Raw genomic sequence first — 115,343 nt, forward strand, 5'->3', positions numbered from 1 at the left:
GCATCGGCCGGATCCAGATTCAGCTCGGCACCGATCTCGGCCAGCGTCTTGCCGTGGAAGCGCCGGTACTTCTCACTGAAGCTGTTGGCCAGACGCACGTTCCGGAAACCACCGGATGCGTGCACCAGGTTAGACCAGCCCGGCATCGAACCGGCCGCGACCTCCTTCTTCATGCGCTCGCGCACCTTGGGATCGCGCACGCGCTCGATGCCCTTCTCGAGCCCATCGGCCCAGACCCAGCTCGGCGCGATGATTTCCAGCCCGGTGCCGCCTGCGGTGTACGGATACAGATCGGCGGCTACATCGACCCCGCGGTCGCGCGCGGCATTGATCGTCGCCAGCGCCTGCGGCATCAGCTTGCCCCACTCCGGTGCATAGGCTGCCTTGAGGTGGAAGATCTCCACCTTGACGCCGCCCTTCTCGCCGATCTCGATGGCCTCCTCGATGGCCTTGACCACGCCCTCGCTCTCGTCACGCATATGCGTAGCGTAGAAGCCGTCGCATTGCGCGGCCACTTTGGCCAGCGAGATCAGATCCGAGGTGCTCTGGAAGCTGCTGGGTGCATAGATGAGGGCGCTGGAGATGCCGAACGCGCCGGCCTCCATCGCAGTCTTCACCTGCTCGCCCATGGCGTCCAGCTGCTTCCGCGTCGGCCCACCGGCGGCATCGCCCATGACATGCACGCGGGCCTGGGTGGATGAGTAGTACGTGCCGAAGTTGACCGCGATGCCCTGCGTTTCGAGCTGCTTGAAGTAGCCCGGCATCCCCGCGGCAGGCACCGGCGGTCCGCCCTCGCCGCCGATCAGCGTGGTCACGCCCATCCGCAATTTGTTCTCGGCCGCGCCGTCCTTGAGCAGCGCCGCGCCGGACTGATCCATCATGTCGATGAAGCCCGGCGACACATAGCGCCCCGTCGCGTCGATCTCGCGGGTGCCCTGCCCGGGGACCTGGCCCACCTGGACCACGCGCCCCTCCCTGACGGCCACATCGGCACGAACCCATGGATTGCCGGCACCGTCGAGCACGCGTCCACCGCGGATCACCAGGTCATAGTCGGCGGCGGCCGCGTTGGCGGCAAACAGCATCGATACGCCCGCCCACAGCAGGGTGCGCTTCATCATTGCATCTCCTTGTTGGTGCGCGCCTGCGCACGAACGTCATCCACGACCTCGCGAACCGCATCCACCACGCGATCAGGCTGATCGATCTGGATGTAGTGACCGGAATCGCTCACGATCTGTTGCTGCCCGCGGCTGGACAGGGCGGCCTGCTCGGCATGCAAGGTGCGCCATTCCTGCTTGAACCGGGCGCCCTCCTCTGCCGTCAGCCCCATCTTTTTCAGCTCGTCGGGCTTGAACGGCTTCAACGCGGTCAGCACGATCACCGGGCGGTCGCCAAACGAGGTGACCGCCCGGGCATCGTCCATGGTGCTGTCGAAGCCGTCGAGCTCAGCGGTCGCGCCCGTGACCGAGGCACTGGAGAAGGCGGTGATCTCCGCGGCCTCATCCTTCGGGCGTGGGCCATGATCGGCGCGCGAGAACAGGAAGCGCACCAGGCCGGTCCGGGACAGTGCCGTGGCGGTATGCATCAACAGCGACACCTTCTTCGGGTGGACATCGATGCTCACCACGCTGCCGAGCCGGGCGATCTGATCCGGATGCGAGGGGTCGACCATCACCAGCCCGGCAACCTGCTCGCCGTAGCGCCCCACATAGGTGCGGGTATACGGCCCGCCGATGGAATGGCCGACCAGCACCAGCGGATCGGTGATGCCCGCACCTTTCAACAGGGCGTGCAGGTCATCGGCCACGGCTGACGCACGCTGCGGGGTGTCCTTGGCATCGCTGCGCATGATGCCGGCGCGGTCGTAGGCACAGGCGCGGGTGAAGCGGGCGATCCGGTCGTGCACCCGGGTCCAGTCCATCGTGCCGCCCGTGCCGAGGCCGGACTCGAAGATCACGGTCGGGGTGCCACTGCCGCGACACTCGATATGCATCTGGCGTCCGCCGACATCAACCATCTGGCCGCGCAGTGGATGATCGGTCGCCGCGCTCCGGCGCGCCAAAGCCTCGTAGACCACCCCGATGAGGGTGAGCAGGACCACGACCGCCAGCAGACCGAGCACGATCCACTTCACCCACCGACGAAACCGCCGCCAACCCTTCACTGCTGTCATGTCGTGCTCTCTTGAATGGCGTGCTGAAGCCTGCGTTGGGACGCAAGCGGTTGAGAATCCTGTGACCTGCCTGCCCTGCCAACGCAAACGATCGGGGATGGATTCAGGCCCATATAGGATATAAGCGTCCTATTTGGAGAATTGTCAATGTGCAGTGCGGGCACGGGGCCTGTCCGTGAGCCGCTCCAGAGTGCACGCCGCCGAGCGCCAGACTGCGACAAACCGTCGCAATTGAGCACAAAACGGGCGTTTTCGCCGGGAATCCCGACAACCATGGCTTACCATCGGGCCGGTGCATGCGTCCCTCCTCCACCGCTGGCTTCATGCCTGGGCCTTCCTGGCGATTGCGCTGGTGATCGTCGCGCCCATGGTCAGCCGGGCATTGGCGCCGGTGACCGCGCCCGTCATTGAAGCCTCGCCTGCACCCCATCCCCATGCGGCGCATCACGCCATGACGGATGCCGACGCGCACGCGGGCCATCACGCGCATCACGATAAGGATCAGGGCGAGGCCCGCCCCGCTGCCGAAGCGCCTGCCGATCCGCACGCCAACCATGACATGGGCGTGGACTGCGAGTACTGCCTGATCGCGGCCCGTCTCATCAGCCTGCTCGTGGCGCTGCTCCTGCTGCTGACGCAGTGGCCGGCCGTGTTTCGATCGCTGTCAGGTCTGGTCGAGCGTCGTCGCGCTCCCGCTCAAGGCACCCTCGGCGCCCGCGGCCCACCTGTTCTGGTCTGCTGATCCGGCAAGTATCCGGTGCAGCCTTGCTGCGCCCTGCCGGCTCGTGCCCAACGCTCTGCGCCATCCGGCCCGTCGGCCGGACCTTGTCCCTGCCCCGGTCACGCTGACCGCGGCATCGAATGCTGTGGACCATGACACCTTCTTTTTCGTATCGACCTTTGGCCAAGGCCATCACGGCCGTGCTTGCCGCTGCCCTTCTTCTTCCCGCCACCGTCGCTGCCCAGAACGGTACCGTGCTGACCCTGGGCACCGTGCAGGCGCGTTCGGCCGCCGAGCGCGAGCTGTCGGCCCGCTCGGTATTCACCTCGGTGGATCTCATCGGCGGCGATGTCCTTCAACCGCAGAAGGTCGACCATAGCTGGGAGCTGCTGATGAATGCCCCGGGCGTGCAGGTCACCCAGTTCAAGATGGGCACCGACGCCGGCCGCTTTTCCTTCCGGGGTTTCAACGGCGAGGGCCGCATCAACGCGGTCAAGCTGCTGATCGACGGTATTCCGAGCAATGACAATTCGGGCGGTATGCCCTACCTGGATGCGGTGTTTCCGCTGGACATCGTCGCGCTCGAGATCGTGCGCGGCACCAACGATGCCCGCTACGGGCTGCATGCGATTGCCGGTGACGTGAATGTGTTGACCCGCCAGGGTGGCAATGACGGCCAGCTGAGCATCACCGCCGGCAGCTTTGGCACGCAGGATGTGCAGTTGGCCAAAGGGTTCGAAAGCGGCGCCTGGTCACAGAACTATTTCGTCGGCTGGCGCACGTCCGACGGCGAGCGCGACCATGCCAATGGCACGCAGCGCAGCTTCGCCGGCAAGTGGTTCTACACCGACCCTGACGGCCGGTGGCGCGCAGGGCTGACCAGCCGCTACTACAAGAACGCCGCACTGGAAGCCGGCTACCTCAGCTATCCGGAGGTGCAGGCCAATCCGACGCAATCGCCGGCCTACGCACGCGATGACCGCAGTGAGCGCGAGACGGTCCAGACCGCAGTGCACATCGATGGCGCACTGGGCAGCGACTGGAGCTGGAACGCCAAGGCCTACCAGAACGACTATCGCAACCAGCGCTGGGTGACGTTCACCGCGGGAGGCGCTCAACAGGAACGTTTCAACGATGAGACCCATCGCGGCCTGCTCTTGAACACCACCTGGCGCCCGGACTCGCGGCTGGCCGAGTTCGTCCTCGATGCCGGCGTGGATGGGCAGTGGCAGGACAACACGGCCCGCCGCTACAGGACCGTCGCGCGCGAGCGCCAGGCGACCCTGCGCGATTGGGACTACACCCTCGATACCCGGGGTGCCTACGTGCAGGCGGTGATCAGGCCGATGGACGCGCTGAAGATCGTGCCCGCCTACCGGGTCGATCGCATGTATGGCGACTTCCACAATGGGGCGACCGGCCTGCGCGCACCGGTGTACGACTATGGCCTGATCAAACAACCCAAGCTGAGTGTGTCCTACGATCTCAGCCCGACCACGGTTGCGTACGCCAACTGGGGGCGAACGTTCCAGATCGGCAGCGGCAATGGCGCGTATCGAACGCAGCTGAACGATCTTGCTCCGTCCCTCAACGAAGGCTGGGAGGCCGGGATGAAATGGGCGCCTGTGCAGGGGCTGCAGACCCGCATCGCGTACTGGGAGCAGCGGGCCAGCGATGAGGTCGCCACCGTCCTGGGCGTCAATGGCGTGGTCGGGGCCAATGAGGTCGGCAACGTGGGCCAGACGCTGCGCCGCGGTTGGGACGCCCAGCTGACGTGGCAGGCCAGCGCACAGTGGCGCGCCTGGGCCGCGTACTCGCGGCAGAAGGCGGTGATCCAGGTGCCGGACCCCAGTGCGCCGCAGACCCGCGGGCGGCAGATCGAGAACGTGCCGAACTGGCTGGCCAGCGCGGGTGTGGACTACGCCCCGACGGCCGACTGGGCCTTCAGCGCCTGGGGCAATGGCCAGGGCGACTACTTCGTGGAAAGGACCAACACGCTGGGACGCTACGGCGGCTATGCACTGTTGAACCTGAGCGCCACGTATCGGCTGGACGCGCGCAACAGCCTGGCCCTGCAGTTGAAAAATGCGACAGATCGTTTCTACGTGTATGCCTGGTACGACAGCGGTTCCTCGGGTTACTCACCCGGTGACGGCCGGGCGCTGTACCTGAGCTGGACCCGGGAGCTCTGACATGCCAACCCCTGCTACCCCGCGTGCATCGGATCGCTGGCGTTTCTACCGCGCGGTGTGGCGGTGGCACTTCTATGCCGGCCTGTTCGTGCTGCCCTTCATCGCCTGGCTGGCGCTGACTGGCGCGGTATACGTCTACCAGAAGCCGATCGATCGCTGGATCCATCACGATCTGAAGGTAGTGCAGAACGCAGCGGTGCCACCCTCGCCTGCCAGCGCCCAGCTGGCGGGCGTCAACGCCGTCAGTCACGGGGAGATCTTCCGTTACACCACGCCGGAGTACGCCGACGGCAGCATCGAGATCGGCGTACAGGAGGCCGACGGTCGACGGGAGGTCTACTACGTCGACCCGGGCACCGCGCAGGTGCTCGGGCACCTGCCGGACAAGGGAACGTTCTCGGGCGTGGTGCGGCAGCTGCATAGCCTCGATCTGCTCGGTGATTACGCCAGTGCCCTGATCGAGATCGCCGCCGGCTGGGCCATCCTTCTGGTAGCGACCGGCGTTTACCTGTGGTGGCCGCGCGGACAGACCGGTGGGATCACTACGGTTCGCGGGCAGCCGCGACAGCGGCTGTTCTGGCGCGACCTGCATGCGGTGACCGGCGTCTGGGTGGGCGGTGTGCTCGTGTTCCTGGCCATGACCGGCATGCCGTGGTCGGTGGTCTGGGGCAACCAGGTCAATGCCTGGGCGAACGGTCACGACTATGGTTACCCGGCCGGGGTGCGTGTGGACGTGCCGATGTCCGCGCATCGGCTTGCCGACACCACCACGCCAGCGTGGTCGATGGAGCAGGCACAGCTGCCGGTCTCGGCGGTGCCGCATGTCCAGCACGCCGCTGCCGATGACGGGCATGCCGCACATGGTGGCGGCCCACTCGGGGACCTGTCGCCGCAGCCCGGCGCGCTCGGCATCGACGCGGCCATGCGCCGGTTCAACGCACTCGGCCTAGCGCCGGGTTACAGCATCGCGCTGCCGCGTGGGCCCATGGGTGTCTACACCGCCTCGGTCTATCCGGAGGATCTGTCGCGTCAGCGGGTGGTGCATCTGGATCAGTACAGCGGCCGGGTTCTGCTGGACATGGGCTACGCCGATTACGGTGCGCTCGGGCGAGGACTGGAATGGGGCATCAATGTCCATCTCGGCAACGAGTACGGCACGGTCAACCGTGTGGTGCTGATCGTCGCGTGCGCAGCGATCCTTCTGCTCTGCCTCAGCGGTGCTGTGATGTGGTGGAAGCGGCGCCCCATCGGTGGGATCGGCGTGCCGCCACTGCCGAGGCATGGGCGAAGCGTGGCCGGTGTCTTCGTGCTGCTGTGCATCGGTGGCGTGGTGTTCCCGCTGGTGGGCCTGTCGCTGTTGGTCGTGGGTGTTCTGGACTACCTCGCCACCCGTGGCTGGCGCGCGACATGAATCACGCGGTTGGCCGTGCCCAGCTCACTCCGTGAGCGCGAATGCGCGCCGCCACTCGCGCGGGCTGACCTGGAATGCCCGGTTGAAGCTCTGGCGGAACGATACCGCCGAGCGGAAGCCGGATTGCTCCGCCACTTGATCGATCGACAGCGAGGTGGATTCAAGCAGGTCCTTGGCCCTGCGCAGGCGCTCGGCATCCAGCCAGCCGCCGACCGTCATGCCGGTCGCCTTGAGGAAGCGACGGGTAAACGTCCGCCGGCTCATGGCCACCTTTTCGGCGAGTTCATCCAATGAATGGTCCCGCTGCAGGTCTTCGCGCATGTAGTCGAGCAACCGGCTCAACAGTGCATCCTGCGGCGATGCCGGCATCGGCTGGTCGATGTATTGGGACTGGCCGCCCTCGCGATGGGGAGGCAGCACCATGATGCGGGCGATTCTGTTGGCATGGCGCGCGCCACAGAGTTTGCGAACCAGATACATGCAGCAGTCCAATGCCGCACCGGTGCCGGCCGACGTCACGATTCGGTCTTCGTCGACGTACAGGGCATTCATGTCCAGGCTGACGTCTGGGAAACGCCCGTGGAAATCGGCCTCGGCCAGCCAGTGCGTTGCGGCCACGTGCCCGTCCAGCAATCCTGCATAGGCCAGCGCATAGGCGCCATAGCAGAGACCGACGACATGCGCACCCCGGCGATGTGCTGCGATCAGCCGGTCGGTCAGGCCCGCGCTCGGGGCGAGGTGCAGATCCGCCCACCCCGGGACGATCACTACATCTGCCTGGTCAAGCAGTTCCAGCCCCCCGTGGGGCGTTACACCCACCTGCCCGCCCGATAAGATGACGTCCGGGCGTTCTGCGGCGATGCGCAGGTGGAACAAGGTCTGACCCTCCGGCTGGATGTCGAAGATCATCAGCGGCACGGACAGATGGAACGCGCTGACGCCCTCGGGCGCCAGCACAACGACCTGCAGCGGCGTGGCCGCAGGGGGGTATGAACGGTCGCTGGCCATGGCCCGATTCCATCGATGTTGGTCTCTCAGGCCAGTATTCACAGGTTCGCGCGCGCGTCAATCTGGGCGTCATCCGCTCACCCTGAGAGAAACGCATGAAACTCCTGTCCCTCGCACTTGCCACGGTGTTGGCCCTGGGTATCCAGGCCAGCGCACACGCCGCAAGCCCGGCATCCACGACCACCTCGATCCAGCAGATCCGCAATGCCACGGCCAAGATCACCTATGGCGACACCGTGCTGCTGGTGGACCCGATGCTGGCCGCCAAGGGTGCCTATCCAGGCTTCCCGGACACGTATCGCAGCGAGCTGCGCAACCCGACCGTCGAACTCCCCTTCGATGTGGGCCAGGTGCTCAAGGACGTGGATGCCGTCCTGCTGACCCACACCCACCTCGACCACTGGGACCCCGCCGCGGAGACGCTGATCCCGAGGCAGACGCCGATGTTCGTCCAGCATGAAGCGGACGCGGCCCTGCTTCGCGGCAAGGGGTTCGCTGACGTCCGCATCCTGCCCGCGCACGTCACTTTCGACGGCGTGACGATTTCGCGCGTCGCCGCACAGCACGGTTCGGCGGCCATGTTCCAGGTGGAGCCGCTGGCGATGATGCTCGGCAGTGTGACCGGCTTCGTGTTCCAGAAGAGCGGTGAGCCCACCATCTACCTTGCTGGCGACACTGTGTGGACCGGTGACGTACGGGACGCGATCAAGCGGTATGCGCCGGATGTCATCGTGCTCAACACGGGCGATGCACGGGTCAAGGGCTTCGATACCGGCATCATCATGGGCGTGGAGGACACCTCGCGTGTCCATGCGTTGGCGCCGTCGGCGAAGATCGTCGCCGTCCACATGGATGCGGTGAATCACATGACCGTCTCCCGTGCGGACCTGCGCCGCTACGTCCGTGAGAACGCACTCCAGGACAGCGTGCTGATTCCTGAAGATGGCGAAACCCTGAACTTCTGAAGGAGCACACCATGAAAACTGCACTGATCGTGGTCGACATCCAGAACGACTACTTCGCGGGCGGCCGCTTCCCGCTGGAAAAGAGCGAACAGGCCTTGGCTGCAGCGTTGCACGCGATCGCGCAGGCCAGGCAGGCCGGTGAGCTGGTCGTGGGCATCCAGCACATCGCACCGAGCGATGGTCCGTTCATGGCCGCAGGAACCCAGGGCGCGGAACTGCATCCGGCCATTGCCGAGGCGCTGGAGGGCTGTCCAGTGATCGAGAAGCATCAGGCCGACAGCTTCCTCGGCACTGCGCTGGGCGAAACACTCGCCGCCCGGAACGTCTCGGCCATTCGACTGGTCGGGATGATGACCCAGCACTGCATCACGCATACGGCACTGTCGCCGGAGGCGGCGGGCGTTGACGTCACGATCATTGGTGCGGGCTGCGCTGCGCCGACCGCGATGATCAGTGGCATCGCGCTCTCCGGATTGGCCGGGCGCTGCAAGGTGGTGTGACCCGCAGGAGCTGCCCGCGTGAAGACTCGTGCTTCACGCGGCGCACACTACCCTCTTGCCGTCACACCCCATGGAGCTGCCCCTCGTGAGCCGGCATTGGCCGCCAACGCGCGCGTTAAAAGGACTTACCTGTTTTTCCCTGATTCTATTGAGTGGCGCGGCCATCGCCCAGCCCGCACCGGACGGCGCCGCGGTCCCCGCCTTGGATTGGCAGCAGTCCCAGCAGCGGCTGGAGCAGGTGTCCGATGCCCTGGCCGCGGCGGATGCGTCGGTGCGCAACAAGCAGGACCTGCAGGACGCCACGCGTCTGCTGCGTCTTCCAGAGATCACCGGTGAAGTGCGCCGGCTGCAGTTCCAGAAGACCCTCACCCTGCCCCTGGGCTCCTTGACGCCGGTCGCTGAGGCGTTCGGCATCGACTCGCCGTTGCAGTTCACCGAGCGCGATTGGCGCACCCGCCCGGTGGTCACGGCGGTGTTGCCGCTGTACACCGGTGGCTTGATCCCGGCGGCCCAACAGGCCGCAGCAGGCGCGACCGACCAGGCCAGCGCCGAGCGCGAGTCGCAGCGTCAGTCGCTGAGCGTGCAGCTGGTCCAGGCCTACTTCGGCCAGCGTCTCGCCGAGCAGGCCGTGGACGTGCGCCGCGAGGTGCGCGATGGGCTGCAGCAACACCTCGACGATGCCCTGAAACTGGAACGCGAAGGCTTTGCCACCCGCGCCCAGCGCCTGCAGGCCAACGTCGCCCGCGACAAGGCCGAGCGCGAGTACCAGAAATCCCTGAATGCTCTGCAGACGCTGAAAGCCGCATTGGCCACCCTGCTCCGCAGCGGTGGCGACGTCCGCCCGCTGTCACCCTTGTTTGTGCATCGCGCGCCGATCGGTGCCCTGCCCACCTTCGAACGCGATGCACAGGCCCGGCAGCCCCAGATTGCCCGGCTCCGCGCCCTGGTGGCCCAGGCCGAGCAAGGCGTGCGCGTGCAGCAGGCCAAGCTGAAACCCACCGTGTTCCTGTTCGGCCAGTACGATTTCCGCCGTCGCGACGAAATGTTGACCGACCCGGACTGGGCGTTCGGCATCGGCCTGAAGTACACCTTCCTGTCGCCCACCTCGCGCCCCGCCCAGATCAGCGCCGCCCGCGCGCAGCAGGATCAGGCCGAAGCCGGCCTGCGTGAAGCCGAGAACCAGGTGACGCTGGGCGTGCGCAAGGCCTGGTACGAACTGGATACCGCCCGCCAACAATTCCTGCTGCTGGACAGCAGCATCGAACAGAACCGCGAAAACCTGCGCCTGCAGGAGCTGGCCTTCCGCGAAGGCCAGGCCACCTCGCTGGATGTCATCGATGCACGCCTGGGGCTGGGCGGCGCGCAGGTCGAACGCGCGCAGGCCGCGTATCAATACGACGTGGCGCTGGCACAACTGCTGGAGATCAGTGGACAGATGGACCGATATGAAGAGTTCCGCCGCCGCGGCGACGAGGTGATCGCGCATGAATGACACACTGCAGGCACCGGCCGACGCGCCGCCGCCGAAAAAACGCAAGGTCGGCATCCTCATCGGGCTGGTGCTGGCGATCGTGGTGGTGGTCGGGCTGTGGCTGGCCTGGCGCACCCCGGCCGAACAGCTGCAGGGCATGGCCGACGCCGACACCATCAACGTGGCCGCGAAGATCACCGCGCGGCTGGCCGAGCTGAAGGTGCGCGAGGGCGACCGGGTCACCGCCGGCCAGGTGCTGTTCGTGCTGGACAGTCCCGAAGTGGCGGCCAAGGAGCAGCAGGCCCAAGGCGCGCTCGAGGCAGCGCGGGCGGTGGCCGACAAGGCCGACGAAGGGGCACGCAGCGAGGACATCCGTGCCGCGCAGGCCAATTGGAAACGCGCCGAGGCGGGCGCCACCCTGGCCGATGCCACGTATCAGCGCGTGCAGAACCTGTTCAACGAAGGCGTGATGACGCGGCAGAAACGTGACGAAGCCTTGGCCCAGGCGCGCAGTTCGCGCGAGCTCTCCAACGCCGCGCGGGCGCAGTACGACCAGGCGCTGGCCGGCGCGCGCGATCAGGACAAGCGCGCCGCGCAGGGCCAGGTCCGCCAGGCGCAGGGTGCCGTGGCCGAGGTGGATGCGGCCCGCGACGAGATCAACGGCCGCGCGCCCATGGCTGGCGAGATCAACAAACGCATGTCGGATATCGGCGAGCTGGTGCCGGCCGGCTACCCGGTCTTCACTCTGGTCGACATCGACCACATGTGGGTGTCGGTGAACCTGCGCGAATCGCAGATGCGGGGCCTGAAGGTCGGTACCCGCCTGCGCGGCAACGTGCCCGCACTGGATCGTGACGCCGAATTCGAGGTGTATTTCATCAATCCCGCCGGTGACTACGCCACGTGGCGTGCCACCCGACAATCCTCCGGCTATGACGTGCGCAGCTTCGAGATCCGGCTGCGCCCGGTCGCCCCGGTCGAAGGCTTCCGGCCCGGGATGAGCGTGTTGTTCGGGTGGCCGCAGGGATGAGCCGGCCGGTGTGGGCGAGCGCTGCGGCCTCGTTCCAGCGCGAGCTTCAGCACCTGCGCCGCGATCGTGCCGATCTGCTGCTGATCACGCTGCTGCCCGCCGTGATGCTGGGGCTGATGGCATGGTTGTTTGCCGCCTCGGTGATGCGCGATATCCCCATCGCCATGGTCGACCTGGACCGCAGTGCCGAAAGCCGGCAGCTGGCCCGCATGCTCGATGCCAGCCCCGGCGTGAGCGTGGCCAGCCAGCCGTCCAGCCTAGCCGAGGCGCAATCGCAGCTTCGCCGGTTGGACGTCTTTGCGGTCGTACTGGTGCCTCGCGATGCCACCCGGCAGGCACTGCGCGGCGAACAGGGCACGGTGTTCGCGTACTACAACGCCACCTACCTCACCACCGGCCAATCCGCGGTGCGCGATATCGTCGAGGCGGTCAGCGCCTGGAACGCGCGCCTGCTGGGCGAGCGCATCGGCAAGCAGGTGGGCCCGACCAAGCTGCGCGCGCCGCCGATCGCCGTGCAGTCGGACATTCTGCACAACCCCGCGCGCAGCTATGAGTTGTTCCTGTTGCCCTTGCTGTTCCCGGCGATCCTCTCCCTGGGGCTGGCACTGGCGGTTGCAGCCAGCCTGGGCCGTGAGGTCCGCGATGGGCACCTGCGCGACTGGCTGGGCGACACCCCGTGGTCGGCAATCACCGGCAAAGTCGTGCCGTACGTCCTGCTGTTCTCGATCTACGGTGCGCTCGGGGTGCTTTACCTTGCCCTGCTGCGTGGCGATGGCATCGCCGGCAGTGCCCTGCTGCTGATGCTGGGGCAACCGGTGTTCTACCTGGCCTGCGCGGCGGTGGCCCTGCTGTTTGTCGGGCTCACCCGGGACATGGGCACGTCACTCTCGGCGATCGGCCTGAGCATCGGCACCGCGCTGGCGTTTTCCGGCGCCACCTTCCCGGTGGTCGATGCGCCGCTGTTCACCCGTGTCTGGAATCTCCTGCTGCCGCTGACCGCCTACGTGAAGCTGCAGACCCAGCAGCAGTTCGTGGGCGCGCCGTGGGGTGTCTCACTCTGGCCACTGGGGACGCTGCTGCTGATGGTGCTGGTGGCCGGTGGCATCGGTGGCTGGCGGTTGATCGCTGCCGCGCGCAGCGCCGATCCGGTGCTGCCGGGTGCACCGCGCGAGACCCGCGCATGAACCGCTTCGTCGACAGCCTGCGCCTGACCCTGCGCACCGTACTCACCGATCGGTATGCGGTCGTGCTGATGGTCGGCGCGGTGGTGCTGTACTCGTTCTTCTACCCGGCGGCCTACCGCCATCAGGTGGCCAGCAATCTGCCCATCGTGGTGGTCGACCACGACCAGAGTGCGACCAGCCGTGAACTGCTGCGCCGGGTGGACGCGCTGCACACGGTACGCATTGTTGATCAGCCGGCCAGCATCGACCAGGCACGCCATGTGCTGGAAACCGGCAAGGCCGAAGGCATTCTGCTGATCCCGGCCAACCTTGAACGCGACATTCTGCGCGGCAGCCACGGCTACCTGGTGTTGATGGGCAACGGTGCCTACCTCGGCCGCGCCAGTTGGGTGCTCGGCGGCGTGGCCGAGGCACTGACCGCGTTCGCGCGCGAGGCGGCCGTGTCCCAGGCGGCGTTCATGGGGGCACCGCAGGCACCGCCGATCACGTTGGTGCAGCGCCCGCTGTTCAATACGCAGGAAGGTTACGGCAGCGCCATCGTGCCCGGCGTGGCGGAGCTGATCGTGCATCAGACGCTGCTGATGGGCATCGGCGTACTGCTCGGCGCGCGACGCTTGGCGTTGGGCCGGCGCCTGCGCTTTGACATGCCTACACTGGCCGGCATGGCGGTGGGCTTCGGTGCCATCGGCCTGCTCGGGCTGCTGTATTACGCCGGTTTCACCGCGTGGGTGCAGGACTACCCGCGCGGTGGCAATCCGCTCGGACAGTTGCTGGGCGGCACGTTGTTCATCGCCGCCACGGTGGCGTTCGGGCTGTTCATTGGCAGCTTTTTCGCGACCCGCGAACGTGCCTTCCAGGTGGTCGTCGCCTGCTCCATCCCGCTGTTCTTCCTGGCCAACCTGTCCTGGCCGGCGGTCACCTCCCCGCCCGTGCTGGTGGCCCTGGCCCACCTGCTGCCGACCACGCCCGGCATCAACCTGATGGTGCGGTTGAATCAGATGGATGCCAGCCTGGGTGAAGTCAGCCACGAGCTCTGGACCCTGCTCGCGCTGCTGGCGCTTTACGGTGGTCTGGCGATATGGCGGCTGGGCGCACGCAGGCCGAACTGACCTTGAGCCTCGCTGGTGGCCCAGCGCTGCTAGATGAGCACCTGCCGGGTGCTGCGAAGAAACTGATGGATCTCCTTCTCCACCGATTCATCCAGCATGTAGACCGGCCGCTGGCCGTTGGGGCAGCGCAGGCTGGGGGTCGTCCCGAACATGCGGCAGATCAAGGGGCGTTCTTCGTACACCTCACAGCCCTGCTTGCCGAGATAGGGACAGCTCAGGTCCGCCAGCGCGGCAGCGTGCTCGGCATCGCTCTTGACCGGCAGCCGCGCCACTTCCTCACTTGAGGCGGTGACCGGGCCACAACAGTCCGTACACCCCACGATGCAGCGGAAGGTCGGGATCTGCTCGCGCAGCCGCTGGATCGCGTCGCGGGTGGTGTATGGCATTGCGATGGCCCTGGAACGGCGTCGGCGGTGTGCCATTTTAACGCGTTGGCGCAGTGTTCACGCCGACAGGGTCGGTGGGCCGGCTTGCGGCCACCTGAACGCCGCGGGCGCGCCGCTTGAATCTGTGGCGGACAGACGCATTGAACCAGAGCGCCCGCGGTTGGGCGCTCTCAGGAGAAATGCATGCCGCACCATGAAAAGGTCGCCCTCGCCGGCGTCATCGAACACGTGTTCGCGCACCGCTTCACCCTGATCTGCAACGATCAGGCGTATCTGGCAGACCTCGGCCCCAAAGGGGCAGAGGCGTTTGCGCTCAAGGAAGGCGTTGCCGTCAGGCTGGAAGGGGAACAGCGTCCGTCGGAAATCAAAGTGGCCCGTATCGCCAGGAAGGGCGGCAGCTTTGTAGAGGTGGAGCACAAGAAGCCGCATCACGGCCCCAAGCATCGTCACCCGGAGGGGTCGGCGGATCCTCGTGTCGCCGTGGCCGCAGTGAAGAAGGATGGCTGGACGCCAACCGGCGAGCCCGCGCGCAAGCCCAAGCACTTCGAAGTGCTCGCACGCCGTAAGGGTGGCGAGTGGACCGAGCTCCATGTGGACTTCTCGGGTGTGATCTACAAAGAGAAGCACGCCGACCCGGAGAAGTGGGGGCTGTAAAACCCGGTCGGTCTGAAGCACATGGTACCCAGAGCCCTGGAGATTCCGGGGCTCTTCTGCGTGTGGCGCCACACGACCCTCACAGGCGGACGCGCATAACATGCGCGCCCCACCGGCATCGGGGCTGACCCAGCGAGCATCGAGCCAACGCACGTGAACCCACCTCCCCCTGCCCCCTTGCCCGTGCGCTCGGCTGATCGCTCGCTCGACGCGGTGAACTTTTTCCTGGCCGATGTCCGCGATGGATTGGGGCCGTATCTTGCGATCTACCTGTTGGCCGTGCACAAATGGGACCCAGCCAGCATCGGCCTGGTGATGACGGTGGGGGGACTCGCTGCCCTGCTGGCGCAGACGCCGGCAGGCGCGCTGATGGATCGGGTCAACGCCAAGCGGGCCACGGTCGTCATCGCTGCCCTTCTGGTCACCGGCAGTTGCGTCGTGCTGCCGTGGATCACCTCGTTCACGCTGGTGGCCGCGACCCAGGCTGTCAGCGCCGTCGCGGGTACCGTCTTTGCCCCGGCCATCGCGGCCATCTCGCTGGGCATCGTCGGGCCACGGGCGTTCGCGCGGCGCATGGGTCGCAATGAGACGTTCAATCACGCAGGGAACGCCGTTGCGGCGGTCCTGGCCGGGGGGCTGGCGTACATCGGAGGCCCGGTCGTGGTGTTCTACCTGATGGCCGCACTCACCCTGGCCAGCGTGGCCGCGGTGCTGATGGTGCCGGCCAAGGCCATCGACCATGAGCAGGCGCGCGGATCGCCGGCCGCACCGGAGCGACAGCCGGGGCCATCCTCCTTTGGCATGCTCCTGCGCGACCGTACCCTGCTCACGCTGGCAGCGTGCTGTGCGCTGTTCCACCTGGCCAACGCGGCGATGCTGCCCCTGGTCGGTCAGAAACTCTCCCAGACCAACCCTGCGTTGGCCACCACCTTGACGGCGGCGTGCATCGTCGCGGCACAACTGGTCATGGTGCCGGCCGCGATGCTGGTCGGAACACGGGCCGATGTGTGGGGACGCAAGCCACTGCTGTTGGCCGGCTTTCTGATCCTGCCGATCCGTGGCGTACTTTATCCACTGTCCGATGCGCCGGCATGGCTGCTGGGTGTGCAACTGCTGGATGGCATCGGTGCGGGTATCTTCGGGGCGCTGCTCCCCGTCATGGTCAGTGATCTGACCCAGGGAACCGGCCGATTCAACGTCACGCTCGGTGCAGTCTCGACGGTCTTCGGGCTGGGTGCTGCGCTCAGTCCGGGCTTGGCCGGGGTGATCGTGCAGTTCGCTGGGTATGATGTCGCGTTCCTGACCCTGGCGGCGATTGCAGCCCTGGCCTTCGTGCTGGCAATGGCCATGCCGGAGACCCGACCTCACACAGGCCGCGCTTCCACGGTGGCAGCACCGACGGACGCGACCTGACGCCAGCCACTGCGTTTTTCCTGAGCCATGCATGCACGTCCCCACAACCTCCCTGATCATCTGGATGGTGACCGCCGTTGCCACCAGCGGTGTCATCTTTCGTCCTTGGCGGATCCCCGAGTATGTCTGGGCACTGGGCGCTGCCGTGGTGCTGGTGGCGACAGGCCTGGTGCCCATCCCCACGGCCATCGCGGCGGTGGCCGAAGGCGGCGACGTCTACCTGTTCCTGATCGGCATGATGGTGCTGGCCGAGCTGGCGCGTCACGAGGGGCTGTTCGACTGGCTGGCCATGTATGCCGTCCAGCACGCCAAGGGATCCGGGCGGCGCCTGTTTGATCTGGTCTTCCTGGTCGGCACGCTGGTGACCATTTTCCTGTCCAACGACGCCACCGCCGTGGTGCTCACACCGGCGGTTTACGCGGCCTGCAAAGCGGCCCGCGCCAATCCATTGCCCTACCTGTTCGTCTGCGCGTTCATTGCCAACGCAGCCAGCTTCGTGCTGCCCATCTCCAATCCCGCCAACCTTGTGGTGTTCGGCAGCCACATGCCCTCGTTGCCAGAATGGCTGCGGCAGTTCAGCCTGCCGTCGCTGGCCGCGATCCTGATGACGTATCTGGTGCTGCGCCTGGCTCAACGCCGACAGATCGCCCACCCGCTGGCGGAGCGGATCGAGCACCGCGCCCTGTCCGAGGGCGGTCGCCTGTGCGCCATCGGTGTCGGGCTCACCGGCATCGTGCTGCTGGTGACCTCGGCGATGAACGGCCCGCTAGGCGTGACGACCTTCTGCGCAGGTGCGCTCACCTTGGCGGCGGTTCGCCTGCGCCAGCGTCGCAGCCCGCTGCCGATACTGCGTCACGTCGCCTGGGGGGTGCTGCCCCTGGTGGCTGGCCTGTTCGTGCTGGTCGAAGCTGTTGCCCAGACCGGGGTGATCCGCACGGCGGCGCACGCATTGGATGCGCTGGCACGGACCTCGCCTTCGGAAGGCAGCTGGGTGGCAGGGATCGCGGCAGCGGTGGCGAGCAATCTGGCCAACAACCTGCCCATCGGGCTGGTGGCCGGCTCGCTGGGGCAGATGGCGGACCTGCCGGTGCACACCCGCGCGGCGCTGCTCATCGGCGTCGATCTGGGGCCGAACCTCTCGGTGAACGGGTCGCTGGCCACAATGCTGTGGCTGGTCGCGCTGCGTCGGGAGGGCGAGAACGTCAGCGCGCTGCAGTTCTTCAAGCTGGGCATGCTCGTGATGCCACCGGCATTGATCGCGGCGTTGCTGCTGCTCTGATGATCGCGTGGCGTCGCGGCAATGCCGTGACGCCGACACGCTCAAGCGGCTTTAGAGGTCCACTGGCGGAGCGTGGCGGCTTTGAGCGACTGCTCGCCGCAGCCGGTCGGGCAACGCAGTACCCGTGACGCCGCGTTGCTGACAAAGCCAGCGCCTTCCTGCGCCTTGAAGATCACCTCACACGACAGGCAGCGCGCCACCATCGAATACAGGTGAACGATGCGGCCGCTGCAAGGGTCCTGCAGCGCGCTCACATCCAGCAGGTCGAAGTGGCAGCTGTCGGGCATCGCACGGCGGGGAAACGGTGGGGAAACGGTCGTCTGCGGGTTCACGCGTGCCAGCCTCGATGGTGAGGGCATCACTTTAGGCATCCACATGTGGAGCGTACGTGCACTGGACGACCGTGCCGCGTGATCACAGCGTGGCCTGCGCCTGCAGCGTGAACACCCAGCTGTCCGGGCGGCTCTCATACGCCCCGGGGCGGGCCACATACTGCACCGCAGGCCGCAGGATCAGCCACGGAGTGACCTGCACACCGTAATTGAGCTCCACGAACTGCTCGTTGCGCTGCACGTCCTTGCCGGTGATGCGCTGGTACTGGGCAAGGCGGTCGGAGATGTCCAGCCGGGTCCATGCCAGGCTCAGCACATCATCCTCGCGGGATGCCACCACACCGCGCCAACTCAGGCCGGCTTCCCACGAATACCGCATGAGGCCGGTCTTGGCATCCGCACGCGTGGCCACGCCGAATACCGACAGACCGCGCACGGTGTCGCCTTCGGGCTTCAGCACGCGCTGCGCCAGCTGGATGTACGAACCGCTGCGATGCGACGCGCGCGGTGCGGCCGGATTGCCGATGTCGTCCGCGTTGGACGTGTCCAGGTAATAGCCGACCTTGTAGGTGCCACCATAATGCTCGCCGGTGTTGCCGTGGCTGTAGCCCACTTCCACGGGCAGGAACAGGCCGGTCTTGCCACGGTCGGACACGCGGAAGCCACTGCCCTCCTGCTTGCGCATCGGCACGACATCGTAAATGCCGGTCTGTGCGTACCAGCCCGAGGGATCAGCCCACTTCACCCGCAGGCCCCACTGGCCGGTCGGATTGTCCAGCCAACCGGAGCTGTAGATCGGGCCCAGCGGATGGCCGCACTGGCCGTTGTTGTTGAAGTTGCAGGTGTACGGCAAACCGCCGAAGTCGTTGCCCATCGAGTAGAAGCCGCCCTTCAGGCTCAACCGCTTGTCCAGCAGCCAGCGCTCGTAGGAGAGCTCGTTGAAGCGCAGGTTCTGCCCTTGGCCATAGAACGCCTGGTTCTGCACGTAGGAACCGGTCGAGCGGTCATTGACCGCATTGCCGAAGCGGTCGGAGAACACCACCCGCATCGTGCCGTCGAAACCGAAGGCCTTGCCGGTATCGATCATGGCACCGAAATCAACGTGCTCGGCCGTGGACCAGCCGGTACCCTTGTAGCCATCGCTGTTGACGCCGGTGGCGATCACGATGCGTGCGCTCGGGGTCACGCCACGGTCCTGCAGCCAGATGCGGGCCGCCCAGCCCGCACTGAGCGGTGTCTGGGCAATGGTGTCCACGGCCTTGGGTTTGGGGACCTCTGGTTCAGCCGCCCATGCCGGCAAGACGGCCGCGGAGGCCATCAGCCCGAGGCTTACAACGAAGGAGGTGCGCTTCATGCCGAAGCCCTCCGCTGCTTGCGCCTGGTCCACGCGCGTCGCACCAGCAGGATCACCACCACGAAAGCCGCAAGCCCCAGGATGAGCAACGGCAGCCAAAGGCGCGCGATCTTGGCGAGCAGCGGTTTCTCGCCACCATCGCGGATCAGCGCGACCTGGGCAGCGGTGACCAGGTCGCCAGGGCCGAAGGTGGTCCGCACGTAGCTGGCGACCGCGGCGATGTCGGCATCGCTCAGCGCCTGTACGTAGGAACCTTCCGAAAAGTGCGGCATCACTACGTGCTTACCGTCCACCTCGCGGTCGATGCCGCCGATGATGGTCGCCACCAGGTTCTGTGGCCGGACCATGCCGACGGTGCTGTTGTGCACCAGCGACGGGTAGTAGCCGTCGTTGCTGCCCTCGCCCCGGGAGCCATGGCAGCTGGCGCAGAGGCCGGAATACAGCACGGCACCGGAGGCGATGGGCGCGTCCGTGCCGCGAATCGCGGGCTCGCCCGGTGCCGTGGCGGCATCGCCCCAGGCGAACGCAGCACGGGTGGCATCCTTGTCAGCCACGGCCGGCACCGTCCGCAGATAGGTCACGATCGCGCTGATGTCGTCGTCGCGCAGTTTGGAAAGGCTGTTCGTGACCGCCTCGGCCATACCGCCACCGGCCTGACCTTTGCCCTCAACCCGGCCGGTCTTCAGGTACTGGGCCAGTTCGTCATCGGTCCATCCGCCGATCCCGCTGATCGGATGCGACGTGATGTTGGGCGCGTACCAATCGCCCAGCGAACCACCGGCAAAGGCTTTGCCGCCCACTTCCTGCATCATCAGGCCGCGCGGACTGTGGCAGCTGGAGCAGTGCGCCAACCCTTCCACCAGGTAGGCACCCCGATTCCATTGGGCACTCTGCGCCGTATCAGGTTTGAACGGGGTCTTGTCCAGGAACAGCAGATTCCACACCGCCATGGACGAGCGCACGCTGAAGGGGAATGGCAGCTCGGTGGTACGTGCCTCCTCATCGACCGGTGCGACCGCCTGCATGAAGTAGACGTACAGCGCGTGGATATCCTCGTCGGTCAGCTTGGCGTAGGAGGTGTACGGCATCGCCGGATACAGATGGGCACCATCCTTGCGCACGCCCTCACGGACCGCCTTGGCGAAATCGGCCTCCGTGTAGTTGCCAATGCCGTGGGACTTGGACGGGGTAATATTGCTCGCCCAGATCTCGCCCAGCGGCGAGGCGATCGCGTAGCCGCCGGCGTAAGGCCTGCCCTGCTTCGGGCTGGTGTGACACGCCACGCAGTCCGCGGCCACGGACAGGTAACGCCCACGTTCGACGGTGTCATCGGCGCGCGCGGTGTGGCTGACGCCGGTCAACAGGCCCAATGCGATGAGCACGACGGTCTTCATGCGGCACGCTCGATGGCATCGGCAGCGCGCAGGGCCAACGCGGCCATGGTCAAGGTGCTGTTGACGACGCTGGCCGAGACCATCGCGCTGCCGCCCGGCAGCCACAGGTTCGGATGATCATGCGCGCGGCAATCGCCATCGACCACGGAATCGCGCGGATCCGCACCCATGATGGTCGAGCCCATGATGTGGTTGTTGGCATTGAGCGCCGTGGTGATCACGAATTCTTCGGCGTTGAACAGCGTGCCGATGTGCCGCAGCTGCTCGCAGGATTTGTCGTAGCCCTTGCGCGCGTAATCGCCCAGCGAGTAATGGATGTCCGGGCAGGCCAGGCCATGGCCATCGACACGGGTCTTGGACAGCGTCAGCCGGTTGCTCGGGTCGGGCAGCGGCTCCAGGCTGATCGACAGGTCCACCCCGTAGATCGCGCGGCGTCGGATCTCCGCGTCCAGCGCCTCACCGGCCAGCCCCATCTTCAGTGCCTGGTCGGTGGCGATCGCCACCCGACTGATGTTGTTGAGGATGATCTTGGTCGCCGAATACTCCGACCGGAACGCGCCATCCCGTGGCCCGACCATGCAGCTGGACTGCGCCGGGCCACGCCCGAGCCAGATCGGGCGGTCCGCGATGAAGGAGCAGTGGAAGCCGGAGTGGTCCAGCATGTTGCGCCCGACCTGGTCGGACGAATTGGCGATGCCGTTCGGGTTCTGTTCGTTGGCGGCCAGCAGCAGCAGACGCGGCGTCTCCAGCGCGTTGCAGGCGATCACGAAACTGCGCCCGGTGGCCTTGTGGCTGACCTTGTCGCTGTCATACCAGTGAATGGCGGTCACCCGGTTCTGCGCATCGGTGTCGATCTTGTAGGCCACCGCTTCAGCCAGCACCTTGGCGCCCAGCGCTTCGGCGGCCTGCACGGTGTGGACGCCGTTGTACATGGCCCCGATCGGGCAGATCGGCTGGCAGTTGTTGTTGCCACAGCACGCGGGGCGATCATTCCAGGGCTTGATCATGCGCCCCTGCGGAATCGGCACCAGGTTGTAGCCGTGTGGATTGACCACCTCGGCAAACACCTTGTCGCCGTTGCCCCACGGAATCATGTCGGCCAGGTACGGCTTGGAGCGCTGCGAGGGGCTCTGCTGCGCGGGATCATTCGGGCCGGAGACGCCCATGGCCTCTTCAGCGCGGCAGTAGTACGGCTCGATGTCCTCGTAGCTGATCGGCCAATCGCGGCCGACCCCGTAGGCGGACTGCATCTTGAAATCGACCGGCAGATGGCGCCAGCAGGAGGCAGCCCAATGCCAGGTGGTGCCACCGACCGCCTTGATGAAGCCCTGATGGAAGCTGCTGGCATCGGGGCCGGTCAGGCCGACGTAGTCGTTGGCGGGGAAGTACAGTGGCGCCGTCGCGAATTTCGATTGCGGGAAGGGCCCTTGGAAATCGCTGCCGATGCGCCGCTCGAAGCTGACGTTGCGCCAGTTTTCGACCACGTCGGCGCGATTCAGGCGCGGCCCGGCTTCGAGCACAAGCACGGATTTGCCAGCACGCACCAACTGGTGGGCGATCAACGCACCGACCACGCCAGAGCCGACGATCACGACGTCGGCATCGGCGTCGCCATCACGGAAAACCGGAGCTTTCATGAGAGGAATCCAGATCTGGAACAGAAGAGAGAGGGCCGCGCGGACTTAGGCGCGTGCTCGAATCGGGGCCGGCGGCTCAGCGGTCCACCAGGCGGGGCCGCCTTGGGCGTAGGTCGGTGGTGAAAGACCGTCATCCACGCAACGCTGCATCAGCGCATCGCGGTAGGACACGGTCACGGCGTGCACGCCCTTGCCAACGGTGCCCGTGTACCACGCGGTGATGATGGCCAACGCGGCGGGTTTCGCGTCGCCCGCCGCCGCGATCAGCGCCTGTGCGCCAGTCACCTGCCCTGCCAGAGTGACCAGGGTGGGGAACTGCGCATGCAGCTCGGGCTGAAGATGGGCGAACGCCTGCTCGATCCGGTCGGCCGTGGCCGGGTTCAGATCGGTCTTGCCGGTCAACGCGTGAGAGAGGTCGAGGAAGGCGGTGCCGGTCTTGGCCGCAGGCGCCGTTGCAGCCGGCGCTGCCACCGCAGGCGCTTTGTCACGGCAGGCCGCGAGCAGCGAAACCGAACCGACCGCAAGAAGGAAGCCTCGTCGTGTGAGGCCTTGCCCCCGACGATGCTCGTCCAATCCCTCGGGAATACTCATGATGTGAACTCTGCTCCGTAACACGCCGGCTCCCCGCCCGTAGACCACGGAACGGCTAAGCTTCGACGGCGACAAGGCTACTCCCCCTGTCTGTCATCACGGAGTGATAAGTGATGACTCACGCACCGCGCACGGCATCGGCGTTACAAACCGGGCTCGTCTCACTTCCGGAGAATCGCCATGCGAACCGTGTTGTTCAGTGCCCTTGCGGCGATGGCGTTGGCGGGCTGCAACAAGGCCGAGCCCACCGATCAGGGCAAGCACGCCGATACCATCGAGCAGCCTGCACCTGCACCGGCGGGCAACGCGTCCTCGCGCAACGTGCCCGGCGGTGGCAGTGGGACGGCGGCCTCCGAAACGCAGGATTCCGGGCATGGCACGGAAGCCCCGGCAGAGCCCACGCGCGATTCGCCACCGAAGCGGTAGGCCGTCATGACGCCACTCGATAAACCCCTGCGCCGGGAAGTCCTGATCGAGGATGAAGCCTATACGCTCACCATCGATCCTGAAGGACTGAAGCTGGTGCCCAAGGGCAAGCGGAACGGTGTGACCCTGAAATGGGCCCGCACACGCCTTCTCCATTCAGGTTGATCGCAACGGGAAAGCAAGCGGACGCAGGATCAGGGACAATGGCGGCCCACCATATGCCCCGGGCTGCTGGCGGATGCCCCCATCAGGGGCCGTCGCGCGGCGCCCCATGCCTGTCTTCCTGCTGCTTTCCGGATCCGAATTGAATACCACCGCCCTGCCCCTTGCCGACGACGACCTGCCCCTGACCGACCGCCTGCGCACCGCGCTGGACCTGCTGGAGGCCATCGAAGCCGACCGCAGCGTGCTCGATACGCTGCCCGAGGCTGATCGCGTCCGCCTGCACCAGGTGGTGGCCAAGGTGTATCACCCCGAGCCCAAGGCCCGCCGGGCCAAGCTGAAGCAGCAGGCCAAGGCGCGGCATCAGGAAAAGGTGGCCAAGTCCGAGGCGCTGCTGGCCCAGACCGGTATCCGCGCCCTGCGCCGCAAGCCGGTGTTCAGCACCCCGAACTACTTCCCGCCGCATGCGGCCGGCCTGCATGACGCCTCCAACGGCGAGAATGCCGCTCCCACGCCAGAGCCCGTGCATTCCCCGGAACTGCGCCACTGCTACGTGTGCAAGCAGAAGTTCACCCAGCTGCACCACTTCTATGACCAGATGTGCCCGGCCTGCGCCGAGCTGAACTTCGTCAAGCGCACCGAGACGGCGGACCTCACCGGGCGCGTCGCGCTGCTGACCGGCGGCCGGGTCAAGATCGGCTACCAGGCGGGCCTGAAGCTGCTGCGGGCCGGTGCCGAGCTGATCGTGACCACGCGCTTCCCGCGGGATTCGGCCGCGCGCTACGCCGAAGAGCCGGACTTCGGCGTGTGGGGCCACCGCCTGCAGGTGTACGGCTTGGACCTTCGCCACACCCCCAGCGTGGAGGCCTTCTGCAACGAGCTGCTGGCCACCCATTCGCGCCTGGATTTCATCATCAACAACGCCTGCCAGACCGTGCGCCGACCGCCGCAGTTCTATGCGCACATGATGGCCGGCGAAACTGCCGCGCTGCATGAGGTGCCCGAGACGCTGCGCAAGCTGATCGGCGATTACGAGGGCCTGCGCAGCGCCGAACTGCTCGGCACCACCGCCTCGGCCGCGCTGCCGGTGGTCCAGGGGCGTGATTTCAACGCCGCCAATGGCCTGACCCGTGCCGCCGAGCTGTCGCAGGTGCCGCTGCTGGAGGACGAGCTGGTCGCCCAGCAGCATCTGTTCCCGGATGGCCGGTTGGATCAGGACCTGCAGCAGGTGGATCTGCGCGGTCGCAACTCCTGGCGCATGCTGATGGCCGAAGTGCCGTCGGTGGAACTGCTGGAAACCCAGCTGGTCAACGCCATCGCGCCGTTCATCATCAATGCGCGCCTGAAGCCGCTGATGCTGCGCACGCCTGAGCGTGACAAGCACATCGTGAACGTCTCGGCGATGGAGGGGCAGTTCTACCGCAACTTCAAGACCACCCGCCACCCGCACACCAACATGGCCAAGGCCGCGCTGAACATGATGACGCGCACCTCGGCGGCCGATTACCAGAACGACGGTATCCACATGAACAGCGTGGACACCGGCTGGGTGACCGACGAGGATCCGGCGGATATCGCGGCCAAGAAGGTGAAGGAAGAACGCTTCCATCCGCCGCTGGATATCGTCGACGGCGCCGCGCGCATCGTTGATCCGATCATCCACGGGTTCAACACCGGCGAACACGTCTGGGGTCAGTTCCTGAAGGACTACGCGCCGACCGACTGGTAACTGCATCCGGAACCACGTTCGGTGCGTATAGAGTGGACAGACGGCCGCTCGCGCCCCGCCCCCAGTCGATACGAAATGAGCCCCCCACCCTCCCCCCTGGATGAACGACGCGCGGTGCTTTGCGCCATGCAGGTCGACGGCGTGGCGTCGTTGCCCGCGCTGGACCGGATCACCGCGCTTGCCGGCTACACGTTCAACGCGCCGGTGGCCTTCGTCTCGGTCCTGGGGGATGTGAAGCAGCGCTTCATTTCCCGGATCGGGCTACCCATGGCGCAGACCGACATGCGCTCGTCGATCTGCGCCCACGCCGTCACCTCCGGCGGCGTTCTGGTCGTCCCGGACCTCGAGCAGGATCCGCGTTTCCGCGACAACCCGCTGGTGACGCACAGTCCCCACCTGCGTTTCTATGCGGGCGCGCCGCTGGTGGCTAAAAATGGTGTGGCCATCGGTGCGCTGTGCGTCATGGACACCCGCCCGCGCACCTTTGACGAGCGGGATCAGGAGCAGTTGGCCACTCTGGCCGAGCTGGTGATCGCGCAACTGGAACTACGCAACCTTTCCGGCAACCTCGACCCGACCAGTGGCCTGCCAAGCCGGCACCAGTTCCATGCGGATCTGCCCGGCATCCTCGCGCGATGCGCCGAAGGAACGGCGTATGCCATTGCGGTGGACATCCTCGACATTCCGCGGGCCAACCAGGTGGGCCAGGTGCTGGGCCTGCGCCCGCTGGAAGCCCTGATCCGGCGTGCCGGCGTCCGGCTGCGCACCGCGCTGGAGGACGTCGCGACCGTGTACCACGTCGGGGTGACCCGGTTCGCCTTCGTGGTCGAGATGCCGACCGCAGGCCACGTCGAGAGCCTGGTGCTGGAGCTGAGAACGCGCATGTTGCGTCCGCTGATGGCCGCCGCGGTCCCGATGTCCCCCCGTTTCCATGCCGGCATCTGTGCGGTCGATCCGGATGAAGAAGACAGCCACGACCTGCTGCGGCGGCTGCTGGTGAGCATGCATGGCGCGTTCGACGCGCGGCAGCCATTCTGCTGGTATTCCGCACAGCGCGACGAAAAGATGCACCGCGCCTACCGCCTGGCCTCGGATGCCGAACGCGGCCTGCAGAACGGCGACTTCCATCTGGACTACCAGCCGCGCTTCACCCTTGACGGTCGGCGCCCGGTCTCGGCCGAAGCGTTGATCCGATGGAACCACCCCACCCTGGGGCCGATAAGCCCGGGCGAGTTCATTCCGGTCTTCGAGCGGACCGCACTGATCGATGAGGTGACCAACTGGGTGCTGGACACGGCGCTGGATCAGGTCCGGGCGTGGCGCGCCCAAGGGCAGGACATTCCGGTCTCGATCAACCTGTCCAGCAGTTATCTGTCCAATGCCTCGGCCTGGCATGACATCCGCAGCAAGCTTGAGCACAGGGCGCTGCCGTTCTCGATGATCGAACTGGAGATCACCGAAGGCGAATGGTTGCGTCCGGGGTCGCCGGCCATCGGCCACATTGCGGCGATGGCACAGGCCGGCATCACGGTGGCGATTGATGACTTCGGCAGTGGCTACAGCAATTTCAGCTACCTGTCCGACCTTCCCATCCACACCGTCAAGCTGGACAAGTCACTGATCGATGGCATCGCCAGCAGCTCGCGCGCCCGCGCCAAGGTCTCTGCCATCCATCATCTTGCGCACGAGCTGGGCTATCTGACCGTAGCCGAAGGGGTTGAGCAGGAGGCGCAGATGGACGTGCTGGCAGACATGGGGATCGACCAAGTCCAGGGCTACCTGCTTGCCCGGCCCATGGCGCCGGCCGCGGTGATGCAGGTGTTCGAACAGGCCGCGATCACACCGCGCCCCGTCAGAGTTTGAACACCTGCTGCAGCTTGCGCGCGAACCACCCGCTGAAGACCAGCGGCGCATCCAGCGCTGACACACAGATGCACGCCACACCGGGGGTGGTCACGGGCTGATGCTCGACGTCGCTGTCCAGATCGGCCACATCGCCGGGGGCGAAATGCCCCAGTGAATCGTCATAGGCGCCGCGGAGAATCTGGGTCAGCTCGCTGTTGCCATGGCTGTGCATGGGCAGGCATTTGCCGGGGGCGATCTTGAGCATGATCAACGACGGGTGCGCCGGTGCACGGATGCAGTGGACACCCGGCGCCATCCAGCGCCATTTCAGCGAGCGGTAGGACGTCCCGAAATGTGGTGCCAGCGCGGCCGGCAGTTGATCCGGATCGTGACCAGCGGCGCTGCGGGCCACCGTGTCGTCATGCACGCCACCCGCAGGCGCGGCAGTATCCAGGCGCTCCAGCATGGTCTGCCGCAGTGCGGCCTGGCGATCCTCTGCCGAAGGCGGGGACAATTGCTGCTCCAGCAGCAGCCCGCCCACCCGTTCGGCCGAGCGCAGGTGCTGCCGGCAGTGGGCGCAGGCTTCCAGATGCGCGGCGGCGACCACGGACATTTCCGCGGCCAAGGTCCCGGTGGCAAAGCCCAGGACGGTGGTCGGATCCAGATGGTGACGAGGGTTCACTGCCGCTCTCCCATCAAGGACTGCAGCTGAAGAAACGCACGTCGGATATGGGATTTCACGGTGCCCAGTGGCATATGCAGCTCGTTGGCGATCTCGGCGTGGGTTTTAGCTTCGAAGTAGGACATCCGGATCAATCGGGCCTGCGTTGCGGAGAGTTCGTCCAGCCGCTGCTTGAGCCTGACGTGCTCGGTATGCCGTTCGGCCAGAGAGCCACCGCCGTCCTCTTCCTCCGCCGCCTGCTCGACCACCTCATGGGCATGCACCCAGATATGTTCGCGACGTACCCGGTCGATATGCAGATTGCGCGCCACCCGGTAGAGCCACGTGCCCAGGCTGCTGCGCGCCGGATCATAGAGCTCGGCCCGGTTCCACAGTTTCAGCAGCACTTCCTGGGCCAGATCCTCGGCCACGCCATCGGGCGCCCCCAGCCCACTCAGGTAGCGGCACAGGCGCGGCATGAAATGATCGTAGATGCGCATGAAGCACTCTCGATCGCGCGACGTGGCGACGCCGGCCATGTCGGCCGCCCAGGTTTTCAGCTCCGGGCCGGGTTGAGCGGGAACGGCAATCATCCGGGCTGCCTCGAAGGGCGTCATCCTGGCGGTGGACGGGTCAGTGTCCATCGTAGGCGAGTTCCGGCAGATCGGGGACATGGGCTTCATGGACGTGTGTACGGACGGCCGCGCGGTTTGGATGCAACCCCTGCGCGCCGTGCGGGCGCCACGTGTGGGCGCTGCGGCTTCACGCGATCCCAAGGCCGGCTGGACAAGACTCGCTGCCAGTCATCATCGCGGACCTCCCGGATTCATGCGCCCATCGAACGCTGAACTGCCCTTCCCGATCATTCCCCTCCTGCTGCTCTGCATGGCAGGCTGCTCCAAGGCCCCGCAGGCGCCCGATGGGGCTGCCGCCGTCCCGCCCGTCGGCCCTTCCAGCGCAGTCACGGCATCATCCGCGGTCGCTGACGAAGACGCGCCCAGCGACGTGCCCGCCTTTCCCGTGGTCCCGAACATCGTCGTCCCGGACATCGTCGGGGTGACGCCGGCCCAGCGAGCGCTGGAAACCTCGATGCAGTCGATCCTGGACCCGGTCGCCGGCATAACGGTCTCCCCTGCCCGCTGTGGCAGCGGTGGCGCGCTCATCAATGACGGGGGCATCACCCGCGTGGACGAGTCGGGGCAGCTGATGCGCAACGGTGATGAGGGCATCTTCATCATCAATGCCGACGGCAGCGGCACCGCCAATTTCGAAGGTGGTCTGGTCCGCGTCAATGCCGATGGCAGCGGCACCATCAACGGCACGGCGGGCGGCAGCGGCGATGGCTCGGGCGCCATCATCCGTGTGCAGGCCGATGGCTCGGGCACCTACAACGGCCCTGCCGGCCTGATCAGCCTGGATGGCAAAGGCGCAGGGACCTGGAACGGCGACAGCGGCCTGATCACCAACAATGGCGACGGCAGCGGCACCTGGAATGGCCCGCAGGGCCTGCTGCGCATCAATGCGGACGGCTCGGGCACGTGGAATGGCGAGGCGGGCCTGATCACCAATCATGGCGACGGCACCGGCACCATCGGCCCGCCCGCACGGGCAGTAAAGATGCCGCCGATGCCGCGACTGCAGCCTGCCGGTCGGTTCCCGCCGCTGAAGAAATTCGCACCGCCGGGCGCGCCGTGCGGCTACCTGATCACGCTCAACGACCGCGTGCTGTTCGATTTCGACAAGGACGACATCCGGCCCGATGCCAGCCACCTGCTGGATACGCTCGCCACTGCCTTGACCGGGGTGGGTGCGAAACGAATGGACGTCCGCGGTCACACCGATGCCAAGGGCGATGACGCGTACAACCAGGCGCTGTCCGAACGCCGTGCGTCGTCGGTGGTGAACGCGCTCAGGCAGCGCGGCGCGGCCCAGGACGCCACGGCCACGGGGTTCGGTGAATCCGAGCCGGTCGCCCCCAACGAGTTGGACGGCAAGGACAACCCCGCCGGACGTCAGATGAATCGCCGGGTGGAGATATTCGTACGCACGTAAAGCACTTCGCCCCTTCATCAACCCGGCTGCACAGGAGATACGCATGAGAAAAACAGCATTCGCTGCACTTGCCATCATGGCCTCGGTGGCAGGGATCTCGCCGGCGGGCGCCCAGGACTTCAGTCTGGGCTACGACGTCGACCGCTTCCCGGCCAAGGCGCTCAGCCTGCAGGCCTGCCGCAGCGCCCTGTCGCGTGGTGCGACCGCCGTGGGCTACACCACCCGGGTGGATCAGGACCAGAAGATCCTGGTGGTGCATGTCTCCGCCCCGCCGGGTGACGGCCGCTCACTGGTCGCGTATTGCGTGACCGCAGGCGATCAGACCGTGTTTCTGATCCAGGCTTTCGATTACACCCGCCCGAACAGCCCAGAGGTGGACCGGATCAAGGCACGGGTCGCCGCCGAGGTCAGGAAGGCGGCTGGGCGGGGCTGAATGCTTGCCCGCCCGGGTCACTGACGATACTAGACGACCGGTCAGATGCAGCGTATCGTCAGGGCCATGAAGAAGCCCGCCCACGAAACCCGTCAGCACATTCTCGACGTCACCCGGGCGCTGATGACCCGCAAGGGGTATACGGCCGTAGGCCTGGCCGAGGTCGTCGCGGCTGCCGGAGTGCCGAAGGGCTCGTTCTACTATTACTTTAAATCCAAGGAAGAGTTCGGCCTGGCCCTGCTGGACGAATACTTCTCCGCATACCTGGCCACGGTCGATCGGTTGTTGGCCGCAGAGGGCGCCGGCGCGGAGCGCCTGGTGGCGTACTTCCAGTATTGGAAAGAGACGCAGGGCTCGGATTTCCCCGACGACAAGTGTCTGGTGGTCAAACTCGGCCCGGAGATGTGCGATCTGTCCGAGGACATGCGCACGGTACTCAGAAAGGGCACCGACGCGATCATCCAGCGCATCACCCGTTGCGCCGCACGCGGTCAGACCGATGGTTCCATCTCCCCGGCCGTCCCGGCCCCGGAGCTGGCCGAATCGCTGTATCAACTCTGGCTGGGCGCCTCGCTGCTGGCCAAGCTCAACGACTCCACGGCCCCGTTCGACACCGCACTGGCCGCGTCACGCACCCTGCTGTCGTGACCTGGTTTTACCCCTTTACTAGACGACCGGTCACATATAAAAGGCTCATTCTGATGAAGGACACCACGTCCCGTACCGACCTGTTCGCACCCACCCACATGGGTGCACTCCAGCTGGCCAACCGTATCGTGATGGCGCCGATCACCCGCAGCCGCTACGGCGAAGACGGTGTTCCCAATGCGCTCCACGCCACGTATTACGCCCAGCGCGCCAGTGCCGGGTTGATCGTCGCCGAGGCGACCAATATCTCGCCCCAAGGGCGCGGGTATGCCGCCACACCCGGCCTCTGGAGCGATGCGCAGGTAGCCGGCTGGAGACAGGTCACCGATGCAGTGCATGCCGCCGGCGGAAAGATCGTCAGCCAGCTCTGGCACGTCGGGCGGTTCTCGAGCGTGGCCTTGCAACCTGGCGGCCAGGCCCCGGTCGCGCCGTCGGCGATCAAGGCCGAAGGCGACACCTACACCGCCGATGGCTTCGTGCCGGTTTCGATGCCGCGCGCCTTGGAGACCGATGAGATCCCCGGGATCGTTGCCCAGTTCGAGCTGGCTGCCCGCAATGCACAGCGCGCCGGCTTCGATGGTGTGGAAGTTCATGCGGCCAACAGCTATCTGCTGGACCAGTTCCTGCGTGATTCCACCAACCATCGCACCGATGGCTACGGTGGCTCGATCGAGAACCGCGCCAGGCTGACGCTGGAGGTGACCGAGGCGGTCGTGAACCTCTGGGGCAGTGACCGCGTCGGTATCCGCCTGTCACCCGTCACCCCGGACGCGGGCAACACGCCGCCGGACAGCAACGTCATGGCGACCTACGGCTACCTCATCACGCAGTTGAACCGCTTCAACCTGGCCTATCTGCATTTTGTCGAGGGCGCGACCGCAACCACGCGCAGCGTTCCCGAGGGGGTCGACCTGGATGCCTTGAGTGCCACGTTCAACGGCGCCTTCATCGGCAACAACAACTACGACCTGGAGATGGCCATCTCGCGTCGTGCCGAGGGCCGCATCGATGCGGTCGCGTTCGGTCGGCTGTTCATCTCGAACCCGGACCTCGTCGAACGCCTTCGCCGCGGTGCGCAGCTGACCATCGCACCGCGTGAGTCCTATTACGGCGGCGGCGCCAAGGGCTACACCGACTGGCCCACTGCAACCGAATGATGCTTCGCCCCCTCCCCCACGCCTCATCCCAACCCCCAGAGGATTCACCATGAGCAACCCGACCTACGTGCAGGACTACAACGCCATCGTCGACGTACTGAATCAGTACAACGAGGGCGGCAAACAGGCCAAGAGCAGCATCATGAAACCTGCCTTCAGCGAGCAGGCCACGATCTTCGGCGTTGATGCAGACACTGCACTCGTCGGCGGCCCCATCCAGGGTCTGTTCGACACGATCGACACGGCATTTCGTCCCTCGCCGGAGGCACGCGCGGCGATCGCGCGCATCGACATCGTCGGTACGGCGGCAAGTGCCCGGGTCGATACCGACGACATCTCCGGCTTTCACTTCACGGATTTCTTCAATCTGCTGAAAGTGGAGGGTCGCTGGACGGTCGTCAGCAAGATCTACCACACACACACCAGCGCCTGAATCGGGCAGAGACACCGTGCAGGCCGTCGCGATGGCCTGCACGTCCACCACGCGACATGGTCTTAACCCACGCTCTTTATGCTGACCATCCCCGACCGGTCATGGGTCGCGATCATGGAAAGGAGTGCTGATGAAGACGCTGTGTGCCGCGCTGTTCGCAAGCTGCCTGCTCGCCGCCAGTCCGGTGGCGTTTGCCGACGTGGCCAACCTCACCAACAGCGCCGACGGCGCCAATCGCGATGCAGGTATCGCGGCGGTGAAGAAGAAACTGCAGGATGCGTGCACCGACCGCAAAGGCACGCCGGATATGGGCTCGTTCGAAGTGGTCTTCGAGAAGACCAGCGAGAACCCGGATGTGCCCAAGCCGTACTACGTTGACGGCAAGCTGAAGTGCGACCTGCCCGGCTGATCGGCCCCGGGCGGCCGCACATGCTGCCCTGGCCCGCGCTGGGTCACTACCGGCGCACTGGCTGCTGATATAGTGCGGTGAGCACGATGGGCACGGTGCCCGTCCACGAATCGCAGGGAGTGGGTCATGGGTCTTCGTCAGGCAGTGGCAGGGGCAGTCGGTGGTGTTCTGGCCGACCAGTGGAAGGATTTCTACACTGTGCCGACGGGCCTGCCCTCGACGGCAGCGCTGTTCGCGGCGGTGCCGCGTGGCACCAATGCCGGGCGCGGCTCCAACACCAGCGCCTCCTCCAACATCATCACCAACGGGTCGAAGATCGTCGTGCCCGAAGGGTATGGCCTGCTGCTGTTCCAGGACGGCGCGATCACCGGCTTTGTCGCCGAACCGGGTGGCTATGAATGGCGCTCGGATGATCTGAACTCGCAGTCGATCTTCGCCGGCGACGGTTTCGTCAGCCCGCTGATCAAGCAGAGCTGGGAACGCTTCAAGTTCGGTGGCCAGCCGGGGTCGCAGCAGGCGGCGTTCTTCGTCTCCCTGAAGGAACTGCCGGACAACCGCTTCGGCACGCAGTCCGAAATCTACTGGGACGATGGTTTCCTCGGCACGCAGGTCGGCGCGGTCACACGCGGCTCGTACACGCTGAAGATCGTCGATCCGATCCTGTTCGTGAAGAATTTTGTGCCGGCCAGCTACCTGCAGCCCGGCCAGGTGTTCGATTTCACCGATCTGGACAACGCCGCCGCCAGCCAGCTGTTCAATGAAGTGGTGGGCTCGCTCGCGCCAGCCTTCAGCCTGTATACGAACGATCCGGGCAAGGGCAACCGCATCACCAAGCTGCAGCAGGATTCGCTCGGCTTTGCACAGAGCCTGTCCGCTGCCGTCGAGCAGGGTTACCAGTGGAAGTCCGACCGTGGCCTGGCCATCGTCAAGACCGCCATTGTCTCGATCGAGTACGACGCCAACACCCGCGAGCTGCTCAAGACCGTGCAGCGCGCCGATGCGCTGGCCGGCTCGCGTGGCAATTCCAACCTGCAGGCCAGTGTTGCCCAAGGCATCCAGTCGGCGGGCGAGAACGGCGGCGCGGCCGGCCTGGTCGGCGTGGGCATGGCCTCGGGCATGCTCGGGGTCGGCGGCATGCAGCAGCCGGTCGCCCCGGCGGCGGACGATCCGGTCGCCAAGCTGAAGAAGGCCAAAGAGATGCTGGACCTCGGCCTGATCACCCAGGACGACTACGACAAGCTCAAGGCCAAGGCGCTGGGGCTGTAAGACACCGAGCGCACCGACACCATGTCCGACCCCAAGATGCCCCCGCCGATCCCGGCGGTCCCGCCGCCGTTGCCGCCCTCTCCGGCGGCGCCGGTCACCGGCCCGGGCTCGCCCCGGGATGTGCCACCACTGCCGGGCAGTTTCCCGGTCGATCCAGCGACTCTGCCCCAGCCCATCCGTGATGAGGTGCAGGCGCCGGACCCGGTGGCCCTGGACACCTCGGCGGCAGAACTCAAGGATGGCCTCAACCGCTGCCCGAAATGCGGCTCCAGCGATATCCGGCTCAAGCTCGGTAGCGATCTGCTGATCTGCCAGTTCTGCCGTCACGAATGGCACGGCGACCGCGTTGAGGAGGCCTTCGGGTTTGGCGAAGGGATCGATCAGCTGCGCGGCACGGTCATTGCGTCCGGTGCACGCGACATCGACGCCGATACCGCCAGCCTGATGAGCTTCAAGTGCACCGGTTGCGGCGCCGAAGTCACCATCAACACCGAAAGTACGATGACCGCACGCTGCCACTGGTGCCGCCATGTGTTCGGGGTCAACGAGCAGATCTCCAACGGCGCGGTGCCCGACGCGGTACTGCCGTTCCATATCAGCAAGGACGATGCGGTCGCGCGGATCCGCCAGTTCGTGGACAAGCGCCGCCTGTTCGCGCTCAAGGCGTTCAAGGACCAGTTCACACCGGAGAACGTCACCGGCGTCTATCTGCCCTACATGATCGTGGACAGCAATGTCAGCGCCAGCGTGTCCGGCAAGGGCGAGATCCAGACGCGGCAGTACACCCGCGGCACCGAGAAGAACAAGAAAACGTACTACGACGCCGATATCTACCAGGTGGATCGCCAGGTGGATTTCACCGTGGACGATCTCACCATGGAATCCTCGGCCGAGCGTGGCAACCTGGATACGCAGACCAACACCAACAACATCATCAACGCGATCCTGCCGTTCGACACCAAGAACGCCCTGAAGTGGAACGCCTCCTATCTGGCCGGTTTCACCTCGGAAAAGCGCAACGTGGACGTCGAGACGCTGCGCCCGCGCCTGGAGGATCAGCTGCTGTCGATCGCCCGCGCGCAGGTGGAAGGCTCGGTACGCCGCTACGACCGTGGTGTGCGCTGGGAGCGCGAGCGGGTGGATGTGCACGGCACCCGCTGGGTCTCCATGTACCTGCCGGTGTGGCTGTACTCGTATCACCAGCCGGGCCGCAACGGCGGCATGCTGCACTACATCGCGGTGAATGGCCGCACCGGTGAAACCATGGGCAGCGTGCCGGTGCAGCAGTGGAAGCTGCTGCTGGCCGCGCTCACCACCGGCACGATCATTGAAGCCCTCGTTCTCTTCTTCCTGGTAGCTGCCGCATGAGCGATGACAGTGGACTCTGGTTGCTCGCCGCCGGCCCCGCCGGTGCAACGGCGTTGTACTGGGCGTTGTACCGGTACTACCGCAATACCGATAGATCACATGCCTTCGAGCACGAAACGACCATCGATGCCAAACCGGTGACCGGCGCGGATCGCAAGGTCGATACCATCACGGGTACGCAGGAACGGCGCATCCGTGGCGACAACGTGCGCGCGTACCGGACACGCGTTCAGCGCGACAGGGACAGTCCGCCGCCATTGTGACGCGTCACGGAGGCGGCTCGACGAACCCGGGCGGTATCATGTGGGGTCAGTTTTCCGTAGGACGCCCCCATGCGCACGCTCTATCCGGCGATCACACCCTTCCGCACCCATCAGGTGGCGGTCGATGACCTGCACACCTTGTTCGTCGAGGAGTGCGGCACGCCTGACGGCATCCCGGTGGTGTTCCTGCATGGCGGGCCGGGTGCCGGCGTATCACCCACCCACCGGCGCTTCTTTGACCCGTCACGTTATCGCATCGTCCTGATCGACCAGCGCGGCAGCGGCCGCTCCACCCCGTTCGGCGAGCTGCGTGACAACACGACGCAGCACCTGGTCACCGACGTGGACACCATCCGCAAACTGCTCGGCATCGAGCGCTGGCTGGTGTTTGGCGGTTCCTGGGGCTCGACCCTGGCATTGGCGTACGCGCAGGCACATCCAGAACGTGCTACCGGCATCATCGTGCGCGGCGTCTATCTCGGTCGCGCCGAGGAGAACCGCTGGTTCGCCGAGGCCGACGGCGGTGCGCGCTGGGTGTTCCCGGAGCGCTGGGCGGCCTACGAGGCGCATATCCCTGAAGACGAACGCGGCGACATGATCGCCGCATACTGGCGTCGTCTGGACAGCCCGGACGAAGCGACCCGCATCGCCGCCGCGCAGGCCTGGCTGGGGTGGGAGGATCACGCGGCCACGCTGGAACACGACGTCGACGCGGTGTCCGGTGACGATCCGCTGCACACCCTGGCCAAGGCGCGCATCGAAGCGCACTACTTCCGCAACCATGCCTTCCTCGATCATGCGCAGCTGCTGCGCGATATCGACCGCATCCGGCATCTGCCGGGCGTGATCGTGCAGGGCCGCTACGACATCATCTGCCCGGCGCGCAGCGCGTGGGACCTGGCCTGTGCCTGGCCCGAGGCCTCGCTGCAGATGGTGGTATCCGGTCACAGCGCAACGGAGCCGGCCACCGCCGATGCTTTGGTGCGCGCGACGGATGCCTTCGCGGACGCGCAGTAAGGAGTCATCGTGGATTCGATCTACCTGGTGGTGGCGTTGGGCGCCATCGTGGCGGGCTTTGTGCAGGGCCTGTCGGGCTTCGCGTTCGGGCTGGTGGCGCTCTCCTTCTGGGCGTGGGTGCTGGATCCCAAGCTGGCGGCCACCCTCTCCGTGTTCGGTGCCCTGACCGGCCAGCTGCTGGCGGCCTTCACCGTGCGCCGCGGCTTCAATCTGAAGATCCTGCTGCCTTTCGTGCTGGGCGGGCTGGCCGGGATTCCGCTGGGCGTCTACCTGCTGCCCCTGCTCGACATGAACTGGCTCAAGGCGATCCTGGGCACCTTGCTGGTGCTGTGGTGCCCGGCGATGCTGCTGTCACGTCAGCTGCCGCGTGTCACGGCGGGTGGGCGCGCGGCCGATGGTGTGGTGGGATTTGCCGGCGGCATCATGGGCGGGCTGGGCGGCTTCACCGGCACCCTGCCGACGCTGTGGTGCACGCTGCGCGGTTACGAGCGTGACGTGCAGCGCTCCGTGGTCCAGAACTTCAACCTGTCCATGCTGCTGGTGACCATGGGCACCTATGTCGGCACCGGCATCGTCACCCGCGAGATGCTGCCGATGTTCGCCATCGTCGCGCCAGCCATGTTGATCCCGACCCTGCTCGGCACCCGCCTCTACATCGGCATCAGCGACCTGCGGTTCCGGCAGATCGTGCTCAGCCTGCTCACCGTGTCCGGGATAGCGCTGCTGGCCTCGTCATTGCCGGCGCTGCTGGGCTGGCGCTGAGGCCGCGCTGCGACAGCGGCAGACGGTTGCCGACGAAGTTGACCACGTTCTCCATCGCATCGGGATCGACATTGCTCAGCCCGATCACTACGTAGCCGTTGCTCGGCAGCGCGACGAGCGCGGCATTCGCACCGGGCGCCCCACCCTCGTGGCCATACTGGCGCTGCTCTCCCTCACCGCTCACCATGAAGCCGTAGCCGTACCAGCCCTTGGTATTCTGCGGTAAGGTGGCCGCGTCCAATGCCGCGGCCGGGATCAGCCGGCCACTGCGCAACGCCTCGGCGAACCGCAGCAGATCCTGGGCGGTGCTGTAACCGCCGCCCGCCGACGTACCGCGCAACGGCAGGCTCTTGGTCTCGCGCACCCACTGGCCGTCGCTCAGCGTGTAGGGCACCGCGCGGCCTGGCACCAGGGTCGCCTCGGGCGCCGCTCCCGTGGAAGTCATGCCCGCCGGCGCAAAGATGTGCTGTTCGACGTAGGCGTCGTACGACTGTCCCGACGCCGCCTCGATGATCGAGCCAAGCAGAATGTAGCCGTAGTTGGAATACTGGTCCTGGGTGCCGGGTTTGAAGGCCGGTGCCGCGGCGCCATAGAAGGGCCAATAGTCGGCCAGCGTCTTGAGCGATGCCTTCCGCGCCTCGAACGCCTCGTCGAAGATCTCTCCCAGGCCACTGGTGTGGTTGAGCAGCTGCCGGATCGTGACACCGGTGGCGACGGCCAGGTTGGGGTAATGCTTCAGATGCTGGGCAATCCTATCGTCCAGTGTCAGCTTGCCAGCCTCGGCCAACTGCAGGATCGCCACCGCAGTGAACATCTTGTTCAACGAGGCGAGCCGGAACGTCGTGGTGCTATCGACCGCAATACCCTGCTCCCGGTCAGCCCGCCCGCCATGCCACGCCATCAGCACCTTGCCGTCCTGCGCCAGCAGAAAGCTGCCGGAGAGCTTGTCCTGTGCCGCCAGCGTGTCCAGACGCGCACGGCTCTGCGCGATGAGCGCGGGCAACTCAAGCCGCGCGGGCTTGAACGCGTCGGGTATCGCCACGCCTTCCAGTTGCAACGTCTTGAGCCGCGGCCTGTTGGCAGGATCGATGGCCACGGTGATCAGCACCCCGCGGTCGCTCGATGTGCCGCGCACGATGCTCGCGACGGTATCGGGTGTGTCCACGGTGGTGGTCAGCACCTCGAACGGGCCGAAGGTCTCGCGGATGTCCAGGTATCGCTGCGCGGTGTGGTCGATCCCGGCGGTCGACAGCACGGTCTGCAGTGCGTTTGCATTGCCGGCGTTATAGGCGGTAAGCCAACGATTGAAGATCTGTTTGGCCGACACCGGAGCCGCCGGTGTAGCGGCCCAGGCGGTGGCGCTGAAGAACAGTAGCGCAAAGGTGAGCATTCTGATCAACAACATCCTGTTCTCCCGTCCACTGAGCTGCCGCCCGTCAGTGGGGTGGATTATGCATGCGGGCGCCTCATCCGCGCTGCATGTGCATCCATCGGGCAAGCAACGGTTCCAACCCCACCGCGACGAGCATCCACCCGCCCAGCACGGCAGCCAGCCCCATCCAGACGCTGCTCATGATCCCTGTCCTTGGCGTACTGCCGTTGCTTACCAGCTCGCTTTCAGCCCCAGCTGTGCGCTCGCACTGCGGTAGCCGCCATCACCACGCTGCAGGCCAAGATCGCCCCACGCCGACCAGCGCTTCCCAAGCTGCAGCATCGCGCCGCCACGCACTTCGTAGCGGTTCTTCGACACCGCGCCCACGATCAGAGCGTCGTCCATCCAGATGCGGTTGCCGCCGCCGTCGTGCAGCCAATGCGCAGCAATGAACGGCTGCACGCGGCGATCCTCGCTGCGCACATCACCACTCAGGCGTATCCCCACCCGCGAGGAAAGCCCACCGGCGGCAGCGGTGACCACCTGGGTGCCGTTAAGCTCGGTAAGACGGTCGGCGCGGTAGTCGGTATGGATGACCTGCAGTTGCGGCTGCACCATCAGGTGGGCCCCGCTGCGCGTGCGCAGGGCCCACGTGTAGCCCGTCTCAAGCGAGGCGGCCTGCGTCTGGGCATCCTGGCGCTCCTTCGCCAGACCCATCCCCTGCACGGTGTTGCGGTAGCGTCCGTGCTGGACCCAGCCATCGGCGTAGGCCCCCGTTCCTTCGTCCGGACGCTGCAGCCATGTTGCGTAGATCCCCAGCGCGGCGCCCTTTACCGTGCCCGTCGCGGTGTAGCCACTCAGCTGCGACTGCACATCGGTCGAGGACTGCCCGGCGGCCAGCAGTACACCGGCGCGGCCTCGGCTGGCGCCGCCCCAGTGCAACACATCCATGCCTCCCATCAGCACCGACGCACGCCCCGTCAGCGCCAGCTGACCGGCGACGTCCTGCCGCGTGTGGCTGCTGTTGACCCGCAGCCAACCGTCACCGCGTGCGCCGGCCATGGCGTCAGCGCCGTCGCGGTCCTGCAGCCGGTGCTGGAACAGGAACACAGCGGCCGCCTGGTTGGCCAGGTAGGCACCCGCTTCAGGTCGCACGATCTGCGGCGGTTGCGGGCGATTGCAGTTGGCATCGCCTTCCGCGGCTTCGCAGGGATCCGGCGGCACGATGCCACAGCCGGGGCCGCTGGGGTCCGCCTCACACGGTTCTGGCACCGGTCCAACGCAGCCGGGGCCGGCCGGGTCCAGGTCACACGGCTCCGGCGGCGGTGGCGGTGGCGGTGGCTCGGCGCAGCCTGGGCCACCGGGGTCAAGATCGCAGGGGTCCGGCGGAGTCGGCGACAGCGCAGAGCGCAGGTACCAACCCCCATCGCCGGGCGTGGTGGCACCGCCCTTGTGCAGGAAGTAGTCATAGCTGCCCGCCACGGCGCGTCCGTTCAATGTGTAGACCGCATCGGACTGGCCATCGACCTGGATCAACTGGATGCCGTTGGTCGTCTGCGCGCCCAGACCGTGCACATTGTTCACCTGGATGCCGGCGCTGCCACGGGTATCGCCACGCACGTGCAGGAAGTCGATCCGGGAGGTGTCATCACCCAGTGCTCCATTGAAGATCAGCAGCGCGTTGCTTGTCTCGACGTTGCCGGACACGGTGAGTCGGTTGAATGTCGTGCTGGCCCCTGCCGACAAGGCCAGGGTGCTGTCCTGCAGGCTCAGCTGGCCTACGCTGGCGTCACCGGTCAGGGTCCAGCGGCTGTCGTCGGACAGTGCCACCTGGTTGACTACCGAACTGGCGCCCACCCAGTGCGAGCGGCCGTTGAGGCGCACGCGGATGTCGGCCACGACGGGTACGCCAGCGGCGATGTCCTCCGGGGTGATCACGATATCGCCCTGTGCATGGACATCCTGATCCAGGCTGAGCTCGAACGGGCTGGCAAACGCAGCATCCACCGCCATCAGCGTGCCATTGCCGCCGATCAGTCGGGCGCCGTTGCGTACCGCTACCTCGCGTGCGGTACGCACCCACAACGCGGCATGCCGTTCACTGATCAGCGAGCCGCCATCGATGACCAGCCGGCCGTTGGCATTGACCACGCCTGCATAGGCATCCAGACCCTGTGTGCGCACGTGGGTATTGTGAAGTGTCAACTCTCCCGGGCCACCACTGAGCACGCCGTACCCCTTGATGCCGGTGGTCAAGATGCTGCTGTCGCGCAATTGCACGGCACCACCAAGGCGTGCAATCGCGCCGATGCTGCCTGCGCCGGTGGTGGTGACGTCCACACGATCGGCCTCAAAGATCGGCCGCCGCCCGCCAGTGTCCTGGGAGGCATAAAGACCGTGTGCCGAGGCGCCACCGGTGCGCATCGTCAGACCATCCAGCGTCGCAAGGCCTTCGCGGCTGTCGATGCCCACGCCCGCATCGCTGCGGGTGGTGATGCTGCCACCCTGCATGGTCAACGTGGATTCACTGGGCAACCAGATGCCCGTACCGATGAAGCCGTCCGTGGTGATATCCACGTCGCTCAGCCGTACATCGCTGCCATCGCCGTTGACGTTGATGCCGTAGGTGCCCGCGGTGATCGTCGTCCCGATGATGTCGACCTGGTTGTTGGCCCACAGGAATACGCCCGTGCTGCGCTCGTGGTCCGAGCGCAGTTTGCTGTTCTCGATGCGCAACGTGCCACCGCTGAGCACAACAGCGCGGGACTGGCTCCCGGAGACATGGATGTCGGAATCGATCAGCGTGACGGCACCGCCGCCGGCAACTCCCGCGGCGTCATCGCCTTGGGTGTGGATGCGGCTGTTGATCAGCGACAGGACGGAACCAACGTGGACCCGGGCCGCCGCGCTGCCATAGCCCACGGTGCTGACGTCCAGATTGTCGCCCTCGATGCGCCCACCATTCAGCGTATACAGAGCATCGGATCCGAAGGAGCCGGTCTGGATCTGCGCATCCCGCAGTGTCACCGTGCCGTTGTCCGCCATCACCGCGTGAGATTGGCTGCCGCTGGTCTGGATGCGCCCCCCCACCATGTCCACCTGCGCGTTGCCAGTGGCCAGCAGCCCGTGCGATCCGTCACCGGTGGTCTCCAGCGTCGCATTGCGCATGACCAGGGTGCCCGCATTGATCTGGGCCGCGGTGCTGCGCAGGCCGCGGGTGGTTACCGTCGTGCCCTGCCCGGCGGCGTCGGCCTGCAGCTCGATGCGGCCGCCCGTGGCGACAGAAAGCCCAACCGCACTGGCCCCCGAGGTGGTGATGTCACCCGCAGCGAAGACGAGCGCGCCTGCACTTTCGGCGCGGGCCGCGGCCGTATTGGCACCGATGGCGTTGAGCGATACGGGCCCGCCGGAGCCGATGCTGCCCCCGTTGAGGGCGTGGAAGACATGTCCGGCGACGCCGTCATCGGTCGACGCATAGCTGCCGGCGATGACGTCGAGCTGGTGACCATCGGCGACCACCGGCCCCAGACTCTGCGCCAGGACGGGCGCGCTGCACGTGCAGGCCACCGCGATGGCGAGCGAAAGGGGGCGCAGACGGTTCAGGGGGCGGGGGGCGCGAGAGGTCATGCAGGAATAGCCGGTCTCTATGTAGCCGGCGACTTTAGGAGCGCTGCCTTGCTGCGGATATGCAATTAGTTGCAAATCCACAGCCGCATCGATGTCCTGAACGCGACGACGGATGCCCAATTCGCGAGAGACGGGACCCGGACTCGGGCCTACGCTACGCGTCCTGCCTCCCCTCGCAGCTGCAGCGTAGCCAGCGCGCCTTGGCTCCCCCGTTCCTGATCGTGCCCTCATGCCCCCTGAAACCGCTGCCCCGCCCGTAATTCCCGCCGAACCCCTCAGCCCCGCCCCGAACCAGGGCTTCGCGGTGCGCATCGTCGGCGCGGCGGCCTTCGCCCACCTGCTCAACGACATGATCCAGGCGGTGCTGCCGGCGGTCTATCCGATGTTCAAGAGCCAGTTCTCGCTCACCTTCGGGCAGATCGGCATCATCGGCCTGGTGTACCAGGTCACTGCCTCGCTGCTGCAGCCCTGGGTGGGCATGTACACCGACAAGCGGCCGCTGCCGTATCTGCTGCCCTCGGGGATGATCGCCACGTTCGTCGGCATCGCGCTGATGGCGATGGCCACGCGTTACGAAATGCTGCTGATCGCCGCAGCCGTTGTCGGTATCGGTTCGGCCACCTTCCATCCGGAAGCCTCGCGCGTGGCACGGATGGCCTCAGGCGGTCGCTTCGGTACCGCGCAGTCCACCTTCCAGGTCGGCGGCAACACCGGCTCGGCGATCGGCCCGCTGCTGGCGGCCGCCATCGTGATTCCGCATGGGCAACACGCGATCGCGTGGTTCATGCTCGTTGCGGCGCTGGCGATCTGGGTGCTGTTCCGCCTCACCGGCTGGACCATCCAGCACGGCCAGGCCAAGATGAACCGGTTGGCCACGGGCCATGGCGTCGGGCTGAGCCGCGGCAAGGTGATCCAGGCCATCGCCGTGATCGCAGTGCTGATGTTTGCCAAGTTCGTCTACATCGCTTCGTTCACCAACTACTTCACGTTCTATCTGATCGAGCGCTTCGGCCTGACCGTGCAGCAAAGCCAGATGTACCTCTTCATCTTCCTGGCCTCGGTCGCGCTGGGCACCTTCATCGGCGGACCGGTCGGCGACCGGATCGGGCGCAAGGCGGTGATCTGGATCTCGTTCCTGGGCGTGGCGCCGTTCGCGCTCGCCCTGCCCTACGCCAACCTGATGGGGACGGCGGTGCTGGCGGTGGTGATCGGACTGGTGATGTCCTCGGCATTCGCGGCGCTGGTGGTCTACGCGCAGGAGGCGGTGCCCGGCCGTGTGGGCATGGTGTCGGGTTTGATGTTCGGCCTGATGTTCGGCATTGGCGGTATCGGCGCGGCCGGGCTGGGCAACCTGGCGGACGTGCATGGGATCGTGTGGGTCTACCACTTCACCTCGTACCTGCCGCTGCTCGGGCTGGCGACGGCGTTCCTGCCGAAGACGAACATGCACTGAGGCGTCTGGCTCAGTGGAAGAACTGACTCGGCAACTGTCCGAAGCGCTTCTTGAACATCGCGGTAAAGGCGCTCGGACTGGCATAGCCCAGTGCGAGCGCCACGTCGATCACCTTTTCACCGTGCGCCAACTGTTCCAATGCACGCAGCAGCCGCGCCTGTTGGCGCCATTGCCCGAAGGTCATGCCAAGCTCACGTGCGCACAGGCGCTGGATGGTTTTCACGTCCACGCTCAGACGCCGGGCCCAGTCCTGCAGCGTGGATGGGTCGTCAGGCCTGGATTGAAGCTGCTGGCCGATGACCTGCAGCCGCGGGTCGGTCGGCTGCGGCAGGTGCAGTGGCAGTACCGGCAGCAGTTGCAGCTCATCGAGGATCAACTGCATCAGCCGCCCGTTGCGCGAATCCGTTTCATAGGGGGCAGCTACATCCATTGCGGCATGGATCAAGGCAGCCAGCAACGGCGTCACCGACACGGTCGATGCGCTGGCCGGCGGCTGGGCAATCGCCTGCGGCAGGATATACAGGCTGCGCATGCCGACCGCGCCGATGCAGCTGACCTTGTGCCCCATGCCGGCCGGGATCCAGATCGCGCGCGTGCTGGGAACCACCCAGCGCCCTGCCCCGGCCTGCACTACCAGCACACCGGTTTCGGCATACACCAGTTGATGGCGGTCTGGATGATGATGCAGGGCGATGATCGTTCCGGCGGGATACTCGCGCGCCCGGCAGAACACGGGCGTCTCCGGACCGGCAGGCAGGCGCTTGCCTTCGCCGACACCCGGGGCGATGTCCCTTTTCCGATATGGCATGGCAATACCCTCGCAAACGACCTGCCGGAGGACTCTAGCGTGTCCGGCGTGATGTCGATACCGGGCCGGGGCGGCTATCGTGGCTTCGAAGGCGCCAGCACCTCGATCCACGTGGGCGCGTGGTCGCTCGGTTTCTCCAACGCGCGTACCCACCTGTCCACGCCTGCATCCTTCAGGCTGGGGGCCAGTACGGGATTGAGCAGCAGGTGGTCGATCCGCAGTCCTCGGTCACGGGCGAAGTGTTCGCGGAAATAGTCCCAGAAGGTGAAGATCTGCGCGTCGCCGTACACCGCGCGCAGGCTGTCGGTCCAGCCCTGCCCGAGCAGCGCCTGATACGCCTCGCGCACCTCTGGCTGCAGCAGCGCGTCCTTCCGCCAGGACTTGGGATCGTAGATGTCCGCATCGGTTGGCACGACGTTGAAATCGCCGATCAGTGCGACCGGATGCGGCAGCGCGACCAGGCTCTTGGCGTGCTTATGCAGGCGCTGCATCCACTTCAGCTTGTAGTCGAACTTCGGGCCGGGCTGCGGATTGCCATTGGGCAGGTAGAGGCCGCCCACGATGACCCCGTGCGCGGCGGCTTCCAGATAGCGGCTCTGGTCGTCTTTCGGATCGCCGGGCAAGCCACGTCGGCTCTCGATCGGGTCCTGGCCGCGGGCCAGCAGCGCGACGCCATTCCATGAGCGCTGTCCCTGCCAGATGCACCCGTAGCCTGCATCGCGGATGGCGGCCTCCGGGAAGGCCTCCTGGGTGGCCTTGAGCTCTTGGAGGGCGACGATATCCGGTTGTTCGCGCGCCAGCCATGCGAGCAGATGCGGCAGCCGGGTCAGCACGCCGTTGACGTTGAAGGTCGCGATTTTCAGGCGCTTTCTGGCAGGCATGGTGCGTGCTGCATGGCGGCGGGATCCAATGCCGAGGATTGCCCTGTGTCGATCAACCTGCCGCGAATGCCGGGCGAGCATGGTGTGATGATCGCAAGGCGTTGATCGCGCATTGACCCGCGGCGCGTCACAGTAAGGGCTCGTTTCGGACGGGAAAAGGTATCTCCCTTGCACGGGTTGGCATGAAGAAGTGGATCGTTCTGCCGCGACGCTTCTACCAGCGGCACCCGACCGACGTGGCGCCCGAGCTGCTGAACAAGCTGTTGGTGCGCGATGACGGTCGGGCCGGCCGCATCGTGGAGGTTGAGGCCTACGCAGGTGACCAGGATCCGGCGGCGCATTCGTATCGCGGCATGACCGCACGCACTGCCACGATGTTCGGTGAAGCGGGTCACCTCTACGTCTATTTCAGCTACGGCATGCACTGGGGGTCGAATGCTGTCTGCGGTGACGTCGGCCAGGGCTGGGGCGTGCTGCTGCGGGCGCTCGAGCCGGTGGCGGGGCTGGAGCTGATCCGCGACGCACGCCCCGCTATCAAGCATGATCGCGATCTCGCCAGCGGCCCGGGACGATTGTCGCAGGCGATGGGCATCACCAAAGCCTTGGATGGCGCCGATCTGGTGCGCAATGACCGCGGCATCCGGATCGTCTCCGATGGGACGCCGCCGCCTGCCGATCCGCTGGTGGGACCACGGGTCGGCATCAGCAAAGCAATTGATTTTCCGTGGCGGTGGTCCGTGCGAGATCACCCGCATGTATCGAAGCGTGCGAAGACGTCCAGCGCCGGCTAGCAACACGAACGCGCGCAGGAAACAGTGACGCACAGTGCGCAATCCCGGATGTCCACTCCGCGATGCGCACCACACTCGATATGCCCGATGCATCGGAAACCCACTGTCACGACAGCGCATTCCATGGGCGCAACGTCCGAACTGTGACGTCGCTGTTTTTCGCCGGTATGACGCATTTCCCTGCGTCAAAATGCCACGGCGCAATATGCGTCAACACCAATCAAGTGGACGCATGCATCGCCGATATCCTCGCGACTACCCCTGCACTACGCGCGGGCAGTGCCTCCTTCATCGCATGCGAGATACTGATGCAACACGTCTTATTGAAATTCCGCGTCAATCAACGACTGTCCGCCGCCTTTGCCGCACTCATCCTGATCACCCTGATCATCGCCGGATCCGGCCTCTGGGCCTTGGTTGCGACCAAGCAGAAGCTGGATGTGATCGTCGAAGAGAACATGGTGAAGATTCGACTGTCCACCGACATGCTGGATGCCAACGCCCAGGTGGTGGCTGCAGTGCAGGGCCTGTTGCTGGAAGACGATGTCGCCAGCTATGACGGCTACCTGCAGCGCGTGCACCGGTTCCGCGAGGCGTACGACAGGTCACGGGATGCGCTGTACGAGATGCCCGCCACGGCCGAAGGCAAGCAGGCACGGCAGCAGATCACGGTAACGCGCGACGCAGCGCGGGCGTTGATCCAAGGCGTGATTGACAGCAACGCCGGCGGTGACATGACCGCTGCCCGGGCGCACTTCGAGGACGCCGAGGTCGCCATTGACCAATGGCAATCGTCCATCCGCAACAACATTGCCTTGCAGCAGAGCGACAGTGACCGTGCTTATGCGGATGCGGAGCTGCAGACCCGCCGGGGCAAAGCACTGCTGATCACGGGTGCGACGGTGGCCCTGATGATCAGCGCACTGTTGGCGTTCCTGATCACGCGCAGTCTGACCGTGCCACTGCGCGATGCAATCGCCTGCGCCGACCGGATTGCCGGTGGCGACCTGACCGCGAAGATCACCCCCATCGGTAATGATGAAGCAGCGGATCTACTGCGCAGCATGGCCAACATGCAGCAGCGCCTGTCTGCCCTGATCAACGCGCAGCGCGAGCTCTCGGCGCGGCAGACCGGCGGCCAGAGCAGCTATCGAATCGACGCTGCCGGCTTCCCGGGCGCCTATGGTGAACTCGTCCGCGAAACCAACGAACTGGCGAACAACAATGCGGCGCTGATCGGGCAGATCGTCGCCACGGCGACCCGCTACTCCATCGGCGACCTCAGCATGCAGATGCGCCAGCTGCCGGGGGAACAGGCGGTCATCACGACCGCCATGGAGACGATGCGCAGCAACCTGCTGGCGATCAGCTCGGATATCCAGCGCCTGGCCAGCGCAGCGGCGCAGGGTGACTTCACCCAGCGCGGCGAACCCGAGCAGTTCCAGCACGCCTTCAAGGGCATCATTGTGGACCTGAACCGCCTGATCGATGCCACGGACGTGAGCATCGCCGAGATCGCCAAGGTGTTGCTGGCCGTCGCTGATGGCGACCTCACCGTGGAAGCCAGGGGCGAGTTCTCGGGTGTCTTCGCCGATATTCTGGCCTCCGCAGGTGCCACGGCACGCAATCTGCGCGGCATCATCGGCGGCATCCAGGCCAGTACTGCGGTGATCTCCACCTCGGCGGCGGAGATCGCGATGGGCAACAGCGATCTGTCGCAACGCACCGAACAGCAGGCGGCCAATCTGGAAGAGACCGCGGCCTCGATGGAAGAACTGACCTCCACTGTCCGGCAGACTGCAGAGCATGCGCGCCAGGCCGCACACCTGGCGGCGCTGGCCGAGCAGAATGCCTCGGTCGGCGGTACTGCTGCGGCCGATGTGATGCGTACCATGCGCGAGATCCAGATCGGCTCTGGCCGCGTCGCCGAGATCATATCGGTGATCGACGGCATCGCCTTTCAGACCAACATCCTGGCGTTGAACGCGGCGGTGGAAGCGGCCCGTGCTGGCGAACAGGGACGTGGGTTCGCGGTCGTGGCCAGTGAGGTCAGGACACTGGCGCAGCGAAGCGCCAACGCCGCCAAGGACGTGAAGGCCTTGATCGAAGGCTCATCAGAGCAGGTCAGGAAGGGCGTGGCGCTGGTCGACACTGCCAGCGCCTCCATGCGTGAGATCGTCAGCTCGATCCAGCAGGTACGCCATGCGGTTGGTGAAATCGCCGCTGCGTCGCAGGAACAGACGGCTGGCATCGAACAGGTCAACCAGGCCGTGGTGCACATGGATAAGGTCACCCAGCAGAACGCCGCGCTGGTGGAGGAGGCTTCGGCCGCATCCAGGTCACTCGAGGAGCAGGCGGTGGTACTCAATCGCGCGGTGGTGGTGTTCAAGGTGAGCTGATCCGCTGCCCTGCGCCCACACGCTGTTGATCTGCAGAGAGGCACACTGGCCCTGTCCGCCTCTTCATCAGCTAGGAGTCCTGGCCTGCGCCCCGATACCCCCTCATCACGACCGCCGCGCTCGGTGCCGTCCACAGCGCGTCGCATCCGAGGCTGGTTGATACGGCTGTTCCTGCTGGTCGTCACCCTCGTGGCGGTGGGCTTCCTCTGGAACAGCCCACTTGCGCAGTCGCCGCGCGCGCTCTGGCAGCTGTCCCAGATGCCCGCACCGACCGCCCTGCCCGTTCCCGTGGCCGGGGTGTCGGCTCGCCAGGTCGCCGATACCTTCGGCGCCCCCCGTGGCCGTGACCGCGCGCATGCCGGTGTCGACATCTTCGCCAAACGCGGCACCGAGGTGCGCAGCGCCACACCGGGCATCGTTACGGACATCCGCGAGAGTGGCCTGGGCGGGCGTCAGGTGTGGGTCATGGGCCCGGCGCGCGAGCGCTACTACTACGCCCATCTGGACGACTGGCGTGACGGATTGGAACGTGGCCAGGTGATCGAGCAAGGCACCGTGCTGGGCTATGTCGGCGACACCGGCAACGCCAAGGGCACGCCGCCGCATCTGCACTGGGGCATCTACGGCGCCGACGGCGCCTACGATCCGCTGCCGCTCCTGAAGGCATGGCGGGATGCGCCCTGAGCGGCGTGCAGGCCCCCTTCACAACAAAGCGCACCGGACTAACACCGACGCGCCTAGCGTCGGTGGCTCACTACCCACCGGCAGTACCTCCATGGCGATCAAGACCGCAGAAGACCTCTTCATCCACGAGCTCTCGGATATCTACAGCGCAGAAAAGCAGCTGACCAAAGCGCTGCCAAGGATGGCGCGTGCGGCCTCCAATCCGGACCTGTCCGCCGCATTCACCCTGCACCTGGAAGAGACCCAGGGCCAGATCGAGCGTATCGACCAGGTGGTGGAGCTGCTGGGGATCCGGCTCAAGCGCATCAAATGTGCGGCGATGGAAGGCCTGGTCGAAGAAGGCAAGGAAGCGATCGACAGCATCGAAGAAGGCCCGGTACGTGATGCCGCGCTGATTGGCGGCGCGCAGAAGGTGGAGCATTACGAAATCGCCTCCTACGGCACCATCGCCGCGCTTGCCAAACAACTGGGCTACAAGGCGGCGGTGCCGTTGCTGCTGGAAACGCTCAAAGAAGAGAAAGACACGGACGAAAAGCTCACCCTGCTGGCCTTGGCCGGTGGCGGCAATGCCAAGGCCGCCGCGGCCTGATTTTCGATCACACAGGAGCCTACATGTCGCTGCGCCCACCCGTTCTCTACCACGCCTCGCTCGAACACGCCGATCCGGAGGAAGCCGCCCATATCCGTGAGCTGACCGAGGTGTTCGCGGGCATGGCACTGACCGTGGCCGAGCAGGAAGGCCATGCGCACCGCGCCGTGCACGCCAAAGGCCAAGGCCTGCTGAAGGGTCGATTGCGTGTGCTGGATGGGTTGCCGGCCGAGCTTCGCCACGGTCTATTCGCACGGCCTGGAAGCTACGACGCACGCGTGCGATTGTCCTCGCCGCCGGCCGAGCAGCTCCCCGATTCCGTGTCCACCCCGCGCGCGATGGCGCTCAAAGTGATCGGCGTGGAGGGTCCGCGCGCGGAAGGTGCCGAAGAGCAGCACACGCAGGATTTCCTGATGGTCAACGGCCCCGCGTTCACTACGCCCGGTGTAGCCGGTTTCCTGCGCGCGGCCAAACTGCTGGCCGCCACCACCGAGCGGATGCCACGTACCAAGCGGATGATTTCGGCAACCCTGCGCGGTGCCGAGGCGGCGCTTGAAGCTGTCGGCGGGCAAAGTGCCACACTGAAGGGCATGGGGGGCGAGCCGCAGCATCATCCGCTGGGCGAGACCTTCTTCAGCCAGGTGCCCTTCCTCTATGGCCCCTATATGGCGAAGTTTTCGCTCGCACCGGCTTCACCTGCCCTGCTGGCCCTGACCGGCGACAGGATCGGTTCGGACGAAGATGCACAGCGCGAGGCGGTGGTGGCCTTCTTTACCGACCTCCCCAATCCAGTGGAGTGGGAACTACGGGTGCAGCTGTGCCGGGACGTGGACCGGATGCCGATCGAAGATGCGTCGGTCATCTGGCCCGAGGCGGACAGCCCGTTTCTCCCGGTCGCGCGCCTGAGCGTGGCGCAGCAGGTGGCGTGGCAGCCCGGCATATCTCCCGGCATCGAGGATGCACTGGCGTTCGCGCCGTGGCACGCGCTGGCCGAACATCGTCCGCTCGGCGGATTGAATCGCGCGCGCCGCGTGGTGATGGGCGCCTCGCGTCAGTTCCGCTCGCGGTTCAATGGGTGTCCGATCCACGAGCCGGTGGGCTGAGACCGCCTTCAGGCGCAGCCCCGAGGTGTCGCCTCACCGGATGTCGTGCAGCTCCATGGCGCGCATCACGATCGGCTTGGCCCAGTCCGGGGTCTGCAGCAGCTCGATCGCCGAGGCCGGATAGTGCAGCCCGTTGCGATCCAGCTGCAGCACCGGCAGCGGTTCGGCGCCATCGGCATCGGCCGGAGCACTGTTGTCATAGACGTGCAGCTCGGCCAGATGCGGCAACAGGGCCAGCAGGTTCTCGCGGGAGGAGTCGTAGCGTGCGCGGATCTTGTCGGCGGGAATGTCGTGCCCGCCGCGGCTGACCCGTGCGGCGACGCGTTCCATGTGCAGCGCCACGCTCTGCAGGCCGCAGAACCAGATCGCCACGTCGTGGTGGTCGCAGGCTTCGCGTAGCAGGCGTGGGATGGTGTTGCCACCCAGCGTGGTTTCGAACGCGAAGTCGGTGCCTTCGTCGATCGCCTGCCGCAGCCGGCGCGCGCCTTCGTTCCACGCTGCGGCATTGGCTTCACCCAGCGACCAGCCGCTCTCCACCAGGCGCCGGGTGAACGTATCCGGGTTGAACCAGGTCAGGCCTTCTTCTTCCAGCCACATGCCCAGCAGCGAACTCTTGCCGGCACCATTGACGCCGGCCAGCACCAGAATGCGTCCCATCGGTCAGAGCGGGCTGCCGAGGGCGACCTTGCGGCCGCGGCGGATCGGCTGCCCCAGTACCTTGCCCAACCCGCCATCGCGGCCAAGACTGGCCAGCGTGGTATCGAAGGCGGCGCGCAGGCGCTCCAGCTCGCCCAACCGCTCGTCGGTATCGCCGCCGGCGGCCTTGGCCAACAGTTCCTGGTAGGTCTTGATGTCCACGATCACCGCTTCGGGGTGATTGTGATTGGTGATCACCAGCGCCTGCTTCTCGCGCACGGTGCGCATCAGGCTGGGCCAGCCGCGGGTTTTCACCGACGAGGCGGTGGCCTTCTCAAGGCCGGGCAGATCCAGTGGCAGGGTCATGGCACGCTCCAGGACGGGATGTGCCCATCATACCCCTTCTGGCCAAATTGGACATAAATCCCATTTTGGCCAGAAAGGAGATGCGGGCTCCCGGTCAGTGGGACATCGAATACGGCTGCTCGGCGCCCTGCCCCGGCCAGGCCTTGTTCGGCTCGGCCTGCAGGGTGAAGCGCAGCTCTCCGCCGGCCAGGATCTCGTCGTGGCGCAGGAAGGTGCGCTGCAGCGGCTGGCCATTGAGGGTCACCGAACCGACATAGTCGTGGCCCTTGCCCAGCCCGTCGGTGACGATGGTGAAGGTCCTGCCGTTGGGCAGATGCAGCGCTGCCTTGGGCAGGAACGGACGGCCAATGATGTACTCGCCGCTGCCCGGCGCCACCGGGTAGAAGCCCAGCGCGGTGAACACGTACCAGGCCGACATCTGGCCAAGGTCGTCATTGCCAGCCAGGCCGTCGGGACGGTCGGCATACTGGGTGTCCATGATCTGCTTCAGCCGCGCCTGGGTGCGCCACGGCTGGCCGGCATGGGCATACAGGTAGGCCACGTGGTGGCTGGGCTCGTTGCCGTGCGCGTACCAGCCGATCAGGCCGGTGATGTCTTCCATGTGCTCGAAGATGGACGGGTCGACCTTGGCCTCGAACACCTGGTCCAGACGGGCCAGCAGCGCGTCGCTGCCCCCGTGCGCGGCGGCCAGGCCGGCCACGTCGTGCGGCACGTACCAGGAGTACTGCCAGGCGTTGCCTTCGGTGTAGTCCGTGCCGTAACCGCTCGCGCTCGGGTCGAACGGCATGCGGAAGCTGCCATCGCGCTTGCGCGCCCGCATGAAACCGGTGTCCTTGTCATAGGCATTGCGCCAGTTGGTGGCGCGCTTCTCGAACTCACCGGCGACCTTCGTGTTGCCCATGGCCTTGGCCATGCGCGCGATGGTCCAGTCGTCGAAGGCGTACTCCAGCGTCTTGCTGGCCGCTTCGCCTTCCTCATCGATCGGCACCCAGCCCAGCTCGCGATACTGCGCGATGCCGTCGTACGGGCCGTAATTGGCGGTGGCCACCATGGCGGCCAGTGCCTTGTTTTCATCAAAACCACGGATGCCCTTGAGGTAGGCATCGGCGATCACCGGCACCGCGTGGTAACCGATCATGCACCAGGTTTCCTGCCCATGGAACGCCCACACCGGCAGCATCCCGTAGGCGCTGTTGTGCTGGTGCGCGAGCAGCGAATTGATGAAATCGCTGTTGCGCTTCTCCGGCTGTACCAGGGTCAGCAGCGGATGCAGGGCGCGGTAGGTGTCCCACAGCGAGAACGTCGAGTAGTTGGTGTAGCCCTCGGCGCGGTGCACGGCATTGTCCGAGCCGCGGTACTGACCATCGCTGTCCATGAACACCGTCGGCCCGAGCAGGCTGTGGTACAGCGCGGTGTAGGCGCTGCGCCGGTCGTGCTCGGGGGCGTCGATATCCAGCACCGACAGTGCCTGCGTCCACTGCGCTTTCGCCTCGGCACGGACGCGATCGAAATCGAAGCCCGGCACTTCGCTCTCCAGGTTGGCGATGGCCCCGGCCTCGCTGACCGACGAGATCGCCACCGTCACCACCAAGGGCGTGTCGAGCGTGCCGAAATCAAACGTGCCCACCAGCTGGCGCCCTTCGATCTGCGCACGCTGGGCCGGGCTCTGGTGGCCCGGCGGCGGAAAGCCTTTGTAGGCGATGTCGGTCTCGGTGTTGTGGAAGGCGTGACCGGTCAGTGGCCGCGAGAAGCGCATCGCGAAATACAGTTGACGGCCCGGCGCCCAGCCGCGCGTTTCGCGGAAGCCGGTGACGGTGCCGTCCTCACGGGCGCGCAGGCGCGACCACATGATCTTGCCGGGATAGTCGTAGAGGCTGGTACGCAGGTCCAGCAGCACGCGCGCCGGCTGGTTGGCCGGATAGGTGTAGCGGTGCACGCCCACGCGGGTGCTGGTGGTCAGCTCCGCACGCACCTTCGGATCATCCAGGGTGACGGCGTAGTAGCCCGGCTCGGCGCGCTCGTCATCGTGACGGAAGCGCGAGGTATAGCCGCTGCCGGGCTTGTCCGGATCGCCACGTTCCAGGCTGGCATCGGTGCGCACCGGCATCAGCAGCACATCGCCAAGATCGGAATGGCCGCTGCCGGAGAAGTGCGTGTGCGAGAAGCCGACGATGCTGGTGTCGTCATGCCGGTAGCCGGCGGCCCAGCCATACGCCTTCTCGCGCGGCTGGATACGGGTGTCCGGACTGAGCTGGACCATGCCGAACGGCACTGTGGCGCCGGGATAGGTGTGCCCCTCCCCGGCCGTACCGATGAACGGGTCTACCGCCGCGTAGGCGCGCTCGCCAAGTTTCGTTGGCGCCGCTGTGGCTGTGCCGGCCACCAACATCGCCCCTACCGCGAACCCCAACCACCGCACTGTCCCCGTTTTTGTCATGGCGTTGAATTTAGATCGATTCAGGTGAGGTTGATCCTAGCACCGGCGTGACGGAGGGGCATGTTGCGGTGCGGCTGACGACACCGAGGGACGCGGCTTGCTACGCTGGCGTCCGGTTCGTTTCCGGGAAGACCTGCATGGTGTTGCGCCGCCTCACCCGCCTGCTGACAATCCCCCTCATCACCGCTGCCCTGCTCGCCGCCTGTGCGGGACGCACCGCGCCCAGCGGCCTGACGACAACAGCCGGTGCCTCCGAATCACCGGCGGCCGCGCTGAGATGGAAGGCGCACGAAGGCGGGCATCCACCCACTGCGCGCCACGAAAGTGCGTTGGTCGCGCTCGACGGCAAGCTCTACCTCCTGGGCGGACGCGGTGAGCGCCCCCTGGAGATCTTCGATCCCGCGAGCGGACGCTGGACGCGCGGTGCACGACCGCCACTGGATCAGCTCCACCACGCGCAGGCGCTGGCCTACGACGGCCGCATCTGGGTGCTGGGGGCGTTGACCGGCGATTTCCCGGCCGAGCCCGCGGTGCCCACCCTCTGGGTCTACGACCCCTCAGCGGATGCGTGGCAACAAGGGCCACCGCTGCCTGCAGGCCGCGCACGCGGAGCCAGCGGCGTTGCGTTGCACGCAGGACGGATCTACCTGGTCGGTGGCGTCACGCGTGGACACACGGGTGGCGTGGTGCCTTGGCTGGATGTCTTCGATCCCGCGACGGCAAGGTGGACCGCGCTGCCGGATGCACCGCATGCCCGTGATCACTTCCACGCCGCGGTGCTGGACGGGGCGCTCTACGCCGCCGGTGGCCGGGTCAGCGCCCATGGCAGCGGCGCATCGGGAATGCAGTCGGTGGCGGCGGTGGACGTGTTCGACATTGCCTCGGGCCGCTGGTCCACACTGCCCTCGCCCCTGCCTACGCCGCGCTCAGGCACTGCCGCGGTCGCCTGGAATGACAGGCTGGTCGTGATCGGTGGCGAAAGCGATGCGCACACCATCGCACACGCGGAAGTCGAGGCCTGGAGCCCAGCAACACAACGCTGGGAAGCGCTGCCGGCGCTGCCGGTGGGGCGGCACGGCATGCAGGCAGCCGTACTGGACGGGGCGCTGCATGTCGTCGCCGGCAGCGGCAATCGCGGCGGCGGCCCGGAACTGGACGACCATTACCGCTTGGTCGCCCGTCCGTAGTCCATCGCAGGCAGGGCGTACCAGGGCCCGGTTTACGCCGGGCGTGCCGAGTCCGGCACCGCCGCCTCGGGCAGCATGGGCTGGGTCGCATCCACCGTGACCGGCTCATCACTGCGCATCAGGGCACGCGCTTCGGCTTCGCTCGCCACCGCCGGCGGAGAGCCGCGCAGTGGCATGCCGGCGGTCTCGCGGACGAACAGCATGGTGATCACGCCGATCACCGCCGCGCCCATCAGGTAATAGGCGGGTACCAGCGGATCACCGGTGCGCTCCACCAGCCAAGCGGTCACCAGCGGCGTGGTGCCACCGAACAGCGAGACCGATACGTTGAAGGCGATCGACAGCGCGCTGTAGCGCACCGGCGTGTAGAACAGCGCCGGGAGCGTGGACGGCATCGAGCTGGTGAAGCACACCAGCGCCAGCCCGAGCAGCATCAGCCCCAGGAAGATCAGCCAGTCATTGCCGCTGCCCACCAGTTTCAGGCACGGGATCGCCAGCAGGAACAGCGCGATGCAGGCACCGATGATCATCGGGCGACGGCCCAGGCGATCGCTGAACAATCCACCCACCACATTCAGCGGCATCATCACCAGCATCACGATGATGATCAGCAGCAGGCCTTTGCTTTCGGCATAGCCCATCGTGACGCTGAGGTAGCTGGGCATGTAGGTCAGCAGCATGTAATCGGTGACGTTGAACACCAGCACCAGGCCGACGCAGATCAGCAGCTGTGCCCAATGCACGCGGAACAGCGCGCCCAGACCCGGGCGCTCGTGATCGCGCTTCTCGGCCTCCTCGGCATACGCGCGGAAGGCCGGCGTCTCTTCCAGCTTCATGCGCATGTACAGGCCAAGCAGACCCAGCGGGCCGGCCACAAGGAACGGAATGCGCCAGCCCCAGTCCAGCATCTGCGTGCTGCTCAGGGCCATGTGCAGTGCGGTGACCGTGCCGGCACCGGCGATGTAGCCGCCCAGCGTACCGAACTCCAGCCAGCTGCCCATCAGGCCGCGGTTGCGGTCGGTCGAATACTCGGCGATGAACGTCGCCGCGCCGCCGTACTCACCGCCGGTGGAGAATCCCTGCACGATGCGGGCAAGCAGCAGCAGCGCCGGCGCCCAGATGCCGATACGGTCGTACGAGGGAATCAGGCCGATGCTGAAGGTACCGGCGGCCATCAGGATCATGGTGGCCGCGAGCACCTTCTGCCGCCCGTACTTGTCGCCCAGCGGACCGAACACCAGGCCGCCCAGCGGGCGCACCAGGAAGGCGACGGTAAAGGTGGCGAAGGTGGCGATCAGCTGCGCGGTCGGGCTGCTGTCGGGGAAGAACACGTGGCCGAGGGTGACGGCGAGGTAGCCGTAGACGCCGAAATCGAACCACTCCATCGCGTTGCCGAGCGCCGCAGCGCCAACGGCCTTCTTCAACATGGGGCGATCAACGACGGTGACTTCGTCGACATGCATCTGGCGGCGGCGTTTGAACCAGCCGAAATGAGCGTGTGCGGCAGGCAGGTCCTGCATCTGCTTTCTCCTGGAAGCAGGCCATCGCGGCGCCCGAGGTCCCGCGCACGGCACAGGAAATACCGCCTCTGATGACACAGCGCGATGCGCGAAGAGGGGTTGCAACAGACGATCCCGGACGGCCGCGTGGATTCAGCGACGCTGCGGGATGGATGACCAGGAAGCGGGCAATGGCCCGGGGGTGATCAAGCGAGCCATGTTACTACATTTGGCAAGCGCGAGGCCCGTACTGCTCCGGTCGGCAGCGTGGAACAGCATGTTTCAGGCTGTTTTGATTCCTCTTCACGCGATGCACACACACTCGGGGAGCGGTGGGAATGCGGTAAATGTGTTGCGCTGACGACGATCACGCAGGCAATGTCGCTCGAGAGCGGGCGGCGCGTTACTGTCCGCGCTCGAGCGCATCGATAAGCGGCGCGAGATCGTCGCGCTCGTGTGGCCGCACCGCACGCGCGATCTCCTGGCCGTCGCGCAACAGGATGACGGTCGGCCACAGTTTCACCGCAAAGGAGCGGCCCAGCGGCCGCCCCTTGCCATCCTCGACCTTCAGGTGCGTCGCGTCGTAGCCACCCAGAAACTTCTGCAGCAGGGGCTGGGCGGCACTGCAATGGCCGCACCAACCCGTGCCGAATTCCAGCAGCACCCATCCGCTGCCCGCATCGATGTCGGCACGGGTGATGTCGGAGGGGCTGTACTCACGAACGAAGGTCACGGGCGGTGCTCAGGACAGTGCGCGCTGGATGTCCTCCAGCGGTGCGTTGGTGTAGTCCTTCGCAAGATCCTTGATCAGCCGCTCCTGGGTTTCCTTGTGCAGCAACGGCCGGATGCGGCCCAGCGTCTGCGGATCGGCGATCAGGATCAGGTGCGCATAGCGGTTCTTCAGCGCATCTTCGTTCAACTGCGCGGCGACCTGCTTGGCAAACGTGGCTTCGTTGAGCTGGGAGATCGTCATGTCCTGTGGCACCGAGCCGGACGGGCCCTGCCCCGAGGCGCCGGTCTCACTGACGGCCTGCAGCTGAAGTTCCCCCTCCTGCTTGAGCTGAAGCTTGTGCGCGGTGCCAACGTTGGTGAACACGCGGGCCGAGCCGCCATCGGCGACAACAACGAGGGTACCTTCGGGAATCTGCTGGCTCATCATCTACTCCTTATGGGGAAAACCGAGCGCGGGTGCACTCGGGTTCCACCGTAGGCAACCTCATGTAAGCACCGTGCATACGGATGTATGCATTCCGTATGCAGCGCCTGTGCGCGCTACTCCGCAGGCGCTGGCGGTAGCGGCATGTCCAGGTGGCGGCTGAAGAACCGGGCCATCACCCGGTAAGCCTGCTGGCTCTCCGGCAGCCGGGCATCCAGGTGAAACGCGTGGCCCAGGCCGTCCCAGACGTGCAGATCCGACTCGCGGCCCAGGTCCACCAGGCGGGAATGCGTAAAGGACACGTTGCTCAGCTCCGCCGCACGGGTGGCAGTGATGAACAGGGTCGGCGGGAACTGTGCGAGGACCGCATCGGAGAACACCGGCGACACCAGCGGATCATGGAAATCCACCTTCCCGTAGTACAGATCTTCCATGATCGGCAGCGTGCCATCGGCATGCGGCAGCAGTGCATCGGTCACGGCCGCGGCCACATAACGGGAGTCGCCGCCATAGCGTGCATCGCCGCCGGCGCAGAACAGGCCGGCTGCGGCCGGCATCGGCAGCTTCTCCTTGGCGAACCACGCCAGCGATTCGCCCGTCAGCACGCCGCCGGCCGAGCAGCCGAACAGACCGATGTGACGTGCCGGCATCTTCTCCAGCGCCGCACGGTAGACCGCCGCCACATCCTCACTCGCAGCCGGGAACTGATGCTCCGGGCCTTGCCGGTACTCCACCGCTACGACGGTGGCCCCGGTCATCGCCGCGACCGGGATCGCCTCAAGCAGACCGAGGCTGTCTGCACGCCCGAACACGAACGCGCCGCCATGCAGTTCGATCAACAGACGCCGCTGCGCCGGATCGGCTGGCGCACTGCGTGGCTCGACACGGACCACCGGCACGCCATTCCAGGTTTCGTGGTGCAGCACCACCGCATAGCGCTGGCGCAGCGCCTTGATCTCGCCGTAGGCCCAGTCATCGGCACCCTTGCGGATCGTCGCCAGCTCCTTGAGCACGGTGGCGTTGTCCATCTTCGCGACCGGGTCGCCGTTGACGACGGCGCTGCGCAGCGCGGCCTGTGCTTCCGGGCTCAGATACGGGGACAGCGGCAGCGCGAACGCCGGCACCCTCCGCACACCGTCCGCCTGCGAGGGCGCGGGCGTGGCTGCCATGACGTTGACGCTGAAGGCCGCCAACAGCGCCATGAGCGCGAACGCCCGGGTCCAATCCAACTGCTGCACTCCCCATCCGAAATCGAATCACAGAATAGTCGTTGCCTGCGCGACGCGGGACACGTGGCACGCTGGCTGGAGAGCCGAGTGCCCGCCAGCGAAGGCAACTGGTCAGCGACCGGCTCCCGCTGGCGAAGTAAGTGGCCGGCGAGGCTGAACCCCAGCGCCCGGCGGCCCGTGGTCATTACGGTGTAAAATTCGTCGTTTTAACCGGAACAATGGCCAAAACCGCGCAACGGACGCCTGTCCCGGGCCCGGCCTTCATCCGGCTGCTGGCCCGCCTCGCTGAAAGCAACCTGTCTTCGACGGGCCCTGCCCTGTCAGACCGGCTCAGCGAGTGGGTGGACTGGACGCGGGCGGTCACCCTGTCCAAGGCGCTCGATGGCCGGCTCCCACCCGCCGTGGAGGGCCCGGATTTCGATGCCGACGAGGACGCCGAGTGCCAGCGGATCCGCGCTGCGCTGGAGGCGACCATTGTTCAGAAACCTGAGGGCACCAGGCACCCTCGCCGGGTCGTGGCGCCCGACGGTGGCGACGCCCCTGTCGAGTACACCGTATTCCGCGAGCGCTACCTGACCCAGCAGCGCGCCATGCTCAGTGCCACCAGCCGTCTGCGCGGTCGCCTGCGCGACATGTTGACCCGCACCTCGCCTGAGATGGCCAGGCTCGCCGAAGTCGACGCACTGATGGAGCAGACCCTGAGCGCGCGGGAGTACAGCCTGCTGGCCAAGGTGCCGGTGCTGCTTGGGGTGCATTTCGAGCGCCTGCGCGATGCCGGCAGCGATGATGGCTGGCTCGAGGTGTTCCGCCGTGACATGCAGAGCCTGCTGCTGGCCGAGCTGGATATCCGTTTTCAACCGATCGAAGGCCTGCTTGCAGCGCTTCGCACCCACTAACCGGGACGTCATGTTCAGAACCAGTCTTCACTCCGTTGTTTTCCTGCTTGGCCTTGTTGCGGTGTGCTGGATCGGGGCGGGCTATGCCAGCACCAATCCGGTCGGTTTCGCTGTCGCCCTGCTGATCGCCGTCTGCTACCTCGCCGGTGGCCTCGAGCTGTATCGCTACCGACAGGCCACCGCGTCGCTCACGGCGGCCAGCGCCAGTGCTGGCACCGCCAGCGCCGGGCTCGCCACCTGGCTGGGCCAGCTGCATCCCAGTCTGCGCAATGCTGTGCGTCTGCGCGTGGAAGGCGAGCGCGTTGCCCTGCCCGGTCCGGTCCTGACGCCGTACCTGGTCGGGCTGCTGGTGCTGCTGGGCATGCTCGGCACCCTGCTCGGCATGATGGCGACGTTACGCGGGACCGGACTGGCGCTGGAAAGCGCGACCGACCTGCAGGCGATCCGCGGCTCACTGGGTGCGCCGGTGGAAGGCCTTGCGGTCGCGTTCGGCACCTCGATCGCCGGTGTCGCCACCTCCGCGATGCTGGGCCTGCTCTCGGCCCTGTGCCGGCGTGAGCGCCTGGAAGCGGTGCAGCAACTGGACGTGGAGATCGCGACCACCCTGCACACTCACTCGCAGTCCTGGCAGCGCAATGAAGCCTTCCGGTTGCTGCAGCAGCAGGCCGAACTGATGCCGGCGCTGGTGGAACGGCTGCAGGCCATGACCACCGCGATCGAGCAGCAGAGCAACGTCTCGGGCGAGCGGATGCTGGCGAACCAGCAGAGCTTCCATGCCAAGGCCGACGAGGAATATGCCCGCCTGACCGCCGCGATCGAGCAGTCGCTCAAGGACAGCGTCGCCGAAAGCGCACGCGCGGTCGGTGCGGCCTTGCAGCCGGTGATGGACACCACGCTCGCCGGCATCGCCCGCGCCAACGCCACCATGCACGAGACGGTGACCGATGCAGTGCAGCGCCAGCTGGCCGGCTTGACCGAGGGTTTTGACGCCAGCCGTGTCGCCACTGCCGTGTCCTGGCAGGCCGCGCTGGACAGCCAGCAGCAGACCAACATGGCACTGACCACGGACCTGCGCGCCACGCTGGATGGGTTCGCCGCGCAGCACGATCAACGCGCGCTTGGCCTGCTCGATGCCGTTTCCACGAAGCTGGTCAGCACCGCTGATGGTTGGCAGGCGGCCCAGTCCGCACAGCAGCAGACGAATGAAGCCATGGCGGCTGAGCTGCGCAGTGCACTGACCCAGTTCGCCGAACAGCATGGCGAGCGCTCCAGCGCGTTGCTTGAGGCAGTCTCGACCGAGCTCAGCGCGACCGCGCAGCGCTGGCAGGAGGCTCAGGCGGCGCAGCAGCAGACCCATGCTGCGCTCACCGGCGACCTGCGCACGGCGCTGGCCAGCTTCACCGAAACACATGACGCCCGGGCCACCGGCCTGATCGACGCGGTCGGCAGCCGCATGGACGCCACCACCGCGCAGATCGCCGAGGCATGGCAGCAGGCGCTCGCCCGCCAGGATGCTGCCGCCACTGCAGTGAGCGAGCGTCACCAGCACGCGCTGGATGCCGCCGCCGCGACGCTGCAGGCGCAGGCGCTCTCGCTCGGCGAGGCGATGCAGCACTCGCATACCCAGCTGCAGGACGCACTGGAAGCACGCGATCAGCAGCGCCTGAGCGTGTGGACCGATGCCTTCACCGGCATGAGCGCCAGCCTCGGCGAACGCTGGGAGCAGACCGGCGCCAGCGTCGCCAGCCGTCAGCAGGAGATCTGCGACACCCTCGCCCGCACCGCCAACGACATCACCCGGCAGGCCCAGGCGCACGCCAGCGAGACGATCAGCGAGATCTCGCGCCTCGTCCAAGCCGCCTCGGAAGCGCCCAAGGCCGCGGCCGATGTCGTCGCCGAACTGCGCAGCAAACTCTCCGACAGCCTGGTCCGCGACACCGCTACGCTGGAAGAACGCAGCCGTCTGCTGGCGACCGTGGAGACCCTGCTGGATGCGGTCAACCATGCCGCCAACGAACAACGCGTCGCCGTCGATGCACTGGTATCGACCTCGGCCGAGCTGTTGGACCGGGTCGGCACCCGCTTCACCGATCACATCGAAGCCGAGACCGGCAAGTTGGGCAGCGTGGCCGCGCAGGTCACCGGCAGCGCGGTGGAAGTAGCGAGCCTGGCCGATGCGCTGGGCAGCGCCGTGCAGTCCTTCGGGACGGCCAGCGACGGCCTCAACGAGCGTCTGGCCCAGATCGCCGCCTCGCTGGACGGCTCGCTGGCACGCAGTGACGAGCAGCTTGCCTATTACGTGGCCCAGGCGCGCGAGGTCATCGACCTCAGCGTGCTCTCGCAGAAGCAGATCATCGATGAGCTGCAGCAGCTGGCCGGCCGCCGCAGCAGCAAGGCCGGAGCCGCCTCGGCATGAGCGACGAGATCGAAGTCGAGGCCGACGGAGGTGCGCCGATCTGGGCCGCCTTCGGCGACCTGATGTCGGTGCTGCTCGGTGCGTTCGTGCTGATTCTGGTCGGCGTGGTCGCGCTGCAGCTGGAGCTGACCCACCGGCTGGATGAAGAGGTCAAGCAGCGCCAGGCCGAAGTGCAGCGCCGCCAGACCTTGGAGCAGGCCCTTGCCGGTCCGCTCGCGGCCGGGCGCGTGACGCTGGTGGATGGCCGCATCGGCATCCGCGGCAATGTGCTGTTCGCGTTGAACTCGGATCAGCTGCAACCGGAAGGTGCCGACGTCCTCAAGAGCCTGGCCGGGCCGCTGAAGGGCTACCTGGCCTCGCGCGAGGAGATCCTCATGGTCAGCGGCTTCACCGACGACCAGCAGGTGCGCGATGGCAACTGGCGCTTCGCCGACAACTGGGAACTCTCCGCCGAGCGTGCGTTGACCGTCACCCGCACCCTGATTGCCGAGGGCGTGCCGTCGGATGCGGTGTTTGCCGCGGCGTTTGGCTCGGAGCAGCCGGTGAGTTCCAACGCCGACGAAGACGGCCGCGCGAAGAATCGCCGTGTGGAGATTGCGCCGATTCCCAAGCCCAAGACCAGCAAGGCAGCAGATGCCCCGTAGTTCTGTCGCAACGGCTGAGATCCTCCAGAACTGGCGGGCGGACAAGCTCGACCAGCTCGACCGCACGCGCTTTGCGGTGATCGAGGCGTTGCATGCCCGCGCACAGATGCATGACGGTGAGGTGCGGGCGCTGTTGCAACGGAAGCTGGACGCGTTGGTCGCGGGTTACGCTGAGCGGGTTGCCGATGCGTCGGCATCGGTAGTGACCGCGCCGGGCCTGTCATCGGGTCGAATCGGCCTGCAGGCGCTGGTCACGGAATTAACCGTGCAGCACAGTGCTGTGTATCCGGAATTGACGGTGCTGGGCGAGGTCCGGGCGACGTGGGCCAGGCTTCGCAATGCCAGCCAACTCAAGGAATCACTGGCCCAGATGCCCACCAATGGTGGGCCGTTGAACTCCGGTGTACTGGTCCATCGCGCCCTGACGCTGATGAAAGAGACCTCGCCCGGCTACCTGACGCATTTCATGGCGTACCTGGATGCGCTGTCGGGCATGGAGCACCTGCATCAGTGGGGCGTGCTGGTGGCGACGCCGAAGGTTGTGCCGCGAGGGGCGAAGCCGCGGCGGCCGCGTGCGGGCAAGGCAGCAAACTGAGGTTTCTCATTAACCTGTGAGCGCAGAATCCAGGGATGAGGGATCAAAACCAGCGCCGATCAAGTGCAGGCACAGGTCATAGGGCGACGAGGGACTGAAGAACTCTCTCGCAAGGAGTGACTCGCCCGACTGCGCGCCCTCCAGCCACGCCTGAATATGGTCGGCGAGACTCGCCAGCTCGCTCAGGGGGCCTGCGATCCAATGGCTATCGATGACTGGTGACGTCCATGTGCCAATCTCAAGATAGTCATACGGACCCAGATTGCAGTGGCATGAAATCCAATCATTGCCTGGATCGGAAGCAAAGAGGCGAACAGCGGCAACGAAGGCCTCCAGCCCGCCCACTTCCCCCGTGATTGTCCACTGCTTGGCGGCATGGTCGACCTCATAGTAGAAGCGGAGCTTTCTCCATTCGGACCGAAACCACTCATCCGAAAAATGGTCCATCAGACTTCACTCCTTGGGTTCATGATCGCGGCGCAGGCTTAGGAGCGGGCACTGCCTCGTCAAATGTCATGGTTCAGAATGGACCTCCGCTTCGGCGCGCCGTGGCCCGCTTCGAACAAACACGCCAACGCATGCGCCCGCCATGCCACTCAGGACGGACACCACGACGTTCGGCGCATTGATGCGGAAGATTGGCAGGAAGCCTGCCTGGGTTCCCGCGTTGACGAAGTAAGTCGCCATTCCCCAGAGACAGACGTACAGCACGCCGACGATGATCGCGAACCGGTACTGCCTTGCGATAAGCCCGCCAAACAGCGCGAACCACATGCCGGCAGCCGAGGACAGCACGTCGCTTGTGTCGAATGCAAAATTACTTCGAGCCACTACTGAGATGCCCAGGAAGTACGCGGCCCCGAATACCAATGCCAGCAACAGAAGCAACGCCCCAAGTTGTCGCCACATGGATTGAAACTCCCCTTCACTCCGTTCTAGGGCCACTCTACCTGAATGCGCTTCCCCAGCCTTGCCCCCCCCGCCCCTCTTGTCCCCGCCAAATCGCGGTGGTAGTTTGGTAATTACAGCGTAATTATGAAGAGGCAGCAGATGGCTCGAGACTGGAACACGCTTGCGGATCGCCGCCAGGCAAGGCTGCAGCGGGCCACCGATGCCGGCCTTGGGCGCCTGGTGCCTCACGCCGGGATCACCCAGCTCCTGCACACCGTGCTGGAACCCGGCGACCGGGTCTGCCTGGAGGGCAACAACCAGAAGCAGGCCGATTTCCTGGCCGAGTGCCTGGCCCAGCTCGATCCCGCGCAGGTCCACGGCCTGCACATGGTCCAGTCCGTGCTGTCGCTCCCCTCGCATCTGGATGTCTTCGAGCGCGGCATCGCCCAGCGCCTGGACTTCTCCTTCTCCGGCCCGCAGAGCGGACGGCTGGCCACGCTGGTCGCCGAAGGCCGGATCGAGATCGGGGCCATCCATACCTACCTCGAGCTGTTTGGCCGCTACTTCATCGATCTCACCCCGCAGGTCGCGCTGATCGCCGCCCAGGCCGCCGACCGCCACGGCAACCTCTATACCGGCCCGAATACCGAAGACACCCCCGTGATCGTCGAGGCCACCGCGTTCCGGGGCGGCATCGTGATCGCGCAGGTCAACGAAATCGTCGACACCCTCCCCCGCGTCGATATCCCGGCCGATTGGGTCAACTTTGTCACCGAGGCGCCGCGCCCCAATTACATCGAGCCGCTGTTCACCCGCGACCCGGCGCAGATCTCCGAGATCCAGGTGCTGATGGCGATGATGGCCATCAAGGGCATCTACGCCGAGTACGGCGTGCAGCGCCTCAACCACGGCATCGGTTTCGATACCGCGGCGATTGAGCTGCTGCTGCCCACGTATGCCGAATCACTGGGGCTGAAGGGCAAGATAGGCACGCACTGGGCACTCAATCCGCATCCGGCACTGATCCCGGCGATTGAATCAGGCTTCGTGCAGTCCGTGCATTCGTTCGGCTCGGAGCTGGGCATGGAGCGCTACATCGAAGCGCGCTCGGATGTGTTCTTCACCGGCAGCGACGGCAGCATGCGCTCCAACCGCGCCTTCTCGCAGACCGCCGGTCTGTACGCCTGCGACATGTTCATCGGTTCCACCCTGCAGATCGATCTGCAGGGCAACAGTTCCACCGCCACCCGCGACCGCATCGCCGGCTTCGGCGGCGCGCCCAACATGGGTTCGGATGCCCGCGGTCGCCGCCATGCCAGCCCGGCCTGGCTGAAGGCTGGGCAGGAAGCGGCGCTGCCCGGGCAGATGCCGCGCGGGCGCAAGCTGGTGGTGCAGATGGTGGAAACCTTCCGCGAGCACATGGCGCCGGCCTTCGTGGATCGCCTGGATGCCTGGGAGCTGGCCGAGCGCGCGAAGATGCCGCTGCCGCCGGTCATGATCTACGGCGATGACGTCACCCACGTGCTGACCGAAGAAGGCATTGCCAACCTGCTGCTGTGCCGCAGCCCGGAGGAACGCGAGCAGGCGATCCGCGGCGTGGCCGGCTACACCGCGGTCGGCCTGGGCCGTGACCGCGCGATGGTCGAGAACCTGCGCGACCGCGGCATCATCCGGCGCCCGGAAGACCTCGGCATCCGCACCCGTGATGCCAGCCGCGACCTGCTCGCCGCGCGCTCGGTCAAGGATCTCGTGCGCTGGTCCGGTGGGTTGTACAACCCGCCCAAACGCTTCCGCAACTGGTAAGGGGCACGCCATGGAAACCCTGCGTTATCGCTTCCCCGGGCAGCACGATCTCAGCGAGCGCGATCACCACGCGCTGGTCGGCGTGGTCGCCTCGGGCAACCTCGAAGTGCTGATCGAACCCACCCCGCTGGACGGCGCAATGGAGATCGAGGTAATCACCTCGGCCACCGGCTTCAACACCATCTGGCAGGCGGTACTCGCCGATTTTGCTGCCCGCCACCCGCTGCGCAACGTGCGCTTGTCGATCAACGACGCCGGTGCCACGCCGGCGGTGGTCAGCCTGCGGTTGCAGCAGGCGCTGGAAACCCTGCAGGAAGGAGACGCCGCGTGAGCAGTCACAGCTTTTACGAGGCCGATGCCCGCGAGCGTATCCACGGCCTGCTCGAGGCCGGCAGCTTCAGCGAGTTCGTCGGACCGGCCCGCCGCATCATCAGCCCGCACCTGGCCCAGCTGGATCAACCGGGCGCGTTCGATGACGGCATCGTGGTCGGCGCGGGCAGTTTGAACGGTCGCAGCGTGCTGATCGCCGCGCAGCAGGGCCAGTTCATGGGCGGCGGCGTGGGCGAAGTGCACGGCGCCAAGCTCACCGGCCTGCTGGAGCGTGCCGTTGCGGTGCGTCCAGAGGCGGTGCTGCTGCTGCTCGACAGTGGCGGCGTGCGCCTGCATGAAGCCAACGCGGGCCTGATCGCCATGTCCGAAATCATGCGTGCGGTACTGGCCACGCGCGCCGCCGGCATTCCCGTGTTCGCGCTGATCGGCAGCGGCAACGGCGCCTTCGGTGGCATGGGCATCGTCGCCCGCTGCTGCACCGCGGTGGTGATGTCCGAAGAAGGCCGTCTGTCGCTGTCCGGCCCGGAAGTGATCGAGACCGTGCGCGGCGTGGAAGAGTTCGACTCGCGCGACCGCGCCCTGGTCTGGCGCGTGACCGGGGGCAAGCACCGCTATCTGATCGGCGATGCCGTGCAGTTGGTGCCGGATCGCATCGAGGCCTTTGCCGATGCCGCAACGGCGCTGATGACCGCGCATGCCGAGCCGCAGGATCCGCTGGACGCGCTGGAACAGGCGCAGGCCCAGCTGGGTGCACGGATCAACGCCTATGGCGGCTGCCGCGATGGCCTGGAGGTCTGGCGTCTGCAGGGCATTGCCGATGCCGAGCAGCTGCCATTGCTGGACACCGCTGACTTCCTTGACGCCGTCAAGGACCGGAGCCTGCCATGGAACTGACGCCCCTGCTCGATGCCCTGTTCCCGCTCGGCCATGCGGTCACCCGCGAGGACGATGTGCTGGGCGGTACCGCCACCACCGCCGCAGGCGAGGTCACTGTGATCGGCACCGCAAACAAGCTGGAGGTGGGTGTCGATCACGCACTGACGCTGGCCGCCACCGTGCTCGCCAGCACCCGCGCACATCCGCAGCGGCCGATCGTGATGCTCGTCGATACCGCCGGTCAGCGCCTGGCCCGCCGCGATGAAATGCTCGGCATCAACAGTTACTTCGCGCATCTGGCGCGCACGCTGGATCTGGCCCGTCGCCGCGGCGCGCCACTGGTCAGCCTGGTGTATGGCGAGTCCGTGAGTGGCGGCTTCCTGTCGTTCGGGCTGATGGCCGATCGCATCTTCGCCCTGCCCGAAGCGCAGGTGCGGGTGATGGATCTGCGCGCGATGGCCCGCGTCACCAAGCAATCGCTGGAAAAACTGCAGGCACTGAGCCAGAGCTCGCCGGTGTTCGCGCCGGGCGTGGAGAACTACGTCCGCATGGGCGCCGTGGAGGCCGTCTGGGAGGGCGACCTCGCGCAGGCGCTGGTGGATGCACTGAACGCCCCGGTCACCGGCGACCAACGCCGCGAACGGGGCGCCGAGCGCGGTGGCCGCCTGTTGGCGCGCGATGTCGCCGCTGCCGTGGCCGCAGGCGAGGCCTGAACCATGCGCCGTCACGACCTGGTCTGGCTCGATCCGCAGGCACCGTGGCATGTGCTGACCCCGGGCGCGGACGCGCGCCTGAGGGCGTGGGCCGAAGCACGCCTACCCTTCGTCGTGGCGCGACGCGATCCGGCCACCGATGGCGATCAGCTGCGGCTGGGTGTGCCCTTGCCCTTGGCCGAACAACGCCGGCGGCTGTCGCTGCGGATCGAACCAGGCCATGTACTGCGTACTACGCCGCCGCCGGCCTTGGCCGAGGTCGCCGAAGGCCTCCCTGCGCCCTGGCGCGACGAGGTAGGCCTGCTGTTGGCCGATACCCGCGATCTGGACGTGCCCCCGCGCGTGTTCGGCAGTTTCGCCTGGCAACACCTGACCGGCCTTCTCTATCTGCGGGCCAGCTCGGATCTGGACCTGCTCTGGGAGGTGGAGGATCACGCTCACGCGGATCGACAGGCCGCCCGCATGCAGCGCTGGGAGCGTGAGCACCGCCTGCGCATCGACGGCGAACTGCGCTTTCCGGGCGAGCGTGCCGTCAGCTGGCGGGAATACGCCAGCGGCGCCGCGCGGGTGATGGTCAAAACCGGTGACGCCTGCTGGCTGTCATCGCGCGACGCACTGCTTTCGCTGCAGGCCGCTGCATGAACGCGGTCCTGCACCCGGTTCCGGCGCCACCGCCCTCCCCCACGGCGGCGGCGCATCGGTTGGGTCGGCTGGCCATTACCAGCCTGCACGCCGAGCTGGCCTGCGCCCCCAAACCGGGCCTGGTGACGCCATGGAGCCGGGGCAGCCACCAGGACATGGACGCCGGCACCTTCCTGCGCAGCCTGTTCGCCCTGCGCGGCTACTTCGTGACTGTCGCTGCCGCTGGCGCGCATGGCACGCCCTTTGAAGACCTGCGCGGGTATGGCATCGACGCCGAGGCGGCCATGCTGCGCGCCACTGGCGGCATCAATACCCACCGCGGTGCCATCTTCAGCCTCGGGCTGCTGGTCGCGGCATCCGCCCAACTTCGCCACACCGGGGGAAGGTCCCCCCAGGGGGTCGAGGTCTGTCTGGGCGTCCGCGAGCACTGGGCGTCCGCCCTGCTCACTGCACCGTTGAACAGCGACAGCCCCGGTCAACGTGCCCGCCAGCGCCATGGCGTCGCCGGTGTCCGCGAGCAGGCGGCGCAGGGGTTTCCGCTGCTGCGCGAGGTCGCCCTGCCTGCCTTGCAGGCCGCACTGCGTGACACGGAGGATCGGCAGGCGGCCATGGTCCACACCCTGATGTCGCTCGTCGCGGTGACTACCGATCTCAACCTGCTGCATCGCGGCGGCGAGCGTGGATTGGCTTTCGCACAGCAGCACGCACGACGTTTTCTCGCGGAGGGCGGCGCACTGCAGCCCGGCTGGCGGGCGCGGCTCGGGCCGGTGTGCGATGCCTTCGAGGCCAAGCGCCTGAGCCCGGGTGGCAGTGCCGATCTGCTGGCCTGTGCCTGGTTCCTGCACCAGCAGGAGGCTGCATGAGCCTGGTCCTGCTCTGTTCTGGCCAAGGCGGGCAGCACCCTGGCATGTTCGGGCGCGTGGGTGGTAACGCAAGAGCGCAGCCGGTACTCAATCTTGCCAGCGAGCTGCTCGGCGCGCCGATCGAGCAGATCGCCGCGGAAGACGGGCGCTTCCGCAATGCCGTCGCCCAGCCACTGGTGTGCGCGGCCGCGCTTGCTCATTGGGAAGGGCTGCGTGACGCGCTGCCCCCTGTTACCGCCGTTGCCGGGTACAGCGCAGGCGAACTGGCGGCGCATGCGGTCGCCGGCAGCTTCGACACGGCGACCTGTCTGCGCCTGGCACTGAAACGCGCACGTCTCATGGATGCAGCGACGCCGGGCGACGCCGGCCTGCTGGCGGTGATCGGGCTGGATGACGTACGGATCGCACGCCTGTGCGCCGCGCACGGCATTTTCCTTGCCATCGTCAACGGACCGGACCATGTCGTGCTGGGTGGCACGCGCGCAGCGCTCACCGCGGCATCGGCAGAGGCCGCCACCAGCGGTGCGCGTGTGGTGCCCCTGCCGGTCTGCGTGCCGGCGCACACCCCGCTGCTGACAGTTGCCGCGCAGGGATTCGAAGATGCGCTGCACTCGGTCACGCTGCGCCCGCCCGGGCTGCGGCTGCTGGCGGGCATCGATGGTCGTGTGGTCGGCGATGTCGACCGGGTGGTGGCGACCCTGTCGGCGCAGATTTCCCAGCCGCTGCAATGGCACGTCGTGCTGCAGCAGGCGGTCGAGCGCGGTGGGCGCGTGTTTCTGGAACTGGGCCCTGGCGCGGCGTTGAGTCGTCGCGCCCGCGAGCTGCATCCGCAGCTCGAGGCCCGTTCCGTCGAGGATTTCCAGACGCTGGAGGGCGTTCTGGAGTGGGTGGACCGCGCATGCGCACGCGCATGAGGGCTCGCCGGTAAGAGTTGCATCACGTAAACCCCAGGTGGCGGGTCGCCATCATGCTGCACGCGTATCAAGTGTCTCGGGAGGGCGCATGAGTCCGCAAATCGCAACGATCATCGGCTTGGTGATCATGTTCATCGTGGCCACTGCGCTACCCATCAACATGGGTGCAGTCGCCTTCGCGCTGGCCTTCATCATCGGCGGCCTGTTCGTCGGAATGGAGGGCAAGGAGGTCTTGGCCGGGTTCCCGGGCGACCTGTTCCTGACCTTGGTCGGCATCACATATCTGTTTGCCATCGCGCAGAAGAACGGCACCATCGACCTGCTCGTGCATTGGGCGGTCAAGGCCGTGCGCGGACACATCGTGGCCATTCCGTGGGTGATGTTCGTGGTGACCGCCGTGCTGACCGCCTTCGGTGCGCTCGGCCCGGCGGCAGTGGCCATCATCGGTCCGGTCGCGCTGCGCTTTGCCAAGCAGTACAAGATCAACCCGCTGATGATGGGCCTGCTGGTGATCCATGGCGCGCAGGCCGGTGGCTTCTCGCCGATCAGTGTGTATGGCGGCATCACCAACCAGGTGGTGCAGAAGGCCGGCCTGGAAGTCACGGAAATGGCCGTGTTCCTGACCAGCCTGGGCTTCAACCTGCTGATGGGCATCATCTGCTTCTTCGCCTTTGGCGGGCTGGCCCTGATGCGTCGCGCACCGACGGCGACCGAACCGCTGATCGCCGGCAGCCAGGCGTCCTCGCGCCAGTTTGCGATCGAAGGTCACGGCGCCCTGGTCTCGGCCGGTGGCGGCACGCTCTCCAATGATCCGGACGCGCTGGATGACGTGCGCATCAACCGCGAGCGCGTGTTCACCCTGATCGGCCTGCTTGGCCTGGGGATCGCCGCGCTGGTCTACAACCTCAACGTCGGCCTGGTCTCGATCACCGTCGCAGTGGTGCTGGCCCTGCTCTCGCCCAACTCGCAGAAGGGTGCGGTGGATGGCATCAGCTGGTCGACCGTGCTGCTGATCAGCGGTGTGGTGACCTACGTGGCGGTGTTGCAGCAGGCCGGTGCGGTGGACTACATCGGTCACGGCGTAGGTGCGATCGGCATTCCATTGCTGGGTGCCCTGCTCGTCTGCTACGTCGGCGGCATCGTATCGGCCTTCGCCTCCTCGGCGGCGGTACTCGGTGCCACGATTCCACTGGCGGTGCCGTTCCTGATGCAGGGCCATCTCAGCGCAGCGGGGGTGATCTGCGCCCTGGCGATCTCCTCCACCGTGGTGGACGTGAGCCCGTTCTCCACCAACGGTGCACTGGTCGTCGCCTCGGCGGCGAAAGAAGAGCGCGAAGCGCTGTTCCGCCGCTTCCTGGTCTACAGCGGTCTGGTCGTCGCCTTCGGCCCGTTGCTGGCGTGGCTGCTGTTCGTCGTGCCAGGCTGGATGTGAACCCACGGCGGGCCGGCTCCGGCAGGCCCGCCATGACCCGTTAGAATGCTGCACACCTGCACAAGAACTCCTGCCATGCCGCTGGCTCCTGGTCCCCGTCTGTCGAAGAAACGCGTGCCGCTCTATGAAGAGGTCGCCGAGCGCCTGCGCCAGAAGATCTACGACTACGCGTTGCCGCCCGGCGAGTGGATAGATGAGCCGGTGCTCGCCGAGGAACTGGGCATCAGCCGTACCCCGCTACGCGAGAGCCTGAAACTGCTGGCAGCCGAAGGCCTGGTGCAGCTGGATGCGGGCCGCGGCAGCCGGGTCACCCGGCTGACCCTGGAAGACCTCAACCAGCTGTTCCCGGTGATGGCGATGCTGGAAGGTCGCTGTGTACATGAGGCGGTCAAGCGCGTCGATGATGCGGGCATCGAGGAACTTCAGGCGCTGCATGATGCGATGGAAGTGGCCGCCGCCAGTGGCGATCTGGCCGAGTACTACCGCAACAATTACCTGATCCACGAAAGCCTGCAGACCCATGCCGGCAACCCGTGGCTGATCCGGGTGACGCATGACCTGCATCGCATCCTGAAGATGCATCGCGGCCGTCAGCTGTTGAGCCCCGGGCGAATGGCGCAATCCCTGGCCGAGCACCGCGCGTTGATGGACTGCATCCGCAACCGCGATGCAGAAGCCGCTGAGCAGATGATGAACCGTCACCTGCTCAGCCAGGGCGAGGCGCTGGCAGCGTATGTCGCAGCCGGTGGGCAGCTCAACGTACCGGCACCGCTGCCCAGACAAGGCGGGCTCTAAGCGCGCAGGCGCACGTGACGCCTAGGCCAGTTCCACCGTCAAGCGTGTCAGCGATTGGCCCAGCAGGTGCAGGCGGATCTGATCGAGGCTGGTGAAGTAGCAGACGGTTTCCGTACCGGCCAGGCGATAGATGCCGCGCTTGCCGCCGAGCAACACAAACTTTTCCTGGTCCACCAGGTACTGGGCGACCGGCGGCACGCCCTGTGCCTTCAGCCCATCGATATCGATGGGTTCAAGCGCGTCGAGATCATGCAGTGCAGTAGTCATGGTCGCGGGATACATCGTGTGGAGAGACTGAAGCTTAGGTTCCCGGCAGGCAGCGCGGCGTGGAATCATCGTGAGGACGGTGAGAGAGCCTGCCCGCCTTCGTTACGCCACAGGCAACGCGTCCACGGTCACCGGGCGGCCAAGCAGCCAGCCCTGCGCCACCGCCGAGGGCATCAACTCGAACATCGCCTGCGCCTGCTCTTCGGTCTCCACCCCCTCCACCACCAGGCCGATCTCCAGCGTACGTGTCATCACGCAGATTGCTTCGATGATCTGGCTGATGGCCGAACCGGTGCCGATCGCACGGGTAAAGCGCTGGTCCATCTTGATTGCATCCAGCGGCAGCTCGGCCAGATACGCGAAGTTCGAGTACCCGGTGCCGAAATCATCGATGTAGAACGGGTAGCCATCCCCGCGCAACCGCGCCATGCCGTCGGCCAACTCGCTATGCCGGGTGGTGGATCGTTCCGTGATTTCCAGCACGACCTGCTGGCGTGCCACCCGATGCTGGGCGGTGGCGGCATTCAAGTAGGCACGGAAATCCGCATCGACCACATCGGTCGCCGAAACGTTGAAGCTGACGTAGAACGCAGGATCCGCGCGCAGCCGGTCCCCCAGCTCGACCAGCGCCTTGCGCACCACCTGTCGCGCGAGCGCGCCGCCCAACCGCTGCTGCTCGGCCATCGGCACGAAGGTATCCGGCGGCACCTGCTCACCCTGCTCATTGCACCAGCGCGACAGCGTTTCCACGCCCACCATGCGCCGGTCGGACAGCGCCCGCAGCGGTTGATACACCAGGGTCAGGCCATCGCCCAGAATCGCCCGCTGCAACTGCTTCGGCAGCGAGCCGTGATTACGCTGGTATGCGCTGATCAGCAGCCCCAGGCCGCTGCCGGCGAACCCGCCCAGCAGGCACAGGCCGATCAGGATCCACGGCGACTCGGAGAACAGGCTCGACTGCTGCGCCCGTGCCGCCACACAGATATCGAACGTGCTGCTGCAACGGCGGGAGTGCCGCGTGCTGCCGAGATCAATCCAGGTTTCCTCCCGGAACGGATCCAGTGCGGTCACATCGCCAAACCGCTGGAAGATATGCCGCGCATCGCGGGTAAGCACCAACGCACCCATGCCCGGCTCTACCTGGTCCACCCGATCGAAGGCGCTGGGTGAGGTGGTCACGATCACATCGCCCTTGGCCGACATGTCTGCGGCGACGCGCGCATCGACAATCCCCGAGACGCTGCCCCACAGCCGGTAGCCGCGTACGCGGCGATCCGGATCGGGCATCCGCGCGGGAGTGGCGAGGATGCCCCACGCGGCCGAGCAGATCAGCCGATCCTCATGCAACCGGCCGACATCGCGCACATAGCGCGACGTGAACGCCAGCAGGCGCAGTTCGGCCAGATCCTCCCGCGTGCACGGCCGGCTCGTCAGCGCCGCCGCCTGCTCCAACGTCAGCGAGGAGGCGGCCGCCACGGATTCAGCCTGGAGCAGCAGGCGGTCGGCATAGGCGTCCAGAACCGCGCGGTCGCGCTGCACCAGCATGGCCTGCGCGGTGAGCAGGGTGATGCCCAGCACCGCGATCGTCGTAAGGGTGACAAAAGGCGCTCGCCCTTCCAGCGCGATGCGGTAGCGGTGGGCAATCGAAGGTCGTGGCAACGTCGAGCTCCAGCAGGAACGGTGTCAGTAAGGGCGGCGGTGCCGGGTCAAGCGTGTGCGGCAGCCGGCAGATCGACAGCATTCGACCTACCGGTGTCATCCAGATGAAAAAACACGGACCTCACGATGGCTCTCTGCGGCATCTTCCCTGTCCAGCTGATGGAGTCATTCATTCGTCGCCGATAGGCCGCCCCTATTGTATAGGCGAGTTCTCAAACATGCTGTCCGCGGTTGCGATGCACCATGAAGCAGGTCTCTCCAGACCATAGGACGGAAGCTGCCGCATGCCTCAGTTCTTGATGGCCGTTGGCGCTTTCGTATTTATTGCATACCAACGCAGCACTGCCGCGTGTATTTCTGTCGAGCATGTTTTCTCTGAGTTCCAGGCATTCCTCGGCGGTGTATCGCGCGCCCGGTGCCGTACCTGCTTCCCTCTTTCTTCCGCCGCTACCGGCAGCCACGGGACTACTCGAGACCGTCATGTGAACACCGTTGCATCCACCCGCACCACCTTCGGCAGAGTCCTGCTGCTTGTCGGCATTGTCGTCCTGGCCGTCTGCCTGGTCCTGCTGACACTGGCCACACCGCCCCAGCGGCACGCGACCTTCCGGCTGGCCATCGGGCCGCAGATGGCCATCTCGCAGGGGCTGGGCGGCTCGGCCGCACAGGGGGGGCCGCGTGCGTACATGGAAGCACTGGAGGCCATCGCCGGTGTCCGGCTGGAACTACGGCGCTCGCCTTCCATCGAGAGCGCCATCGCGTTGCTTCGCGCCGGCGCGGTGGACGGCGTCGCGTTCTCGCTGCCCTCCACGCGCAGCCTGCTGCCGGCCTCCGCCGTGATCTCGGCGCCGTTCTATACCGGCACCTCGGTGCTGGTCAGCCGTCGTACCGCGGCGCATACCTCGCTGGCATCGCTCGCCGGGCGGCGGGTGGCCGTGATCGACAATGGCGAGTACCGCACCTATCTGGCCCAGGCCTTCCCCGACATCGAGGTACTCCCCCTGGCCTCACCCGCCGACATGCTGGCCGCACTGGACAGCGGCGCGGCGGATGCGGCGCTCGGCGCCGATGGCATCCTGGTGCCCCTCACCCGGCGCGATCATGACGCCATCCTGCAGGTACATGCGGCGCCGGATGGTCCCGCGGTGGAGCTGCGCGTCGCCTCGGTGCCAAGCCGGGCGGTGGAGGTGAGCATGGCCCACCAGGCGTTGCTCGCGCTGCCGTCGGATATCCACAAGGACATCCTTGAGCGCACGCTCAACGCCGTCTATCGCGCCCCACCGACCCTCCGCGCGGTCGCCACGTACTACCGCACCCCCATCATCCTGTTCTGCCTGGTGATGCTGGCCATCCTGCTCAGCATCTCCCGCGCGTACCGCAAGGCCCGCCGTACGGCTGCCCGGCAGGCCGCGGCCGCACGCGTCCTGACCCTGGTCAACCATGAGGTCCGCAACAGCGCCTCCGCGGTGATATCGGCCATCGACCTGGCCGAGGGCGAGCCGACCTCCTCCCAGCGCGAGCAGCATTTCGCCTCCGCCCGCTCCGCCGCGGATGCGCTTCGCCATACCCTCACCAATGCGCTGGAGTTCATGCTCCATGAGGCCTCGCAACGCAGCTGCGAGGCCTCCAGCCACAGCGCGCAGGCGGTGCTGGAGGAGTGCATCTCCGGCATGCGGCCGCTCGCCTTGTCCAAAGGGCTGGGGCTCCGCCTGGCCCTGGACGCATCCGATGCCGCGTTGACCCACTGTGATGCGCGCGCCCTCCATCACATCGCCAGCAACCTGATCTCCAACGCCATCAAGTTCTCCGACGCCGGCACCGTGGTCGTCCGGCTCGGGTTCCTGCGTGGCGTTGGCGAGCTCGGGCGGGTCAGCGTGCGGGTCAGCGATTGTGGCCCGGGCATCGCGATGGAGGATATCGAGCGCATATTCGAGCCCTTCAATGGCACGGCCCAGGGCCGACGCCGGCTGGGCGCCGGGATCGGGTTGAGCCTGTGCCGCAGGATCGCGATCAGCCAGGGCGGCGACATCACCGTGGCCACCCAGGTCGGCATCGGCTCTACGTTCCTGGCCACGCTGCGCGGCCGCCAGGAAGCACCTCCACTGGCGTCGGGGGCGCCCGCCCTCTGCGCCGACGCTGCCACTGCTCCGCGTGCGCTGGTGGTGGAAGACCAGCCCGCCATCGCCGAGATGATCAAGCGTCGGCTTGAAGCGCAGCGGTTCCAGGTCACCGTCGCCCATACCGGCGCCGAGGCCATCACCCGCGTGGATGTGGGCGGCCCGTTTGCCTTGATCACGCTGGACGGCGACCTCATGGACCGGGACGGCAGCGACGTAGCCATCGCCATCCGTGCGATCGAAGCGCGCCGCAGCTGGCCGGCGTCACGCCTCATTTCGCTTTCTGGCTCCGGTGAGAGCCGTGACCGCAGCGCGTATGCCCGCGCGCAGGTGCACGTTTTCCTGACCAAACCGGTGGAATGGGCCGTGTTCGACGCTGCCGTGCGCCCCGCGCAGCGCACCACCGAAGCACCGCTCCCACGCAACACCGAGCATTCGCAAAGTGTCATGGCCATCTATGCCACCCAGATGCAGGTGGATATCGCCGATCTGGAGGCGGTGATTGGTGAGCAGAACTGGCGGCGCGCCCTGGCGATGGCCCACCGCATCCAGGGCGCCGCCTCGATGGTGGGCGACACTGCTGCGGTCGCTGCGATCTGCGCGCTGCAGACCTGCCTCAAAGTCCATGCCATCAATGGCGATCCCGCCGAGCAGGACCTATGGGAACTGGTCAGCCTGCTTGCCCAGCTGCGCGATGCGACCGGCTCCGGTCAGAGTGCAGTACCACCGGGCTGAGCACGCGGCAACTCAGCGCGTCAGGCGCCGCTCACCGTCATCGCCGGCGATGGGCACCAGCGCGGGGTCCTGGGGCAGCGCGTCGCGGTTCCAGACAATCACGGTCCAGCCGGGCACCCGGCTGCTCACGGCATCGCGCAGGGCCGCCAGCGCGCTTTCGTCCAGCCCTTCATCGGTCGCCACGGCGATCGACAACAGCAGTTGGCCATCGTCCACCTCCACACCGGCCTCCAGACCGTCCAGTTGCGCTCGCACTGTCTGGGCGACCACCGCATTGGCTTCGGCACGCAGCTGCGCGGCCTGCTGGGTCAGCGCATTGACGCTCAGGCGCAGACCGTCCAGATCGGCGCGGTCACGCCGGCCACTGTCATTGGCCTCCAGCGTTTGCCGCACCCGCAGCAGCGGGGTCTGCGCAAGCTGCCGCGCCAGCTGGGCGGCCAGCGCCTGCTGCGCGTGCGGCAGGTAGCCCGGTACCATCGCGACGAGGTCCACGCTGAGCAGGCCGTCGCGGCGCACCACATCCAACCGCTCGATCGAGCCCCCCTGTGCGTGCAGGTACTGCTGCACCACCGTACGGGTCTGGTTGGCGATCCAGGTCTGCCGGCCGATGTCGCGCAGCGCGATACCGAGGGGCAAGGCCAGCAGCAGGAATGTCACCGCGATCACCCCGCCTTGCCACATCGCGTGTTTGGCCACGTTGTCCATGCCGAAGCCATACCACTTGGCAATCAACGTCACGCTCAGCGCGATCGCCAGCAGATTGGTCATGAACAGAAGGAACGCGCCGCCGGCAATGCCCATGTCGCCGGTCGCCAGGCCGAAGGCCACCACCGCCAGCGGTGGCATCAACGCCGTGGCGATTGCCACGCCGACGATCGCCTCGCCCTTGCGCGTGATTACTGCATAGCCGCCGGCCAGCCCGGACAGCACCGCCACCAGCAGATCGAACAGGTTCGGATGCGTGCGCGCCAGGATCTCGCCTGTCGCCTCGCGCAGCGGCGACAGCCAGACGATCAGCATCGCTGTGCCCAACGCCAGCACGATACCGCCGAGCAGCGCCAGCAGTGACCGGCCCATCATGCGGAAGTCGACCACGCACAACGAAAAGCCCAGCTGCACGATCGGCCCCATCAGCGGCGAGATCAGCATCGCGCCGATCACCACCGCCGCGGAGGACTGCAGCAACCCGAGAATCGCGATGCCGCAGGACATCACCGCCATGAACGCAAAGCGCGGGGTCAGCCCGCCACCCTCGGTGACATTGCCAAGCACGGCCGCATGGTTGACATCCTGGGCCATGCGCTCGCGCAGCTGGCCCCACAGGTGACGGCCCCGCAGCACAGCGGAGGATTGCAGAACAGAGCGCAGATTCATGGCAGGGCCACACACCGAAAGAGGAAGACGCACGCGCGCGGGAACAGTCCCCGGCCACCTAGCCCGGCATCATCCGGATACGGCGCGGCGTTCCAATACAACTAGTTGCAAAATTGCGCGTGACGTCCATCACTGTTCAGTGCGTACTTAGCTCAGCCCCTTCTGCTGATGCCTTTGAACGAACACGTCGCCCGAAGACGCGGTGTAGAGCTAGTTGACCGCGACGGACGGCTGCACGCGGTTGCCCGCAGCGTTGCGCATCTGCGTGCGAATACGTCATCGCAGATTGTTCAATCCACTGCGCCGAAAGGGACCCAAGGCATTTTTACTGGTGAAACGCGCCCTCTGAAGGCATTTTCATGGCTTCGCCCGTTCGCCCTCAAGAAGCCATATGAAGCTCCGTCTCATGCGCGCCACCGAGTACAACCACTACCGGTCATTGTCCGTCGACGATTACTGTGCAGACCTGTGCGCCAATTTTGGGTACTCCGTCGCCACCAGCAGGGCCGAGTGCGAGCGAGTGATGCCGGCCACACTTGCCGAGGCAATGGAAGAGCCCGGCCACGCCATGCTGGTCATCGAGGTTGCGGCGCAGTGTGTCGGCTATGTGTGGATACACCTGGACGGGCCCGCCGGTCACCTGCTTGATTTCATCGTCGAGCCCGCTCATCGCGGCCTGGGCCATGGACGGCGTGCGCTGGAACTGATCGAAGCACGGCTGCGGGCCGAGGGCGCGCAGAGTCTGCAGTTGCGCGTGGCCGCCAACAATCCGCGGGCGCGGGCGCTGTATGAACAGGCCGGGCTGTATGTCACCGGCCAGTTGATGGCGAAGACGCTTGTGCCGGCAGCCCCGCCGGGACCCGCCGCAGGGCGGTAAGCCGCACCCCGGCGGCCGGTGCATCACTGCCGTGATGGCGTTCAGGCGTGGCAGGTTGATCGACTCGGGGAACGGTGCGCGGGTTCAGCGCACCGCAACCGCGTTGGACAACTCCCCCAGCCGCATCGCGACCTGCTCGGCGGTGGCCAACGCCGTGGCGGTGTGCGGCCTGCCCGTCATGGGAGGCGCCCCAACAGCATCTGCAGCACGGCGACGACGCGATGGCGGCGCTGGTATTCCTCGGTGAGATCAGCGTGGATATCCACGATCCCCCACAGCGCGGCCTGGTAGTCCGTCACATCCTCGAACCCTTTGCCGTGCGTGCGGCGCGCCAGCAGGGTTTCCCCCTGGAGGCTGTCCACCAGCAGCTGGTGCAGCGCAAGCACGCTGTCTGCATCGTCGTAGCTGACCGCATCGGGGCGCGCCAGCTCGTAGGTGCGGCCCATGATGCCGTCCAGGCGGTGGCACTCGGCCAGGCTGGCGGCCCGGGTGATGGTCAACTGCTCGACCTTCTCGCTGAGTGCGTCACAGCCGAATTGTCCGCAGCCGTCCATGGCACGGGTCAGTTCGGCGATGTCCGAGAGCAGATCGACCTGGAACCGCAGGGCGGCACGTTCCAGCAGCACGCCCCGCACGTGCTTTACCTGGTCGGCACTGTCATTGAGGTTGGCCAGATACGCCGCATCAACGGTCTTCTGCCCGAAATCGATATTGATCGCCGCACGCGATTCCGAGCGGAGGGCTGTGCCGATGCGTTTGGCAATACGTTCATCCAGCGTGGTCATCCACGTCTGGGCGGCCGCGGGCGCAACCCGCAGCAGGGGGGCGGTCAATAGCCGCCAGGCGACCACCGTGACGATCACGATGCCGACCAGAATGAGGAGCAGCTTCAACCGGCTCACGTCAACGCGCGCGGGCGCGCCGGCAGCTGGCGTTGGTGTATCGGTGGGAATGGGCATGACAACGGACTCCTGAAGACGACGCCGCCCCGAAGGGCGGCGTCCAAAGAAAGCGTGTGCGTGCTCGGCTTACCAGCCGATACCCACACCCACGCCGACGGTCTTCTCGCCGCTGTTGGTGAACGCGCCATTGAGGCTGAACGTGGCCGAGCCGCGCTCGTTCATCACCCGCTGGTAGCCCACCGCCAACGCCGACTCACCATCGGAATGTCCCACGCCGGCGCCAAGGCGGTTGTAGGTATTCAGGCCGGCGGTGTTCATGGCCATCGCGCTCTGGGCGCTGCTCATTGCAGCCATACGGTTGAAGCGCTTGTCCATGCCGTCCAGCCGCTTGTTCAAGCCCTCCACCGCCACATCGGTGTACTGGTTGGAGCGTTCCAGCACATCGTTGAGCTGCTGCACGTTGACCGCATCGGTATCCGCGGTGCCCCTGGCCACGTGCTTGACGCTGCGCTCCTTGCCTTCGCTGCCCACGGCCACGGCGTGCTCGCCTTCGGCCTTCACCACCGCTTCGGGGGCGACCGGATCGTTGGCAACCGGCGTCGGCGTGGGGGCCGGCGTGTCCTGGCTGACGATGGCCTCACCACCACCCTCCACGGACATCGCCATCGGCGCACCCTGCCGCGAGGCAAATGCCGCCGGCTCGGCAGTGCGACCTTCCAGGCCATCGATCTGGCCCTGCAGGTTCTTCTGCACTTCGTACAGCTGCCCACCATTGACCGCATCGCGGCTGCCCGCGGCGATCATGCCATTGGCCACGTTGCCGAGGACCATGCCCTGCGCGCCGCCCAGATTGAGGCGGCCGGGGCCGTCAGTGCGGGCGGTGGCTTCTTCCTGGAACAGGCGGTTGAGGCGGTTGTCGATAGAGTCAACGCCGCTGCGAGCGGTTACCACGGCCGAATCAAGCGCACCCAACGCGTCGCCTACGTTGGTGTAGTCGCTGCCCTGAACTTTGTATTGCGGGGCGATGATCTGGCCCGCGGCTCCGACGCGCGCACCCCCACCGAGGCCATCCAGCGTCTGACCCAGCTGGGCGATGTTGACGGCGTCATTGGTGTTGATGCCTGCGCCCATGTTGACGACGCGGCGCTTCAGATTGTCATTACCCAGGGAAACCGCATTGCTTTCTGTAACAATCGACAGGTTACCCAACGCAACACTGTTTGTGGCCCCCGCCTCTACGACGCTTTGAGCCCCGATGGCGAGGCCAGAGTGCGCCGAAACGCGTGTTGCCGTGCCCAAGGCGAATCCATCCACGCCCAAAGCATCCACGTAGGAGCCGCGGCCAAGAGCCACCGAGCTAACGCCATGCGCGGCCGCGTAGGCACCGATCGCTGTTGCGGCCGTGGTTGCAGCGTTAGCGCTGTCACCGATAGCGACGCCCATCAGCACCGCATGCGCACTTTCGCTTTCCCCGTCCGTTCCCACCTTTACGTACTGGTTCAGGCCCTCAAGCGACGCGACGCGTTCGTTGGTCACAAACAACTGCCCCCCCGTCACCGCATCCTTGCTGGTCGCCGAGCTGATATCGCCATCGCGAACCCCGGTCAACCGCGCCCCTTCCAGATCCACGATCGTGCGGTCTTCATTGAAGGTCACCAGGCCGTCCAGATCCGGCACGTACGCGTCGAACTCGCTCCGCAGCGCGGCGATGTCGCTGCGGTTGGCACCGATACCACTGCGGTTGTCGGCGATGCTGTCACGGTTGCTGCCGATGCCAGTCTGGTTGCCGTCGATGCGATCCGCATTGTCGGCCACGGCCTGCTGCTGAAGGTGGAGCTGTTTGCCGGTGACGGCGTCGGTGCTGGTCGCCGAGACGGTACCGTCGGCCACGTTGACGATCTTTCGCTTCACCGTGGCGCTGCCTACGGACACGGTGTTGGCGGCAGTTGCCACCGAGCCCATGCCCAAGGCCACCGCGCCGGTGGCAGCTGCGGACACCGACGCCGAACGCCCCACTGCCACGCTGTCAATCGCGTTTGCGTTGACCTCCGCCCGGTCACCGATGGCAATCGAGTGATTGGCACTGGCCTTGGCTACCGAACCCACGGCGATCGCGCTGGAGCCGGCCGCATCTGCCTGGTAGCCCATTGCGTTGGTCCATGCGCTACCCGCCTTCGCCTGGTGGCCGATGGCGGTGGTGTAGTTACCCGATGCGGTGCTCTCGTTTCCCATCGCCACGGCGGAGGTGCCCTGCGACTTGCTCAAGCGGCCCGTCGCGATGGCATTGGCAGCGGTAGCCGCCGCTGAGTTGCCCAGCGCGATACCGCTTGCCTGGCTGGCGGAACTGCCCGAGCCCACCGCCACGCCATACGCACCAGTCGCGTTGGCTGCATGGCCCGATGCGGTGGCAAAGTTGCCCGACGCCTTGCTGTTCATGCCAACTGCGGTGGCGTTGCTGCCAGTGGCTGCAGCGCCCTGCCCGACCACGATCTTGTCTGCGTTCAGACGTCCCAGTGCCGCGGTGGCAGTGGTAGCAGCTGTTTCGGCGGTCGTTTTCGCGGCGTTTGCCGTGGCGGTGACATCGCTGACCCGCTGTTCGGTAGCACTGAGCTGCTTGCCCGTGATGGCATCATTGCTGGTGCCTGACACCTCACCGTCGGCGACATTGACGATTTTCCGCTGCACCGTTGCACTGCCCACCGAGACGGTGTCGGCGGTGGCCGCTACCGAGCCATAGCCCAGCGCGATCGCGTTCTTTGCCCCGGCCGCCACCTTCGCCCCGTGACCGAGCGCCACGCTGTTCTGACCGGTGGCGTCCACTTCGGCAAGCGCACCAATGGCAACGGAATGATTGCCAGCAGCCTTGGTCGATGTGCCAGCGGCGATCGCACTGTTGCCGGCGGCATCGGCAAACTGCCCCATGGAGCTTGCCCAGGTACCACTTGCCTTGGCTTGATGCCCAATGGCAGTGCCGTAAATGCCCGATGCGACCGACTCATTGCCGATCGCCACGGATGATGTGCCTTCGGAACGACTCCTGCGACCGACGGCTACTGCATTGGATCCGCTGGCCGCGGCGTCCTGCCCCATTACCTGGGTTGATGCGTTCAGACGCCCCAGCGCACTATTGGCCGCCGTTTGAGCACTTTCGGCCGTCGTCTTGGCGGTGTTCGCCGTCGTCGTCGCGGTTGTCACGCGCTGCTCTGTCGAGAACAGTTGATTGCCTGTCACTGCTTCATTGCTGCCCGATCCGACCGTACCGTCAGCCACATTGACGATCTTGCGCCGTGCCGTGGCTGTCCCGACGGAAACCGTATTGGCAACAGTAGCAACCGCGTTCGCGCCCAGTGCCACACTGCCCGCCGCATTGGCATTGACCTTGGCATTGGCGCCGACCGCAACGCCGCTGTCGGAGGTCGCATCCACAGCGGCGCGGTTGCCCAGGCTGACAGCGCTGGCGGCGGCACCAGCGGCCAGCGTACCGATCGCCACGGCGTTGGCACCGGCCGTTGTCGCGCTATAGCCTATGGCGTTGCTGTGGGAGCCGGTTGCTTTTGCGCCATAGCCAACGGCGGTATCGTAGTTTCCCTCGGCAGCCGCGTTCTGGCCGATCATCACCTTGGCCGCGTTCAGGCGCGCCATTGCGCCATCAGAGCTCGTCTTGATCTTCTTGATCTCTTCATTGGTCGCAAACAGCTGATTGCCGGTGACGGCATCGGTGCTGCCTGCGCTCACGCGCGCGTCCTGGAGATTGACCAGGCGCCGCTTGATCGTGCTGCTACCCACCGAAACCGTGTCTCTCTCTGTGGCAGTCGATGATCGACCCAGGGCCACCGAAGATTGTGCCTCGGCTTTTGCGTAGTAGCCCAACGCAGTGCCATCGAGCACCGCGTCACTGTGGCCGCCGACCGCCATGGCCCCGGACCAGCCCGCGCTGCCGGCACGGGCATAGGCGCCGAGCGCCAAACCCTCCACGCCGGCGCCGGTGTTCACGGTGGAACCATGGCCGATGGCCATGCCGGTACGACTGTCGGCACTCGTATACCCGCCAATCGAAATACTACCGTAGCCGAGGCCTCGAGCGCCCGTACCAATGGCTATGGCAGCTTCGGCGCTGGTGGTCGTGTGAGCTCCAAGTGAGATGGAGTAATAGCCCTGAGCCTTCGCCTGCGCACCTACTGCAACGGCTGTGGCATACGTCGCCTGACTGCTTGATCCGACGGCTATAGAGCTGGGCCCTGTCGCCGTGGCGCTCCGCCCCACGGCTGTACTGGAGCCACCGGTGGAGACTGCATCGGAACCAACCGCGGTTCCCCCGCTACCTTCCGCGCGCGCGGCAAATCCGAACGCAACTGAATAGCTACCATTGATGTAGGACCGGTTGCCGTATCCGGCATTCTGGTTGCCGTTCAAGTACGCACGCGAGCCAAGCACAATGGAGTGATCGCCTGCGAAAGCAGCATCGCTATAGGTGCTATCTGAGACCAATGCGCTCTGTCGGTGCAGACCGAATACCACGGCCTCACGTGCGACCGGCGGAAGATTTAACACTTCGGGTGCGTAAGGCGGCAACGCTGCTCCAGATACGGCGACTTGCTCCTCACCATGCACCGGAGATGGTTCATTGGGTTGCGCGTGGAGTGTCACTGGCGTAAGGACAAGCATGGCGGCTACGCCCATCGCGCGTGCCGCCGTGCATCCCTTTCCACGTCGGCGTGTTTGCTCACTGGCCACCATCCAGCAGCGTAGCGCGGTGTTCCAGATCAAACGATAGATGTGATTCACAGAAGGCTCTCCTTGGGTGAGTGGGAAGATGCGAAAGGCATCCGCGCCCGGCACAGTTGTGTTGGCGCGCAGTGGGGTTGGGGGACGTGTAGCGCCGCTCAGGGCATCAGCACGTGCTGACGATCCTCGTAGCTGGCGTAACTGAGGCGATAGGTCACGGTGAGCTTCTTGCCGGCCGTATCGAACGGCAGCGGAAAGCGGACACCGGGGTATACGCTGTGATCGATGGTGTGCGCTGTGCATTGGTTCTGCGCATCGCATGCCTGGATCTCCGTCACCCCCAGGCGCACGTTGCCGGTGTTGTGCAGCGTGTTGCCATCAACGCGCATGTCCGCAACGGGCTGCGCGGGAATCAGGTGGACCAAGGCGCCCCAGATCAGGTTCACGCCGATGTTGGCCGAGGATTCCTCAGGCTCGTCGCCGGTGCCGATCTCGCTGGGCGGGCGCACGCCTTCGAAGTACACGCGGTAGGCCGCTTCTTCATCCACGGCCGCCAAGGGAATCACGCGCACCAGGCGATTGCCGCCGCCGGCCAGCACGAATTTGCCTGGGGTGACGGCGATGCCCTCCAGCGCCCCGGGCGCGACATCCACCTCGCGCTCGTCAGGGGTGGCCGGATCCAGCAGACGCTGCACGCGCAGCTGCACGTACTGCACCCGTGTGCTCTGCGAGTGCACGCGGATCTGCCCGCCGCGTGCGTCGTGCACCGCCAGACGCATGGGATGCACGCTCATATTGGCGTACGCCGGGGCGGCCACCGCACCGGCGGCCAGGAGGAAGAGCGCACACAGCGGCGCAGTCATGCGGTTCATGAAGGATCTCGTGGTAAGGGTCAGGGCGAAGACGGAGGCAGGACGACCTTGATGCTCAGCTCACCCTGGTAGTAGCCAGCCGCCTTGGTGGATGCAGGCACGCGAGGCGTGCGCAGGGTCAGTGGCGTGGGCACGCAGTACACCGGGTAGCTCATGCCGGGCAGCACCACCATGCGCAGCTGGGCGGTATCGATGCCGGGCAGAACCTGCATCCGCCCGTTGCGCATCCTCAGCGGCCGCCCCCCGTAGTCGAGGTCGATGTCGTAATCCAGGTGATCACTCTCGGTGTTACCGCCCGCGCCGTGCCACACCGAGTACATGCCATCGGGCCGCCCGGGGGCTGCGCGGGCCCCGTCATCGATGGTCACTTCCATGTACGCCACCTGGGAGCCAAGACCGTCGTACAGGCACATGTCCAGCGTCGCCTTGCCACCCACGGTGGGCGGCGGGCCGATGGGGTTGTAATCGATGTTGAGGTTGACCAGCGGCGTGATCTGGTCGTACAGCGGGAAGTAGATGCTGGCGTTGGCGTAGTCGGTGATCGTCAGATCAAACGTGAAGGTGTAGGTGGCCAGCGGTGCGCCATCCGTCTCTCCCCTGAGATCCAGCACAAGCTCCGCATCCCAACGGCCTGCAACCAGGCGTTGAAGCTCTGATGCGGGTATAGCGAGATAGGCACCGGTTCCGTCTGGCAGAACGCCTGAACACGTAGAATGAAGCGACGTGGATACCGGTCGTCGGGTGCCCTCCCAAGTCCCGAAGCAATTACGGGCGGTGTGAATGCGCTCTATCCACCCGTTAACAGCGACTTCAGAGGCAAGCCCACTGCGGCGCTCGCGGAATCGCAAGGGGATTTCGCTGTGCCCAGCCCCAGTCTGTGCGTTATCCCGGGTTGGACACTTTCCCGTCGCAGCATCTGTGGATGATCGACACGTGAAGTGCAGCTTGCTGTAGTCAACGCTATCGTCCGGGCTGTAGGCGATGGGCGTCCGCTCCCCCCAGAGGACCTCGTCACCATGATTGGACGAACGGTCGTAGCTGAGCACGACGTTACGACTCTCGCTTGTGGGATGCGTCTCCGGCGGCCGCTGCGCCCACGCAGGCAGAGCCCCGGCCACCGTCAGCCCAACCGCCACCACCCAACGGCACGCCCTCACAGCTGCGCCCCCGCCACCGAAGGCACCTTGTCCATCAGTGCCTGCTCGTGCAGCAAGCGCTGCACGCGGGCCTGCTGCTGGATCTTGGCCGGCAGCCGCTCCACCGCCAGCGGCCGGCAGCGCACCTGGCCAACCAGGAACACCACGCTGCGCTGCTCGCGCACCTGCAGCGGGCATTCGAGCAGGCGATTGGCCTGCAGCAGGTACAGGGTCTTCTCACGCTGCGGGAAATCGGCGATGAAGCCGCCGTCGCGCCCCAGGGAGGGCAGCGGTGCGTTGAGGATCCGTGCGCCTTCCAGCGCGTGGCCTTCGTCGTCGTGCGCGCTGCCGATGAAGGTGTAGGTGAGATCAAGTGCGATGGGCATCATCATCAGCCGCCCCGGCGGCAGGAACAGGGAGGTTCCCAGACCGTGCCCGTCCACGCGGACCGCCGCGGCGACCTCGTGCGAGCTGACGTCCTGGACTTCGGCGCGGGTGGCGGTGTAACTGCTGAGTGGCAGCAGCCGGCGATCACCGAAGCGCAGCAGCTGGCGGCGTGCACCGCTCACCCGCACTTCAGCGGCCTGGCCCTGCAGGCTGAGGTCTTCCGTGCTTTCCACCTGCACGGCCACACCGGCGCCGTTGCCGAGCTCGGCGCCCCAGAACAGGCCGCCGCGTGTCCACGCGAATGAAGACGTGTGCGAGGCGCTGTAGGCAGTGTCGCTTCGGCCATCGCCGCGGTAGTGCGAGACGGTGGCGCCGGTGGTGCCGACGCTGCCCATCCGGCGCCCGCTGATCATCGCCCCCTGGCGATGATCGCTGCGTCCGTTGAGCTCACCGCCCACCTCGCGGTAGCCCATGCCCGATTCCCAGCGGCGGGTCTGGCCGATGCGGTAGCCGAGCGCGGCCTGGTCATCGCGGCCATGCTGCATATCCACGCCCAGCCGATCCTGGCGGGTGCTGGTGCGGCTGCGCTCCAGGCGGGTAATGGTCATGTTGAGGGTCACGCCCTGATCGCGGCGCGGGCCGTTGCTGCTGCCGATATGCTGGCGGAACATACCGGCTCGTGCGGCGATGTTGAAACCGCCCCACATGAGGCTGCGGTTGTAGTTGGCCTGCAGGGTGCGCGTGAGCTGCGGCTCCCGGAACAGGGCGGGCGGCGGATCCAGCAGCCAGGTGTCGTCGAACCACGGCAGGTCCAGATCGCCACGGCGCGGGGAATACGTGGTGCGGCGGGTATAGCCGAGGTAGAGATTGCCCTGCCCCACCGGCACCGACATCGAGCCGCTCAACGAATCCTGGCACCCCAGCGATTCGGCGCTCAGATAGCGGCCCACACAGGCCCCACCGCGCATGCGCTGGTGGTAGGCATTGAGAGAAACGCGATGGCGATAGCTGGCCTGCTGCTGCGTGCCGTGGCTGCCATCGGCGCCGCGCAGCAGGGCGCTGCTGCCGGTGAATTCATGGGTGCCGAAGGCTTTGCGCCCTTCCAGGCGCGCCTCGCCATAGGCGACGTTGTCCACCATGGCCGAGCCGAGGGTCAGTGCAAGGTCGCGGCGCAGCGGCACGCGAACGCCGGCCTGCAACGCGGAATCGTGATCGCGCGCATCGCGCGAGATGACCCGCCCGCCCTGCACGAACCATTGCAGGCTCTGGTCATCCCAGTTGATGCCGGATTTGTTGAACGGCGCCTCTTCACTGCGGACCAGCACGCCATCTTCATAGATGCGCAGGGTCACGATGTAGCTGCCGGCCGGGAAGCGCGTGGTATCGACATCGTTGATGCCGCTGTCCAGATAGAACGATTGCAGCAGGCGCTCGCCATCGTAGGCATCCACGCGTGCGTTGCGGCCCAGAAGTACGGTCAGGGGCGTGCCCTGGCCCATGGCGGACTGATCGACATAGGCCTGGGTGGTGCCGAAGCGGATGCCTTCAAAGCGATCCAGCGGCAGCATGGCGAACGAGAAGTTGCCGCCGAGTGCGCTGGACAGGTTGCGGCGGTCCATGCGACCGAGCTGCACGTAGTGCCTGCGCTGCAGATCATGGCGCAGGTAAGCGTCGTTGATGCTGAGGTCCTGGTAACTGCGGCCCCCGCGTGATTGCTGACGGTTGTAGGTCCAGTCCAGCCCGAGGTGGGCATCTCGGAACACACCGAGCATGCCGGTGCCCTGCGCGGAGAGGCTTTGATAGCCGCTGCCACCGCTGATGTTGAGGCTCTGCTGGTGCAGCAACGCGTTCTGCGCACCTGCGGTGGGGCGATGGTGGCGTTCGCGCTCGGCACTGGCCTGTGGCAGCCACTGGCGCGGCAGGAACAGGTTGAGCACGCCCTCGCCTTCATCGAAGATGGCAGCGGCGGCGTCCGGTTGTTGGGGTGGCGGAAGATAGCCACAGCCTGCTGCCGGCTCGGTGTAGCGGCAGGCCAGATGGCTGTTGCGTGGCAGCGATGCGTTCAGCGCCGGCAGCAATGCCTCACGCGCACCAGGGGCGAGATTCAATGCGGCGAGCACCTGCTCCGGCTGCTGGATCTGTACCCCATCGGGGGTGACGAACACCGGCCAGACGCCTGCCGACTGGCCCATCACACGGATGTCCAGCTGTTCGATCTGCCCGGCGACGAGATCTTCGAACCCTGAGGGCACGGGCGCTGCGGCCAGTGGCGCACAGGCCAGTGCCGCGCACAGCGCGACCGAGAGACGGGAGGGATAGGGAAAATGCCTGGGCATGATGGTTGACCTCACAGCGCCGCCGCCGCACGAGGCGGCAGCGGCGCGGTATGGGCGCTGATTACGGCTTCTGCACCATGGCGATGCTCACCAGGCCTTCGTAACGGCCGGCAGCGGTGATCGTGGCCGGCGTGGTCTGGCGGATTTCCAACGGCATCTCGACCGAGGCACCCGGGATCGAGCCGGTGAACAGCTCGGCCGCGGTGAAGTCCTGGGCAGTGATGGTCAGCGGCTTGCCCTTCAGGCTCACGGTCAGCGGCACGGCCGTACCGGTACCGATCTGTGCCTGCAGCACAGCGGCCTGGATCAGCCGCACCTGTACGTCCTTGCTGACGTCATTGGAGAAGACGCGCACGCTGTCGCTCCACGGCACCAGGCTGCCGGTGGTGGTCGGGCCCGGACGGTATTCCAGCTTGACGACGTCATCGAGTGCGGTGCCGTCAGCCTTCAGCAGGGCCAGGGTCGGATCAACGTCGGCCCAGACCTGGATGTGCGCTTCCAGGGCGTGTGCGGACAGGGAGGCCGATGCCAGTGCGGCGGCGACGAAAAGCTTCTTCAGGAGGTTCATGCGTTCTTTCCTTGGGTGTGTGGATCGCGGTTGACTGCCTGCGAGGCGTGGGGTGCCGCAGTGCGGCCCTCGCAGACAGGGCGCAACAGTAGGGATGCAAGCTGCGCCGCACCATGCAACAACTTGACTAATTTCAACGTGGCCACGAAATCGCGAACGCGGCGTGCATTGCAGGCTGTTTGTGCGCGCACGGCGACGCTGCTGCGGTGATTGCAGCAGCGCGCCTTGCCGGGGTGATGCGCAATGACGCGGCGTCACCGGCGACGCGATGAGCCGCTTTTGCGTGCGCGGCGTGTCAGCCGCCGCTGGGCGACAGGCCGACGGCGCGTGCGTAAACCATCAGTTCGAAATCGGACGTGAGCCCCAGCCGCTTCATCGCCGTTCCCTTCTGCCGGCTGATGGTGCTCACAGTGCGGCGATGGACATCGGCGATCTCCTTGACGCCCAGGCCATGGGCCAGCAAGCGCACCACTTCTGATTCGCGTGCGGTCAGCCGCGCCCCACATTTTTCACGGCGCCGCAATCGATGCGCCAACTCGGGCGGTAAGTAGCAGCCACCTCGCAGGGCAGCGTCCACTGCCTCGATCAGCGCGGGTAGTCCACTCGTTTTCTCCAGGATGCCGCTGACCCCCAGCTTGAGTACGGCACGCAGTACTTCTTCATTGCCAAAGGTGGTGACCACCAACAGGGGCAGCTCCGGATAGTCACGGCGCAGCCCGGCAAGCATGCGGACACCATCGGGGCGCCGCCCCCATGGCATGGAAAGATCGGTGATGACCAGATCGCATGGGGCGTTGGCAAGCCACTCTTCGAGCTGGCCGGGGTCGGCCGCCTCGCCGACGACATGGAAGCGCGGGTCGCGGGACAGAATGGAGTGAAGACCCAAGCGAACGACCGGATGGTCGTCCGCAATCAGAATGCGTTTCATGGCACTGCCTCGCTTAGGTAAACGACACGGACACGACCGCCTGCCCGGGCCACCATCGCGGCGGCCCAGCAGGCTTTCGAGTGTTCAGTCACCACGCCACAACGGAAGTGTGCGCAATCTTCCCTGTTCGACGGCTTCCCTGCGTCTACGTGGTCCCAAGCACCGTAAACGCTTGAACAGCCCGCACTCTATGAACCGAATTGCATAAATTCGAATCTGCGGGGGCTATCTCAATTGGAGAGATTGGTATCGTTTTTCACTGCGAAACGCTCAAGGCGCGGACTATCCTGCCGAGTCGCGCGCGCGGGCTATACCGTGCGCGCGTCACTACGACTAACCGCGTAGCGTTGCGCCGCCATCCACGTAAAGATCGCTCATGGCGATATGGCCGGCCTGCTCGGAAAGCAGGAACATCACGGCGAAGACGATGTCATCCGGGCGGGCGAGCCTCTGCAGCGGAATACCTGCTTTGTAGGTTTCCGGGTTTCCGGCGATGACATGCTGGGCACCTTGTTCGTCTGCCCACATACCGGTCTGCATCGGGGTCAACGTCGACCCGGGCGCGACGATATTGCAGCGGATGCCGAGTGGCGCCAGCTCCAGGCCGAGACACCGGGTGAACATGGTCGAGGCCGCCTTGGAGGCCGCATAGGCGGCCATGCCATGCCGCGGGACGCCGGCGGCATTGGAGCTGACCGTGACCATCGCCCCTTTGCGGCGCGGCGACATCACGCGTGCCAGCGCACGCGAGACATGGAAGACGCCGTCTGCATTCACCGAGAATACCCGGCGCCATTGCGCATCTTCCGTCTCGGCCACAGTGCCGGTCTGCAGGACGCCGGCCACGTTGATGCCGAAGCCGATCGGGCCGACCTCGGCCTCCGCCCAGGCCACCAGCGCATCGACGGCGGCCGAGTCGGTCACATCCAATGCACGGGCATGTACTGTTGCCTGCCCTGGCGCCGCGGCGATGACCGGCGCGACCACATCGGTGGCGATCACGGTGCAGCCGCTGTCGCGCAGTTGCTCGACCAAGGCCGCGCCGATGCCGCCGTTGGCGCCGGTGACCAGGGCGATGGTGCCGTCGAATCCGGTGAGTTTCATGCCGATGTCCTGTGTGCGTCATGCCGCTGAAGATGTGCATCAAGCCACGGCGCGATCTGCGTCACGGCGTCGCGACCGGTGAGTTCGGCGTGCAGGTGGGGGAGTTCGATCGCCTCTACGTGCGCTGCATGGGCCTGCCACAGGGCGGACTGAAGCTGCGGGCGGGCGACGTGGTCGCGGCCGGCACGGACGTGCAGCAGCGGACCCTCGTAGTGCGTGTGGTGATGGGCGCGGATCAACCGGTTGGTGCCGGTGACTGCACGGACCACGCCATCGAGGACGACATCCGGCAGGTTACCCAGCGCGCTGTCTCCGCGGCGCAGGAAGGCCAGGATGCGCGCGCGGCTGTCCAGCTCGGGGTGTGCATCCGGATCATGGCCGGCGATCGCAAGCAGGGCGCGCAGCGCGGCGATCGGGTCCGGCTCGGGCTCGGCCCGCCAGCACTCGCTGGGGTAGGCATCGAGCAAGGCCAGCACGCCAACCTCATGGCCGAGGCTGCGCAGGTGCACCGCCATCGCCTGGGCGAGGATGCCGCCTACCGACCAGCCCAGCAGATGCACCGGGCCGGGCCGACCCAACGCAAGAATGCGCGCTGCATAGTCCGCCGCCAGCGCCTCGATGCTGGTGGGCAGTGGCTGGTCGGGATCGAGCACGGGCGACTGCAGGCCCTGCACCTCGCGCGTGGGAGACAGCGCCCGGGCCAGATCCCGATAGTTCCAGGCGATGCCGCCGGCGGGATGGACCACAAACAGCGGCGCGAGCGCGGCATCGCCCCTGGCCAGCCGGATCATGGGTGCCAAGCCGTGATCGGTGGCCGCAGTCGGTGCGTCAATGCGCGCAGCGAGCCCAGCAACCGTCGGCGCGGCAAACACCGCGCCCAGGCCGAGATCGCAACGCCACTGCTGCTGGATGGCCAGCAGCAGGTGCACGGCACTGAGCGAGTCACCGCCCAGCGCGAAAAAATCGGCGTCGGCGCTGACCGGTGCGGTGAGTGAGAGCGTCTGTGCGAACAGCGTGGCCAGCGCCTGCTCGGTTGCGCTGACCGGTGCCATGCCCGTGGAGACCGCCTGGGTGGGCGCCGGCAACGCGGCACGATCCAGCTTGCCGTTGCCGGTGACCGGCCACTGTTCCAGTGGCACGAAGGCACTGGGCACCATGTAGTCCGGCAGGCGCGCGGCCAGATGGGTGCGCAGCGTTTCCTGGTCCGGGCCACCGGCATTGAGGTAGGCCACCAGCCGCGCCTCGCCCGGGCGGTCCTCACGCAGCAGCACCTCGGCGCGGGTGACGCCGGGGGCCGCGCGCAGTGCCGCATCGATTTCGCCGAGCTCGATGCGCAGGCCGCGCAGCTTGATCTGGTGATCGTTGCGCCCCAGGTACTCCACGGCGCCATCCTCGCGCCAGCGCGCCACATCGCCGGTGCGGTACAGCCGGCTCCCGGGCACGAAGGGATCGGCCAGGAAGCGCTCGGCGGTGAGGTCGTCGCGGCCGAGATAGCCGCGTGCCAGCTGCACGCCGCCGAGATACAGATCACCGGCCACGCCGGGCGGCAGCGGCTGCATCCTGGCATCGAGCACATACAGGCGGGTATTCCAGACCGGATGGCCGATCGGCACGGGCGCGGAGGCGTCATCCCGGCTGGCCGGCCAGAAGCTGACATCCACGGCGGCCTCGGTGGGACCGTAGAGATTGTGCAGGTCGGCGTGGACGGTGGCATGGAAGCGGTCACGCAACGTGGCATCCAGCGCTTCGCCGCTGGTAAACACCCGCCGCAACTGCAACCCGCGCGCGGCCGGGGCCGCCAGGAACGCGGCCAGCATCGCCGGCACGAAATGCAGGGTGGTGATGGCGTGCTCGCGAATCAAGGCGGCCAGCGCCAGGGGATCGCGATGCGCCTCGGGCGGTGCGACCACCAGCGTTGCCCCGCTGATCAGCGGCAGGAAGAACTCCCATACCGAGACATCGAAGGTGGCCGGGGTCTTCTGCAGGATGCGGTCGTCCGGCTGGAAGGCGTAGTGCTCGCGCATCCACGCCAGGCGGTTGACGATGGCGCGGTGCTCGATCAACACGCCCTTGGGCTCGCCGGTGGAGCCGGAGGTATAGATGACGTAGGCAGCGTCTTGCGGCTGCGGTGCGGCGGTCACGTCGGCGTCGCTGTGGGGGTGCCACTGCGCGGGCACCAGCACCGGCGTGCCCGCGAAGCGCTCGCGATCCTGTGCCTGGGCCAGCACGCAGACCGGCTGCGCCGAGCGAAGGATACGGGCGAGGCGCTCATCCGGGTGGGCCAGATCGACCGGCAGATAGGCACCGCCCGCGCGCAGCACCGCGACCAGGGCGATGATCAGCTCCAGCGAGCGCGGCAGCGCGATCACCACCCTCGCCTCGCGGCCGACGCCCTGGGCCTGCAGTTGCAGCGCCAAGGCACGGCTGCGCTGCTCCAGCGCAGCGTAGGTAAGTTGCTGCCCGCCGAAGACCACCGCGACAGCCTCGGGCGTACGTTGCATGCATCCGGTGATCAGTGCGGCGAGGCTGACCTCGGGCACAGGATGGGCGGTAGCGTTGATGTCATATAGATAGCGCTGCGTTTCTTCTGGCGTGCACAACGGCACCGCTGCAATGTCGCCGCCGGCGGCCTGCACCTCCAGCGCGGCCGACACGAAATGCACCAGCCGTGCGGCGTGCGCCTGCACCTGCGCGGGGGTATACAGCGTGGGATTGGCCTCGATCTCCAGATCGAGCACGGCCGTGCCATCGCCACGGAAGCCCAGGGTCACATCATCGACAGGCCCCGTGGACAGCACCTCCAGCGTGGCGTGGACGCCCGCCAGCTGCAGCGGCCGATAGAACGGCTGTACGTTGACCAATGGGCCATGCAGGCGGCGCTGGCCACCGATCAGGCCCAGGTCACGCCGCAGCTGCTCGCCGCGGTAACGCCCGTGGCGGCGGCCCCGCATCAGGCGCAGGGCGACGTCACGCACGAAGGCATCGACGCTGCCCTCCCCGGCCGCGACCCGCAGCGGCAACACGTTCATCACCATCGCCGGCACTCGGGCGGAGACGCTGCCAAGCCGGCCCATGAACGGCACACCGATCACGGCCTCCGCTTCGCCGCTGATCCGGCGGCAGTACTCGGCGCCGAGCGCGGTCAACAGGTCCGGCCAGGGCTGGCCGATCGCGGCGGCGGCACGGTGCAGGCGCTCGCGCAGGGCCGGCGCAATCGACTGTACGTGGCGCAGTGCATCCGGTGCGGCGGCAGCAAGCCCGGCCTGCAGACCGGTCGCGGCCGGCACATCGGCCATCAGCTCGCGCCAGTAGGCGGCATCGCGCGTGCGGCGCTCGCTCGCACGGTACGCGGTGTCTTCATCGAGCGCCGGGGACAGTGGCGCCAGTTCGGCGTGCTGCGTGTCGCCTGCATACAGCGCGCAGACGCGCTCGGTGAGCAGGCCCATGCCATAGCCATCGGTGGCGAGGTGATGCACACGCAGATACCAGACGCTGCGTGCCGGGCCAAGCAGGAACAGACGCTGCTGGCTGAGCCGGTCGCGGGCGGGATCGACCGGGTTGAGGCGGTCGCGCTGCATCGCCTCGCGCGCCGCCGCGGCCGGGTCCGGCTGATCGGACAGATCCACCACCTGCAGCGCCGGCATGTGCTGTGGATCGACCCATTGCACGGGCAAGCCCTCTGCGCTTTCGACCATGCGCAGCGCCAGTGCATCGGCTTCCTGCGCGGCCTGATCGGCGGCGCGCACGAAGGCCGCGACGTCCAGCGCCCCTTCGATCCATACCGCATGGGCGGTGTTGAAGGCCGGGTTGTCCGGCGCCAGGCGCTGCGCGTACCACAGGCCGGCCTGCGCCTCGCTCAGTCCGCGAACGATGGGCTCGGCCGCACCCGGCACCGCACGGGCCTTCATGCGCTGGCCGCCGCCTGTGCCTGCAGGCGCTGTACCACCGTCCACCAGCCGTCGAGCGTGGCGTGCTCGGCCAGATGGCTGAACTCCAGCGCGATGCCGGTGTTGCCCCAGGCCAGCACCAGCCCCAGTACACGCATCGAATCCAGGCCGAGGTCCATCAGGTTCTCCCCGGTGCTGATGTCCTCGGGCGCTTCACCGAGCATCTCGGCGACATCGGCGCGCATGCGCGCCAGGGTGAGTGCGGTCATGCGAGGGTCTCCAGCAGGTGATCGGTGGTCATCGGCACGCCACAGGTGCGGGCGATCCAGTGCAGGGCCAGGTCATGATCGGCGCGCGAGAAATCGGCGACGGCGTCGGCGGCGATGAAGCTCTCGATGTCGCGCTGGAAGGCCTCGGCGACCGTGGCCGTGCAGCCGATGTGCGCGTACACGCCGGTGACCAGCAGCTGATCGCGGCCACGGGCGCGCATCATCGTCTCCAGATTGCTGCGCTGGAACGCGCTGTAGCGGTGCTTGACCAGCACATGATCACCCGGAGCGGGGGCCACGGCATCGACGATGGCTTCGTGCTCCTCGGTGGCGGACATGCCCGGGCCCCACAGATCGGCCTGCAGGCCCCGGTCGCGACGATCCTGGTTGCCCCGCTGGGCGGTGTAGAACACCGGGATGCCACGGGCGCGGCAATGCGCGAGCAGGCGGGCGATGTTGGCCACAGCCGGTGCCAGCGGCGCGGCATCCGGCGCGAACGCGGCCAGGAAGTAACGCTGCATGTCATGCACCAGCAGTGCCAGGCGCTCGGTCTGCGGCTGCCAGGCACCGCGCGGGGTGGGCAGGTCGGCCTGGGTCGGCAGGGGGTACGGTTGGATCTTGGGCAGCGCCATCAGCGCGGTTCTCCTGTCTGTTGCATGAAACGTTCGCGCAGCTGGGCACGCAGCTCGCGGCGACTGATCTTTCCGACCGCGGTGGTGCCGAAGGCATCGACGAACACGATCTGGTCCGGCACTTTGAACGCCGCCAGGCCGCGGCTGCGTACCCAGGCCTTGAGGCTGGCGGCCTTGGTCGGCTCGCCCTGGGCAATGATGAAGGCGCAGCTGCGTTCACCAAGGTAGGCATCGGGAATGGAGACCACCGCCGCATCGAACACGCTCGGGTGCGCCAGCAGGTGGTCTTCGATCTCTTCGGCGGAGATCTTCTCGCCGGCACGGTTGATGTGGTCAGTGGCCCTGCCCTGCACCACCAGATAGCCACCCGGCAGGCGCTGCACCCTGTCGCCGGTGCGGTAGAAGCCGTCCTCGGTGAAGGCGCGTGCGTTGGCGGCGGGATCGTTGTGATAGCCGCGGATGGTGTACGGGCCGCGGGTAAGCAGATGGCCGGTCTCGCCGTCTGCAACCGGGTTGCCGTGGTCATCGACCACCAGCACCTCGTCGTCTTCACTGATCGGGCGGCCCTGGGTGGAAACGATGATCTCCTCGCTGTCGTGCAGGCGGGTGTAGTTGACCAGGCCCTCGGCCATGCCGAAGACCTGCTGCAGGGTGCAGCCCAGCCCGGCGATCACCCGCCGCGCGGCTTCCGGCACCAGCTTGGCCCCGCCGACCTGCACCACCTGAAGACTGGAGAGGTCCTGCGTAGTGGTTGCGGCGGCCTGCGCCCACAGCAGCGCCAGCGGCGGCACGAGGCCGACACAGGTCACCCGCTCGCGCGCGATCAGGCCGAACGCGGTCTCCGGGCCCGCGCCAGGGCTCATCACCACACGGCCACCGGCGTACAGCGTGCCGAAGAACCCCGGCGAGCTCATCGGGAAGTTGTGCGCGGCCGGCAGCGCGACCAGATAGACGCTGTCCTGGGTGATGCCGCAGATCGCGTTGCTGGCGCGGAAGGAATACAGGTAGTCGTCGTGCGTGCGCGGGATGAGCTTGGACAGCCCCGTGCTGCCCCCGGAGATCTGCAGGAACGCAACCGATTGCGGGTCGGGATCGGCGGGCAGCTGATCAAGGTCGCCTGCCAGCGATGCCAGCGCGGTGAAGCCGGCCGCGTCACCGGCGATGATGACGTGCTGCACCTCGGGCACCTGCGCCTGCAGCGCGTGCGCGAGGGTGCGGTAGTCAAACCCCTCGTAGCTGGACGCAGTGATATAGGCATTGGCCTCGGCCTTGCGCGCGAAGTGCGCAACCTCGGTGATGCGGTGCGCAGGCAATGCATACACGGGGATCAAACCCGCGCGGAACAACCCGCAGACCACGGTCACGAATTCCGGCACGTTGCCAAGCTGCACTACCACGCGATCACCCGGGACCAGCCCTTGCGCGAGCAGGCCGGCGCCGATGCGGCCGGCCTCCTGCCACAGCTGGGCGTAGGTCAGGCGCGTATCACCGCCGACCACCGCGATATCACCGGCGAAGCGCTCGGCACGCTCGCGCAGGAAGCCCGGAAAGGTCTCGCCGCGCCAATGGCCGGCCGCGCGATAGCGCGCGACCAGGGCCGGCGGCCAGACCTGGCGCAGCGGCACCCGGGAGGAAGAAAAGGATGCGTTCATGGACAGCTCCCGCACATCAGAAAGGACGAACGTCATGGACGCCGAGCGCGGTCAGCAGGGCCATGAACTTGGCAGCCGTTTCGGCCACCTCGAGTTCGGGTTGGGACTCGGCGACGATGCCGGCCCCGGCATACAGGCGCACTTCGGTGCCCTGCACGCGAGCGCAGCGGATCGCCACATACCAGTCGCCATCGCCTTGCGCATCGGTCCAGCCAACGGCGCCGGCATAGAAGCCCCGTGCGACCGGTTCGGCCTGACGGATCAGCTCAAGTGCCGGCTGGCGCGGCGTGCCGCACACCGCCGGGGTGGGATGCAGCAGCGCGACCAGGGCGGCAGAAGACACCGAGGCGTCCTTCAGCGTGCCGTGGATGCGGGTACCGAGATGCCACATGGTGGCAGTGGCGTGCAGTGTCGGCCGCGGCTGTGCCTCGACGTGAAGGCACAGCGGTGCCAGCGCGGCCACGATGGCCTCGACCACATGGCGATGCTCGTCATGGTCCTTGGCCGACGCCAGAAGCGTCTCCGCGGCGCGTGCATCCTCGGCCGGATCGGCCGAACGACGGGCTGAGCCGGCCAGTGGATGCGAGAGCACACGGTCACCGCGCCTGGAGACCAGCAGCTCCGGCGTGGCGCCGACCAGCCAGGCCGCGTCGTTCGGGCGTGCCGCAGGTACCGGCACCACGTAGGTCGCCACGCTGGGGTCTTTGCCCAGGCGCGCGGCCAGCACGCGCGGATGCAGCGGTTGCGCTGTGGTGACCCGCAGGCTGCGCGCAAGCACGACTTTTTCCAACGGGCTGTCGGTGCGCTGCAGTTCCGTGACTGCGGCCGCCACCGCCTGCGCATACGCATCGGCAGACGGTTCGGCGAGCACATCGCCGACCAGCGTCGGCGTTTCCACCCGGACCACCGTGGGCTGGCCAGACACCTGATCCGGCTGATAGAGCGCATCGCCCTGCTGGGGATCAAACGGCACCGCCCCCACCAACAGGCGCGGGCCTGAGCGCGGCGCGGCGAAGAACGCGGCGACACGCTCGGCCAAGGTGGCGGTGGCATCGGATGGCAGCCGCGCACGGACACCGTGCGCTTCCATCGCCTGCTGCGGGCTGCGCAGCAGGAAATACGGGGCGTCGGCCGCATCAACGGTGGCGGTGTCGGTCACCTCATCGGTCACACCCGTGGCGAGCATCTCGTTCATGCCGCGCCCCGCGCGCGATGCAGGGCGGCAGAGACTGCCAGGACCAGCAGCACCGCGCCTACCAACAGGTACGGTGCGCTCGGCGACCACCGATACAGCAGTGTGCCGATCATCGGCCCGACCACCATGCCCATGCCCTGCACCGACGCGACCGTACCTGCGGCAGCGCCCTGCTCGTGCGCCTCCACCGAATCAGCCGCCAGCGCCTGGAAATTGGGAAACACGAAACCCATGCCGAACGCAGCGATCGCGTAACTGGCCAGCAGCTGCCACGGCACGCTGACCAGCGCCACCGACGCAAAGCCCAGCCCGGAGATCAGCGCACCCACCAGGATCCAGCGCGTCGGGCGGATGTCCTTGAGCTTCATCACCAGGCCCTGGGCGAAGATCAGGCCGACACCGACGGCGGTCAGAGCCAGCCCGGCCATGCGTGCGCCGTCTGCCGGGGAGAGCTGCAGGCGATCAATCGCGAAGAAGCCGACCGTCACCTGCGCGACGGTGACCGAGATCATCGCGACGAACACCGCCAGCAACGGCAGGCGCAGGCGCGCATCGCCCAGGCCGAGCGTCGGTTTGGGGCCGGTGTGCGTCGGCGCGACCGGCGGCGTGTTCGGCAGGCGCCACCAGATCATCAGCAGCGACAACAGCGGCAGCAACGCGGCCACATACAGGGTGAGCGAGAGATTCTGGTAGGCGATCCAACCGGCGGCGGCCGGGCCCAGCACCATGCCCAGCGCATTGGCGGTGCCAAGCTTGGCCATCACGCTGCCGCGCTGCCCCGGGGCGGCCTGGTCGGCGATGATGGCCGCGGCGGTCGGCGGCACGGCGGCGTAGAACAGCCCGACCAGGGCACGCGTGCCGACCAGGACCAGCACGGAGAGCCAGATTGCCGGCGGTGAGGTCAGCGCCACATCCACGAACACCGCCAGCGCCACGTAGATCACCGCGTAGGCCGCCAGTGCGATCAGCAGCACGCGCTTGCGCCCGATGCGATCACTGAGTGCGCCCCAGCGGCGCGCCGACAGCATCCACAACACCCCCGCCGCGGTGACCGAGAGGCCGGCATGCCACTCGGCCAGGCCCAACACCCGCACCACCGGACCGATCACGGACACGAACGCCATCATCGCCATGGTGCCGAGCAACGCGGCGGAAACGAGCGCGGGCAAACCGGAAACGACGGGACGTGAAGACATTGAACACCACAGCCAATAAGAAGTTGAACCACGCGGTGCGCCGACGCGCGCGCGGTTCTGCCATCCGGTTACGAACGCATCACCGCCCTGTGATCCATTAAATGATAACGGCTCGCATTTGCGTTTGATAGTGCATGTGTATGGGACGTTCATGTGTGCAGGCGACCCCACCCTGCGACAAAAAAGCACCACATATTCGGTTGACGACCCGCTCATACCCCACTATGTTGTGCCCATCGGCTCCCCGCTTCCGCCAGGTCCGGTGCATCGTCGCAACGCCGCGTGCTGCAAACGCCCCGTTGCGCCCACCTGACCGGCGCCTGGAAGCATGGCCCGTCGCCACCGATGTGAGCCAGCGGCGACGTATTCCTGCACACGCAGGGCCTGCCCACCAATCACGCCTTCTGTCCGGCTGCCGCACGGCTCTGCCGCGCCGCCTGCTGGGCTCTGCGCCATGCATGGAGAACGCATGAACACCGACGACACCGTCGCTTCCACCCTCACCCCGTCCATTGACACCCCCGTTGATGCGGCCACCGGCAGTGACACGCTGTGGATCACCAAGGAGGGCGGCAACCGACGCATGCCGTTCGACCAGGCGCGGCTGGCGCGTACCGTGCACAGCGTGCATGGCGAGTTCCCGCAGCTGGACGTGGCCGACTACCTGCGCAGCGTGCTGGGGCAGATCGCACGTCGCCAGCAGCTCAGCGCCGATGAAATGGTGGACCTGCTGATCCGCGAGGCGGAATCGCGCATTGACCTGACCGCGCCGGACTGGGAACACTTCGCCGCCCGCCTGTACCTGCGCCGCCTGTACAAGCGCGCCAGCAAGAACCGGTTCTACGATGCCACGCTGAAGTACGGCTCGTATGTAGGTCTGCAGGAGAGCCTGGCCGACCGCAACGTGTATTCGATCGACATCCTCAAGGCCTATTCCAAGGACGAACTGGAGGAAGCCGGGCAGATGATCGAGCCCGAGCGCGACACCTTGTTCGCCTACAACGGCCTGTACCTGCTGGCCACCCGCTACCTCGCCACCGATCACTCGCGCGCCGTCTACGAGCTGCCGCAGGAGCGCTGGCTGACCATCGCGCTGTACCTGATGCAGCACGAACACGAGCACGGCGAGCGCTCGCGCCGACGGCGCATGCTGCTGGTCCGCGAGGCCTACTGGGCGCTGTCCAACCTGTACATGACGGTGGCAACACCGACGCTTGCCAATGCCGGCAAGGTCGGCGGCCAGCTGTCCTCGTGCTTCATCGACACGGTGGACGACAGCCTGCAGGGCATCTACGACTCCAACACCGACGTGGCGCGGGTCTCCAAGCACGGCGGCGGCGTGGGCGCCTATCTCGGCTATGTCCGCTCGGCCGGTTCTTCGATCCGCGGCGTGGCCAATTCCTCCGGCGGCGTGGTGCCGTGGATCAAACAGCTCAACAACACGGCCGTCAGCGTAGATCAGCTGGGCCAGCGCAAGGGCGCGATAGCGGTGTATCTGGATGTCTGGCACCGCGACATCGAGGCCTTCCTCGATCTGCGCCTGAACAACGGCGACCAGCGCCTGCGCGCGCACGATGTGTTTACCTCGGTGTGCCTGCCGGACCTGTTCATGGAAGCGGTGGAACGGCGCGGCGACTGGTACCTGTTCGACCCGTATGAGGTGAAGCGGATCAAGGGCTGGTACCTGCAGGACTTCCACGATGAGCAGCGCGGCCAGGGCAGCTTCCGCGAGAAGTACGAGGAGGTGGTGGCCGACGAGCGCATCAGCCGGCGCACCATCAAGGCCATCGAGCTGTTCAAGCGGATCATGGTCAGCCAGCTGGAGACCGGCAACCCCTTCATGTTCTACCGGGACGAGGTGAACCGGATGAACCCGAACAAGCATGCCGGCAGCATCTACTCCAGCAACCTGTGCACGGAGATCCTGCAGAACATGAGCCCCACCCGCATGATCCAGGAAATGATCAGCGGCGACCAGATCGTGACGACCAAACAGGCCGGCGATTTCGTGGTGTGCAACCTGTCTTCGATCAACCTGGGCCGCGCGGTGACAGCCGCCCCGGACCTGCTGAGCAGCGACGTGCTGGAGCGGCTGGTGCCGATCCAGGTGCGGATGCTGGACAACGTCATCGACCTCAACCAGCTGCCGGTGCCGCAGGCCACCATCACCAACCGCAAGTACCGCGCGATCGGACTGGGCACGTTCGGCTGGCATCACCTGCTGGCCCTGCAGCAGATCGAATGGAACTCCGCCCAGGCCGAGGACTACGCCGACAGCCTGTACGAGCGCATCAACTACCTGACCATCCAGGCCAGCATGGCCCTGGCCAAGGAAAAGGGACGCTATAGCGCCTTTGTCGGCAGCGACTGGCAGAACGGTGAGTACTTCCGCGCCCGTGGCTATGACAGCCCGGCCTGGCGGGAACTGGCGGCGCAGGTGGGTGTCAACGGCCTGCGCAACGGCTGGCTGATGGCGGTCGCCCCCAACATGAGCACCGCGCAGATCGCCGGCTCCACGGCCTCGATCGACCCGGTATACGGCGCGTTCTACTACGAAGAAAAGAAGGACTTCCGCCGCCCGGTCGCCGCACCGGGGCTCTCGCTGGAGACCTACCCTTACTACGAAAAAGGCGCCTACCGGGTGGACCAGTTCGCCAGCATCCGCCAGAACGCCCGCCGCCAGCGCCACGTGGACCAGTCGATCAGCTTCAACCTGTACGTGCCGAGCACCATCCGCGCCAGCACCCTGCTCGCGCTGCACATGAGTGCCTGGCGCGAAGGGCTCAAGACGACCTACTACGTGCGCTCCAACGACATCGATATTGCTGAGTGCGAATGGTGCAGCAGCTGACGCACGTCAGCCCGGTAGCTGACGACCGTTGGTCGTCAGCGCACTGACCGGTAGTGCCGGCCGCTGGCCGGCAACCCCACCCATGCCAGGTAGTGCCGGCCGCTGGCCGGCAACTCGCACTGCCCGAAGAGAAACAAGGACACACCCCGATGGCCATCCCCCTCGAACGCATCAAGATCCTCGAACCGCGCCACCCCAACCGCTCCACCGGCATCATCAACGGCCGCACCAGCGGCATCCTCAACTGGAACGACATTCCCTACCCGTCCTTCTACCGGGCGTACAAGGAGCTCTCGACCAACTTCTGGATTCCGGACGAAGTCGACATGAAGGGCGACGCGCGCCAGTACGGCGAGCTCAATGCGCGCGAGAAGAACGCCTACGAGTCGATCATCGGCCTGCTGGCCACGTTGGACTCGCCGCAGACGCGCTTCATCTACAACGTTGCCGAGTACATCACCGATCCCGCCGCCCATGCCAATGCGGCGATCATCGGCCAGCAGGAAGTGATCCACAACGAAAGCTACAGCTACGTGCTCGCCTCGATCGCCGGGCTGGCCGACCAGAACCGGGTGTTCGAGATTGCCCGCACCCACCCGACCATCCTGGCCCGCAACGCGCCGATCATGCAGTCCTACGACGACTTCATGCGCGAGAAGACCGCCGAGACACTGATCCGCGCATTGATCCAGTCCTCGATCCTGGAAGGCATCAACTTCTACTCCGGCTTCGCGTTCTTCTACAACCTGGTCCGCCAGAACCGGATGACCGGCACCGGCAAGATCATCAGCTTCATCAACCGCGACGAGCTGGCCCACACCAAGTTCATCAGCGAACTGATCCGCGCCATCATCGGCGAGAATCCAGCGCTGCAGGGCGAGCAGCTGACCGCCTACGTGCATGAGGCCTTCGAGCACGCCATCCAGCTGGAAACGCGCTGGACCGGCGAAGTGCTGGACGGCATCGACGGCATCGACGTGGACGAAATGATCCGCTACGTGAAGTACCGCGCCAACAAGATGGCCGGCATGCTCGGCATCGAGAAGCTGTACAGCGAGACCAATGTCAACGTGATGCCGTGGATCAAGGCCTACGCCGACAACTTCACCGAGACCAAGACCGACTTCTTCGAAATGCGCAACGCCAGTTACAAGAAGACCAATGCGGACAATGGGTTTGACGACCTGTAAGGAGGCGTGCAAATGCATATCCTGCTGGCCTTCGCCTCGCTGAGCGGCAACACCCGTGAGGTGGCTGCGCTGATCCGGGCGCGCTGCGAGGCTCTGGGGCACCGTGTGGACTGGGTCGACGTGGATGCCGGCGACGTTGCCGTGGCGCTGGCGGGAGAGCCGCCTGCCCTGTGCCTGGTCGGTTCCTGGACGGACAACGCCGGGCGTACCCCGGCGGAGATGAAGGACTGCGTGGCCGCGCTGCGTGATCACTTCGGGCTGCCACTGCCGTTCCCGGTGGCGGTATTCGGTACCGGCGAGACCCAATGGGGCGAGGAGTACTACTGCGGCGCCGCCCACCGGCTGGCGCGGTTCTTCGGCTCCTCGTATCCAGTGCTGGAGATCGAGCAGATGCCGCACGGCGCCGAAGACACCCACACCATCCACCACTGGGCCGACACCGTGTTGGTCCATACCGAGAGCCCTACGACATGCTGACCCTGTACGCCCAGACCGCTGAGGATTACCACGCCGCCCTGCGCGAGCACCCGGCCCTGCTGGTGGATTTCCATAAGGACGACTGCCCGGGGTGCCGGATGCTGGAGATGTCGTTGGCCAGTGTCGCTGGCGCCATCGCGGAGGCGGGGATGACGGTGTTGAAGGTCAAGCTGGAAACGGTTGGTGAGGGACTGTTCCGCGAACTGGGGCTGCGGCAGACGCCGACGCTGCTGGTGGTGCGGGACGGTCACGAAACGGCGCGGCTGGCGGGGTTCCAGTCGCCGAAGCAGATTCTGGCAGTGTTGGGCGCTGCGTTATAACCCAGTCCCGGCTCGACCCTGCGCGGAGGCAGGGTCGAGCGGAGCGGGATTACCAGTCGTACTGCACCTGCAGCCGCGCATAGCGGGGATTGGTGTAGTACTTGGCTTTCTCGTGGTTGAAGAAGTCGGTGATGGTACCGGTCGAGTCGACGCTGTACTTGGTCTCGTACACCTGCAACGGCTTGATCGAATTGAAGAGGTTGAGGACAGAAAACTGAACGCTCAGCCCCTTCACGGCAGCGGGCCGGTAGATCACGGTGGGATCCAGACTGGCAACCCACGGGGTACGGCCGCTGCTGCCCAGGCCGACCACATCCTCCATATCGGCATTACAGGTATGGAAGACGCCGGCGTAGCCGTACTCGGTACCGAACGTGCCGTAGCCGCCGCCCAGGCAGGTGATGGGCGTGCCAGACTGGATCAGAAGATTGGCGCCCACCTGCCACTGGTCCGTCAGGTCGTACGACCCATACAGCTTGAAGCTGTGGCGACGATCATTGAAGAGATAGCCATCCGCACCGTACATCAGTTCCTTGAAGTCGAAGTCCGAGGTGGTGCCGGTATCGTCCTGGCCGTTGGTGCTCTTCACCAGCCCCTCGTAGTTCCCGTGCAGCTTAGCCCAGGTATAGTTCAGGCTTGCATACCAACGCTCACCCTGACGATCAGCAGAGAGTGACAGGGCACGATAGCTGCGCGTGGCCTTCGGGCCGAGTTCGTCGCCCGGCACCGTGATCTCATCCGGCTTGCCATCGCCATCCACATCGATGCTCAGCCTCAGGTCCTCACCCGGGTTGTATATCCAGCACCCCGGGATGCCGGACGGCACCTCCCAGGGACTGTCCCAGTTGGACAGGTCATAGCCCGCCTTCTTTGCCGCGTTGTACAGCGAGCGGGCATCGCAGGTGTCATCGATGACGTTGTTGATGCGGCGATAGGTCACTTTCGCACCCAGCGTCCAGCCGTCAACCCAGGCATTCGAGGACTGAAGACGGTGTTCATACCCCAGGATCGCTTCGTCCTGGGTGTAGGGCTTCAGGCCTTTGGATGCCACGGCCTTGGGATCGGGTGCTGACCCATCCGCACCGTTGTAAACGCTGTCCGCACTTCCGCCGCGGTAGGAGCCGGTGATGTTCGGCTTGCCGGTAACCGGATCATAGCCGTCGTAGGTGAAGTACTCATTGGTGTAATACGACGCCGACGCCGCGCGCAGCGACACATTGGCGGCAATCGGAAGTGAGTAGCGGCCAAGCGAGCCGAACAGCTTGCTGCTTCCATCGCCCATCACATCCCAGGCAAAGCCACCGCGCGGCTGCCATATGTTGTCCTGCTTGACGAACGACACCCCATCGCTGTTCCGGTTGTCAAAGGAATCATTGCGCAGGCCGGCATACAGCATGAAGGCATCGTTGACCTGCCAATGATCTTCGAGATACCAGGAGCGTTGCTTGATCCCGATGGTGCCGCCGGTGCGGAAGTTGATCCTGCGCGCATAGTTCTCGTGGAGACGCCAGTAGGCGCCGCTCGAGTACGCGGTGCCCTGACGCGATGTCCATTCGTCATTGCTGTAGCCAAAGCCAAGCTGATGCGCGGCCAGCTGCCAGGTGAAATCGACCATCGCACTGGTGCGTTCGTTGCTGCCATCCTTGACATCGATCTGGCTGGTGACGGCGCACCCTACCCGCTTGCCGAGAACGGCATCGAAAACGTAAGGACAGTCGCCGTCAGGGCTCAGAATGTTGCCGTCGTAATCCGAGCGCTTCCCATCCGGGCTGATCGTGTAATCCGAGTTCTTGTTGCGCATCTGGCCGTAGCGGACGCTGGCCGTCAGCGCATCACTGAGGTAGCTCGTCCATTGCAGGACATGCGTGGCGCCGTCGCGCTCACGATACAGGCGGCCGAGATAGTCTTTCTTGCTTGCCTCGGCATCAGGCCTGTCGCTGTCGTAGGCGGCCGTGTAGTTGTCGTAGTGATAGCGGCGGCGATTGCCGAAACCCGTGTACTCGAGGTGATTGTTGTCGTTGAGGTACCAATCCAGTTTGACCAGCCAGTAAGGATCCTTGGAGGCATACTGCTCCGCCGTTGTCGAGAGTGACGTCGGTGGCTTTGGGTTGGAGGGATCCTGAGGTGAGCGGGAGGCGTCCGCAGTTCGACCGTAATAGGTTTCTCGCTCAGCGCGACTCATGCTGCCCAGCGCGAACATGAACAGTTTGTCCTTGATCAGCGGACCACCGATCCACGCCGAGGCAACATCACTGCTTCTGCTGTTGTTGTCGTACGAGCGGAGCAACGTGCCGTCGGTACGGAGCGTGTCGGGTTCGGTACTCCGCCACGCGTTCGGGGCCGTGGTCCAGCTGAAACCGCCTTTCCATTCGTTGGTGCCGCGTTTGACGTTGACGCTGGTGACACCGCCGGTGGAAAAGCCATAACGCGCACCATACCCACCGGTCTGGACGTCCAGCTGATCGATCGCCTGGAACGGGACCTCGGAGAAGCTGAGGCTGTCGAACAGGTTGGTCACATTGAAGCCGTTGACGTAGTAGCTGTTCTCGGCGGCAGAGGCGCCGCCAAACGACGCTGGACCAAAGTAGCCGCTGCTGGCGACGGTGCCCGGCGTGAGCAAGGATACGCTGGTGATGTCGCGCCCAACCGGCAAGGCGTTGAGCTGTTCCGCAGTGAACGTCGTGCGCGACTCGACACTGCCCAGATCGATGGTGGCGCCCAGCTGGGCGCGGACGTTGACCGTGTCCAGCGTTGCCGCGCGGCTCATGTCGGCGCTGGTGGTCTGACCGGCAATGACGGTGACGACAATGGTGCGGGCGTCGCCGTTGGCACCGGTTGCCTCCACTTCATAGCGGCCTGCGCCTAGCGCACCGACACGGAATCGTCCGTCGGCACTGATCGCGCTCTCGCGTGTAACGCCTGAATCCAGGTTGCGTACACGCACCTCGCCACCGGTGAACCCTGGGGCCAGGCCATTGATGTCACCTACCGTGCTCTGTGCAAATGCCGACGCGCTGAGCAGCGAAGATGCGAGCAGCAGCATGCGCAGGCGTTGCCTGCCAACAATACGATCGGGAACAGCGGACTTACGTTGCATTGATGCGCCTCCATGGATATCCAGTCGAAACTGGTAAAGGGGGCATGAACGTAGTCCTGTCTGACTCCTCTGCGTGCTTTGGTTCGATTGATAGATGTGAAGCTGTGACGCCTGTTCGGAATTCGTCCCGCTCTAGAGCAACAAGGGTGACGCAACACTCATTGCGGGTGGGACGCGGGGCAGGCTTGTCGATTGCGGTGTTGCGTTGCCGCACGTACACCGCAGAGATCTGAAGCCGCCGTGGGGCCACAACCGCGTCGCAAGATGCACTTTCCTCCCCTTCTTCCTTATCTCGCCACCGGACGGAGGCGATGCACCGATGCCGACAACAGCCCACGACGCTTGAACCACCACTCCAACGGCAGCGTCACCAGCGGCGGCACCGCAGCAGCCAATGCCAGCAGCGCGGCCCACCACGGCCAACGCAGGCGGATTGCAGCGAGCACCGCCACCACCACGTAGACCATGAAAGCCACGCCGTGCACCGGGCCGAAGATCTTGACCCCGACCGGGGTCGGATCGGCCGCCTGGTACTTGAAGTACATGCCGATCAACAGGCCGGCCCACGTCAGGGCTTCGACGAAGGCGACCGTGGCGAACACGCGGCCCATGGGGCTGATTGGCAAGGCACGCTTCAAGATGGGCTCGGGGTCGTAACGGAAAGGACCGGCATCATAGCCAGCGATGGCGTTTGATGCGAACCATTCTCACACGAGCATCCAAGAGCGTCACGACCAACGGTCGTGACCTACCCTCGATACATCGCCAGCGATGACGCCCGCACGCGCTGCACGATGACCGCTCGACTGGCGGCGGCCTCAGACGAACATGCCGCCCGATGCCTCCACCCGCTGCGCGTTGATCCACGCGGTCTGCGGCGACAGCAGCGCCACGGCGACGGGACCGATGTCATCCGGCTTGCCCGGGCGGCCCATCGCGGTGACCGAGGCCACCATCGCGTTGACCTGCGCATCGTCGCGCACGCGGCCGCCGCCGAAGTCGGTTTCGATCGCGCCCGGCGCCAGCGTGTTGGCACTGATGCCACGTGCACCCAGTTCTTTGGCCAGGTAGCGGGTGAACACTTCGATGCCGCCCTTCATCATCGCGTAGGCCGAACTGCCCGGCAGCGAGAAACGCGCCAGACCGCTGGACACATTGAGAATGCGCCCGCCGTCGGCAATCAACGGCAACAGCGCCTGGGTCAGGAAATACGGGCCCCTCAGATGCACCGCGACCAGCGCATCGAACTGCTCCACGGTGGTGTCGGCGATCATCGCGTGCAGGCCTTCGCCGGCGTTGTTGAGCAGGCCCTGCAGGTGGGTTTCGCCCCACCCGGTCAACACCGTGCGGACCTTGGCGGCGAAGTCACCAAAGCCGGCGCTGTTGGCCACGTCCAGTGGAATCGCCGCGGCACGGCGACCGAGGGCTTCGATCTGGGCGACCACCTCCTGCGCGGCCTCGGCCTGGCTGCGGTAGGTCAGCACGATGTCGGCGCCGTCGGCCGCCAGCGCGAGGGCGGCATTGCGGCCAAGGCCGCGGCTGCCACCGGTGATCAGGACGACTCGGGTTGCGTTGCTCATGTCAGTGCACCTGCGGTTGGGGAATGGTTACCAGCCTATTGTTGTTGCATCACCCGATAAATCGGCGGATGCTGATTTGACTATCCACGAATCGCGAACAATCCATGGATCGTCTCGATCACCTGCGGTGCTTTCTTCGGGTTGCTGAACTTGGCTCGTTCACCGGCGCTGCCGACAGTCTCGGCCTGCCCAAAGCCAGCGTGTCGCTGGCCGTGCAGCGGCTGGAAGCGGACGTCGGGGTGCAATTGCTGCACCGGACCACCCGCCGGGTGCAGCTGACCGCCGACGGCGCCCAGTTCCAGGCACGGGCGCACGATCTGCTGCATGACATGGACGATCTGCAGGGCATGTTCCGGATCGATACCGCTCAGCTCAAGGGGCGCGTGCGCGTGGACATGTCCAGCGGACTGGCCCGGCAACTGGTGATACCGCAGTTGCCTGCCTTTCTCGCCCAGCACCCCGGGGTGGAGATGGAAGTGAGCGGTACCGATCGCCGGGTCGATCTGATCCGCGAGGGGTTCGACTGCGTGCTGCGGGTCGGGCCGCTAGATGACAACACGCTGGTTGCCCGCCCGCTGGGACAGCTGCCGATCGTCACCTGCGCCAGCCCTGCCTATCTCGCGGCCCGCGGCACACCGACGACACTGGACGATCTGGCCGATCACGCGCTGGTCCATTACGTGGGAACCCTGGGGCAGCGTTCGCCAGGATTTGAGTACTACGATGGACAGACCTATCGAAGCCTGCCGATGGGCGGCGCGGTGACGGTCAACAGTGGCGAAGGCTATACCGCCGCGGCGCTGGCGGGGCTGGGCATCATCCAGGTGCCGCTGCTCGGCGTGCGCCAGGCACTGGCCTCGGGGACCTTGGTCGAAATCCTGGCCGACGTGAAAGCGGAGCCGATGCCGGTCACCCTGCTCTACGCGCAACGCCGCCACCTGCCGCGCCGGGTGGCGGCCTTCATGGACTGGGTGGCCGGTGTCGTGCAGCGGGAGCTGGACCAGGACCGGTGATCCACTGCGTCCCGACGCCATGACGCGACGGGAATGAATGCTGTGGTGGCGGCACTGGGGACCGGTTTGCACGTTTCTGCACATTTGCATAGAATCGGAACCATCATGCATCGGTGCGGATCCCTCTTTCAGCCATGACGCCCTCCCCTGACACCCTCCCCAGCGAGCGCCAGCAGGCTATCCTGCAGCTGCTTCAGCAACAGGGCCGCGTGCTCTCAGCCCAGTTGGCGCTGGATCTGCAGGTCTCCGAAGATTCGATCCGCCGCGACCTGCGCGACCTGGCCCAGCAGGGCCTGTGCCGGAAGGTCTATGGCGGTGCGCTGCACGCCACGCCGGCGTTCCCGCCCCTGACCGAGCGGCAAACCGTGCAGAAACGGCAGAAACAGGCACTGGCCCGCCATGCCGCCGAGCAGGTCCGCGCCGGTGACAGCATCCTGCTCGACGCCGGCTCCACCAACAGCGCCATCGCCGCCTGCCTGCCGGAGCACCAGAATCTCCGCGTCGTCACCAACGCCCCGGACATCGCGTTGACCTTGATGGGGCGTGCCGGCATCGACGTCACCCTGATCGGCGGCCGGCTCGACCCGCGTATCGGGGCAAGCGTTGGCGCACAGGCGCTGGAGGCCGTCAGCCGATTGCGCGTCGATATTTTCTTCGTGGGCACCTGCGCGGTGGATGCGCAACACGGCCTGTGGGCAGTGGACGGCGAAGAAGCCGCGCTGAAACGGGCGATGCTTGCCGCGAGCAGCCGCTGCATCGTGGTCGCCACCCGCGACAAGCTCGGCGCCCAGGCCAACCATCGCATCGGCGCGGTCGAGGACATCGACGTGCTGGTGCTCGAGGCCGATACCCCGCAGCCGCAGATCGACGCGTTCGCCCAGCGCGGCGTCGATATCCAGCTCGCCCCGCGACGCTGACCCTTTCCTTCGACCTCCACGACCTCCACGACCTATGACGTCCATTCCGACGCGCATCGCGCGCGCGCAGCAGTACGCCACGCGCGCGGCCTTCTTTCTGCCCGGCTTTGCCACCGCTGCCTGGGCGCCGCTGGTCCCGTTCGCCAAACGCCGCACGGCCCTGGATGAGGGCTCGCTCGGTCTGGTCCTGCTGTGCCTGGGTGCAGGTTCCCTGCTGGCGATGCCGATTGCAGGGATGCTCGCCGCACGCCACGGCTGTCGCGCCGTCATGATCGCCACGCTGATGATGGTGATCGCCAGCCTGCCCTTGTTGGCCATCGCGCCCTCGCCTTGGACGCTGGGGTTGGCCTTGTTCGTGTTCGGCGCCGGGGTGGGTGCGTGCGACTGCGTGATGAACATGCAGGCAATCATGGTCGAGCGCGACAGCGGCCGACCGATGATGTCCGGCTTCCACGCCTTCTACAGTATCGGCGGCGCCGTCGGTGCAGGCGCGATGACCGCGCTGTTGGCCCTCCACTTGTCACCGTGGCTGGTGTGCCTGTTCGCCTCGGCGGTAATGGCTGCGCTGCTGGCCATCTCGCTGCCGCACTGGCGTACCGACAAGGCGCCCAGTGATGCGCCGCTGTTCGCGGTGCCGCACGGGGTGGTGCTGGCGATCGGCGTGCTGTGTTTTGTGGCGTTCCTGGCCGAAGGCGCGGTACTCGATTGGAGTGCGGTGTTCCTGCATGAAGTGCAGCAGGTGGATCCTTCCCGCGCCGGGCTGGGCTATCTGGCCTTCGCCATCGCGATGACCGTGACCCGCCTGGTCGGCGATGGCGTGGTGGCCTGGCTGGGCCGGCATCGTTCAATCCTGATCGGCAGCCTGATCGCCGCCGCCGGCTTCGCGCTGGCCACCTTCGCCACCTGGCTGCCGTTGGCATTGTGCGGCTATGCGCTGGTGGGCCTGGGCTGCGCGAACATCGTGCCGGCGCTGTTCTCGATGGCGGGCAACCAGAAGGTCATGCCCGAGAGTCTGGCCATCCCGGCCATCACCACGCTCGGGTATGCCGGCGTGCTGGCCGGCCCGGCATTGATCGGCTTCGTCGCGCAGGCGAGCAGCCTGGTGTTCGCCTTCAGCGCGGTAGCGGTGACGCTGGTCTGCATCGGCCTGGCGGCACGCTGGGTACGGGCCTGACGGGCATGCCGTACAGGGGCGTTACCATCGGCTCACTGCTTCCCGGATACGCGCCATGACGGCCCTGCCCTTCGATCCCCGCGCGCGCCGCGCCGCCTTCCGTGCGCTGCATGAGGACGGCTGCTTCGTGCTGCCCAACCCGTGGGATGCAGGCAGTGCACGTTACCTGCACAGTCTGGGCTTCCAGGCGCTGGCCTCGACCAGCTCCGGTCATGCGTGGAGCCAGGCCCAGGCCGATGGCACGCTGACGCTGGACGAGACCCTCGCCCACCTGCGCAGCCTCGCGGCCGCGACCCCATTGCCACTGAACGCCGATTTCGGCGATGGCTTCGGCACGCTGGACGCGGTGGGCGGCAACGTCACCCGCGCCATCGCCACCGGCGTGGCCGGCATCTCCATTGAAGACGCCAGCGTGGATCCTGCGCATCCGCTGCGCCCGCT

The 115,343-nt window shown here is 66.3% G+C and carries 100 protein-coding genes and 1 pseudogene (2 of these 101 only partly in view); 57 read left to right on the top strand and 44 right to left on the bottom strand.

Going from position 1 to position 115,343, the window contains the following annotated elements; genetic code table 11:
• Positions 1 to 1,118: the 5' portion of an N-acyl-D-amino-acid deacylase family protein gene (locus EDF74_RS06595; protein ID WP_123729312.1), read on the bottom strand. The gene continues 502 nt to the left of window position 1, outside the view; the window shows 1,118 of its 1,620 coding nt (coding positions 1-1,118); it begins with the start codon at positions 1,116 to 1,118; its stop codon lies beyond the left edge, outside the window.
• Complete coding sequence (locus EDF74_RS06600) at positions 1,118 to 2,176, bottom strand: alpha/beta fold hydrolase (RefSeq protein WP_123729313.1); 1,059 nt, start codon at positions 2,174 to 2,176, stop codon at positions 1,118 to 1,120. Before EDF74_RS06600 ends, EDF74_RS06595 begins: the two co-directional genes overlap by 1 nt.
• 343 nt (positions 2,177 to 2,519) lie before the next feature.
• Between EDF74_RS06600 and EDF74_RS06605 the strand changes: the two genes are divergently transcribed.
• The 3 genes from EDF74_RS06605 (at position 2,520) to EDF74_RS06615 (ending at position 6,500) form a co-directional block, all read left to right on the top strand.
• Positions 2,520 to 2,918, top strand: a complete 399-nt coding sequence (locus tag EDF74_RS06605) for a DUF2946 domain-containing protein (protein WP_123729739.1) — start codon at positions 2,520 to 2,522, stop codon at positions 2,916 to 2,918.
• A 131-nt stretch (positions 2,919 to 3,049) separates the two neighbouring features.
• A complete protein-coding gene (locus EDF74_RS06610; RefSeq protein WP_123729740.1) occupies positions 3,050 to 5,089 on the top strand; it encodes a TonB-dependent receptor in 2,040 nt (679 codons plus the stop codon).
• A 1-nt stretch (position 5,090) separates the two neighbouring features.
• Positions 5,091 to 6,500 carry a PepSY-associated TM helix domain-containing protein gene (locus EDF74_RS06615; RefSeq protein WP_123729314.1) on the top strand — a complete coding sequence of 470 codons (1,410 nt, stop codon included), beginning with the start codon at positions 5,091 to 5,093 and terminating at the stop codon, positions 6,498 to 6,500.
• 24 nt (positions 6,501 to 6,524) lie between these two features.
• Here the strand turns inward: EDF74_RS06615 and EDF74_RS06620 are convergent, their stop codons facing one another.
• The gene (locus EDF74_RS06620; protein ID WP_123729315.1) at positions 6,525 to 7,508 is read right to left on the bottom strand and encodes a GlxA family transcriptional regulator; all 984 of its coding nucleotides are present in this window, start codon (positions 7,506 to 7,508) and stop codon (positions 6,525 to 6,527) included.
• Positions 7,509 to 7,603: 95 nt separating this feature from the next.
• On the opposite strand from EDF74_RS06620, the gene EDF74_RS06625 reads away from it, so the two are divergent.
• From EDF74_RS06625 to EDF74_RS06650, 6 genes are all read left to right on the top strand, one after another.
• Positions 7,604 to 8,473 carry an MBL fold metallo-hydrolase gene (locus tag EDF74_RS06625; protein WP_184997095.1) on the top strand — a complete coding sequence of 290 codons (870 nt, stop codon included), beginning with the start codon at positions 7,604 to 7,606 and terminating at the stop codon, positions 8,471 to 8,473.
• Between the two features lie 11 nt (positions 8,474 to 8,484).
• The gene (locus tag EDF74_RS06630; RefSeq protein ID WP_123729316.1) at positions 8,485 to 8,973 is read left to right on the top strand and encodes an isochorismatase family protein; all 489 of its coding nucleotides are present in this window, start codon (positions 8,485 to 8,487) and stop codon (positions 8,971 to 8,973) included.
• A 70-nt stretch (positions 8,974 to 9,043) separates the two neighbouring features.
• Entirely contained in the window at positions 9,044 to 10,465 is a 1,422-nt protein-coding gene (locus EDF74_RS06635; RefSeq protein ID WP_260232196.1) for a TolC family protein, read from the top strand.
• The gene (locus tag EDF74_RS06640; protein WP_123729317.1) at positions 10,458 to 11,474 is read left to right on the top strand and encodes an HlyD family secretion protein; all 1,017 of its coding nucleotides are present in this window, start codon (positions 10,458 to 10,460) and stop codon (positions 11,472 to 11,474) included. Before EDF74_RS06635 ends, EDF74_RS06640 begins: the two co-directional genes overlap by 8 nt.
• Positions 11,471 to 12,658, top strand: a complete 1,188-nt coding sequence (locus EDF74_RS06645; protein WP_123729318.1) for an ABC transporter permease — start codon at positions 11,471 to 11,473, stop codon at positions 12,656 to 12,658. Before EDF74_RS06640 ends, EDF74_RS06645 begins: the two co-directional genes overlap by 4 nt.
• A complete protein-coding gene (locus EDF74_RS06650) occupies positions 12,655 to 13,767 on the top strand; it encodes an ABC transporter permease (RefSeq protein ID WP_123729319.1) in 1,113 nt (370 codons plus the stop codon). Before EDF74_RS06645 ends, EDF74_RS06650 begins: the two co-directional genes overlap by 4 nt.
• A gap of 29 nt (positions 13,768 to 13,796) precedes the next feature.
• On the opposite strand, the gene EDF74_RS06655 is transcribed toward EDF74_RS06650, so the two are convergent.
• On the bottom strand, positions 13,797 to 14,153 hold the full coding sequence (locus tag EDF74_RS06655) for a YkgJ family cysteine cluster protein (protein ID WP_123729320.1): 357 nt from the start codon (positions 14,151 to 14,153) through the stop codon (positions 13,797 to 13,799).
• Positions 14,154 to 14,336: 183 nt separating this feature from the next.
• Between EDF74_RS06655 and EDF74_RS06660 the strand changes: the two genes are divergently transcribed.
• The 3 genes from EDF74_RS06660 to EDF74_RS06670 all read left to right on the top strand — a co-directional run bounded on the left by EDF74_RS06660 (position 14,337) and on the right by EDF74_RS06670 (position 17,499).
• Positions 14,337 to 14,807, top strand: a complete 471-nt coding sequence (locus EDF74_RS06660; RefSeq protein ID WP_123729321.1) for a hypothetical protein — start codon at positions 14,337 to 14,339, stop codon at positions 14,805 to 14,807.
• Positions 14,808 to 14,990: 183 nt separating this feature from the next.
• Positions 14,991 to 16,220, top strand: coding sequence for an MFS transporter (locus tag EDF74_RS06665; protein ID WP_260232230.1), 1,230 nt, complete (start codon positions 14,991 to 14,993; stop codon positions 16,218 to 16,220).
• A gap of 31 nt (positions 16,221 to 16,251) precedes the next feature.
• Entirely contained in the window at positions 16,252 to 17,499 is a 1,248-nt protein-coding gene (locus tag EDF74_RS06670) for an arsenic transporter (RefSeq protein WP_123729323.1), read from the top strand.
• A gap of 41 nt (positions 17,500 to 17,540) precedes the next feature.
• On the opposite strand, the gene EDF74_RS06675 is transcribed toward EDF74_RS06670, so the two are convergent.
• From EDF74_RS06675 to EDF74_RS06695, 5 genes are all read right to left on the bottom strand, one after another.
• Complete coding sequence (locus EDF74_RS06675; RefSeq protein ID WP_123729324.1) at positions 17,541 to 17,831, bottom strand: hypothetical protein; 291 nt, start codon at positions 17,829 to 17,831, stop codon at positions 17,541 to 17,543.
• An 82-nt stretch (positions 17,832 to 17,913) separates the two neighbouring features.
• Positions 17,914 to 19,185, bottom strand: a complete 1,272-nt coding sequence (locus EDF74_RS06680) for a carbohydrate porin (RefSeq protein ID WP_123729325.1) — start codon at positions 19,183 to 19,185, stop codon at positions 17,914 to 17,916.
• On the bottom strand, positions 19,182 to 20,579 hold the full coding sequence (locus tag EDF74_RS06685; protein WP_123729326.1) for a c-type cytochrome: 1,398 nt from the start codon (positions 20,577 to 20,579) through the stop codon (positions 19,182 to 19,184). Before EDF74_RS06685 ends, EDF74_RS06680 begins: the two co-directional genes overlap by 4 nt.
• Positions 20,576 to 22,216: a GMC family oxidoreductase gene (locus EDF74_RS06690; RefSeq protein ID WP_123729327.1), complete on the bottom strand. Its 1,641-nt coding sequence runs from the start codon at positions 22,214 to 22,216 to the stop codon at positions 20,576 to 20,578. The genes EDF74_RS06685 and EDF74_RS06690 overlap by 4 nt, the downstream gene beginning before the upstream one ends.
• A 45-nt stretch (positions 22,217 to 22,261) precedes the next feature.
• Positions 22,262 to 22,807 carry a sugar dehydrogenase complex small subunit gene (locus tag EDF74_RS06695; protein ID WP_123729328.1) on the bottom strand — a complete coding sequence of 182 codons (546 nt, stop codon included), beginning with the start codon at positions 22,805 to 22,807 and terminating at the stop codon, positions 22,262 to 22,264.
• A 180-nt stretch (positions 22,808 to 22,987) separates the two neighbouring features.
• Here EDF74_RS06695 and EDF74_RS06700 point away from each other — a divergent pair, with 180 nt between their 5' ends.
• The 4 genes from EDF74_RS06700 to EDF74_RS06710 all read left to right on the top strand — a co-directional run bounded on the left by EDF74_RS06700 (position 22,988) and on the right by EDF74_RS06710 (position 26,987).
• Positions 22,988 to 23,233 carry a hypothetical protein gene (locus tag EDF74_RS06700; RefSeq protein WP_123729329.1) on the top strand — a complete coding sequence of 82 codons (246 nt, stop codon included), beginning with the start codon at positions 22,988 to 22,990 and terminating at the stop codon, positions 23,231 to 23,233.
• A gap of 6 nt (positions 23,234 to 23,239) precedes the next feature.
• On the top strand, positions 23,240 to 23,398 hold the full coding sequence (locus EDF74_RS18205) for a hypothetical protein (protein ID WP_184997099.1): 159 nt from the start codon (positions 23,240 to 23,242) through the stop codon (positions 23,396 to 23,398).
• Between the two features lie 106 nt (positions 23,399 to 23,504).
• On the top strand, positions 23,505 to 25,124 hold the full coding sequence (locus EDF74_RS06705; RefSeq protein WP_428999136.1) for an SDR family NAD(P)-dependent oxidoreductase: 1,620 nt from the start codon (positions 23,505 to 23,507) through the stop codon (positions 25,122 to 25,124).
• A 75-nt stretch (positions 25,125 to 25,199) separates the two neighbouring features.
• Positions 25,200 to 26,987 carry a putative bifunctional diguanylate cyclase/phosphodiesterase gene (locus EDF74_RS06710; RefSeq protein WP_260232197.1) on the top strand — a complete coding sequence of 596 codons (1,788 nt, stop codon included), beginning with the start codon at positions 25,200 to 25,202 and terminating at the stop codon, positions 26,985 to 26,987.
• Here EDF74_RS06710 and EDF74_RS06715 read toward each other — a convergent pair.
• Positions 26,977 to 27,651, bottom strand: coding sequence for a ChrR family anti-sigma-E factor (locus EDF74_RS06715; protein ID WP_123729331.1), 675 nt, complete (start codon positions 27,649 to 27,651; stop codon positions 26,977 to 26,979). The genes EDF74_RS06710 and EDF74_RS06715 overlap by 11 nt on opposite strands.
• Positions 27,648 to 28,274 (bottom strand): sigma-70 family RNA polymerase sigma factor, encoded by a 627-nt coding sequence (locus tag EDF74_RS06720; RefSeq protein ID WP_123729332.1) that lies wholly within the window; start codon positions 28,272 to 28,274, stop codon positions 27,648 to 27,650. The genes EDF74_RS06715 and EDF74_RS06720 overlap by 4 nt, the downstream gene beginning before the upstream one ends.
• A gap of 184 nt (positions 28,275 to 28,458) precedes the next feature.
• Between EDF74_RS06720 and EDF74_RS06725 the strand changes: the two genes are divergently transcribed.
• The 11 genes from EDF74_RS06725 (at position 28,459) to EDF74_RS06775 (ending at position 37,438) form a co-directional block, all read left to right on the top strand.
• Positions 28,459 to 29,682, top strand: a complete 1,224-nt coding sequence (locus tag EDF74_RS06725) for an OmpA family protein (RefSeq protein WP_123729333.1) — start codon at positions 28,459 to 28,461, stop codon at positions 29,680 to 29,682.
• Positions 29,683 to 29,725: 43 nt separating this feature from the next.
• Positions 29,726 to 30,115, top strand: coding sequence for a DUF6180 family protein (locus EDF74_RS06730; protein ID WP_148045919.1), 390 nt, complete (start codon positions 29,726 to 29,728; stop codon positions 30,113 to 30,115).
• Between the two features lie 66 nt (positions 30,116 to 30,181).
• The gene (locus EDF74_RS06735; protein ID WP_123729335.1) at positions 30,182 to 30,763 is read left to right on the top strand and encodes a TetR/AcrR family transcriptional regulator; all 582 of its coding nucleotides are present in this window, start codon (positions 30,182 to 30,184) and stop codon (positions 30,761 to 30,763) included.
• A 53-nt stretch (positions 30,764 to 30,816) separates the two neighbouring features.
• A complete protein-coding gene (locus EDF74_RS06740) occupies positions 30,817 to 31,920 on the top strand; it encodes an alkene reductase (RefSeq protein WP_123729336.1) in 1,104 nt (367 codons plus the stop codon).
• A gap of 49 nt (positions 31,921 to 31,969) precedes the next feature.
• On the top strand, positions 31,970 to 32,353 hold the full coding sequence (locus EDF74_RS06745) for a nuclear transport factor 2 family protein (protein WP_123729337.1): 384 nt from the start codon (positions 31,970 to 31,972) through the stop codon (positions 32,351 to 32,353).
• Between the two features lie 130 nt (positions 32,354 to 32,483).
• On the top strand, positions 32,484 to 32,762 hold the full coding sequence (locus EDF74_RS06750; RefSeq protein ID WP_123729338.1) for a hypothetical protein: 279 nt from the start codon (positions 32,484 to 32,486) through the stop codon (positions 32,760 to 32,762).
• A 126-nt stretch (positions 32,763 to 32,888) separates the two neighbouring features.
• Complete coding sequence (locus EDF74_RS06755; protein WP_123729339.1) at positions 32,889 to 34,028, top strand: SPFH domain-containing protein; 1,140 nt, start codon at positions 32,889 to 32,891, stop codon at positions 34,026 to 34,028.
• 21 nt (positions 34,029 to 34,049) lie between these two features.
• Entirely contained in the window at positions 34,050 to 35,396 is a 1,347-nt protein-coding gene (locus EDF74_RS06760) for a TFIIB-type zinc ribbon-containing protein (protein ID WP_123729340.1), read from the top strand.
• Positions 35,393 to 35,659, top strand: a complete 267-nt coding sequence (locus tag EDF74_RS06765; protein WP_123729341.1) for a hypothetical protein — start codon at positions 35,393 to 35,395, stop codon at positions 35,657 to 35,659. The genes EDF74_RS06760 and EDF74_RS06765 overlap by 4 nt, the downstream gene beginning before the upstream one ends.
• Before the next feature lie 69 nt (positions 35,660 to 35,728).
• Positions 35,729 to 36,676, top strand: a complete 948-nt coding sequence (pip, locus tag EDF74_RS06770; RefSeq protein ID WP_123729342.1) for a prolyl aminopeptidase — start codon at positions 35,729 to 35,731, stop codon at positions 36,674 to 36,676.
• A gap of 9 nt (positions 36,677 to 36,685) precedes the next feature.
• On the top strand, positions 36,686 to 37,438 hold the full coding sequence (locus EDF74_RS06775) for a sulfite exporter TauE/SafE family protein (protein WP_123729343.1): 753 nt from the start codon (positions 36,686 to 36,688) through the stop codon (positions 37,436 to 37,438).
• On the opposite strand, the gene EDF74_RS06780 is transcribed toward EDF74_RS06775, so the two are convergent.
• Together EDF74_RS06780 and EDF74_RS06785 are read right to left on the bottom strand one after the other, a co-directional pair.
• Complete coding sequence (locus tag EDF74_RS06780; RefSeq protein WP_123729344.1) at positions 37,377 to 38,843, bottom strand: serine hydrolase domain-containing protein; 1,467 nt, start codon at positions 38,841 to 38,843, stop codon at positions 37,377 to 37,379. The genes EDF74_RS06775 and EDF74_RS06780 overlap by 62 nt on opposite strands.
• Before the next feature lie 198 nt (positions 38,844 to 39,041).
• Complete coding sequence (locus tag EDF74_RS06785) at positions 39,042 to 42,437, bottom strand: autotransporter outer membrane beta-barrel domain-containing protein (RefSeq protein ID WP_148045920.1); 3,396 nt, start codon at positions 42,435 to 42,437, stop codon at positions 39,042 to 39,044.
• A 229-nt stretch (positions 42,438 to 42,666) separates the two neighbouring features.
• On the opposite strand from EDF74_RS06785, the gene EDF74_RS06790 reads away from it, so the two are divergent.
• Positions 42,667 to 43,890 carry an MFS transporter gene (locus EDF74_RS06790; protein WP_221180331.1) on the top strand — a complete coding sequence of 408 codons (1,224 nt, stop codon included), beginning with the start codon at positions 42,667 to 42,669 and terminating at the stop codon, positions 43,888 to 43,890.
• Positions 43,891 to 43,900: 10 nt separating this feature from the next.
• Here EDF74_RS06790 and EDF74_RS06795 read toward each other — a convergent pair whose 3' ends face one another.
• Together EDF74_RS06795 and xth are read right to left on the bottom strand one after the other, a co-directional pair.
• A complete protein-coding gene (locus tag EDF74_RS06795; protein ID WP_123729346.1) occupies positions 43,901 to 44,698 on the bottom strand; it encodes an AraC family transcriptional regulator in 798 nt (265 codons plus the stop codon).
• Positions 44,699 to 44,781: 83 nt separating this feature from the next.
• Positions 44,782 to 45,579 (bottom strand): annotated as a pseudogene (xth, locus tag EDF74_RS06800) (exodeoxyribonuclease III); the annotation flags it as partial.
• Positions 45,580 to 45,761: 182 nt separating this feature from the next.
• Here xth and EDF74_RS06805 point away from each other — a divergent pair.
• The 5 genes from EDF74_RS06805 to EDF74_RS06825 all read left to right on the top strand — a co-directional run bounded on the left by EDF74_RS06805 (position 45,762) and on the right by EDF74_RS06825 (position 51,145).
• The gene (locus EDF74_RS06805) at positions 45,762 to 46,370 is read left to right on the top strand and encodes a DNA-3-methyladenine glycosylase (protein WP_123729348.1); all 609 of its coding nucleotides are present in this window, start codon (positions 45,762 to 45,764) and stop codon (positions 46,368 to 46,370) included.
• Complete coding sequence (locus EDF74_RS06810) at positions 46,304 to 48,769, top strand: methyl-accepting chemotaxis protein (RefSeq protein ID WP_148045921.1); 2,466 nt, start codon at positions 46,304 to 46,306, stop codon at positions 48,767 to 48,769. The genes EDF74_RS06805 and EDF74_RS06810 overlap by 67 nt, the downstream gene beginning before the upstream one ends.
• An 84-nt stretch (positions 48,770 to 48,853) precedes the next feature.
• On the top strand, positions 48,854 to 49,453 hold the full coding sequence (locus EDF74_RS06815; protein ID WP_123729350.1) for a M23 family metallopeptidase: 600 nt from the start codon (positions 48,854 to 48,856) through the stop codon (positions 49,451 to 49,453).
• A gap of 91 nt (positions 49,454 to 49,544) precedes the next feature.
• Positions 49,545 to 50,042 (top strand): ferritin-like domain-containing protein, encoded by a 498-nt coding sequence (locus EDF74_RS06820; RefSeq protein WP_123729351.1) that lies wholly within the window; start codon positions 49,545 to 49,547, stop codon positions 50,040 to 50,042.
• 23 nt (positions 50,043 to 50,065) lie between these two features.
• On the top strand, positions 50,066 to 51,145 hold the full coding sequence (locus tag EDF74_RS06825) for a catalase family protein (RefSeq protein WP_123729352.1): 1,080 nt from the start codon (positions 50,066 to 50,068) through the stop codon (positions 51,143 to 51,145).
• Between the two features lie 33 nt (positions 51,146 to 51,178).
• Here the strand turns inward: EDF74_RS06825 and EDF74_RS06830 are convergent, their stop codons facing one another.
• The 3 genes from EDF74_RS06830 to EDF74_RS06840 all read right to left on the bottom strand — a co-directional run bounded on the left by EDF74_RS06830 (position 51,179) and on the right by EDF74_RS06840 (position 54,584).
• Complete coding sequence (locus EDF74_RS06830) at positions 51,179 to 51,802, bottom strand: hypothetical protein (RefSeq protein WP_123729353.1); 624 nt, start codon at positions 51,800 to 51,802, stop codon at positions 51,179 to 51,181.
• Positions 51,803 to 51,805: 3 nt separating this feature from the next.
• Positions 51,806 to 52,147 (bottom strand): type II toxin-antitoxin system prevent-host-death family antitoxin, encoded by a 342-nt coding sequence (locus EDF74_RS06835; protein WP_123729354.1) that lies wholly within the window; start codon positions 52,145 to 52,147, stop codon positions 51,806 to 51,808.
• Positions 52,148 to 52,241: 94 nt separating this feature from the next.
• A complete protein-coding gene (locus EDF74_RS06840; protein ID WP_123729355.1) occupies positions 52,242 to 54,584 on the bottom strand; it encodes a GH92 family glycosyl hydrolase in 2,343 nt (780 codons plus the stop codon).
• Positions 54,585 to 54,721: 137 nt separating this feature from the next.
• Here EDF74_RS06840 and EDF74_RS06845 point away from each other — a divergent pair, with 137 nt between their 5' ends.
• Positions 54,722 to 55,771 (top strand): Kelch repeat-containing protein, encoded by a 1,050-nt coding sequence (locus EDF74_RS06845; RefSeq protein ID WP_123729356.1) that lies wholly within the window; start codon positions 54,722 to 54,724, stop codon positions 55,769 to 55,771.
• Between the two features lie 32 nt (positions 55,772 to 55,803).
• On the opposite strand, the gene proP is transcribed toward EDF74_RS06845, so the two are convergent.
• The 4 genes from proP to EDF74_RS06865 all read right to left on the bottom strand — a co-directional run bounded on the left by proP (position 55,804) and on the right by EDF74_RS06865 (position 59,628).
• Positions 55,804 to 57,291, bottom strand: coding sequence for a glycine betaine/L-proline transporter ProP (gene proP / locus EDF74_RS06850; protein ID WP_123729357.1), 1,488 nt, complete (start codon positions 57,289 to 57,291; stop codon positions 55,804 to 55,806).
• A gap of 382 nt (positions 57,292 to 57,673) precedes the next feature.
• Complete coding sequence (locus EDF74_RS06855; RefSeq protein ID WP_123729358.1) at positions 57,674 to 58,003, bottom strand: thioredoxin family protein; 330 nt, start codon at positions 58,001 to 58,003, stop codon at positions 57,674 to 57,676.
• A 9-nt stretch (positions 58,004 to 58,012) separates the two neighbouring features.
• On the bottom strand, positions 58,013 to 58,426 hold the full coding sequence (locus tag EDF74_RS06860) for a host attachment family protein (RefSeq protein ID WP_123729359.1): 414 nt from the start codon (positions 58,424 to 58,426) through the stop codon (positions 58,013 to 58,015).
• A gap of 116 nt (positions 58,427 to 58,542) precedes the next feature.
• Entirely contained in the window at positions 58,543 to 59,628 is a 1,086-nt protein-coding gene (locus EDF74_RS06865; RefSeq protein WP_123729745.1) for an alpha/beta hydrolase fold domain-containing protein, read from the bottom strand.
• 245 nt (positions 59,629 to 59,873) lie between these two features.
• Between EDF74_RS06865 and EDF74_RS06870 the strand changes: the two genes are divergently transcribed.
• The 4 genes from EDF74_RS06870 to EDF74_RS06885 are packed head-to-tail and all read left to right on the top strand — an operon-like array spanning position 59,874 to position 64,206.
• Positions 59,874 to 60,551, top strand: a complete 678-nt coding sequence (locus EDF74_RS06870) for a DUF3348 domain-containing protein (protein ID WP_123729360.1) — start codon at positions 59,874 to 59,876, stop codon at positions 60,549 to 60,551.
• 10 nt (positions 60,552 to 60,561) lie between these two features.
• Positions 60,562 to 62,967: a DUF802 domain-containing protein gene (locus EDF74_RS06875; protein ID WP_123729361.1), complete on the top strand. Its 2,406-nt coding sequence runs from the start codon at positions 60,562 to 60,564 to the stop codon at positions 62,965 to 62,967.
• Positions 62,964 to 63,611, top strand: a complete 648-nt coding sequence (locus EDF74_RS06880) for an OmpA family protein (RefSeq protein ID WP_123729362.1) — start codon at positions 62,964 to 62,966, stop codon at positions 63,609 to 63,611. Before EDF74_RS06875 ends, EDF74_RS06880 begins: the two co-directional genes overlap by 4 nt.
• Positions 63,601 to 64,206 carry a DUF2894 domain-containing protein gene (locus EDF74_RS06885; RefSeq protein WP_123729363.1) on the top strand — a complete coding sequence of 202 codons (606 nt, stop codon included), beginning with the start codon at positions 63,601 to 63,603 and terminating at the stop codon, positions 64,204 to 64,206. The genes EDF74_RS06880 and EDF74_RS06885 overlap by 11 nt, the downstream gene beginning before the upstream one ends.
• Before the next feature lie 9 nt (positions 64,207 to 64,215).
• Here EDF74_RS06885 and EDF74_RS06890 read toward each other — a convergent pair whose 3' ends face one another.
• Positions 64,216 to 64,653, bottom strand: a complete 438-nt coding sequence (locus tag EDF74_RS06890; protein ID WP_123729364.1) for a hypothetical protein — start codon at positions 64,651 to 64,653, stop codon at positions 64,216 to 64,218.
• Positions 64,654 to 64,719: 66 nt separating this feature from the next.
• Entirely contained in the window at positions 64,720 to 65,115 is a 396-nt protein-coding gene (locus EDF74_RS06895; protein WP_123729365.1) for a hypothetical protein, read from the bottom strand.
• A gap of 141 nt (positions 65,116 to 65,256) precedes the next feature.
• Here EDF74_RS06895 and mdcA point away from each other — a divergent pair, with 141 nt between their 5' ends.
• From mdcA to EDF74_RS06940, 9 genes are all read left to right on the top strand, one after another.
• Positions 65,257 to 66,900, top strand: a complete 1,644-nt coding sequence (gene mdcA / locus EDF74_RS06900; protein WP_123729366.1) for a malonate decarboxylase subunit alpha — start codon at positions 65,257 to 65,259, stop codon at positions 66,898 to 66,900.
• 10 nt (positions 66,901 to 66,910) lie between these two features.
• Positions 66,911 to 67,231, top strand: a complete 321-nt coding sequence (gene mdcC / locus EDF74_RS06905) for a malonate decarboxylase acyl carrier protein (protein ID WP_123729367.1) — start codon at positions 66,911 to 66,913, stop codon at positions 67,229 to 67,231.
• Positions 67,228 to 68,124 carry a biotin-independent malonate decarboxylase subunit beta gene (locus EDF74_RS06910; protein ID WP_123729368.1) on the top strand — a complete coding sequence of 299 codons (897 nt, stop codon included), beginning with the start codon at positions 67,228 to 67,230 and terminating at the stop codon, positions 68,122 to 68,124. Before mdcC ends, EDF74_RS06910 begins: the two co-directional genes overlap by 4 nt.
• A complete protein-coding gene (mdcE, locus tag EDF74_RS06915; protein WP_123729369.1) occupies positions 68,115 to 68,819 on the top strand; it encodes a biotin-independent malonate decarboxylase subunit gamma in 705 nt (234 codons plus the stop codon). Before EDF74_RS06910 ends, mdcE begins: the two co-directional genes overlap by 10 nt.
• 3 nt (positions 68,820 to 68,822) lie before the next feature.
• Positions 68,823 to 69,461 carry a malonate decarboxylase holo-[acyl-carrier-protein] synthase gene (mdcG, locus tag EDF74_RS06920; RefSeq protein WP_123729370.1) on the top strand — a complete coding sequence of 213 codons (639 nt, stop codon included), beginning with the start codon at positions 68,823 to 68,825 and terminating at the stop codon, positions 69,459 to 69,461.
• The gene (mdcB, locus tag EDF74_RS06925) at positions 69,458 to 70,324 is read left to right on the top strand and encodes a triphosphoribosyl-dephospho-CoA synthase MdcB (protein WP_123729371.1); all 867 of its coding nucleotides are present in this window, start codon (positions 69,458 to 69,460) and stop codon (positions 70,322 to 70,324) included. The genes mdcG and mdcB overlap by 4 nt, the downstream gene beginning before the upstream one ends.
• Positions 70,321 to 71,238, top strand: a complete 918-nt coding sequence (mdcH, locus tag EDF74_RS06930; protein WP_123729372.1) for a malonate decarboxylase subunit epsilon — start codon at positions 70,321 to 70,323, stop codon at positions 71,236 to 71,238. The genes mdcB and mdcH overlap by 4 nt, the downstream gene beginning before the upstream one ends.
• Positions 71,239 to 71,326: 88 nt before the next feature.
• On the top strand, positions 71,327 to 72,670 hold the full coding sequence (locus EDF74_RS06935) for an SLC13 family permease (RefSeq protein WP_123729373.1): 1,344 nt from the start codon (positions 71,327 to 71,329) through the stop codon (positions 72,668 to 72,670).
• Between the two features lie 75 nt (positions 72,671 to 72,745).
• Positions 72,746 to 73,465: a GntR family transcriptional regulator gene (locus EDF74_RS06940; RefSeq protein ID WP_123729374.1), complete on the top strand. Its 720-nt coding sequence runs from the start codon at positions 72,746 to 72,748 to the stop codon at positions 73,463 to 73,465.
• 21 nt (positions 73,466 to 73,486) lie between these two features.
• Here the strand turns inward: EDF74_RS06940 and EDF74_RS06945 are convergent, their stop codons facing one another.
• Both EDF74_RS06945 and EDF74_RS06950 read right to left on the bottom strand, forming a co-directional pair.
• Positions 73,487 to 73,732: a hypothetical protein gene (locus EDF74_RS06945; RefSeq protein WP_148045922.1), complete on the bottom strand. Its 246-nt coding sequence runs from the start codon at positions 73,730 to 73,732 to the stop codon at positions 73,487 to 73,489.
• Between the two features lie 102 nt (positions 73,733 to 73,834).
• Positions 73,835 to 75,391: an EAL domain-containing protein gene (locus EDF74_RS06950; RefSeq protein WP_148045923.1), complete on the bottom strand. Its 1,557-nt coding sequence runs from the start codon at positions 75,389 to 75,391 to the stop codon at positions 73,835 to 73,837.
• A 482-nt stretch (positions 75,392 to 75,873) separates the two neighbouring features.
• Here EDF74_RS06950 and EDF74_RS06955 point away from each other — a divergent pair, with 482 nt between their 5' ends.
• Positions 75,874 to 78,243, top strand: a complete 2,370-nt coding sequence (locus tag EDF74_RS06955) for an ATP-binding protein (RefSeq protein WP_184997101.1) — start codon at positions 75,874 to 75,876, stop codon at positions 78,241 to 78,243.
• 12 nt (positions 78,244 to 78,255) lie between these two features.
• Here the strand turns inward: EDF74_RS06955 and EDF74_RS06960 are convergent, their stop codons facing one another.
• On the bottom strand, positions 78,256 to 79,617 hold the full coding sequence (locus EDF74_RS06960) for a TIGR00341 family protein (protein WP_123729378.1): 1,362 nt from the start codon (positions 79,615 to 79,617) through the stop codon (positions 78,256 to 78,258).
• A gap of 391 nt (positions 79,618 to 80,008) precedes the next feature.
• Between EDF74_RS06960 and EDF74_RS06965 the strand changes: the two genes are divergently transcribed.
• Positions 80,009 to 80,494, top strand: coding sequence for a GNAT family N-acetyltransferase (locus EDF74_RS06965; RefSeq protein WP_123729379.1), 486 nt, complete (start codon positions 80,009 to 80,011; stop codon positions 80,492 to 80,494).
• A 176-nt stretch (positions 80,495 to 80,670) separates the two neighbouring features.
• Here EDF74_RS06965 and EDF74_RS06970 read toward each other — a convergent pair whose 3' ends face one another.
• The 14 genes from EDF74_RS06970 to EDF74_RS07035 form a co-directional block, all read right to left on the bottom strand.
• A complete protein-coding gene (locus EDF74_RS06970; RefSeq protein WP_148045924.1) occupies positions 80,671 to 81,453 on the bottom strand; it encodes a hypothetical protein in 783 nt (260 codons plus the stop codon).
• A gap of 69 nt (positions 81,454 to 81,522) precedes the next feature.
• Positions 81,523 to 86,181: an ESPR-type extended signal peptide-containing protein gene (locus EDF74_RS06975; RefSeq protein WP_184997103.1), complete on the bottom strand. Its 4,659-nt coding sequence runs from the start codon at positions 86,179 to 86,181 to the stop codon at positions 81,523 to 81,525.
• Between the two features lie 98 nt (positions 86,182 to 86,279).
• A complete protein-coding gene (locus EDF74_RS06980) occupies positions 86,280 to 86,993 on the bottom strand; it encodes a pilus assembly protein (RefSeq protein ID WP_260232200.1) in 714 nt (237 codons plus the stop codon).
• Positions 86,994 to 87,013: 20 nt separating this feature from the next.
• Entirely contained in the window at positions 87,014 to 88,150 is a 1,137-nt protein-coding gene (locus tag EDF74_RS06985; protein ID WP_260232201.1) for a CfaE/CblD family pilus tip adhesin, read from the bottom strand.
• Positions 88,147 to 90,852 (bottom strand): TcfC E-set like domain-containing protein, encoded by a 2,706-nt coding sequence (locus EDF74_RS06990; RefSeq protein ID WP_123729383.1) that lies wholly within the window; start codon positions 90,850 to 90,852, stop codon positions 88,147 to 88,149. Before EDF74_RS06990 ends, EDF74_RS06985 begins: the two co-directional genes overlap by 4 nt.
• Positions 90,853 to 90,913: 61 nt before the next feature.
• Entirely contained in the window at positions 90,914 to 91,420 is a 507-nt protein-coding gene (locus EDF74_RS06995; protein ID WP_123729384.1) for a CS1 type fimbrial major subunit, read from the bottom strand.
• Positions 91,421 to 91,715: 295 nt separating this feature from the next.
• Positions 91,716 to 92,348 carry a response regulator transcription factor gene (locus EDF74_RS07000; protein WP_123729385.1) on the bottom strand — a complete coding sequence of 211 codons (633 nt, stop codon included), beginning with the start codon at positions 92,346 to 92,348 and terminating at the stop codon, positions 91,716 to 91,718.
• Positions 92,349 to 92,681: 333 nt separating this feature from the next.
• Positions 92,682 to 93,452, bottom strand: a complete 771-nt coding sequence (locus tag EDF74_RS07005; protein ID WP_123729386.1) for a 2,3-dihydro-2,3-dihydroxybenzoate dehydrogenase — start codon at positions 93,450 to 93,452, stop codon at positions 92,682 to 92,684.
• The gene (locus EDF74_RS07010; protein WP_428999147.1) at positions 93,449 to 97,345 is read right to left on the bottom strand and encodes an amino acid adenylation domain-containing protein; all 3,897 of its coding nucleotides are present in this window, start codon (positions 97,343 to 97,345) and stop codon (positions 93,449 to 93,451) included. The genes EDF74_RS07005 and EDF74_RS07010 overlap by 4 nt, the downstream gene beginning before the upstream one ends.
• Before the next feature lie 11 nt (positions 97,346 to 97,356).
• On the bottom strand, positions 97,357 to 97,608 hold the full coding sequence (locus tag EDF74_RS07015) for a phosphopantetheine-binding protein (RefSeq protein ID WP_123729388.1): 252 nt from the start codon (positions 97,606 to 97,608) through the stop codon (positions 97,357 to 97,359).
• A complete protein-coding gene (locus EDF74_RS07020) occupies positions 97,605 to 98,240 on the bottom strand; it encodes an isochorismatase family protein (protein ID WP_123729389.1) in 636 nt (211 codons plus the stop codon). The genes EDF74_RS07015 and EDF74_RS07020 overlap by 4 nt, the downstream gene beginning before the upstream one ends.
• Entirely contained in the window at positions 98,240 to 99,892 is a 1,653-nt protein-coding gene (locus EDF74_RS07025; protein WP_123729390.1) for a (2,3-dihydroxybenzoyl)adenylate synthase, read from the bottom strand. The genes EDF74_RS07020 and EDF74_RS07025 overlap by 1 nt, the downstream gene beginning before the upstream one ends.
• Before the next feature lie 16 nt (positions 99,893 to 99,908).
• Complete coding sequence (locus EDF74_RS07030; RefSeq protein WP_123729391.1) at positions 99,909 to 101,087, bottom strand: isochorismate synthase; 1,179 nt, start codon at positions 101,085 to 101,087, stop codon at positions 99,909 to 99,911.
• Positions 101,084 to 102,283, bottom strand: coding sequence for an MFS transporter (locus EDF74_RS07035; protein ID WP_123729392.1), 1,200 nt, complete (start codon positions 102,281 to 102,283; stop codon positions 101,084 to 101,086). The genes EDF74_RS07030 and EDF74_RS07035 overlap by 4 nt, the downstream gene beginning before the upstream one ends.
• Before the next feature lie 469 nt (positions 102,284 to 102,752).
• On the opposite strand from EDF74_RS07035, the gene EDF74_RS07040 reads away from it, so the two are divergent.
• From EDF74_RS07040 to EDF74_RS07055, 4 genes are all read left to right on the top strand, one after another.
• Positions 102,753 to 105,134 (top strand): ribonucleoside-diphosphate reductase subunit alpha, encoded by a 2,382-nt coding sequence (locus EDF74_RS07040; RefSeq protein ID WP_123729393.1) that lies wholly within the window; start codon positions 102,753 to 102,755, stop codon positions 105,132 to 105,134.
• A 149-nt stretch (positions 105,135 to 105,283) separates the two neighbouring features.
• Positions 105,284 to 106,324, top strand: coding sequence for a ribonucleotide-diphosphate reductase subunit beta (locus tag EDF74_RS07045; protein ID WP_123729394.1), 1,041 nt, complete (start codon positions 105,284 to 105,286; stop codon positions 106,322 to 106,324).
• Positions 106,325 to 106,336: 12 nt separating this feature from the next.
• The gene (locus EDF74_RS07050) at positions 106,337 to 106,801 is read left to right on the top strand and encodes a flavodoxin (RefSeq protein ID WP_123729395.1); all 465 of its coding nucleotides are present in this window, start codon (positions 106,337 to 106,339) and stop codon (positions 106,799 to 106,801) included.
• Complete coding sequence (locus tag EDF74_RS07055; RefSeq protein ID WP_123729396.1) at positions 106,795 to 107,121, top strand: thioredoxin family protein; 327 nt, start codon at positions 106,795 to 106,797, stop codon at positions 107,119 to 107,121. Before EDF74_RS07050 ends, EDF74_RS07055 begins: the two co-directional genes overlap by 7 nt.
• A gap of 49 nt (positions 107,122 to 107,170) precedes the next feature.
• Here the strand turns inward: EDF74_RS07055 and EDF74_RS07060 are convergent, their stop codons facing one another.
• The 3 genes from EDF74_RS07060 to EDF74_RS07070 form a co-directional block, all read right to left on the bottom strand.
• Complete coding sequence (locus tag EDF74_RS07060) at positions 107,171 to 110,164, bottom strand: TonB-dependent receptor (protein WP_260232202.1); 2,994 nt, start codon at positions 110,162 to 110,164, stop codon at positions 107,171 to 107,173.
• 341 nt (positions 110,165 to 110,505) lie between these two features.
• Complete coding sequence (locus EDF74_RS07065; protein WP_123729747.1) at positions 110,506 to 110,838, bottom strand: DUF3817 domain-containing protein; 333 nt, start codon at positions 110,836 to 110,838, stop codon at positions 110,506 to 110,508.
• A 198-nt stretch (positions 110,839 to 111,036) separates the two neighbouring features.
• Positions 111,037 to 111,798: an SDR family NAD(P)-dependent oxidoreductase gene (locus tag EDF74_RS07070; protein ID WP_123729398.1), complete on the bottom strand. Its 762-nt coding sequence runs from the start codon at positions 111,796 to 111,798 to the stop codon at positions 111,037 to 111,039.
• 104 nt (positions 111,799 to 111,902) lie between these two features.
• On the opposite strand from EDF74_RS07070, the gene EDF74_RS07075 reads away from it, so the two are divergent.
• From EDF74_RS07075 to EDF74_RS07090, 4 genes are all read left to right on the top strand, one after another.
• Complete coding sequence (locus tag EDF74_RS07075; protein WP_123729399.1) at positions 111,903 to 112,811, top strand: LysR family transcriptional regulator; 909 nt, start codon at positions 111,903 to 111,905, stop codon at positions 112,809 to 112,811.
• Positions 112,812 to 112,945: 134 nt separating this feature from the next.
• Complete coding sequence (locus tag EDF74_RS07080; protein WP_123729400.1) at positions 112,946 to 113,728, top strand: DeoR/GlpR family DNA-binding transcription regulator; 783 nt, start codon at positions 112,946 to 112,948, stop codon at positions 113,726 to 113,728.
• A gap of 34 nt (positions 113,729 to 113,762) precedes the next feature.
• Complete coding sequence (locus EDF74_RS07085; protein ID WP_123729401.1) at positions 113,763 to 114,902, top strand: MFS transporter; 1,140 nt, start codon at positions 113,763 to 113,765, stop codon at positions 114,900 to 114,902.
• Positions 114,903 to 114,957: 55 nt separating this feature from the next.
• Positions 114,958 to 115,343: the 5' portion of an isocitrate lyase/PEP mutase family protein gene (locus EDF74_RS07090; RefSeq protein WP_123729402.1), read on the top strand. The gene runs 439 nt beyond the window's last position; the window shows 386 of its 825 coding nt (coding positions 1-386); its start codon is at positions 114,958 to 114,960; its stop codon lies beyond the right edge, outside the window.

Origin of the sequence: Stenotrophomonas rhizophila (assembly GCF_003751305.1) — a bacterium.
GTDB classification, from domain to species: domain Bacteria; phylum Pseudomonadota; class Gammaproteobacteria; order Xanthomonadales; family Xanthomonadaceae; genus Stenotrophomonas; species Stenotrophomonas rhizophila_B.

Coding starts and splice junctions, on each gene's coding strand:
- EDF74_RS06620 (WP_123729315.1), bottom strand. CDS start 7,508: ATGGCCAGCGACCGTTCATACCCCCCTGCGGCCACGCCGCTGCAGGTC.
- mdcC (WP_123729367.1), top strand. CDS start 66,911: ATGGAAACCCTGCGTTATCGCTTCCCCGGGCAGCACGATCTCAGCGAG.
- EDF74_RS07075 (WP_123729399.1), top strand. CDS start 111,903: ATGGATCGTCTCGATCACCTGCGGTGCTTTCTTCGGGTTGCTGAACTT.
- EDF74_RS06765 (WP_123729341.1), top strand. CDS start 35,393: ATGAGCGATGACAGTGGACTCTGGTTGCTCGCCGCCGGCCCCGCCGGT.
- EDF74_RS07005 (WP_123729386.1), bottom strand. CDS start 93,452: ATGAAACTCACCGGATTCGACGGCACCATCGCCCTGGTCACCGGCGCC.
- EDF74_RS06790 (WP_221180331.1), top strand. CDS start 42,667: ATGCCCCCTGAAACCGCTGCCCCGCCCGTAATTCCCGCCGAACCCCTC.
- EDF74_RS06635 (WP_260232196.1), top strand. CDS start 9,044: ATGGAGCTGCCCCTCGTGAGCCGGCATTGGCCGCCAACGCGCGCGTTA.
- EDF74_RS06835 (WP_123729354.1), bottom strand. CDS start 52,147: ATGACCCTGCCACTGGATCTGCCCGGCCTTGAGAAGGCCACCGCCTCG.
- EDF74_RS06630 (WP_123729316.1), top strand. CDS start 8,485: ATGAAAACTGCACTGATCGTGGTCGACATCCAGAACGACTACTTCGCG.
- EDF74_RS06805 (WP_123729348.1), top strand. CDS start 45,762: ATGAAGAAGTGGATCGTTCTGCCGCGACGCTTCTACCAGCGGCACCCG.
- EDF74_RS06755 (WP_123729339.1), top strand. CDS start 32,889: ATGGGTCTTCGTCAGGCAGTGGCAGGGGCAGTCGGTGGTGTTCTGGCC.
- EDF74_RS06935 (WP_123729373.1), top strand. CDS start 71,327: ATGAGTCCGCAAATCGCAACGATCATCGGCTTGGTGATCATGTTCATC.
- EDF74_RS06970 (WP_148045924.1), bottom strand. CDS start 81,453: ATGCCCATTCCCACCGATACACCAACGCCAGCTGCCGGCGCGCCCGCG.
- EDF74_RS07070 (WP_123729398.1), bottom strand. CDS start 111,798: ATGAGCAACGCAACCCGAGTCGTCCTGATCACCGGTGGCAGCCGCGGC.
- EDF74_RS06640 (WP_123729317.1), top strand. CDS start 10,458: ATGAATGACACACTGCAGGCACCGGCCGACGCGCCGCCGCCGAAAAAA.
- EDF74_RS07085 (WP_123729401.1), top strand. CDS start 113,763: ATGACGTCCATTCCGACGCGCATCGCGCGCGCGCAGCAGTACGCCACG.
- EDF74_RS06750 (WP_123729338.1), top strand. CDS start 32,484: ATGAAGACGCTGTGTGCCGCGCTGTTCGCAAGCTGCCTGCTCGCCGCC.
- EDF74_RS06705 (WP_428999136.1), top strand. CDS start 23,505: ATGCCTGTCTTCCTGCTGCTTTCCGGATCCGAATTGAATACCACCGCC.
- EDF74_RS07040 (WP_123729393.1), top strand. CDS start 102,753: ATGAACACCGACGACACCGTCGCTTCCACCCTCACCCCGTCCATTGAC.
- mdcA (WP_123729366.1), top strand. CDS start 65,257: ATGGCTCGAGACTGGAACACGCTTGCGGATCGCCGCCAGGCAAGGCTG.
- EDF74_RS06660 (WP_123729321.1), top strand. CDS start 14,337: ATGCCGCACCATGAAAAGGTCGCCCTCGCCGGCGTCATCGAACACGTG.
- EDF74_RS07020 (WP_123729389.1), bottom strand. CDS start 98,240: ATGGCGCTGCCCAAGATCCAACCGTACCCCCTGCCGACCCAGGCCGAC.
- EDF74_RS06700 (WP_123729329.1), top strand. CDS start 22,988: ATGCGAACCGTGTTGTTCAGTGCCCTTGCGGCGATGGCGTTGGCGGGC.
- EDF74_RS06980 (WP_260232200.1), bottom strand. CDS start 86,993: ATGAACCGCATGACTGCGCCGCTGTGTGCGCTCTTCCTCCTGGCCGCC.
- EDF74_RS06670 (WP_123729323.1), top strand. CDS start 16,252: ATGCACGTCCCCACAACCTCCCTGATCATCTGGATGGTGACCGCCGTT.
- pip (WP_123729342.1), top strand. CDS start 35,729: ATGCGCACGCTCTATCCGGCGATCACACCCTTCCGCACCCATCAGGTG.
- EDF74_RS06690 (WP_123729327.1), bottom strand. CDS start 22,216: ATGAAAGCTCCGGTTTTCCGTGATGGCGACGCCGATGCCGACGTCGTG.
- EDF74_RS06740 (WP_123729336.1), top strand. CDS start 30,817: ATGAAGGACACCACGTCCCGTACCGACCTGTTCGCACCCACCCACATG.
- mdcB (WP_123729371.1), top strand. CDS start 69,458: ATGAACGCGGTCCTGCACCCGGTTCCGGCGCCACCGCCCTCCCCCACG.
- mdcG (WP_123729370.1), top strand. CDS start 68,823: ATGCGCCGTCACGACCTGGTCTGGCTCGATCCGCAGGCACCGTGGCAT.
- EDF74_RS06725 (WP_123729333.1), top strand. CDS start 28,459: ATGCGCCCATCGAACGCTGAACTGCCCTTCCCGATCATTCCCCTCCTG.
- EDF74_RS06880 (WP_123729362.1), top strand. CDS start 62,964: ATGAGCGACGAGATCGAAGTCGAGGCCGACGGAGGTGCGCCGATCTGG.
- EDF74_RS07015 (WP_123729388.1), bottom strand. CDS start 97,608: ATGACCGCACTCACCCTGGCGCGCATGCGCGCCGATGTCGCCGAGATG.
- EDF74_RS07050 (WP_123729395.1), top strand. CDS start 106,337: ATGCATATCCTGCTGGCCTTCGCCTCGCTGAGCGGCAACACCCGTGAG.
- EDF74_RS06695 (WP_123729328.1), bottom strand. CDS start 22,807: ATGAGTATTCCCGAGGGATTGGACGAGCATCGTCGGGGGCAAGGCCTC.
- EDF74_RS07045 (WP_123729394.1), top strand. CDS start 105,284: ATGGCCATCCCCCTCGAACGCATCAAGATCCTCGAACCGCGCCACCCC.
- EDF74_RS06960 (WP_123729378.1), bottom strand. CDS start 79,617: ATGAATCTGCGCTCTGTTCTGCAATCCTCCGCTGTGCTGCGGGGCCGT.
- EDF74_RS06895 (WP_123729365.1), bottom strand. CDS start 65,115: ATGTGGCGACAACTTGGGGCGTTGCTTCTGTTGCTGGCATTGGTATTC.
- EDF74_RS06735 (WP_123729335.1), top strand. CDS start 30,182: ATGAAGAAGCCCGCCCACGAAACCCGTCAGCACATTCTCGACGTCACC.
- EDF74_RS06865 (WP_123729745.1), bottom strand. CDS start 59,628: ATGGCGCTGTTGGCGGCCTTCAGCGTCAACGTCATGGCAGCCACGCCC.
- EDF74_RS06680 (WP_123729325.1), bottom strand. CDS start 19,185: ATGAAGCGCACCTCCTTCGTTGTAAGCCTCGGGCTGATGGCCTCCGCG.
- EDF74_RS06875 (WP_123729361.1), top strand. CDS start 60,562: ATGTTCAGAACCAGTCTTCACTCCGTTGTTTTCCTGCTTGGCCTTGTT.
- EDF74_RS06710 (WP_260232197.1), top strand. CDS start 25,200: ATGAGCCCCCCACCCTCCCCCCTGGATGAACGACGCGCGGTGCTTTGC.
- EDF74_RS06625 (WP_184997095.1), top strand. CDS start 7,604: ATGAAACTCCTGTCCCTCGCACTTGCCACGGTGTTGGCCCTGGGTATC.
- EDF74_RS07000 (WP_123729385.1), bottom strand. CDS start 92,348: ATGAAACGCATTCTGATTGCGGACGACCATCCGGTCGTTCGCTTGGGT.
- EDF74_RS07080 (WP_123729400.1), top strand. CDS start 112,946: ATGACGCCCTCCCCTGACACCCTCCCCAGCGAGCGCCAGCAGGCTATC.
- EDF74_RS06885 (WP_123729363.1), top strand. CDS start 63,601: ATGCCCCGTAGTTCTGTCGCAACGGCTGAGATCCTCCAGAACTGGCGG.
- EDF74_RS06830 (WP_123729353.1), bottom strand. CDS start 51,802: ATGGGACGCATTCTGGTGCTGGCCGGCGTCAATGGTGCCGGCAAGAGT.
- EDF74_RS06655 (WP_123729320.1), bottom strand. CDS start 14,153: ATGCCATACACCACCCGCGACGCGATCCAGCGGCTGCGCGAGCAGATC.
- EDF74_RS06600 (WP_123729313.1), bottom strand. CDS start 2,176: ATGACAGCAGTGAAGGGTTGGCGGCGGTTTCGTCGGTGGGTGAAGTGG.
- EDF74_RS06760 (WP_123729340.1), top strand. CDS start 34,050: ATGTCCGACCCCAAGATGCCCCCGCCGATCCCGGCGGTCCCGCCGCCG.
- EDF74_RS06995 (WP_123729384.1), bottom strand. CDS start 91,420: ATGAACCTCCTGAAGAAGCTTTTCGTCGCCGCCGCACTGGCATCGGCC.
- EDF74_RS06845 (WP_123729356.1), top strand. CDS start 54,722: ATGGTGTTGCGCCGCCTCACCCGCCTGCTGACAATCCCCCTCATCACC.
- EDF74_RS06745 (WP_123729337.1), top strand. CDS start 31,970: ATGAGCAACCCGACCTACGTGCAGGACTACAACGCCATCGTCGACGTA.
- EDF74_RS18205 (WP_184997099.1), top strand. CDS start 23,240: ATGACGCCACTCGATAAACCCCTGCGCCGGGAAGTCCTGATCGAGGAT.
- EDF74_RS06780 (WP_123729344.1), bottom strand. CDS start 38,843: ATGTTGTTGATCAGAATGCTCACCTTTGCGCTACTGTTCTTCAGCGCC.
- EDF74_RS06870 (WP_123729360.1), top strand. CDS start 59,874: ATGGCCAAAACCGCGCAACGGACGCCTGTCCCGGGCCCGGCCTTCATC.
- EDF74_RS07035 (WP_123729392.1), bottom strand. CDS start 102,283: ATGTCTTCACGTCCCGTCGTTTCCGGTTTGCCCGCGCTCGTTTCCGCC.
- EDF74_RS07055 (WP_123729396.1), top strand. CDS start 106,795: ATGCTGACCCTGTACGCCCAGACCGCTGAGGATTACCACGCCGCCCTG.
- EDF74_RS06945 (WP_148045922.1), bottom strand. CDS start 73,732: ATGACTACTGCACTGCATGATCTCGACGCGCTTGAACCCATCGATATC.
- EDF74_RS06990 (WP_123729383.1), bottom strand. CDS start 90,852: ATGCCCAGGCATTTTCCCTATCCCTCCCGTCTCTCGGTCGCGCTGTGC.
- EDF74_RS06730 (WP_148045919.1), top strand. CDS start 29,726: ATGAGAAAAACAGCATTCGCTGCACTTGCCATCATGGCCTCGGTGGCA.
- mdcE (WP_123729369.1), top strand. CDS start 68,115: ATGGAACTGACGCCCCTGCTCGATGCCCTGTTCCCGCTCGGCCATGCG.
- EDF74_RS06720 (WP_123729332.1), bottom strand. CDS start 28,274: ATGGACACTGACCCGTCCACCGCCAGGATGACGCCCTTCGAGGCAGCC.
- EDF74_RS06825 (WP_123729352.1), top strand. CDS start 50,066: ATGTCGCTGCGCCCACCCGTTCTCTACCACGCCTCGCTCGAACACGCC.
- EDF74_RS07030 (WP_123729391.1), bottom strand. CDS start 101,087: ATGAACGAGATGCTCGCCACGGGTGTGACCGATGAGGTGACCGACACC.
- EDF74_RS06860 (WP_123729359.1), bottom strand. CDS start 58,426: ATGAGCCAGCAGATTCCCGAAGGTACCCTCGTTGTTGTCGCCGATGGC.
- EDF74_RS06685 (WP_123729326.1), bottom strand. CDS start 20,579: ATGAAGACCGTCGTGCTCATCGCATTGGGCCTGTTGACCGGCGTCAGC.
- EDF74_RS06645 (WP_123729318.1), top strand. CDS start 11,471: ATGAGCCGGCCGGTGTGGGCGAGCGCTGCGGCCTCGTTCCAGCGCGAG.
- EDF74_RS06940 (WP_123729374.1), top strand. CDS start 72,746: ATGCCGCTGGCTCCTGGTCCCCGTCTGTCGAAGAAACGCGTGCCGCTC.
- EDF74_RS06820 (WP_123729351.1), top strand. CDS start 49,545: ATGGCGATCAAGACCGCAGAAGACCTCTTCATCCACGAGCTCTCGGAT.
- EDF74_RS06615 (WP_123729314.1), top strand. CDS start 5,091: ATGCCAACCCCTGCTACCCCGCGTGCATCGGATCGCTGGCGTTTCTAC.
- EDF74_RS06840 (WP_123729355.1), bottom strand. CDS start 54,584: ATGACAAAAACGGGGACAGTGCGGTGGTTGGGGTTCGCGGTAGGGGCG.
- EDF74_RS06650 (WP_123729319.1), top strand. CDS start 12,655: ATGAACCGCTTCGTCGACAGCCTGCGCCTGACCCTGCGCACCGTACTC.
- EDF74_RS06795 (WP_123729346.1), bottom strand. CDS start 44,698: ATGCCATATCGGAAAAGGGACATCGCCCCGGGTGTCGGCGAAGGCAAG.
- mdcH (WP_123729372.1), top strand. CDS start 70,321: ATGAGCCTGGTCCTGCTCTGTTCTGGCCAAGGCGGGCAGCACCCTGGC.
- EDF74_RS06965 (WP_123729379.1), top strand. CDS start 80,009: ATGAAGCTCCGTCTCATGCGCGCCACCGAGTACAACCACTACCGGTCA.
- EDF74_RS06785 (WP_148045920.1), bottom strand. CDS start 42,437: ATGACCTCTCGCGCCCCCCGCCCCCTGAACCGTCTGCGCCCCCTTTCG.
- EDF74_RS07060 (WP_260232202.1), bottom strand. CDS start 110,164: ATGCTGCTGCTCGCATCTTCGCTGCTCAGCGCGTCGGCATTTGCACAG.
- EDF74_RS06610 (WP_123729740.1), top strand. CDS start 3,050: ATGACACCTTCTTTTTCGTATCGACCTTTGGCCAAGGCCATCACGGCC.
- EDF74_RS06890 (WP_123729364.1), bottom strand. CDS start 64,653: ATGGACCATTTTTCGGATGAGTGGTTTCGGTCCGAATGGAGAAAGCTC.
- proP (WP_123729357.1), bottom strand. CDS start 57,291: ATGCAGGACCTGCCTGCCGCACACGCTCATTTCGGCTGGTTCAAACGC.
- EDF74_RS07025 (WP_123729390.1), bottom strand. CDS start 99,892: ATGAACGCATCCTTTTCTTCCTCCCGGGTGCCGCTGCGCCAGGTCTGG.